Origin of the sequence: Cryptosporangium sp. NPDC051539 (assembly GCF_044454545.1) — a bacterium.
Taxonomy (GTDB): Bacteria; Actinomycetota; Actinomycetes; order Mycobacteriales; family Cryptosporangiaceae; genus Cryptosporangium.
Genome location: NZ_JBITDV010000017.1, coordinates 56,263 through 151,089, shown reverse-complemented (window position 1 = coordinate 151,089; position 94,827 = coordinate 56,263). Strand labels below are relative to the sequence as shown.

The following is a 94,827-nucleotide window of genomic DNA, read 5'->3' as shown; positions in this document are numbered from 1 at the left end:
CGACAACCGCTCACCGACGACCTTTACCTGACCCGCACGTGGCACGACCTGACCAACGACCGAATTAGACCTAAGTTACCGGTATTGAGGCTAGTCCGCGCCGATCCGGCTCGACGGCCCGCGGGGTGGCGGCGGCAGCGGTTCACAGGTCGAGGGCAATGACGTGTCGATTCCACACCATCGCTGATCGTCGGTCTAGAAACGAACCGACGATCAGGAGGCGACATGAGGTACCTCATGCTGGTGTGCGTGGACGAGGACGTCGAAGAAGACGCGGATCCCGAGCCGTGGATCACCGAAATGGAGACCCGCGGGATACGAAAACTGGGCAACCGCCTACAGCCGATCGCCGACTCCACCACCGTCCGGGTCCGTAACGGCGAGGTGCTGATCGCCGACGGACCGTTCGCCGACGCCCGCGCCCACGGCGGCACCGGCCGCGTGACGGCGCGGCCACGCCGCTCCACGGCCAACCGCGCCGAGACCACCCGATCCGGCGCGAGTCACAGCCGCACACTCACCGCGTGGGCCGCCGACCCAGCGGAGTCCTCTCAGGGAGGGGACAGGGTTCGAAGCTGGGAATCGCTGGAACACGACCTCCGCATCGACCCGGTCCATCACGGGCGTGGCCACGTCCGCCTGCGGTTTGTCGCCCGCGGACCACCCGGATACGACCCGGACGCATGGAAGGCTTCCGTCAGCCAAGATCGCGACCGTCCTCGCGTAGCCACGCTCTCTCTAGGGAAAGTGTTGGGAACCGAACCTTCGCGGCGTCGTCCCGGCGATCGAGCGGAGAGCCGTTCCGCGCGAACCTGGTTTCAGGACGGGGACACACCCCGCCGAACAACCTCAGGAGGCTGGACGACATGAGCGGCTGCTACGACTACGACTACTCGTACGACTGCAACGACAACTCGTACGACTACGACTGCCGCCCCCGTCGCCGCCACCACCGCAAGCACTACAACGACTGCTGGGACTACAACTACTGCAACTGAACCACCCAGCACCCCGGCCCGGAACGCGAAACCCGCGCTCCGGGCCGCTCTACGTCTGGACCGAGCCGGCACCCAGCCAGCTATCGGCGGCATCAAAGAACTTCGGAAGTCGAACCCTTTGGGGTTCTGTTCGGCTGGATGAGCAAGGCGCGCCCGTCGCCGGCACGCGATTCCGCTGTCGTACAGGTGGAAGGGCTGCACCTTGGCGACGGTCGGGCTGACTGCGGCGATGACGAGTGAACACCGCACGGCCGTCGCCGACCCAGACGCGGAGACCGGCGCGAATGACGCGGAGGGCACAGATGCAATGTCAGCGCGGAAACCAACCATGCCGGCGCTGACCTCGACCCTTGTGGACGTCGCCGTCCCGACCATCCACGGGGGTCTCATTGAACACCACACCGCTGCACACCATCACGAATGCAGGGCCGCGATGACGCCGCCAGATTTGCCCGCACGACGCCCTCCGACGCCCGTCATCATTGCGCTCGGGCTGCTCGTCCTCGCTCCGATCCGGCTGGTGTGGTTCGCGGTGGAGGCTGCGCTGGACGGCAACTGGATCGCGGCGGTCCTCTCCGCCGTCTTCCTACCCGTCTGGTTCCTCGTCCTGCGCGGAGTCTGGCAAGGCGGACGGGGTGCCTACGTCGTCGCCGTCGTCATCACGATTCTCCAGATCTACGCGGTGTTCGGCGACGCCACGTCCGACCCCGACTCATCGAAAGACGCGGCAGGCCAACTCGCCGACAACTGGCCCACGCTCCTTCCGGCAGCACTGCCGATCGTCGCCCTCTTGCTGTTGGTGGCCACGCGTCAGAGCCGCGCGTACTACGCGCGGACCTGACGGTCACCGTCCTCGGCGGCGCGTACCACGGTGGGCGCCGTCGAGCGGGCTGACAGCGCGGCCCTCCCACGGCACAGTTCCGGCCCCGCACGTCCGGTCGACCCGCCGCTCCTGGCCGATGACCGGCCAGGAGCACACGGTCGCGATGCTTTCGTTTCGCACCTCGTAGCGACCACGCTCGCGGCGAGGGGGCACGACCAGCCGGTCAAGGCCTTCCGGAGCATTCCCACCCAGACGCTGCCGTGCGTTCTGCCATGGACGGCGGCGGATGGAACGCCGCCCAGCCCGTCCGCAGAGCAGAACACGGCCGGCGACCTGACGAACGGCGGCAGAAGCGGATGTTCCCTTCGCCGTCATGGAGCGGCGGATTCACCCACTCGCGGCGCGCACCGCTGCCATCCTAGAAAAATGGACGCAAGCGATTCTGTCGCCAACGACAGCGCGGCGATCGCGCTTGCGGCTCTGGCGGTGTCGGGCGCCCGGTGCACCTCGCTGGTTAGGGCTGGGGTTCCAGCGCTTGCATCGCCCGGATTGACGCCCGGTACCCGTCCGGCATCGGTAGTCCCTCGATGTCGTCGGGGCTGAACAGGTGCAGCTCGATGTGTTCGTCGGAGAGCGTCGGCGCAGTGTCCTGGTCGACCAACCAGCAGAAGCACCCGGCCCCGCAGGAAGACCACGCCCCTCACCGAGACACGCCACAACTGTCGGCCGGACGTCTGCATGCCTGCCTTCCGGACTGCCCACCCCTCGACGGGAGTCGCTGGACTGCTCAAGGTCACTGCTGGCTCGTCGAGCGGTGAGTACTCGCACGGGCCGTCAGCCCGTAAGGCGAGACGGCTGACTCACGTGCGCATCGCATCGACCTGCGCTGACGGTCATCGAAACTCTCATTTCTGCGCCCCGACACAGCGCTCTGACGATCAGCGGCATGAGCGATCCGTGGAGAGTCCAACCCGAAGTCGTCCTCCGAACGCCTCTCGCCCTCGCCTCGGTGCCTGAGTGCTGCCCCGGGAACGCGGGTTGCTTGTCCTCGGATGCCAAGCGGGAGACCCGTCGCTTGACCTGAACCGGGATCCAGGTAGCAGGCTTTCATCGTGCGCAATGAGCCAGAGAAACCATTCGGCATCTCAGAGGTCGCCGCGCGTGCAGGTCTCGAGCCCGACACACTGCGGTACTTCGAGCGGCAGGGCATCCTGCCGACCCCGCGGCGCGACGCTGCTGGACGGCGTCAGTACCTGACCACCGACGTCGAGTTGATCGACATGCTGGTCCACCTGCGAGAAACGGGAATGCCCCTGTCCGACATCGCGCAGTTCACCAGCGCCGACGCCGCGGCCACCGACCCCTCCCGCTTGCGGCTGGACCTGCTCGACGCCCATCGTCGCCGCGTCCTGGAGCGCCGTGCGGCCCTCGACCGTGCTCTCGAGGTGATCACCCGCAAGATCGCCGACTACACCGATCTCGCTGAGAACTCCCCCGCCATCCTCGAGCGCCCCGACACAACCATCACCTACAGCGTCCGGGGCGAGGGACCACTGCTCTTCCTCGTCGGCGCGCCGGCCGGGCGAGCCGGGTTCACAGCCCTCGCGACCGAACTCGCAGCGCACTACACCGTAGTCACCCACGATCCGCGCGGCATCGGCGCCAGTCCGAGGACGCCCGGAATGGCTCGACCGACTCCGCACGTCCTCGCGCAGGACCTCGCCGTGCTGATCGACGCGTTCACCGGGGAGCCGGCCCGCTTCCTCGGAACGAGCGGCGGGGCCGTGACCGTCCTCGAACTGGCCACACAGCACCCACACCTCCTCAGATCAGCCGTGCTGCACGAGCCGCCCCTGATCACGCTCCTCGACGACACCGAACTCGCCGAACGCGCCGCGTCGGCGTTCGCCGTCGCCGAAACCGATCCGCAGCGGGCGGTCCAGGAGTTCTTCGACCTCAGCGCAGCCGCCCATCACACAGGACCGGAACAGACGCCTCCCCAGCACATGGCTCTGCCGCGCCTGCCGGCTGAAGAGCTCGAGAAGAACCGCTACTTCCTCGGCCAAATGGCCGGCCCCACCGTCTTCTACCAACCCGATATCCAGGCCCTACAACAGACCAGACTCACCGTGTGCGCCGGCTCGTCGAGCCATCATCAGCTGGCGCGACGAGCCGCCCACGCCTTAGCCGATCAGCTAGGTCTGCCCCTCATCGACCTGCCCGGCAACCACCTCGGCGCAAGCGCGGAACCGGTGAGCTTCGCGCACGCACTGGTACCCCTGCTCGACCTCCGAACCTAGAGCTCACTACCAGCAGCCACGTCTGACAGTCCCGATGTCAGGCCGGGTAGGGGCGGCGCATTGCTGCGCCGCCGCCCCCTCAGAACCGGACGTGCACGATTTCCAGGGACTGTCTTTCTAACGGTGTAACTGGCCTGGTCTGACACGCCGAGCACACGCTGCTTGGCGGGGAGGAGCAGGACATGACGGACACCATCGAGGACATGGCGACCCGGATTGACCAGCAGAAACTCGCAGAACAACTCGTCGAGGCCGCACGCGCGGAAGGCGTGGAGCTCATCGGCCCCGGCGGGTTGCTGTCCGGGCTGACCAAGACCGTGCTGGAGACCGCGCTGGACGCGGAACTGACCGAACACCTCGGCTATGACAAGCACGACCCCGCCGGGCACCATTCGGGCAACTCGCGTAACGGCACCCGCACCAAGACAGTGCTGACCGAGATCGGCCCGGTCCAGATCGAGGTTCCCCGCGACCGCGACGGCACTTTCGAGCCCGCAATCGTGAAGAAACGCCAGCGCCGCCTGGACGGCGCCAAGTCGGCCGACTATAGGGATCGGGCGGCACCCGCTGCTCAGGCCTGGTCGGCGGCCGCGGCGGCATAACCGGAGGCCAGTGCCCGCAGGGCGGTCGCGCCGTTGCCCTGGAACGACGAGCCGTGCATCACGGCCAACGTGGTGGGCTGCAACTGGGCCAACCGCTCCAGCGTCGGCGCCAGATCGGCAGACAACGCGGTGCTGTGGAAGATCTCCTCGGCCCGCAGCGCGGACTCGACGATGTCGTCGCTGGTGAGCGCCGGGCCGTCCCCAATCTGGGTCAGAAGGTCGCCGGCGAACAGCAATTCGTTTGTTTCGTCGTACCAGAGCCCGCTCTCCCAGTTGTGCGGGACGTGCGGCGTAGGAAGGAACCGCAGACGGCGGCTGCCCAGGTCGAGCGTCTCGTCCCCGATGACGTGCGGCGGCCGGTCTGCGAGATCGTTGAGCGAAACCATGCAGGCCAGCGCGCCGTGCACGACCTCCGCCCGCGGCGCGTCCCTCAGCAGCAAGTTCATAGCACCGCATTCGTCCGCCTCGACGTGGGCGAACGAGATCCACCGCAGGTCCTGCAGGGGCAGGATCCTTCCGATCGCATCCGACACCAGCGGATACAGTTGCCGCATTCCGGTGTGAAAGAGAAACGGCTCCTCGTCCCGCACGAGAAATTGGTTGAATCCGAACCCCCCGGGCGCCACCTCCGGCACAACGGTCGAGATCCGGAAGACATCGGGAGCGATCTCGTCAATCTTCGTCTCCATGGGCCCCGCCCTTCCGCCCGGACCGCCGCCCACTGCTGCGGTCACGAGGGCGAGTGTCGCGCTTCGTCACCCGGGACGGCGAGCCAAAGCCCTGGTGTCGAACCCCTATTTTGCGGGCTGACCCGCGATGGCGTGGCCATCACTCCGCTCGAGGCGGCCAACCGGACCGCCAGCGCTACGGGTTGCCGATGACGGTGGAGAAAATCGAAAGCACCCGAGTCAACCTCAAACGCCTCGTGGAGCAGGGCTGCCCGGCCGAACAGTCGCGGCGCGGAAATAGCAGACGCTACGCGCCCGCAGCGCGGCAGGAGAGCGCGGCGGATCGAGTGTTCGGAACCGAACGTTGCCGGCGTCGCCACCCCGAACGAGCCACCGCGGTTCCTACGCGAATCTGGTTCCAGGACGGGGGCACACCCCGCGGAACACTTCTCCTGGAGGCTGGACGACATGAGCGGCTGCTACGACTACGACTACTCGTACGACTGCAACGACAACTCGTACGACTACGACTGCCGCCCCCGTCGCCGCCACCACCGCAAGCACTACAACGACTGCTGGGACTACAACTACTGCAACTGAACCACCCCAGCACCCCGGCCCGGAACGCGAACACGCGCTCCGGGCCGCACCACGTCCAGGTCAGGAGCCACCCACCAATCCATCTGCGGCAAATGCGGACGTCGCTGAGCGGCGCCCGGACCTACGCTCGTCCACGTCTTCGCCGGTACGGGACGGAGTCGGACCGAATGCATCGAACCGACCTGCGCCGCGTCGCGGGCCGACTGAGCGCCCACCCCTGAGTTCTTCAGCACGGCGGGTTGACAGCTGGCTCCACCAACCCGCGGCGCAGGGACATGATCAGCGACTACGACCCGGGGGCTCCCAGTGCTGGACGGCGTCCCGCTGGTCCAGCCACTTCAGAATCGCCTCGGTCGTTTCCTCCGGCTTCTCCTGCTGGATCCAATGGCCGCAGTCCAGACTGACCACTTCCGCGTTCGGCACGAACTCGGTCAGCCTTTCGGCCTTCGCGACCGTGTCGCGGTCGCCGTAGATCATGAGGGTGGGCTGTCGGACGATCGGGTCCGCGTCCGCCAGCAGGTGCCAGTTGCGGTCCAGGTTCCGGTACCAGTTGATTCCTCCGGTGAACCCTGACGACTCGAAGGCCGAGACGAAGACGGCCAGCTCGCCGTCGCTCATGATCGGCTCACCGAGTGGGGCTTCCGCTCTGGCGAGGTCGATCAACGCGTTGCCCGGCTGAGGCTCTGCGAGAGGCACGTTCTGCCGGTACAGGTTGCGAAGGAACTGGGACGGGTTCTGCTCGAACACGGCATCCGCGACGCCCGGCTGCCGGTTGAAGTGGACGAAATAGAAGTCGGCGCCGAGCACGCCCTCCATGAATTCGATCCAGGGCGTCTCCCCGCGCTCCTGGTAGGGCACACTCAGTGCCACCACGCCGTTGACCCGGTCCGGGTGCAGCAGGGTCAGGCCCCAGACGACGAATGCGCCCCAGTCATGGCCGACGAAGGTGGCATCCGCGTAGCCGTAGTGGTCGAGGAGGGCGACGAGGTCACCGGACAGGTGTGCGATGTCGTAGTCCGTCACTTCGGTGGGACGGGACGAGTTGCCGTAACCCCGCTGGTTCGGCGCGATGACGTGGTAGCCCGCCGCGGCCAGGGCCGGCATTTGATAGCGCCAGGAAAACGCGTGCTCCGGCCAGCCGTGACAGAGCACGATGGGGTTTCCGGCGTTCTGCCGACCGGCTTCGAAGACTTCGAGTTCCACACCGTTGACCAAAATGCGGGTGGGCTCGGGAAAATCGATGGTCATGTCGGCAGCTTGCCGACCAATACCGGTCATCCCCTGACCGGTTTCCGAGGAAGAGTTGTCTGGGTGCGAGCCGACCGGTTGATGGCCATCCTCCTGCTGCTGCAGCATCGCGAGCAGGTGACCGCAGCGGAGGTCGCCCGGGAGCTGGAGATCTCCGAGCGCACCGCCCGCCGCGACCTCGACGCCCTGGGCATGGCCGGCGTGCCGGTGTACTCCGTGCGGGGCCGGGGCGGCGGCTGGCGCCTCGTGGGCGGTGCCCGCACCGATCTGTCCGGGCTGACCGCGAGTGAGGCCCGCGCCCTGTTCCTGGTCGCCGGTCCGGCGTCGTCTGTCACGCCGGTTCTGAAAGCTGCGCTGCGCAAGCTCGTCCATGCCCTGCCGGAGCCGTTCCGGGCGCAGGCCGAGGCGGCGGCGGCGTCGCTCGTCATGGACCCGCAGCGATGGGGGTCGAGCCGGGTCGAGCCCCGACCGCCTCGATTCCTCGACGAGATCCAGGACGCGGTGATCCGCGGCGTTCAGGTCCGGCTCGGCTACGTCGACCGCGAACGCACCGAAACCGAGCGAACCGTTCACCCGCTGGGAATCGTCGCCAAAGGCCCGTCGTGGTACCTCGTCGCCAACACCGAGACCGGCCGGCGGACCTTCCGGATCGACCGCGTGTCATCCGTCGACCCGACCACCGATCCCGTACACCGGACCGAGGACTTCGACCTTGCCGAGAGCTGGCGCGAGGTCGCCGACGAGGTCGAACGCAAGCGAACACCCTTCGAGGCCCGGGCGGTGTGTGCACCCCACGGGATAGGCGTGCTCCGGATGGGATTCGGCGCTCGACTCGAAGTGGGAGGTTCCACGACCGACGGCCGCATCGAGGTCGTGATCCGCGGCAACGACGAACACATACTCGCCGGCGAGCTTGCCGGGCTGGTCGAATACCTCGAGGTGACCGGCCCTCCGGGGGTGCGAGACCACCTCGCCTCGATCGGCAACACGCTCGTCGAGCGATACGGCTCCGACCGGCGCGGACGGCGCGCGGCGGAACGAAGCTGACTGTCGTCAGCGCGGACGACGCCCCGGGGGAGAGCATGCGACGAGCAATGCATCCAGGATCAGCGTGACCGTCGCAAGGGCTACCGCCGGCCAAGGGCCAGGCTTCGGCCGTGTTCGGACCGGGCATCCGCACGCTCCGCGGGTCGCGGCGCTGCTGGGCGCGGCGCAAAAGGCTGCGGCGGACACGGCGTGGACGCCGGTCGAGACCGGTACCGGCCTTGAAATCGTGGTACGGGGGCCGGGCACACCACCGGGCGATGCGACCAACGATCTGGGCGGACTCGCCGACGCCCTCCAGGTGTCCAGCCACAGCCCCAACCTGGACCTCAGTCATCTGGGGGTCGCTTTCTACCGCAACGACCGTCAGGTGAGGCGCGCGCTGTACAGCGACGAACACCACGACGCCCAGGAGTACACGCTCGCCGTGAGCGCGCCGCCCTGTCCTCCGTCAAACGATGGCTCACAAGGGCCGATCTTTCGCCGTCATCGCGGCATGTGAGTGAGTCTTCGCGCCCCCATCAAAGCGGAGATTGTTGCGACAAACTGAGACCCTGACATCAGGGAAAGGGGACTGGGTTGACTACTATTCTCGCGGTCGTCGGTGTACTCGTCGCAGTCGCATCTCTGATTTTCTCCGGGTGGCAGGCCCGTTGGCTCGCCCGACAGACGGCCGTCCAGAATGCGACGGCAGGTGCCGCTACCATGCAGAGCTTATTCAACTGGCTGCACGGTGTGCAGGGCTTGCTCCTAAAGGAGCCTCGCTTGCTTCCGCAGTTTCGCGGCGGCCAATTAAGTAGCTCGACCCTCACAGAGGAAGAGCAGTCGCGCATGCGCTTGTTGGCATCAATGTATAGCCATGTGCTAACCGTCGGAATTTTCTTCCATAGAACAGTACCCCAGACTCGGTCACAGCGAGAATGGGAAAAATCATGCGTGCAAATGCTTCAACTATCGCCGCCGATTCGAGAGGAAGTTTCGGCTAAGCCCACCCAATATCCGGATCTGGCGAGGCTTATGGACCAATACGTTACCAATAAGGACCGGTCGTAACCGGCTTTAGTCTAAAGGCGGATCGCTGACCTCTACACGCACGCTGGTTGCTCGCTCTCGCGCCTGGCGGCCACTGAAGGTCGGCCGCCGAGCGTGGTGGCAGCACACGCTGCCTGCGGCAAGCGGATGAGCGTTAGCCGCCAGCGCCGTTACTGATGACCTTCCCGCCAAGTCCGGACCGAGTCGTGGGTTGGCCGACGAGTTCGACGAGGACTTCATCGCGACAACCGTCGCCGAACGCCGCAGCGACGGCATCAGTGAACGCGGCCACCAGCCGCGCGACGACGCCCGCTGCGTCCTCACGGGCGAAAACTTCCTCGCGCATGCCGAACGTGACGGAAGGCGCGGCCGTATCGACCACCGCTCCGCCACGCGCCCATCGTCCGGCGGGGATGCCGATGAGCCTGACGTCCACCGAGCCACGAGCCCACTCGCCGTACACGGACACGACAGCGTTGGTCAGTTCCCCGACAAGGCTGAGCTCGCGCCCGGCGAGCTCTTCCTCCAGCGCGTAGAGCGTCACGTGGGGCATCGGCGGCTCCTCAACGTCAACGAGTAGCGGCCGGACTGCGGCCGGTCGCCTGTGAACGGGGAGCATAGGGCAACCCGTTCGCCGGCCAAGATGATTTCCCCGGCGCGAGGCTGTGCTCGTTGCCGGGCGGCGCACAGGAAACGCTTTTGTAGCCCTCCATCGTGAGCGACCCGCGGCATGACAGTGAGTTGTGCGCGGTGTCGAGCAGCTGCTGGGTTGTCAAGCCCCGGCTTTGATGGAGGCTGGGTTCCTACGCTCCGGCGGACGCCGGGGCGGGTTGTGGTCCTGAGTGGATGGTCTCGTACTCGGCCGGTGGGACCTTGCCGAGCGAGCCGTGGATGCGCCGGTGGTTGAACCAGTCGATGTACTCGGCGTTGGCGTACTCGACGTCGTCGAGGCCACGCCACGGGCCTTTGTCGCGGATCAATTCGGCCTTATAGAGCGAGTTGAATGCTTCGGCGAGTGCGTTATCGTAGGAATCGCCGCGGGAACCGACCGACGCGACGGCTCCCTCCTCGGCGAGGCGCTGCGAGTAGCGAACGGCAACGTACTGGACGCCCCTGTCGGAATGATGAATTAATCCGGACAGGTCGGCGCCGTGACGACCGCAGTTCCACAAGCCCATCTCCAGGGCGTCCAGCGCGAGGTTGGTGCGGAGATTATCGGCGACCTGCCAGCCGACGACCATCCGTGAATACACGTCGATGACAAACGTCGCGTACACCCACCCGCTGAACGTTTTTACATAAGTGATGTCGGCGACCCATAAACGGTTCGGGCCGGGAGCGGCGAACTGTCGCTCGACCAGGTCCTCCCGGGTGTCCGGTCCGGTCCCGGGAACGGTCGTGCGCGGCCTGGCCGGGCCACCGCGGCGGACTCCCTGCAGGCCGGCGGCGCGCTTCAGCCGTTCCACAGTGCAGCGAGCCACCGCGTGGCCTTCCCGGTTGAGCTGAGTCCAGACTTTCTCCGCTCCATACACCTGGTAATTCTCCTCGTGGACACGGCGGATCTGCGCCGTCATCGCCGCGTCCGTGACAGACCTTCTTGACGGTGCTCGTTTCTTGGCGGCATAGTACGTTTGCGGGGCGATCTTGATTCCGGCTTCTCTCAGCACAGCGCAGATCGACTCGACCCCGAAAGCGTCCCGGTGGGCGTCGATCAACGTGATGATCAGCGTTGTGGGCGGTCGAGTTCCGCCGCGAAAAAAGCGGACGCGGACTTGAGAATCACGTTCGCCCGCCGCAATTCACGATTCTCGCGTTCGAGCTCGGCGATCCTTGCTGCGTCCGTGCTGGTGGTGCCCGGCCGGTGACCGTCGTCGACCTCTACCTGGGTCACCCAGTTACGCAACGTCTCATGATTGATGCCCAGCTGACCGGCGATCCGCCGGATCGCGCCGACCCTGGTCGCCGGGTCCTGCTTCGCTTCTAGCACCAGCCGAACTGCGCGTTCACGCAGCTCCTGCGGGTACTTCCTCGGTGCCGCCATGACCTCGATACTCCCGTGGGTTCGATGCCTCCATCAAACCCGGGGCGAAACAGACGCCTCGCCGAAACTGCCCGCCCGCCGCCTAATGGCACTTGCCCTCATGCCCATTTTTTTATATGAAGCTCGATACGGCAACGCGATCCACGCAGCGACGGATGCCGATCCGACTGCCAGTACCAGCAAAAACACTTGGACCTTGGTGGGGGCACCGCTCCATCCACTGGCTGGGGACGCGGCACAACTGACCATCGCGGTCAGGAATGTGAGCACCGCACGACGACGATCCGACTGCCCGTCGGACCGTCGACCACGCCGTCCCATGATCACATTCTGCGCTGCTACCGCCACTCTTGGCCAGATCCGCACGACGTAACCAGCAGGAAATCCCTGGGGGCCACGGCGCACCGGAAGCCGGGACCAACACGTCCGGAACTCACCGCGATCCACACACAACCTGGAGCCGAGTCAAGCCGGGAAACCCGCGGCCAACTCGGATCGCCCAAGCCAGCCGAGGCTGTGCCCATGTCACCGAGGTGCCCGCCGGCTGCTTCGGGCATCCGGGGTGCCGGTGTCGTCGCACGACGCTGCCCGACTGCCCCCAGGTGTCAGCGTCGTAGCGCGTCCCGCCGATCCGACCCACCAGCAGCGATCCGGGTCGCTGCCCGCCCACCGTCGCCGATCCGGCCGGTCCGGCAAGGCAGGTCCGTCCCGCCCTGGCCCTCGCACGTCTCCTGCACGCCGCGCAAGCAGGCAGCGGACGCGGACGCGGACAAGCTGGCACTGGACGACGTCCCGGCGCTGGAGGCCTTCAGTGGCGAGCCCGCGCTCGTGGACAAGCTCGTCAGCAAACGCGCCGGCTACTGGGGCATGCAACACGCCGTCGCGGAGGAGCAGCGCCGCCGCGACCGCAAGACAGCCGTCGCGGAACTCAAGGCCGGCCTCGAACGGAACCGGGTGAAGGTCGTCCCCCAGCCCAAGGAGTGGCTGTCGGGCTGCCGCGAAGCCGCAGCCTTGACGCTGCTCGACGACCGCGGGCGACCCTTGGACCCCGAGGCCGTCAAGACCAGGCAGGGCTTCGCGGCCTTCATCCCGCGCGAGGTCAACAACCCGACGCCGGTGATCGTCTGCACCGACCCGGAGGCCTGGGGCTACACCCAGTCGAAGTCCACCTTCTACATTACCCCGAAGAAGGAACGCGAGCGTGCCGAGGCGGAGGCCGATCAGGCCGCGTTCGCCGAGGCACTGAGCCTTTTTCAGTTGGGTTCAGTCGGCGAGGATGAGGGTTTGGACCGCGTTGACCAGCCGGGTGGCGTGGTTGGGGCTCGAGCGGATCTTCCGGAGTATTTTCCAGGCCTTGAGCTGCGCGTTCGCGCGTTCGCCAGGGCCTCGCATCCGGGCGTGGGCGGTGTTGACGTCTTTCTGCGCTGCCGAGAGCGGCCGGAACTTCCCGGTGTCGGGGTCTTTGCGGCGGCGACGCTGGGGGACGGTGACTGACGGGCCTGCGCCTTGGTAGCCGGTGTCGGCCAGCGCCTGGACGCCGGCGGCCTCGAACGCGTCGAGGATTCGTGTTCGCGGGCGGCGGCGATGTCGTGTCTGGCGCCGGGGATCGGCGGTGAGACCCAGATCAGTCGGCCGGACGGATCACTGACGACCTGCACGTTCACCCCGTGGCTCTTGTGTTTCCCGGAGTAGTACGGCCGGTCTCTTTTGCTGGCCATCGCGACGCGGTCGATGCGCAGCACGCTGCCGTCGAGGATCACGTAGGCCTTGCCCCCTGCGACCGCGATGGCCTCGTCCAGGGTCGGGGCCATCGCCGCCAGCAGCGTGATGCCCTCAATGACGTATCGGTAGACGGTGCTCACACCGATGGTGAACCCGCAGGCCAGGTCCGCGTAGGTCTCACCTTTCCGCAGGTAGGCCACGACGAGGAGGGCCTGGCGGCCGGCGTCCAGGCGCCGCCACCGGGTGCGTAGTTCACGGCGGCGGCCACGCAGGGCGTCGGCGAGCAGCCTCAGCCCGCGAGTGGACACGGTCATCCCTGACGGGTAGGAAAGCACCCGGAGCTCCTGGTCTTGGACGAACGACTTCAGCAATCGCCGTCCTACCGGGGGCTCCGTTGCGTCTCACGACCGCCCTGACCTCAGTAGACAGAGGTTGAAAAGGGTTCACTGACCTGATCGCGGCAGCCGCCGTCCAGAACCAAGCCGCGCTCGTGGCCTCCGATTGTGGCCTGCCCGACCTGGCCGCCGCCTGGTGCCGTGGCCAGGCGGCACGGCGCCTGTCCGCACTACCCCTGGATGCGGTTCGAGCACGACACGCCCTCGAGCCGCTGGTGAATCTCGCCCGGCTCCGGATCCGTGCCCGCCAGACCTCTACCGCGCTCGACCTGCTCGAACGCATCCACCACGCGCTTGCCACCCGAACCGACATCGTCGTCGAGAACCGGCCCCTGCTCGCGTCGCGGCTCGTGGCCACCAACGACGACCACGAACAGGTCCGCCGGTGGTTCGGGAGCGTGTTGATCGCCGATGGCGGCCGGGCGTTGGCCAGCGCCGGCCGGTGGCGCGACGCGCTGGCCCACCAGCAACGTCACGGAGGCATCGGGGCCCGCATCCTCGACGGCCGACAAATCGCCGTCCTCGGCTTAGCCACCGCCGGAGAGCACGACCAAGCGCTACACCTGCTCTTCACCACTCAGCCTGGGCAGCCGTGGGAAACCGCCGTGATCATGTGCCTGACGACCCTGATCCGCGCGGACACCCACGCGGACACCGATGTCGCCTCGATCCTGAACACCTGGTGGCAGGCCGCGGAGTCACCAGGGCTCGCGATGTTCAGGACACGGCTCGGACTGTGCGCGCTCGACGTCCTCTCATACCTCGACCACCTGAGTACCGATCGGATGGCCGCCGACCTCGTCGACCAGGTCTGCGCCGACACCGACGGATACGCGATCCGCGACCTGCTGTCCCATCCGCGGTGCGCTGCCGCACTCCGCCCAGCCCAGGAGATTCATCTGCGGCAAGCCGCGCGAGACTGCGGCCTCGGGATACCCCAGCAGCTGGCGCCCCACCTCGACGCGCTCACCGCGGCCGTCCTCGCCTGCCAGCATTTAGCCGAACGTAAAGGCACCCCGAGCCCAGCGGCGAACGAACCATCGCGGACTGCCTGAGTTGCTGAACCTTCCCCGGTTGTGGTTCGTGTGTGGAGCATGTCGGAGACGGTGTGTAGTTACTCTGAACACCCGTTGTGAGTTTCCGGCGTGAAGATCGCCTCGACCTGATGTGGTGGAGGACAGAGCGGATCGTGGCGTGACCGGGGGCACGGATGGCGAACGACGACGAGGAACTGCGGGCCAGGCCGACGCAGTTGCGGGACTACGGAAGGACGCTGCGCGAGCAGGAAGCGCAGGCGGTGGCCACCGAACTCGGGTCTGATTTCCTCGACCGGCTGGCCGGACATCAGAGCCTGACCCAGACTGGACCGACCGACGGTGATGAACTGGTAGCACCACTGGCCGAAGCCGCCTTCCTGGCCGGTGTACTCGACGCGAACTCGCGGGCCGTTCGTCTGTTCGTCCGCGACGTCGAACGTGGGCTGGCCGCGCTGGCCGAGGGCGCGACGGTGATCGCCGACCAGTACGGCTACGGCGACGCGCTCTCGCGCGCCACCGTGGAGGACGTGATCAACGCGTTCACCCCGCCGACGCTGTCACCCGTCGTCACCGGCGACGAGCCGACTCCCCTGCAACCATGAGCGACGAAGACCAGTTCGGATATCGGCCCGGGCCACCCGCCGGACGGGCCGCTGAGACCGGCATCTACCCGACCGGCGGCGGTCCCGGCTGGGGCGTCACCGATTGGAGCGACACCCGCAACGTCGCGCACATCCAACAGTTGTGGCCGATCGTGCAAGCGCTCGATCCCGACGCCATCGGGCGCGTCGCCACCGAATGGCGCCGCCTGAGCACCCGGCTGGCCGCCAGCCGGCACAGCACCACCACGCACACGCAGGCCGTGCGAACCGGGTGGAGCGGGCCGGCGTCCGAGGCCTACGCCTTGCGGGTCGGCGCCGCGATGACGTCGCTGGACGAGTGGTCGACGGCCGCCGAGCAGCACGCGGCGACGATCGACCGGATCGCCCAGGACGTTCGCCGGACCAAAGCGCAGGTCCAGCTGCACTATCAGCAGTGGAAAGCCGAGACCACACGCGAACAGGGCCGCCGCACGGCCGATCGAGCGCTGTTCCAAGCGCGCGACGTCAATGATCTGCTGGGCTTCCTCGCGACCGGGCTCGGGCAACCCGGCCGGGACGCGGTCACGCGGCGAGTGCGCGACTCGATCCCCCAGGACGAGATCGACGCCCGCCACACCGCCCGTGCGCTGCCGCTGGTGCAGTCGCTGGCCGCGCACATGAACACGGCCGGGACCGGGATGAGCCTCCCGATCCGATTCCGCGGGCCTACCCACACCAGCATCTCGGTGGGCTCCACGACTGGCCCGGACCCCACACCGGCCTTCGCCGGGCCGCGCGGCGCACCGGTGCCGCCGACGGTCCCCGGCGGTCCGCCAGGGGGACCGTCGTTGGCTGGTGTGACGGTCGTTCCGGCGCCTCCAGCCGAGCAACCGGGCGTCGGCGCGCCAGTCAACGGTGACCCGGGCGTGCCCATCACGCCCGGTCCCGGTGTTGTGGCAGCACCCTCGGGCACCCCCCGCCGCCCGGCCGGGCCGCCGATTGGCGGTAACCCTCCAGCATCTCGGCGACCGGGCCCGCCGCCGGGTCCGCGACCGCTGCTGCCCGGGCGCACGGGACCTCGGCCCGTAATTCCGCCGGCCGAGCCGACGCCACGCTCACGGATTCCGGTCCTGGGCGGACGTCGCACTCCGACGCCGCCGCCCGGGCCGTCGTCCCGGCGCGTGGGCTCGGCGCCGGAGGTGCCGTTGCGGGGGCGCGCCGTCCGGCCGGACTTCCCCGTCCGGTCCGAACCCCCCGTGCGGCCTGGATCTCCGGTCGGCCCCGGGTCTGTCGTCCGGCCTGGGCCGGACCGGATTCGTACGGCACTGCCGCCGGGGACTCCGCCGATCGCCGAAGCGATTCCCTCGACGTTGCGGGGCCGTACCGCGCAACCAACAGACCGTGCTGCGCGTCGCGGGCCGACCCCCCTGACCGCACGACGCATCCCCGCCCCCGACGGCGTGGTGCCCGGTGGTCCGGAACAGCGTGGCCCGGCGCCTCACGGACAAGCCGTCGCGCGGCCGGACATCCGCCCAGCAGCTTCCCAGGGGCGCAGCACCTCGGTACCCACCGCACCTACGGCCGCGGTTCCGCCGCCGATCGACGGACCACCACTCGATGCGGACGTCTCACCGCGACCGAGGACGCACACGACGGGGCCCGAACCTGCCGTCCGCCGGATCCGGGTCGCCCGACCGTCGCCCCGGCCGGTCTGGCCCCCGCGTCACACGCCACCCCAGCCGCCTGTCCCCGACGGCGCGCCCCAGGCGCTACCGGCGCCCGCGCAACGAGGTCGCACGGCACCCATGCTGGGCGGCCGCTATCAGCACCGGCCGACCGAACAACGGCGCGACGGCGAGCCCGGATCCACGTCCTTGCGGGGAAGGACCGCACCGGCAACGCAACGGACGGCCGACACTCGGCCCGCCGCCCCACGACCAGCCTCGACGGATGACACAGCCCCGACGCCGGGGAGACCCTTCGCCCTGCACCAGTCAGCTCCCCCTGTGGTCCTGCCGCCTGGTACCCCTTCTCCGGACGCTTCCGGACCCGCGATCGGACTCCCATGAGGACCCCTCGACGTCTCGCCACTGCGCTGACCGCGCTCAGCGCCGCCGCGATGGTCGCCGTCTCCCCCGGAATCGCAGCGGCGGACAGCGTCCGTAGCCAGTCCTGGCAAATGGACAACCTGCACGTCACCGACGCCCAAGCGCTCTCTCGCGGAAAGGGCGTCGTCGTCGCGGTCATCGACGACGGCGTCCAGACCGATCACCCCGACCTGACCGGCAACGTCCTGCCTGGCGTCGACATCTACACCGGCAAACCGCAAGCGGTCGAGAACGGCGAGTACCACGGCACGCAGATGGCGGCCCTGATCGCCGGGCACGGCCACGGCAACGGCAACCGTGACGGCGTCCTCGGCATAGCTCCCGACGCGGCGATCCTGCCGATCAAGATCAGCTACGACGGGTCGCTCGGTGACGCCAACAACGTCACGGTCGCCATCCGCTGGGCGCTGACCCACGGCGCGGACATCATCTCGATCTCGCTGTCGGTCAGCTTCGACGCGGACCTCCCCGCCGCCCTCGACGCCGCCAGCGCCAAGAACGTGCCGGTCATCGTCGGCGCCGGCAACGACCTGCCCAGTGCGCTGACCGCACTCGACGGAACCGTCCCGGTCGTGGCACTAGGACCCGACGGGCGCATCGACCCGGTGTCGCAGGGAGTGGACGGACGCAACGGGCTGGCCGCACCCGGCGCGGACATCCCGGTCCCGACCGGACCCGGCACCTACGCGCCGGGCACCGGCACCAGCTACTCGACCGCGATCGTCGCCGGTGCCTTCGCGCTCGCCCGCGCCAAATACCCGACGCTTACCGCCGAGCAACTCACCGCGCTGTTCTACCGGCACGCCACCGACCTCGGCGACCGCGGACCCGACGTCGTCTACGGCAACGGCGGACTGAACGTCCTCGACGCCCTGAACGACCCGGCGCCCATCACGGCGAACACCCCTTCCCCGAGCGCCGCTGCGGCACCAGTGACGGCACAGTCGGGACTATCCGCCGCTGTGGTCCTGGCAGGCGTCCTCGTCCTGGTCTTGCTGCTCGGCGTCGTCGTCGCGGTGGTGGCCTTGATCTTCGTCCGGAGCCGACGGCGGCGGATCCCCGACGGCGCCGCACCGGCACGCCTGCCGGTCACCGGGCAACCGCGGGCGCCGCTGGGGACATCGCACGGGAAGGACGACCGGTGGACGACACCCTGAGCGACCGCCGCGAGGCCCTGTCGGCGCGAGCCGACTCTCCGGACGGCCGGATCTCAGCGGAAATCCGAGGCCGATCCGACCTACGGATCAGGTTCCGCGCCAGCGCCTACGCCGCATACTCCGACCGGGAACTCGCCGCGCAACTCGGCCGGCTGGGCACCACCGTGTGGGCGCGCTACCACCGCGACTACACCGAACTGACCCGCTCCTACCTGGGGGAACCCGCCCCGGACCGAGCCGCGGCCGACGGCGATTTCCTGGACCGAGCCGAACACCTGACCGTCACCGGGCGGTCTCCACACGGCTGGGTCGCGGTCAGCAGCCGGGCTTTGGCGCGCTGGGAGGTCTCCGTCGCCGACGGCGCGGTGTCCACACTCCCGGAGGACACGTTCCTCAGCGAGTTGCTCGCCGCGGTCACGGCGGCGCTCCAGGAGTACCAGGACCGGCTGATACTGCTTACCGCAGCAACCTACGACGTGGGCGCCCCCGGCCGCTCCACAGTGAAGGGGGAACCCCGGTGACACGGTCCCGCGGCTTCCTGGCGGTCGCGATCGGAGCCGTCCTCGCGGTGATCGTGCTCGTCGTGGCCCTGGTCCATCGCGGTGACCCGTCCGGACCGTCCTCCGACGACGACACCGCCGCGGCACCCAGCGCCACCACCGCCCCGGCCACCAGCGCTCCGGCCTGCCTGCCGACGGTCACCGAGTCCGGCTTCTACGTCGAGCGCAGCGTCGTCCTCATCGGTCTGACGGTCACCAACCGCTGTCCCCAAGCTCTCGCGTTCATCGACTTCACCACCCGGCTCCGTGACTCGACCGGCCGAGCGCTCACCCCCGGCGAGGGCTCCGAACAGCCCGACCTCCCGATCATCCTGGCCGGGCAGACCGTCGGCCTGGCCGCCACGGCTGCCGTCGCCTCCGACGCCAAGATCACCAGCATCCAGGTCAGCGTCACCGACGCCAAAGCCGTCCGTTCCGCAGTCAACCTGCCGACCGCGACCGTCACCCCGCTGACCCACGACCGGGACGGCAGCATCGTGGAAGTCCACGGCACGCTCCGCGCCGACCCCAACTACAACGCGCTGTGCGCCCCCCAGGTCAACGTGCTCGTCCGAGACCGCGCCGGGAAGCTGCTCTACGCCCGTGCCGCCCTCGTCCGAGGGCCCGACGTGGTCGCCAACCTGCGCCCACCCGCCACCGCCGACCTCGACCGGCTCGAAGCCTCCATCGTCCAGGGCAAAGAAACCCTCGACGGCCGCGTCATCGTCGAAGGCCCCTGCTGACCACCTCCGCACCGGAAGGACGTCATGGCCCTGCACGGATCGGACCTGGCCGCGGATCTCATCCAGCTCGCCGTCATCGGACGCGTCGATCTGCCCGCGCTCGGCGCGACCTACGCGCACCTCAACAACGCCGTGGCCGGCACCGCCGACTACGACCTCACCGCCTTCGCTCTCCCCGGCCGCCGAGCCGGAATGACCGCCTCCTACGAACTGTGGTCGCAATTACGCGACGACCTCCGCGACGCTCTCGGCGGAACGTCCACCGACATGCAGAATTCCGCCACGATCATGCTGCACGTCGTCGGTGGCTACATTTCCGCCGACGAGGAAGCTGCCCGGATCGTCACCACGGCCTGGAAGAACGGCCCACCGCCGCACAAAACAGCCCGCGACGAACGCGCGCCGGACGGCCCGGTACCCGACGTCGTCACCGGCGACGAGTGAGCCACGATGGCCTACACCTACCGCAGCGAATCCGATCTTCACGCTCTGGGCATCCAGATCCGGGACGCCGCGATCCACCTCACCCTTACCCAGGACGCCGCCTTCGCAGCCGCGCAGGAACGCGCGAACAACGACGCCAACCGCGCGGCGGCCGGCACACCGACCCAGGTCCCCGGCTACCAGCCACCCACCTCCGGGCGGCCGGACGACAAGACCAACCTCCGCGCCTACCTCCAGCAGGAATACGGCACCATCCCCGACCTCTTCACCGGCTATGCCATGCCCGACCCGGACGACTGCCTGCCCATGGCCCGCGCACTCTACGGCACCGCCACCGCGATCCAGCCGTCCCTGCGCCTGACCGAACGCGACGGCGGATTCGCGACCACCCAGCTCACCCGACCGGTCGTCGACGCCACCGAGGTCTCGACGATGCTCGGCTACATCGAAGTCCACATGAAGCCCTGGCAGGGCGACGCCGCAGACGCCTTCTCCGGGAACCTCACCGCGATCGACCGCGCCGCGCAGTACCAGACCCAACTGGCGACCGCGCTCGGGATGACCCTTGAGGCGCAACTCGAAGTTCGCCGACGCCTGCTCACCGACATCTGGGAGATCGGCCAGAAAACCCTCAAAGTCCTGAGGTCCCTCGACGGCTGGTGCGCCACCGACAGCTCCGCGAAAGCTGTTCTGACCATCAGCGGCGCCGTCGCCGCCGTAGCGTTTCTCATCGTCACCGACGGCACCGGCGCCGCCGTCGGCATCGAAGTCCTCCAAGCAGCCGGAACGATCCTCGGCGCCGCCCCGGACAAAAAAACCGAGACCGGCATCCACGGACGAACGGTCCCCGCGGTACTGACCTCGATGGTCGACGCGATCACCACCCTCGACCGCCTGGCCGGCGACCAGGAACACGAACTGATCCGTGCACTCAAAGCCCTCGACAACGTGACACAGGACCTTCTCCACAAGGGCCGGCTCCGCGCACGCCTGCCCGATGAATTCCGCAACGCCGGCACCGCAGACGTGACCACCCTCGACCGCGGCAAACAGTTCTACGACCGCTGATCCATCGGATGCCGCTACCCGGCCAAACGCCATTCATTGCGGTCTCAACCCGTTCGGGAAGTGCAGGCCCGGACGGACCTCGCTGACTTCGAGCGTCGCGACATTCAGCCAGCTGCCGGGAGGCGCCCGGCGCTCGTTGGACGGCGGCAGCACGTTCCTGCGTGCCGTGGGCGGCTGGGGGTGAGGACCGACGCTCCCGCCGCCGCGCCGCGGCTCAAGCCCGGCCACCGGCCGACCTCACCCACGCCGGCCGACCCCTTGCCACCTACTTCTCCTCGCCGTCGATCGGTGCGGCCGGCGGGGCTTGACCTCGCTGAGCCGCGCCGACGGGCAGCGGTCCTCGTTCCCAGCCCCGCCCGGGCACGCGGAACCGACCGCCCCCTGCCCCGGCGTTGACCACCAGATCGCGCCGGGGTGGGGCCTCTCCGACTCGAAGGAGATCCGCCTTGTCCGTCGACGCCGTCATGCGTCCGTCCAATTCCCTCTCCCCCTCCGCACCCGCCGTGGACGTCAACGCCGCGTTCGCCACCGAACGCCGCCAGCAGCTCGAGACCGCCCGCGCCGCGCAGGCCAACCTCGACGAACGAATCGCCTCGGGCGCACTCGTGCCGGTCGGCGGCGATCAATACCGCATCAACGACCCCGGCAGCTCGTCCAGGACCTGCATGGGAACTACCACGTGGACCCCCCATGAACGGGCGGTCAGCCAGCCACCCCAATCGAGCGCGGCAAGCTCAGACGCATGTTCCATCAGCACATTGGTGTCGGCGACGGGTAGCTCCCCGACTCGTGCGTAGTGATCCTTCTCCGCTTTCAGCGCGTCGGTCGCGATCTCGAGTTCGAGGAGTTGGTCAGCGATCTGGTCAACCAGCGCACCATTCACCAGCCGCAATTCGCGTGAGGAAATACTAGGGTCCACTTTGTCCAGCCGAGCCCATGTCTCGGTTCCGGCAGCGGATCGTGCGAGATCGATCATCGCAAGCAGGTCCCGGTAGCGACCACCAAGCGCCAGATGATCCGACGCGTCATCAGATACGACTTCCCGCAGCCGTCGGTAGCTCTCGTCCACCCACTGCAGGTACCCGATCAGGCCTTCGTACAGCATTCCGGTCTCGTTCCGGACCCCCACCAGCCCGGCGTACAGGTCGTTGAGGACGGCCACAACGTCACCCGGGCTGTACCCCGACCTAGGCGTAGGCATCATGGTGCCGATCGTGGCAGAAGCGGCGGCGGCGGCCGCAACAGGGGCAAGCCCCTCTGACCAGCATCACCCGTATCCCGCAGCCACTAGCAGCCTAAGGATTTGTGGCGCCTACGCGGTGGCGGAATCCTTCGAGCGCGGCGACGACCTCAGCGGGCGTTGCTCCGTCTGCGACGCGCTCGGCAGCTTCTGCGAGCGCGGCCGAGTACTGGTCGCGTGTCCTCTCCGCGAACGCCGTCATCTCCTGGTCGAACTGCACAACGAGCCGGCCCAGAGCGGCTTGAAGCCCGGCGCGAGCGTCAGGTGTCGTCGCGGCGGCGCCTTCGTTAAGCCCGGTGAAGCCGTCTTGAGCGGTGCCCTCGTAGCCCGGCAGAGGCGCCCGGCCACGGACCCACGCGTCGAGCGCTTCTCTGTCGTTCACGACCGCTTGCTCTGCGATCCGGACGGCGAACGTGTCGTCGGGACCTGGCGTCAAGAGTGCAGCCGGCGGAACTCCGAGCGCCAAGGCGAACCCCAGCAACTCGCTGACGGAGGCTTCACGCCGGCCCGTCTCGATGTTCGCAAGCACGAAGGTCGAGAGTCGGGGACCGCCGAGCTCGGCACAGCGATCGACGAACTGCTGGGCGGTGTGACCGCGCTGGCGGCGTAGCTCCTTGAGACGACGTGCCACGACCACCGCGACCGACACCGAAGTAACAGCGTTCGACTCCGACGGCGCTCCCGAACCTCTTGTCATATGAACAAGTTTCACGCATATATTGACCAATGACAAGCCGCTAGCTCATCGTTCTTGTGAAATCAGCGAACTTTCGCTGATTTGTCAAATAGACAAAGCGAGGTCGACGATGGCTGATGCTCAGCGGCTGTGGACTCACCGCGAGACCGCGGCGTTCCTCCGAGTCACCCCCGAAACCCTCTACCTCTGGGTCGCCAAAACCTCCATCGACGATCCGCTGCCCTCGATGCGTATCGGTCGGTTCCACCGCTACGACCCCGATGCTGTAAAGGCCTGGGTCGGGCGCCGGCAAGGGATGCAGTCATGAAGGCCGCGACCTCACCAACCAATGGGGCTCTGCGTTCGTCATCGCAGCGGCGGCCCGCCCACCATGCGTTGAGGTCGGACGCTGCGGTCGGTCGCACTGCCGCATCGGCCAGGCATATGTCCCCTGGCGCCGCCCTCTGCCGACCGAAGGGGGCGGAGGAATGACCGAGCAACCCCCACTCAACCACGCCGAAGCGGTCGACCGGTTGATGACGATCGACGAGGTCTGCGACTACCTGCAGATCACGATCGGCACCGCGCGCAAGCAGCGCTCCGAAGGACGCTTCGTCCGGGGATACCGCCTGGGCAAGCACCTGCGCTTCCGGCGGTCCGCAGTGGACAAGTGGCTCGAAGAACACGCTGACGACGACTGGTCCTGACTGCCCGGTCAGATTCCGGCCGGCGCGCGGCAGATCGCGCGATCTCCACGGCGCCCAGTGATCGCGGGCCAGAATTACCTGATGGAGCTCGCAGCAGCCCTCGCCACCTACGACCGGGTCGCGCTCAATCTGGACAAGCTCGACCGCGTCTGGCAGCGCATGGTGCAGCTCGTCCCGGGCGGCCCCTTCCTCGGCACCGGATCCCCTGACGAGGTCGAGTACGCGGCACTGGCCGAGCGCTGGGCGGCCTTGGCGGCGAGCCTTCCGGCCATCCGCGGGCACGTCCTCCGCGCCGCGGTCATCGACTACGCCGCCATCGGGCAGGCCCGGCTCGACTACCTCGATCTCGGTGAGCCGCTCTCAGGGCACAACTTCGAGGCCCAGGTTCACGCTCCCGGCACCGAAGCTGCCCGGTACCGCCAGCGGCTCGACCGTGCCCGGCAGGAGCTGGTCCAGAAACGCGCCGCCCAGCTGGTGCAGACCGTCGACGAGTTGCTCGACGACGTACCAACCGGCGACGACGACGAGCTGCCAGCTGAGGAAGCCACACCACTCCTGCACGCGGTGGGCGAGGCCGTCACCGAGCTGGAGCGGCTGATCGGCGCCCCGCTGGACGGCGGGCCTCGGCGCAGCGATCTGCACCGGCATCTGCACTTCGCCGAACCCCACGACCTGCGCGATATCGCGACGATGGACTGGCCGGCCTACCGCCCCCACGTCGAGCTCGCGCTCTACGGTGACGAAGACCCAGTCCCCATTCCGGTGGACGACCTGGCGGACCTCGGTGACATCACCACCTCGCCCGTCCCGGCGGCGATCGGATGGGACCGCGTGGACGCCGACGGGTTCGAACGACTCCTCGTCCGGCTGCTGGAGAAGTCCGGCCAGTACACCCGAATCTCCCGGCTGATGAAGATTAACGCGCCCGACGGAGGACGGGACATCGAGGCCTACCTCCGCGTCAGCGATGGCCTGGCCGACGAACGCCTCGAGCGCTACATCGTCCAGGCCAAGCACTGGCCCGCCCGTGGCATCGGCCCGACGGAGATCGCCGACCTGGTCCACGCGAAGTTGCCCCTGTGGGAGGGCGAGCCTGTCCGGGGCCTGATCATCGCAACCACCGGATCGTTCACGCAGGACGCGGTGCGCTGGATCGACGCGCACAACCTCGCCGCCAAGCGGCCGCGCCTCGTGCCGTGGTCGTCGAGCGAGCTGGACGGATTCCTCCGCCGCTGGCCCGCCGTCATCGCCGAGTTCGGACTGATCGGCTGAGCCGCCCCGAATCATTTTCCGGGAGTTCGACGGGAGACCCCCGGCTCGGGTAGCCTGTCAGGCACCGGAATATAGGGCCTGACCTGCTCTGATGCTCCCCCGACTGGACTCGAACCAGTAACCCTTCGAGTGTCGATCTAGCACTTATCGTCATCTCCCAACAGTTGCCGTAAAACGCCGTTGAGCTGCTGATTCGTTAGTCTTCCCCTTCGGTCCCTTGTGGTTTCCTGGCGTCGTCGTGCAAGATAAACGATGACTAAACGATGACTGGTGAACCGGTAGATCCGCTGGGGGTGGGGATGCCTCGCTCGGGACGACCGCCGCTCGAGATCGGCACGAGCGGCAAGCACCACTGGCTGGCCGACGGTAAGGGCTGGCAGGCTCGTTGCCGCTATCGCGATTACGACGGGAAGACTCGCTTGGTTGCGCGCTGGGGCCCCACGAAAGGCGCCGCCTCCAACGCCCTCAACAAGGCACTCCGTGACCGGTTGAAGGTCACCACCGGCTCGGAGAAGCTCACTGCCGAAACCCGCGTGCACGTGCTCGCAGAGATGCACTACACCCGTCTCAAGGAAGACGGAAGGGCGATCAACACGCTGCAGAACTATCGCGGCCGGCTCGATGGAAACATTCTTCCAGCGGCCGGTGAACTCAGGATCCGGGAACTCACGCCCGGGTACGTAGACAACCTCCTGCGGACCATCAAACGACAGAATGGCGCTGCCACGGCGAAAACCTGCCGCTCAATCCTCTCTGGCATGAGCAAGATCGCCGTCACCCACGGAGCGCTCACCGTCAACCCCGTCCGTGACGTCGCGCCCATATCGACTAAGCCCAAGAAGAAGCCGCGTGCATTGAAAGTGGCCGAGGTGCGCCAGTTGCGCGCATTTTTGACCTACGATCATAAGGCCGTCCTTCGTGACCTCATCGATTTCGTCGACATCATCATCGCCACGGGTGCCAGGATCGGGGAGGCGTCTGCGATCACCTGGGACTGCGTCGACCTCATCGAGGGAACGGTTGAGATCCGCGGCACGGTGATCCGGGTCAAACAACGTGGGCTCGAGATTCAGCCGTATCCCAAATCAGAGCACGGTGACCGAGTACTCATCCTGCCTCGATGGGCTATCGCCGTCCTCACGCGCCGGCACGCCACCACGGTCGACCCGACCGACGTCGTCTTCCCTGCTCCACACGGAGGACTGCGAGACCCCAGCAATACTCAAGCCGACCTCAAAGAAGCCTTCACCACCGCCGGCTTCGACTGGGTGACGTCCCACATCGCCGGACGCAAGACCGTCGCCACCACGATGGAGAAATCCGGACTCGGCGCTGTCGCCGCCGCTGACCAACTCGGCCAAAGCAACCCTTCGATGACCTATAACGTCTACATGGGCCGCGGCGCCCGTGACACCGGCGCGGCCGACGCGCTGGAACAGATGGACTTCGGTTGACCGCATTGGCTCCAATGCCGAGCCGATCAGCCCGATCGATTGGTCGATTCACACGTCTGCGATCGAGCCCGCCACCTTGACAAGGCGCTCCTCAAGGATTCAGCCGGGTCGACGGTCCTTCCACGTCGCAAATCCGAGTCATGGGCGCTGTCTCCGCTGGATCGCTGCGACCTTCTCCTCCACCTTTGTAGGATCCCCACCCGGAAGCGCAGTTGATTCCATTGCGAGCAGAACGTGTGCGCAATCGGACCTGCCACGGAAATCGCTCGCGGAGGGAACGGAGGTCGACGCGAAGGCCCTACAGCTGGCCGGTAGACAGCGGAGACCGGCTGACCTGGCACGATCAGCCGCATGATGCCTGCCCCGCTCTCGCTCATGCCTGTCGGCCAAACCTTCGAGGTCGTCGCGAAGCTCGCCACTGAGGCGGAAAACATGCAGGGGCGTCGCGGCACCGCATACGACTTGCTGGTCGACTATCTGGTGTGGGCCGGTGAGGCGCACCGTCGACTGCTACACCCGGTGGGGGCCGCCGCCGCGCGGGAGTTGATCTATGGACGTCGGCACGGCGATTTGCTCGGATTGGTCGACGTCGCCCGCATTGCGGGAAACGACCGCCCCATGGACGCCCCCATCGCCTACGCCCCGAACGCTGCACGGTTCGACCCGGCGGAACGACTGGTGAACGTGACGCTGATGGCGGAGCTGACCGACGTTGCCAAGGCACTGCGCGAGACCCTCGACGCCCTCGTTGCGGAGGACAAACACTGGTCCCAGACGGCCACGCTGCTGGTGCCGGACACGTCGTTCTTCATGCACCAATTCGGTGGGCTGCCTGGTCTGATATTCGGGAAGCTCCTTGGTATCGAACAGCAGGCAGGGTACGGATTCCACGTCGTGGTGCCGATCGCGGTGCTCGACCAGCTGGACAGGTTGAAGGACCGCGGATCAAGCGATCAACGCAGCCACGCCCGGCAGGCGCTGAAGGCCCTCGGCGGGTTCTGGGACACCGGTGACGACCGGATGCGCCGCGGTGTTTGGCGTGACGGCGGGGACGAGCCTGTGACGGTCGAGCTCCTGCCGGACCCGCGCAGCCACACGCGCTTGCCGATCGACGACGACGAGATCATCGATCGAGCCGCGTGGGTTGCGGAGACCGCCGGCTGCACGGTGCGGTTGGCGACTTACGACCTGCACATGGCTACCCGGGGACGTCTCGCACGGCTACAGGTGACACACCTCCACTCGTAGCGCGGACATGCGCCGAGAACCCGCATAGCTGATCGGCCGCCCCTGGCCTGGGGCGGCAGGTGCCGTTCCTGAGCGACACTAACCCGCGTGGCCTGACACCATCAGGGCCATGATCGTCACGCCCCTACCCGGCGTCGACCCCGATGCCGTCCTCGCCGAACTTGAGCGGCAGCACACGGCTCTGCAGAATTCGCGCGGTCTGCTCGCGTATCTAGAGTGGACGGTTGAGGCGCGGCGCGGGCTGGGAGGTGTGATCGCTGCGGCGCACGCGGACAAGCTGGTATTCGGCGCCCGCTACAGCGACCTACTCGCGGTTCTGGACCTGATTCCGGCGCCCAACCCCGGCGGCGTCCGGGCGACCCGGCCGGACTACGTCGCACCGCCTCCGCCGCTGTCCAACCAGCGGGTAATCAACGGGATGCTCGCGGCTGAGATCGCCCGGCAGCTGCGGCTGTTCGAATCTGCCGTAATCAGGCACCGCATGGAGATCGGTCACTGGAAGACCGTTGGGGAACTGCTCGTGCCGGACACATCGACGCTCATGGAAACATGCGCCGGAGTTGCAGACCCTGAACTACGGTCCGTGGCTGCACGACGCTGCCATGGGCGTTCATCTGGTGGTACCGATGCTTCTCCTCGACGAACTCGACGGGCAGAAGGACCGCGGACAGGACACCGCGCGGACGAAGGCACGGGTCGCGTTGCGCACGCTGGACGCGGCGTGGCGAGCGGAGCACTCGCAGTCGGATCACGGCCCACTGCGCTTCGGGGAACTGCGCGGCGACCAAGCCGACATGGTGACGGTAGAGTTACTGCCCGATCCGCGTGGGCACCAGCGTCTGTCGATCGCGGACGACGAGATCATCGACCGGGCGGTCTGGGTGCAGTCGATGTCGGCACGCGCGGTGACGATCGTGACGTACGACGTCGGGATGTCGACGCGGGCGCGGCTGGCGGGCCTGCGCGAGACGTTGCTGGTGAAGGATCCGGAGCCGTCGCGTCGAGCGGAGCGCCGAGAGAAGGCGATCACCCGCAACAATGGCCAATCGAGTTGACAGAGAGCTGGCTCACAGCTGGTGTTCTGTTCTCTGCAGCCATAGCCACGAGACGACGACGCAGACGGCGCCATGGTCAGTTGCAGCAGCGCGTACCGCTGAGCACTGCCAGGCGAGCACGCGGCCGCTTCGCGATCCGATCTGCATCGGGGCCGTACTCCCGGCGAACCGGCCCCGTTGCGGCGGCACCCACGTCACGGCGCTAACCACGGTCGTGTCTCCCTTCCCCGGTTCTCTCAACTAGGCCCAGCTGCCGCCGCCTTAGTAGACCCTTTGCGCTCCTCGGCGAGGTGTATTGACCGACAAATTTGCGGGTTGTCAGAAAAGTTTCGAGCAGCAGTTCACGCCGGGCGCCGGGAAAGGCTCAATAGGTGTCGCGGCACCTGACCTAGGGTGCCCGGGGAGGAGAACAACCTTGCCCACGTCAATGCCGGCCGACGCGTTGATCGCCCTGGTCGCCGGCCCTGGGATTTCGATCCTCTACACCGCCGTTCGCCAGCACCTCTCACGCCGGCGCGAGTCATCTGGTACGGCGCCGCGCCTAACCGTCGCGAACGCGGCCCTCTTCCGCCTCCCCGACACGACAACGATCATCATCGTCACCGACCGCGGCGCGCCGATCCGGACCGGCACCCATGGATGACCAGTCCGGCACCGACGCCCGCAATCTGCTCCCTGACTACCCGATACCACCAGGCCGTCGGCCGCCCAGACCCATCCGAGCAGCTCGCCCGTGCACCCCGGTCGGCGAATTCGCAGCCTTCTACCGCGCCGAAACACCTCGACTCATCCGGTTCCTGCTGTGGCATGGCGCCCGACTCGCCGACGCTGCCGACCTGGCTCAAGACGCCATGGTCGCCGCCCACCGAAACTGGGACCGACTCGACAACCCCGCCGCCTGGATACGCACAGTCGCGTTTCGCGCCAGGCTCCGCAAATTACAGTCTCGCGAACAACCCACCGCCGAACCCGAACGCGCCGCGGTCATTCGCCCCGACGCCGACCTCGACGCGTGGGAAATCAGCCAGGACATCCTTCAAGCCCTCCGACGTCTGCCCGTCCGCCAGCGGCAAGTCCTCGCATGGAGCCTCGACGGCTTCACCCCGACCGAAATCGCCGGCGAACTCGGCACAACTCCAGCGGCTGTCCGCTCCTCCCTCTACAAGGCCCGCCACACGCTCGCCGCGGATCTGGGTCTCTCCCCTCAGGAGCGCCCACGGTGACCCGCGACTACACCACCTCTGACACAGAACTCCACGCCCTGCTGGAACGAGCCCACCGCGACCAACTCGAATCCATCGTCGGCCTCACCGACCTCGACGCCGGCCTCACCGCGGTGCATATCGTCGCAACCCACCAGACCACGACCGACACCGCGCAACCACTCCTTGACCTGGACGCTGGCCTCACCGAGATAGTCGGAGAGGCCCTCGACACGACTCCGGCGCATTCGATTAGCGAGATCGCAGATCAAGAAGCTTCAACCGAAGTCCATCCGCTGCGACTTACTGGGCAAGAACGCGAAGCCCTGCGTTTCTACCGATACGGACTGTCGATCGCAGCGATCGCCCGGCGGCTCAACGTCAGGACCGGCACAGCCCAGCTCTACATCAACCGCGTCCGCGACAAGTTTGAGCGCGCTGGCCTGGGCTGGGATCTGCGCGCATCTCTAAAGATCGAGGAAGCAGCCGATTGGTCCGCGGAGAACGACACCTGACCCCCAGAGCTACGGTCCGAGTACAGGGCGCACAGCGTGGGCCGCTCCCCGCGTCGCGCCCTCACGGGTTGGGCGGACGGTTGTCGTCGAGCCCGCGCCCTTCGTCCCTGCCTGCCGCTGTCCGACCGTCAGTTCCGGCGTCTGGTCGCGACGGTGGCCCGCCGGGGCGGCTCCGAGGTCGCGGACGGCCGGCCCGGCCGGCCGTGGTGTCTACCGCCGGCCGACCGGGTTCTGCTGGTCGCGGTCTACTACCGCACCAATTTGACGATGCGGCAGGCCGCGCCGCTGTTCGGGATCAAACAGGCAGCCGTGCATCGGATCATCGACCGGCTCGCGCCGTTACTCACGCTCCCCCGTCGATCGCCGGCACACACCTGACCGTGTCCTGATCGTCGACGGCACCCTTGTTCCGGTCCGCGACCAGGATCTCACCGCCCGGTCGAAGAATTACCGGTACTCGGTGAACGTGCAGGTCGTCATCGAGGCCGACACCCGACTGGTGGTCGCCGTCGGTGACCCGGTGGCAGGCAACCGCAACGACTGCACCGCCTACGAGGACTCCGGCGCGGCGTCGGCGACCCGCGGAGCGACCGTGATCGCTGACGGCGCCTACCGCGGGCCCCGGTGCGCCGGTGTGGTCATCCCGCACCGCCGCAGCCGAGGCACGAGCCCGCTGCCGGACTGGAAAGAAGACCACAATCGGTCCCACCGCCACGTCCGAGCCCGAACTGGACGATCCTGCGCGACTGCCGCCGCTGCGGCGGCGGCGTGGCACACGCCGTCCGCGGGATCGCGTTCATGCACAACCTCGCCGCGACCGTCTGACCCCAGACCAGGCCGGTCACCGCCGACCGAACCGAGTTACGAGGCAGCCCTTAGGCAGGTGCGGGTCCGCACCCGGCCCGGCGCCGCTGTCGACGCCGAGGTATCGGAGCAGTTCGGGAACTGAGATCAACGAGCGCCTACCGAGTCGGCGGATCCGGATCGGGAATTCGTTGTTCTTCGCCAACGCATACGCATGAGACCGCCCGATGGCCAAGATCGACGCTGCCGTCTCCAAGTTGGTAGTCATCCCGAGCGCCCGCACGGCCTCCTCGGTCCACACGGCTTTGCTCATGAGGTCCTCCGCGCTTTCCACGTTGCTGAGGGAAATTGTCATCACCGAGGGCTGAGACGGTATGTGGCCTAACGGCCGGCGTATAACCCTCGACGTATGCCGTTGGCGGATTCGAAGCGTCTTGACATTATTAGGACATCCCGCCATAACGCACGCCCTCGGGACTGGGGCGGTCGCCCTTAGGGCGTGTCTCACCTGGTGGTGCCGTGACCTCTGGTATTGATGTTCCTCTGTGGAGGATCGGTTAGCGCTGCGGTTGGTGCCGGATGAGTTGTGGGAGATCGTCGCGCCGTTGATCCCGCCGGTGGCGGTTCGGCCGCAGGGCGGTGGATCGCGGCGGGTGTCGGATCGGGCGGTGTTCACTGCCGTGGTGTATGTCCTGACGGCTGGCTGCGCGTGGCGGCATTTGCCCAGCCAGTTCGGGGTGACGGTGCCGACGGCGCATCGCCGGTTCCAGGAGTGGACCGACGCGGGGTTATGGCGGCGGCTGCATGAGGCGGTCCTGGACCGGCTCGGCGCGGCCGGGGAACTGGACTGGTCGCGGGTGATCGTGGACGCCGCGTCGGTGCGGGCGAAAAGGGGGGCGGGCTGACCGGCCCGAACCCGGTCGACCGGGGTAAGCCCGGTAGCAAACTGCACGTGCTGGTCGAACGGACCGGGCTGCCGCTGTCGGTGGCGGTCTCGGCGGCCAACACCTGGGACGGGGAGGCTATCGCGCCGCTGGTCCGGGGGATCCCGGCCGTTCGCTCCCGCCGCGGACCGCGGCGCCGGCGGCCGGGCAAGCTGCACGCGGACAAGGCTTACGACGCGGCTGACCTGAGGCGTTTCCTCCGCGACCGGGGAATCGGCGTCCGGATCGCCCGGAAGGGTGTCGAGTCCAGCCAGCGTCTGGGCCGGCACCGGTGGATCGTGGAATCCGCGATCGCCTGGATCTTCGGCCGACGCCGGTTGACCATCCGCTACGAACGCAAACCCGTAAACTTCCTGGCGTTCCTCGGCCTGGCCGCCGCACTGGCCTGCTACAACCGCCTCACCAAAATCACCACGTGAGACAAGCCCTTAGGCTTCCGCGTTGTCCGGCGTGTCCGCGAAGGGCGGCGAGCTCAAGCGGGAACCTGGTGAAACGACGCCGTCCGGATCGAGGCGACCAGAAATGCTTAAGCCCCGCCCTCCGTTACCGATGCGCTCCGCGACGTGACCCACGAGGAGCGAGTGGTATGCATCGCAGAGTCTCTGTCCTACTCGTCGGAGTCATGACCGCGACTGCATTCGTGGGCGTGCCTCCTGCCGCGCTGGCGGCCTCCACCAGCGCGTGCGTGGGGGCCACCACCACTATTAGCATCCCGCTGACCAGCGCTAAGCACTCTGCGACCATCGCCCATGCGACCGACGCCATCGCCCGCGGATACCCCCGCGTGATGGTTTGGAGCCCGGGCGGCGCGGCCCAGCGGCGCGCTGCGCTGCTCAAGACTATTCCCACCCGGCCCGGCTACGACCGCGACGAGTACCCACCCGCCACGGGTAGGGCCGTAGTTAGAGCTGACGTCCGCTATATCCTCAGCAGCCAGAACCGCTCCGCCGGAGCGATCCTCGGCAACACCGTGCGCCGATACTGCGCTGGCACGCGCTTCACCTATTCAGGCGTCCGGGCGCCCGGCCCAGCCCCGACACCCCGGCCAACACGGATACTGCCTACGACGCCAACGCCGAGCTCAACGACTGCCCCGACCGCCGTACCCAGCCCGTCGACCACTGACGAATCCTCATGCCGGTCCGTGCTACGTCAACGGCTACTACCGTAAGGATGGCACCTACGTGCACGGCTACTGGCGACGCTGCTCATAGGCAGCAACTGCATCAGGGAACACGGCTGACTTTGGTCGTTCACGACCGGCTGGTGAGTGAAGCGAGGTACTCCAGCGATCGCCGGCCTCCATTGAGCGTGCAGCGCAGGACTCAGCTCGGCGCTCCTCGACGGCAGCCAGCACCCAAAGCGGGCTGCGCACAACCCGCGCCGCTGTCAGCGCTCTTCGAAACCCGGAGTTCCGCTGCCGAAGGCGAGCGAGCGCCTCCCGCGTCTCTCTAGAATGCGACGCGGCCTGCATTCAGCCCGGTCGATCGAAGCGAACGTCCCCGTCAATGTCGCGAGCCTGAACCGCATCGCCGTGCACGGTTCCCGAAATCCGGTTCGACATCTCCCCAAGGCTCGTTCGGGACGGGCTAGCTTCGTCGGCCGTTGGTTGCCGCAGCGCCGCCCACACCGCGATACCAACGGCCGCAACCCCTGCCACCGCCGAAATCAGCGCGGTGATAGCTACGGCCCGCGTCGATCCGAGAAAGACAAAAGGCGTAGCTACCATCACGACGGCCACACCGGTGCAGATCAGGGCCACGCGCCGAGCAGTCATCTGCTCATGATGCGCTTCAGCGGCCGCGCCTCGTCACCAGTCGGTACGATCCGATTACCCTGAGCTCACAGCGCTTGAGGAGTTGTCGTGAACCGAGCCTGGAAACCGGACGAGTCCGCTGAACTCGTCCGACGTCTCGGGAAGTCTCCCGAGGAGCTAGGCAATACCGGTGGCCGGACCGAATGCCCTGACATCTGGGAGCTGGACAACGGTGATGTCGCTGTCGTCGGGCACGATCTGACGCAGGCTTACAGCGAACGCCTCCCGCCTGGGCTGCGGATCGGGGCGGGCGAGCGCCTCGTCGTCATCCCGCGCTCCACGATCGTGGCCGCCAAGGCGGATCTGCCGGATGCGTGAACTGCTCGACCAAGCTGGCGGCACCCACCTCACTAGCGCGGAGTACCGCGCAGACTTCGGCGACCGGTTCTGGAAGGCCGGCCCCGCTGGCTTCTGGAAAGTCGAACGCCGCCAGACCTTCCAAGAACCACGCGACGAGAGCTGGCGCGCCTTCAACGCCGGGAACTGGCCAACCTCGCTGCGTCTCATCGAGGAACAGCGCCACGATCTGGAGGCCGAAGGCCGCCGCATGGCCGAAGAGAAGCTCGGGGCGTTCCGCATCCGGGTCGTCGATCTACCTTTGACGCCCTACCTGTACTGGGAACTGCATCTGCTGCGGTTGGTGGCCGAGTCAGCCGACCAAGTTCGCGTGGTCGGACCCGAGATCGCGCAACCATTCGAACCGCTCCCAGAGCTGGTGCTCCTCGGCGCAGACGTCACCTACGAGGTCCTCTATGACGACGACGGCATCGCCGCCGGCGCAGTGCGCTACATCGATCAGGAGCTGACGGCCGCCTGTCGTCGGTCGCTTCACCGTATGTTCGCCGCCGGCGAGGACGTTCGGACGTTCTTCGAACGCGAGGTCGCTCCGCTGCCACCACCGGTCGGATAGCGCAGGCGAGATCTCATGCCGGGACGAGATCGACCACACGAATCAGATGACTCCACCAATTCGACCGTGTCCGGGTCGGCCGGAGACGTCGTCCAGGCACGCGACGTGCACGGCGGAGTCCATTTCCACGGACCGATGGCACCATCCGCCGGGACACCGCGCCAGCTCCCCGCCGACGTCCGTGAGTTCGTCAACCGACACCACGAACTGAACGTCCTCGATGCCCTCTGGGCCGGTGACGCGGACGAGCTTCCTCGGACTGGGGTCTACGTCCTCTCCGGCACCGCCGGCGTCGGAAAGACCGCCCTGGCGACCCACTGGGCGCACCGAGTCGCCCATCGCTTCGTCGACGGCCAGCTCTGCCTGAACATGCGTGGCTACGACCCAGGCGCACCGGTCACCGCCGCTGCGGCACTCGATCGATTCTTGCGTGCTCTTGACGTCGCGCCGACGGCGATCCCCACCGACATGGAGGACCGCGCAGCGCTCTACCGATCACGGCTGGCCGAGCGGCGCGTACTCATCCTGTTGGATAACGTCGCCACCGTTCGGCAGGTCCGCCCACTACTACCAGGGACCGCGCACTGCCTCGTCATCGTCACCAGCCGCAGTCGGCTATCCGGGCTGGCCGTCCGCGACGGGGCGCAGCGCATCACCCTCGATGTCCTACCTGAGAACGACGCCGTCGCCCTGCTGCGCAACCTCACCAGCGCCTATCGCCCCTACGAAGATCGGGAACAGATCACGGAGTTGGCCAGATTGTGCGCGCGGCTACCGCTGGCCCTGCGGGTCGCCGCCGAGCGAGCAGCCAGCCGGCCGCGAACGCCGATCGCCGATCTCATCCGTGACCTACGCGACGAACACGCAGTCTGGGATGCGCTAACTGCAGAAGACGACGAGGAGTCCGACGCCGTCCGAAGCGTGTTTGCATGGTCCTATCGCGCGCTCCCTGAACCTGCCGCGCGGCTCTTCCTGCTCTTGGGTCTGCATCCGGGACCACAATTCAGCGCGCCCGCGGTCGCCGCGCTTTCCGGAGAAACGCTCGCCACGACGCGGCATCTGTTGGATGTGCTCGCCGGCGCTCACTTGATCAACCAAATCGCCGCAGACCGGTTCCAGTTCCACGACCTCCTGCGCGCTTTCGCCATCTACCAAGCCCGTGAGGATGATGTGCCCGACCGGACCGCGGCCCTCCGCCGGGTCGTCTCCTGGTACGCACACGCCGCGAACGCGGCCGAGGAACGCATCGGAACACTTGATCTCGCCATTCCGCTTCCCCCGCCCACCTCTCAGACATCAAGGCCAATTTTCGAGGCCGAACGCCCGGCTGCCCTCTGGATGGACACCGAACAAGACAACCTTCTCGCCGCCGTCCAAGCGGCAGCAGGCGAGCCCGGCCTACAGGAACTCGCGTGGCAGCTCGCGGCCCTTACGCGCCGCTTCTACATGCGCCTCAACCTCTTCGACTCCTGGTTTGCAAGCGCACGCGCCGGTCTGGACGCAGCCCGAGCCATCAACGACCAGCGCGGCGTGGCCGAAATGCACGACAGCCTGGGCATGGCCTGCGTTGCGACCCAACAACTCGACGAAGCAATCGACCACCACACCGCCGCCCTGGATATTCGGCGCCACCTCGGCGATCAGCTAGGCGAAGCCGTCTCGCTCAACGCGCTCGGCCTGACCAGGCTCCGCGGCCGCCGGCTCGTCGACGCAGCCAACGACTTCGCCCGGAGCGCCGAGCTCTTTGGCGAGCTCGGAGACAACTCCTGGCAGGCGTTCGCCCAAATGAACCTCGCCGGCACTCTCGTAGAGCTCGGAGAGCTCGGGCGCGCCACTGACCTGATCGGGCAAGCGGTCACTCAGTTCCGCGCCGAGGACAGCGCCGAGGGCGAGGGTAACTCATTGCGCCTCCTCAGCCGAATTAGCCTCCACGAGGCCAACATTCCGGATGCGGTGCGCTACGCCCGGGCCGCCGTGGACCTCGCGGTCCAGAACGAGAACCGCATGTGGGAAGGATTTTGGCTGCTCGACCTCGGCGCCGCCCAACTCGCCACCGGCGACACCGCCGATGCCCTGGTGTCCTACCAACGCGCGAGTAGCATCCAGCGCCGCCTCAATGACCGGGTCCGCGAAGCCCTTGCGCTGAGTGGCACCGGCCGCGTCTACCAGCGCCTGGACCGCCGAGAAGAAGCCATCGACTTCTATCGCGGCGCGGTGCTCATCCTCCGCACCGTGTCCGCACCCTGGACCCTCGCGACCGCCTTGAATGATCTCGCTGCCGCGTTCACCGAGGTTGGTCGCCGAACCGAGGCCGAGCCGCTGTGGCGGGAGGCGCTCGCTCTGCTCGGCGGCCTCACCGACCCCGCGGCGGAACGACTCCGACAGTTCGTTGCGGGATCACTAACAAGCCGGAGCCAGTGATGCCCGTATCGGGCACCGGCTGATTCAGCGATACAGGTCAGCCTCTGATACGGGAAGCCTCAGTGCACGACCCGCTTCGGCCATCCGCCGGCAAAGGCTGATGCCCTGCTTGGCAGTTAACAGGCCTCCCACGACGGCCTCCGCGACCAGGTCCACGGTTTCCCTCGTCGTGATGCCCTGGTACCTGGCGTACCGGATCGCCTCACGATCGTCGGAGATCCACCACGAATCGGCGAACTCAGGCCGGTGCTGGAGCAGGTAACACGTCTGCGCCTCGCCGAGGTGCTGGAGCGGCTTGACGTCCGACCCGCCGAAGACCGCCCGTCGGATCCGGTCGATGGCCTGGATCTCTTTCTCGTCGTTGACCTCGATCGGTTTTCCCAGCCAGCCGCTCTCCTCGAGAACCGCGAGCTCGGGAAGAACGCGGGCCGACTGCGTCGCCTCATACGCCACTGCTTCCGTCCACCGACCGCGCTCATCGAGGACGGACTTCAGCAACTCGAGGCTGCGGGCCGCCGCGAAATTGCACAGCACCGTGTTGTCGGGGAACAGGAAGCTGGTCATGTGGCATCGGGACCTTCGGACTCCGACTCCAGGGCTAGCCGCAGAGATTCCACGTCGGCGCCAAGAAGTGTCGCATATGGACGGAGGGTAGCCCTGCCCTCGACATACGCGGCGTAGGTGTCTCGAAGCAGTAGTCCGGGAGCGCGCGGCCGAAGCGCTTCGGCTACCCGCCTCGCGAGCTCCTCGGTCTTCCCGGCCAAGCCTGCGGCTCTTCCGGCGCTGAGGGACCGGAGCCGGTCGCACAGTCCAGAGTCGATCATTCGCAGGTCCCGTAGCCGGATCGCCAATGCCGTCGGCGTCACGAGCAGATGGCACGCGAGGGCCGCGAAGGCCGCCTCGTCGAATCCCGGCCCGACTGCGTCGGACAGGATGGCCTCTGGCATCAGGAACGCTGCGGCGAACGCATTGGCTCGCGCCTCGCTCGGGTCTTTCGCCTGCAATGGGGAGTACACGTCCTTGTCGAGATGGACGCCCTGGTCGTCGCCGGCAAGCAGATGGCCGAGCTCATGCGCGGCCGTGAACCGCTGCCGGGACGGAATCTGCGACGTTGCCAGCACGATTAGCTTCGCCTCATCAGAGGAAGCCGCGAGGCCGTCGCATCCTTGGCCCGCTTCGACGACGGTGACGTCCACGCCGAACGAGCCCTCGATCACGGCAGCGAGGTCCTCGTCGAGGATTCGGAAGCCGCGCTCGTCGAGACGCGCTAGCGCATTGGCTGCTGCGTCGCGACCGTAAACCGCGTAGCGCAACGATTCCGCGGGCATGGCGATCGGCGACCAGCCCTGGAGGTATCCAAGCGAGGCGACGTCGGACCGCAGGGTGAGCAGGCTGCGAGCAGCAGCGAGCGCTTCTCCTGCCTCCCCCGTAGTCGTCCGCGCAGCGACCGTGAGAGGTGTCTCCTCTCCGGTGATCAGCCAATCGACCGTTACTCGGGAGAACTCCGCGATGCGGGCCAAGTCGACTGAGGAGAACCTCCGGGCCCCAGACAGCGACTTGGACATCTTCGACTCGTCGAGACCGACCTGTTTGCCAAAATCGCGGCGGCTCAGCCCTGACTCGTCGATCAGGCTGAGTACACGTTCGGGGATGGTCGGCACGGGGTTAGCCTACTGGCCGACTTGCGATTTTCGCAAGGTACGTGCACAGTGATCGTCAGTCGCGAGGAGGGGCGTCTAACGTGACGATCATGAACGTCGAGGCCACGGGGGCGGCCGCGCACCCACCGCTGCCCGATCCGGGCCAAGTGGTGAATGTCCGGGGTTCTACCTGGGCCGTCGCCGAAATTCGTGCGCAGGGCCTACCGCGCAGCCCGGCCGACGAGGGTACGGCCGGGCTCACCCATGTCGTCGTGCTCCAGTCCCTGGAGGAGGACCGGCTCGGTCACGAGTTGGCGGTGGTCTGGGAGCTGGAGGTCGGCCACACGGTTGCCCCCGACCAGGGGCTGCCCGAGAGCGTCACGCCGGAGGCCTTTGACGACCCGAACACGCTCGCGGCGTTCGTCGACGCCGTGCGATGGGGGGCGGTGACGTCTGCGGACGCCAACTCCTACCAGGCGCCGTTCCGAAGCGGCGCGGATGTCCACGCCTACCAGTTGGAACCGCTCCGTCGGGCGCTGCAGTCGTCTCGCACCAACCTATTGCTCGCCGACGACGTCGGGCTCGGAAAGACGATCGAGGCCGGGCTAGTTGTCCAAGAGTTGCTCCTGCGCCACCGCGCCCGCTCTGTGATCGTGGTGTGCCCGCCCAGCCTCGCGCTGAAGTGGCAGGACGAGATGCGGGACAAGTTCGGTCTGGACTTCGTCATCGTCAACAGCGAGCTGATGGCGCAGGTGCGGCGAACCCACGGGCTGAACGCGAACCCGTTCCGGCTCTATCCCCGGGTCATCGTCAGCATGGCGTGGCTTCCCACGCTGCGCGCTCAGCGTCTGCTCCGCGACGTCTACGCGGACGTGGCGGACACGAACACCGCACGGCGTTACAGCTTCGATCTCCTCGTCGTCGACGAGGCACACCACATCGCGCCGTCCAACCCGACCGCGGGACCCGGTGGGCGCGTCTACGCCGTCGACAGCAACCGCACGATCGCCGCCCGGGAGCTCGCCGAGCGCTGCGAGCACCGGCTGTTCCTTAGCGCGACACCGCACAACGGTTACAGCGAGTCGTTCACGGCGCTGATGGAGATGATCGACGGCCGGCGCTTCAGCCGTGGGGCGAGTCTCGACGAGCGGGCCTTGCGGGACGTCACGGTCCGCCGGCTCAAGACTGATCTTCCGGAGCTGAACTTCCGCCGCCGCGAGCTCAAACCGATCGTCTTCACGCCCGGCGCGACGGAAGAGGAAGAGTTCGCGCTCCTCGACCGCATCCTCGCCGAGAGCGCCAAGGGCAGTAGCCGCGGACAGGCTGGCGGCATCGTCGCCATGCTGCTGAAGAAGCGGTTCCTGTCCAGCCCGTGGTCGTTCGCTCGCACCCTGGAGATGCTCGAGGCGTCCGGCGGGGGCAGCCGCCTGGAGATCGACGACGAGGACGCCTACTACCAGGAGACTCTCGGTAGTGGAGCGTCCGACGAGGAGGAAGGTGAAGCCGACCACCCCGAGTTCGTCGCGTTGCGCCAGAACAGGGCCGCGACGGTCATCGCCGCGGCGACCGACGCCGAGATCACTCGGCTCATCGACTGGGGACACCGGTACGAGCACAGGCCGGACGCCCGGCTCGAAGCGCTGCTCGGCTTCCTGGACGCGGTATGCCGGCCGGCCGGTGCATTCCAGGACGAGCGGGTGGTCGTCTTCACCGAGTACGCGGCCACGCTCGACTGGATGGCTGGGGTGCTGCGTCAACGCGGCTACCGCGACGTGCTCGCCACGATCCAGGGTTCGACGCCGACCGAGGAACGCGAGCTCATCCGGGCCCAGTTCTCCGAGCCCGCGAGCCCGGTCCGTGTACTGCTCGCGACCGACTCGGCTGGGGAGGGCATCGATCTGCAGGACAGGTGCCACCGGCTGGTGAACTTCGACATCCCGTTCAACCCGTCCCGGCTCGAGCAGCGGATCGGCCGGATCGACCGGTACGGACAGGAGCAGACGCCGGAGATCTACCACCTCACCCCGGACACGCAGGGCACCCCCTACACCCGCGACCTACGGTTCTTGCTCGAACACATCGCCCGTAAGGTCGTCACCGTCGTGGCTGACCTCGGTGCGGCCAACCCGATCATCGACGCCGAGATCCAGGATCACTTCGATCCGCGGCCGTCCCGTCGCCGGGCGAGGCCCTCGGCCGGCGACGCGGGAAACGCGGTCATCAGCCGGGCCCTGGCCGGGGGCATCGAGCTCAACCGAAGGCTGACCGACCTCTCCCGGACCTACGACGCGCAGAAGGCGAAGATGCACCTCACCTCGGCGAATGCCCGCCGGGTGGTGGACACCGCGCTGACGTTGACCGCGCAGCCTCCGTTGGTTCCCGCTGGCGACGAGGACACCGACGCGCCGGTCTTCACCGTTCCGCCGCTCGGCGGCGCCTGGCAGCCAGCTCTACGTGGACTGAGTACCCGGTTGCGCCCCGACGAACAGCGGAACATCACCTTCGACGACAAGGCCGCGGAGAAGCGGCACGACCTGGTCCACGTCCACCTCGGCCACGCGCTGATGCAGCGATCCTCCCGCATCCTTCGCAGCGCCCTGTTCAACGTCGATTCCCCGGTCAGCCGAGTCACCGCCGTCGTGGTGAACGATCTGCCGCAGTCCTGCGTCGCGGCGGTCTCCCGTCTGGTCCTGGTCGGCCGGGGCGGCGTCCGGCTGCACGAGGAAGTCTTCCTCACCGGCATCCGGATCCGCGGCCAGGCGATGGCCGAGGCGAAGGTCGAAAAGGTCTTGGACGAGACGCTCGACACCGAAAACCTCAGCTTGGCGGACGCCTCAGTGCGAATGCAGCTAGCCGACCTCTGGAACGCCGATAAATCACCGCTGCGAACGCGGCTACTGACCGCGATGCACAACCGGGCGGAGTTGCACCAGGCCGACGTGACCAAGGCGTTGACGGCCCGCCGCGACTCCGACGTGTCGCGGGCGCACGAGATCTTCGCCGCGTTCCGCACCAACCTTGAGGAATCCCGCAACCGACTTGCGGCCGAAATCCGCGCCGAGGAGGAGTTCCTCTTCACCGACGACCAGCAGCGCCAGCGGCGCCGCGATCTGCGCGCGATGGAGGAACGCCTCGACAGCCTGGACGACGAGGAACATCGCGAAATCGTCGCCATTGAGGAGCGCTACCGCGACATCAAGCCACACGTATCGGCCGCCGCAGTCGTGTTCGCACTGACCCCGGAGGACGCCGCATCCGGGAAGGTCCACGCATGAACCGCCGCCGCTCCACTGCGCCTCGCGACCTGCACCGCGCCTGGCTGGAGCTCGTCGACACCGACGGGCCGTTCCTCGCCGTTCCCGCGCTCAAGCGCGTCTGGCCGCAGGGCATGCCGGCAATCGGCCGTCCGGCGCGAGACGTTCTTAAGGACGCCAAACCGGCCTTCGAGAAGGCCTGGGAGCATTGGGACAAGCACCGCGACGATCCCACGGCTGCTGACCTCTACCGGGAGGCACGGGATGGCTGGATCGACATCGTGCTGCGCCGGGTGCTCGGCTGGGGCGACGCCTACCAGGCAGGCAGCACGACGCTTCAGGTGCGCTCTCCCGATCACCGAGTCACGGTCCGCCCGACCGGGTCGCTCGTCCGCGACGGCTTCACCGGTGCACTGACGCTAGTCGTCGACCCGGTGGACGCGCTCCGCGATCCGCTGGGTGACGGCTGGGCTACCAGCCCGATCGACCGCATTGACGAGCTGCTCCGCGCGTCCGGCGTCCCGATCGGGGTCGTCACCGACGGCCGCTGGTGGGCGATCGTTAGCGCCCGCCCGCAGACGATGACCGCCTCGGGCGTCGTCGACGCGCACACCTGGGTCGAGGAGCCACAGACCCGCGACGCGTTCGTCGCGATGCTCGCCCCGCGCTTCCTCGTCGGTGGAAAGCCCGAGGAGCGGCTCACCGAGTCGTTCGCCGCGTCGGTCGCCGCCGACGAGGAAATCACAGAGGCCCTCGGCACTCAGGTCCGTCGCGCGGTCGAGCTGCTGGTGCAAGCGCTGTCCGAGGCGGCGCTGGAGTCACAGCGACTCGGCCAGGCCGACCCGCTGCCGGAGGACCGGCGTCAGGTCTACGAGGCTGCGGTCACCGTGATGATGCGCGTGGTCTTCCTCCTCTTCGCCGAAGAGCGCGGACTTCTGCCGCAAGGTCAGCTCTTCGCGATGGGCTACGGCGTCAGCGACGAGTTGGACGCGCTAGACGCGCGCGAGCGCGAGGAGGGCACCGAAACACTCGACGGCACCCACCTGACCTGGCACCGACTGCTCGCCACTTCGCAGGCCCTGTACCGAGGGGCCAACTTCGAGGACATCCGGCTGCCCTCCTACGGCGGGTCGCTCTTCGACCCGACGCGTTTTCCTGAGCTCACCGCGACCAACGAGCGCGGCACGCTGGCGATCGCGGTCACCGACCGGGTCATGCTCGAAGTGCTCCGGGCCGTCCAGGTCGCCCAGCTCAAGGGCCAACCCGCGCGCCGAATCTCCTTCCGGGACATCGATGTCGAGCAGATTGGCTACATCTACGAGGGCCTGCTCGGCTACACCTCCGACGTCGTCGACGAGGTGACCGTCGGCCTGATCGGGACGGCCGGCGCCGAGCCCGAGATCTCGCTGGCCACGCTAGAAGAGCTGGCGGAGACCACGGCTTTCGCCGACGCGCTGCTCCGGTGGATCAAGACCAACCAACCGGCGGCCTCACCGCCGACCAAGGCCGCCTTGATGAAGGCCCACGCGGCGGACGTCGAGGACGCCGAGCGTGCGCTGCGGGCGATCACGACCGACGAGGGGCTGCGCGACCGCTTGCGGCCCTTCGTCGGTGTGATCCGCCGCGACCTGCGCAATCGCCCGCTGGTGGTGCAGCCCGGCGGTGTGCTGGTGGTCGAGACGCCGTCCCGGGCCTCGGCCGGTGCGCACTACACGCCGCGACCGCTGGCCGAGGAGGTCGTGAGGTACGCATTGGAGCCGCTGGTCTACGAGCCGGGGCCGCACCAGACCGCCGATCGCAATGCGTGGGAACTGGTTCCGGACTACCGGATCCTGGACCTGAAGGTCGCCGACATCGCCTGCGGATCCGGGGCTTTCCTGGTTGCCGCTGCTCGCTACCTGGCCGCGCGGTTGGTTGAGGCTTGGCAGCACGCAGGCATCGCCACGGGCACACCCCACGAGGTACAGACCCGTGCGATCCGGACGGTGATCGCTCGCTGTCTGTACGGGGCGGACATCAACGGCATGGCCGTCGAGATGTGCAAGCTCTCGCTCTGGTTGGTGTCGCTCGACCCGAAGCTGCCGTTCTCGTTCGTCGACGACAAGGTTTTGCGCGGCAATTCGCTGATCGGCCTTACCAGCGCCGAGCAGCTCAAGACTCAGCACATCAACCCATCGCAGGAGAATCCTCAGCTGAGTATGTTCCGGCCTGATGTGGACGGAGTCTTGGCGCGCGCCCGAGCTTTGCGTGGGCAGCTAGCATCCGAGGTCAACGATGGCGACCCACAGCGCTCCGCGGCGACCAAGCGGCGACAGTGGAACGACTACCGCAGGCTGACCGAAAGCTTGACGGAGTTGGGGGATTCCGTGGTCGCAGCGGGCCTCCGCGTCGGCGGAAAGCCGGGTAAGTCGCTGATGGTCGCCTACGAGAATCTCCGCATCGCGCTCGAGAGCGCGTACCCAGTCGGCGGCACAGCACAGCCTGACCGGCGACAGCTCGACGGAATCCTCAAGGCTGGCCTGGAACCGACGGCGCCGACGGACTACCAGCGGTGGGAGCCGCTGCACTGGATCGTCCGGGTGCCCGACGTGATAGATCACGGCGGCTTCGACGCCATCATCGGCAACCCACCATTCCTCGGTGGCCAGAAGCTTACCGGGTCGATGGGAACCAACGTCCGCGACTGGCTTGTCAACGTGCTCGCAAGTGGGAAAAAGGGCAGTGCAGATCTTGTCGGATACTTCTTCCTCCGAGCGATGAGGCTGCTCACGCAGAACGGCAACCTGGGCCTGATCGCGACGAACACAGTGGCCCAGGGAGACACTCGCGAGGTGGGCCTGGACCAGATGGTGGCGAGTGGGTTCACCATCACCCGAGCCGTCCAGAGCAGGTCGTGGCCTGCCGCCAGCGCGAACCTGGAGTATGCGGCAGTCTGGGGAACCTCCGGCTCCGTCGCGGACAACGTTCCACGGATCTCCGACGACATCGCCGTCGAGAAAATCTCAACCCTGCTGGAACCGGCCGGCCGTGTTGAAGGCGCACCACTTCGGCTGGCGGAGAACTCGAGGATCGCATTCATCGGCTGCTACGTGCTCGGCATGGGGTTCGTGATCGAACCCGAGGAAGCGGCCGAGTGGATCAAGGCCGACCCCTGCAACTCCGAAGTGCTTTTCCCTTACCTCAACGGCGAGGATCTGAACTCGCGTCCCGACAATTCGGCCTCGCGATGGGTTATTGACTTTAATGATCGGCCCGAGAGCATCGCGGAGCGCTATGCGTTGCCATACCAAAGGCTGAAATCCGACGTGCTACCGGAGCGACGGACGAACAAGCGGAAGCCACGTCGGGAACGGTGGTGGCAATTCGCCGAGCGGCAACCAGCGATGCGATCTGCAATCGCAGGTCTTGATACCATTCTCGTCATCGCCCGGGTCAGCAAAACTGTTATGCCCGCCCGTGTCCCACGGAACTCTGTAGTCAGCGATCAGGTGGTCATCTTCGCTACTGAGTCCTCCGGCGATCAGGCAGCCCTGTCTTCGAGCCTGCACCAAATGTGGGCTATCACCTACGGATCAACCTTGGAAACTCGGGTCCGATACACGCCGTCCGACGTCTTCGAGACGTTTCCGCGGCCGGAACCAACGGCAGAGCTGGAAGAGATCGGCGAGATCCTCGACGCTGAACGCCGCGAAATTATGCTCCGTCGCGACCTGGGGCTCACCAAGCTTTACAACCTCGTCAACGACCCCGACATCGAGAGCCACGCCGACTCCGACGTCGCTCGGGTGCGCGAGATCCACGTCCGCCTCGACGAAGCCGTCATGGAAGCCTACGGCTGGGCCGACGTCCCACTGGACCACGGCTTCCACACCTACCGGCAGATGCAGCGCTGGACGGTCAGCCCGGCCGCACGCGTCGAGATCCTCGATCGACTCCTGGAGGAGAACCACCGCCGCGCGGCCCTCCAAGGCGAGGCCCCGCCCGCCGAAGACGGCAACGAAGACCTGGAAGGCGACGAATGACCGCGCCGACGCGTGACGGCAAGCATCGCGAGTACCGGCTCGCGCACGAGCCGGACGGCACCTCCCGTACCGCTCGCGCCAACCTCGCCGACATCCTCGAACGCGAGCTGCTCGGGCCGGCGAACGGCCCGGAGGAGCTCATCGACGGTGCTCCCGACGTGGCGTACCTGGTCGGCCGGATCGCCCCGGTGCGCTTGCTCCCGGGTAAAGACGACCCTAGCGACACCGCAGCCGACGAACCCGCCACAGACGTGGGCGACGCCGTGGACGCCGCCGAGAGCCGTGGCGTCCCGGTCACAGCCGTGGACGAAGACGGCGCCGGCAGCGACGAGGACTCGGTGGAGGACGAGCCGCAGCGTCGCGGGCTGATGGTGCCCGCCTCAATGGGGTTGCGGTTCCAGGTGCCGCTGGACCTGGATACGTTCACCGTTACCGCGTCCTGGGGCGTCTATGAGGCGGTGTCCGAACGGTCCAAGGACGAGGGCCGTACACTTCGCCGGTACCAGCGGACACCGATCTCGATCCCGTGCCCCATCGTGATCGCGGACCTGACGCGAGGTGCCACAAAGGCCTATCCGTTGAAGGACAAGGTCTTGCTCCGGGTCGACGTCCACGACACCCCGGAGCGGGGTTGCCGACTGGTCGAGATCGCGTTGTGCAACGACCGAGTCACCCCGCGCAAGATCCCGGTAAACGCCTGGCTGTACCAGACGAAGCTGGCGGTCGAGGCCGGCGGTCGCGAAGTCTTCCTACCGGTCACTGACCCGCTGTCGGACGAACGGTACGAGCCGGACGACGAGCTGCGACGGCTCGGCCTGCAGTATCGGAACCGGCTTGAGTACGCGGTTGGCCGGACATGTTCGGTTGACTGGAAGGTCGCCGTCGGAGCCCGCACGGCCTCCGCAGTCTGGACGACGTGGCTGCCGACGCACGAGACCCCGCAGACCTCTGCGACCGAGATCCGCGACGCCGAACTCGACATGCTGGCGCTGGCCGAGGCGTCCCCCGACGTACTTCGCTCCGGTCTTCAGCCTCTCGTCGACCAGTACTCGACCTGGCTCGACGAGCAAGAGGCAGCGGCAGGTGGCCTCCCCGCTCACCTGTCCGACGAAGGCATGGACGCCGTCCACGACGCGCGCCGGGTACGTGATCAGCTGGCGGCCGGCGTAGAGCACCTGCTCGCCGACGAGGAGGCGCTGCGGTGCTTCCGGTTCATGAACCGGGTGATGGCCGACCAACGCATCCAGTCGCAGGTTGCGCAACGCCGCGCGACCAACCTGGCCGAATCGTTGGAGAACGCTCGGTCTGCCGTGCTCGCGGTCGGTCCCCGCGCGCACTCGTGGCGCACCTTCCAATTGGCGTTCATCCTGATGCAGCTGCCGCTGCTGTCCGATCCGGCTGCGGATAAGCGCTCCAGTGATCTTGCCGCGGCGCAGCTGTTGTTCTTCCCCACCGGCGGTGGGAAGACCGAAGCGTATCTGGGGCTCGCCGCATACACGTTCGCGATCCGCCGCCGCCAGGGTGTAATCGAGACGCCGGACGGTCCGCTCAACGGGAATTCCGGCGTCGCAGTCCTGATGCGTTACACGTTGCGGCTGCTCACTGCGCAGCAATTCCAGCGGGCGACTGCTCTGGTGTGCGCGGCGGAGCTGGAGCGCCGGCGAGATCCCGCGGTATGGGGTAGCGAGCCGTTCCGGATCGGTTTGTGGGTCGGGACGGACGTCAGCCCGAAGCGCTACGACGAGGCGGCCAAGCAGCTTGGGTCCAGCGGCTACCGGCTGACCGTGCTGCAGATCCAACGTTGCCCGTGGTGCGGGACACCCATCGGCCGCGAGCACGTGACCGGCGTGGACGGTACGCGCCGCATCCATGTGCGTTGCGGGGGCGAGGACATCAAATGTCCGTTCTCGCCGGGCGGCGAGGTGGACGAGGGTCTTCCGGTCCTCACTGTGGACGAGGAGATCTATCGGCTCGCGCCGGCGTTCCTCATCGCCACCGTCGATAAATTCGCCCGGCTGGCGCGGGAGGGTGAGGCGGCTTCGCTGTTCGGCTACGTGGGCCGCTACTGCGACAGGCACGGGTACGTGCATCCGGACTACCAACACTGCGAGATCAAGGACGGGAGTAAGCACCCGACGGCGAAGGACGGCACGCCAGCAGCCTCCGTTCGCCCGGCCTCGCGGTTGCGCCCGCCCGACCTGATAATCCAGGACGAGTTGCACCTGATCACCGGAGCGCTCGGAACCACCGTGGGCCTCTTCGAGGTAGCCGTCGATGTGCTCACGGCCTGGCGGACCGCTGATGGGAGCCCGGTACGGCCGCTGCTGGTCGCCTCCACCGCGACCGCCCGGAACGCGACCGACCAGGTGCACGCGCTCTACGGCCGCGACGTGACAATCTTTCCCCCGCAGGTGCTGGACACGGAGGACACGTTCTTCTCCCGCGAGGCACCGGTCTCGGACGAGAAGCCCGGCCGGCTGTATCTCGGGGTCTCCACGACCGGCGTCCGCCTTACCACGGCCGAAATCCGGATCGCCGAGGTCGTGATGGCCGCAGCGCAGCTGTTGCTCGACCGCAGCGGCGAGGTCGCCGACCCGTATCTCTCACTCGTCGGCTACTTCAGCGCCACTCGCGAACTCGCCGGGATGGCCCGCTACCTCGGGGACGACATCCAAACCGCGCTCGCCAAGCGTCGGCCCTGGTCGTTGTTGCCCCGCCGCACGGGCACCGATTTCGGGGCATTGAACGTCGCCGAGCTGACCTCGCGCGTCTCCAGCGCAGACATCACCGCGACCCTCGACCACATGAGTGTGGGCTTCGACTCGCGCTTCGACTCCAGCCGAGGTAAGGCTGAGCTCCAGGCGCTCCGGGCGGCGAAGAAGCCCGTTCCCAGCAGGGAGAAGGCGCCATTCGACGCGGTGCTGGCCACGTCGATGCTTCAAGTCGGCGTAGACGTGACCCGGCTGGGCCTGATGCTGGTCGTCGGTCAGCCGAAGAACACCGCGGAGTACATCCAGGCGTCGTCCCGGGTCGGCCGTGACGCGGACCGACCCGGTCTGGTGATCTCGCTCGGCAACTGGGCACGTCCGCGCGATCTCGCGCATTTCGAGCAGTTCCGCCATTACCACGAGACGTTCTACGCGCGCGTCGAGGCACTGTCGGTGACGCCGTTCTCCACGACCTCGATCGAACGTGGCCTGGACGGCGTGCTGGTCAGCGCGGCGCGAGTCCTGGACGCAGCGGACACCACGAGCGGCCTGTCGCCGGAGCGCAACGCTGGCCGGTTGGAAACTCGCCGTGCCGCGATGGATACCCTGCTTGACCAGCTCATCGCTCGGGTGCTGCGAGCCTCCGGCGAAGACGAGGCGAAACTTGCGGCCGACCGTCTGCGTAACCGTCTGGACCAGTGGGACAAGCGCCGTCAGTACGTCTATAACCTTCGCCGGACGCTGGTCTACGAACGGGTCGTCGACGAGACCAAGGAAGGCGCGCTGATCAAGAGCGCAGAGATCGGCTTGACCGGTTTCTCAGGTAAGGACGAGCCGCCGTTCATCGTCGCCAACTCGATGCGCGAGGTGCAGCCGGAGATCAATCTGCTGGTCAGCCCGATCCCGGAGAACCTCTTCTACATCGCGCCCCGCACCGCCCCGCGGTGGGAACTGCCGGAGGACAAGCAGTGAGCGACCTTCTGTACGACGCCGATTCCGCGGTCGATCCGCTTGCCGATGCGGACAAGCAGGAGGGCAAGAAGACCAAGTTCAACCGGGCCAAGGTCGGGTCCGCCCGGCCGTCTTCGCTGCTCTACACCTATGGGCCCGGCGCGATCATCGACCTGCCGCAATTCACAATCATGCCGACCGGGTTCGACGACTGGGACCGGGTCTGGGCTCGGACCGACGGCAATCCGCCGGAGATCCGTGCGCCGCGCCTCCGAGAGATCGTCGCGAAGATCTTGCGCTCCCGGGACGTACAGCTCCGGCCCCATCCCCGACAGCCCAAGAAGTTCAACCTTTCCTCTGAGGGCAACAACCTCGGTGTCCCAGCGCGGGTCTTCCCCCAGTGGCTCCGCTGCACCGGCTGCGACCACCTGGGGAAGCTCCCGGAGTTCAGCTACGACAACACCCACCCGTACCGCACTGACCTGGCGCGCTTCGAGCACCGATGCACCGGCCGGAAAGGCAGCCGGACGCGTGCGCCCATGAAGCATGCGGCCGTGCCCGCCCGGTACCTCCTGGCCTGCGTTGACGGACATCTGGACGAGTTTCCGTACGACATTTGGGTGCACCGTGGGCAGCCCTGCGCGCAGTCCGACCAGCCGCCGCTGCGGATGGTCGACCGCACCGCAGGCAAAGGCGCATCGGCGATCATCGAGTGCGCGGTGTGCGAAGTACGGCGTCCGATGAACGAGGCTCAGGGCGAGGGTGGGCAGGACAAGCTGCCCCGGTGCCGGGGCCGGCTCCCGCACCTGGATGCGTTCGCCGAAGGCGGCTGCAAGAACGAGACGCGCCTGATGCTCGTTGGGGCGTCCAACCTCTGGTTCCCGTCGACGCAGTCGATCATCGTCATGCCGGAGTCGGAAGCGGAACAGGCCGACGTTCTCGTCACAAAGATTCGGGCCACGCTTGGGGACGCGCTCGACGAGTACCACCACGACCTGAAAACGCTCCGTGTGCTGCTGCAGGTCGGCAAGGTCGAAGTCGGCGACCTGTCGGACGAGCAGCTTCGCTCCATCGTCGATACCGCGCGAAAGCCCGCCGAGTCCGTCGAGGAACAAAGGAAGTGGCTGGAATCGTGGGACCCGGTCGACCTGCTGGTTCCTGAATGGCGGTACTTGCAGGTAGAACCGCTCAACGCACGCCATGAGGACGAGATCAGCGGCTTGACGCTGTCCGCCCGAGAGCGCAGCCCTCAGCTGCGTCCCGAGGTGACCCGAGTCCTCGCGGTCGAGAAGCTGCGCAAGGTGAACGCTCTCGTCGGGTTCACTCGCATCGACGATATGGACCGCGCCGGTGATCTACCGGCACGCCTCGCGCCGCTGGCCCGGGCGAAATATCCCAAGTGGACTGTCGCCACCGAGGACCGCGGGGAAGGGATCTTCCTTCAACTCGACGAAGGCGCCGTCGCAACGTGGGAACGGCGCGTCCACACTTCATCGCTCTGGAGGGCACACGTCGACGCGCACGAACGCAACTTCAGCCGGCGCTTCTCCGAGACCGCCGCTCAGGTTTCCCACCTCGACCGCTTCAAGCCCCCGCGCTACTGGCTGGTCCACACGTTCGCGCACGTTCTGATCCGGCAGCTCGCGATGACCTGCGGATACTCCGCCGCGAGCCTGAGCGAACGGCTGTACGCCTGGGAGGAATCCGACAATCGGTCTGCCGCAGCCGGCCTGCTGATCTGCACCACCGCGTCCGACAGCGACGGGACGCTGGGCGGATTGGTCCAGCTCAGTGACCCCGCTCGTCTCCAGGGCGTGGTGTCGACCGCGTTGCTACGGGCCACTCGCTGCTCGTCGGACCCGATCTGCGCCATGCGGCAACCGGAGAACCCCGAGGACTTCCTCCACGGCGCGGCATGCCACTGCTGCGTAATGGCCTCGGAGACGTCCTGCGAGCGGGCGAACCGATTCTTGGACCGCCGACTTCTGGTTGACCTGCCGGGGAGCAGTCTTGGGTTCTTCGGACACATCGACTAGCGGAGCCGCCGCCAGGACCCTGGCTGAACTGCTCACCGGCACCGAAGCCAAGCAGATCGCCGACCGCCTGGAGGACGGCAACACGTTGACCGCCGCGCTTCGGGCGATCGGCCCGAGCCGACGACTGACCTTCCGACCGTTACTCGCCTCCGTCGACCCGGCAGCGCGCGTGGCGGTAATGCGGGCCATTGAAGGCGCACGCACGGCTCCGGCGGCCATCCGACCGATCTGGACCATGCCCGGGCATGTCGCTCAAGGCGGGCCCTTGACCAGTTCGGTTCGTCACCTGGTCAATGGCGCGCGCAACTCGGTGGTCTGCTCCACGTACAACTTTCAACGGTCGTCCAGCCTGTGGGCAGCGCTCGGGCAGGCAGCTCGCCGCCCCGGAGTGGTGATGCGGGTCTACGTCGACGGTGTCGCTGCGAGCAGTGCCGGTTCGCCCACCGCGAAGGAGGTCGCGTCCCACCTCACGCCGGGCGTGGTCCTACAAGCGAAGAAGTTCGGGGGTAGCCGGATCCGCAATCACGCCAAGTTCCTCGCTGTCGATCATCGCTTCCTGCTCGTGAGCAGCGCGAACTTCTCCTGGAGCGCGGAGAACGACAACGTCGAGCTCGGCCTCATGGTGGACGACCGAAACCTTACGGAGTCCATCGAGCGAGAGATGGCAATCTCTGAAGAGGTGCTGTACGAGCGAATTCTTGCCCAATGAGGCAGCCACTCGTATCCCTCCGCGGCGGCCAGCAAGAACATGGGGCACGAAAGCTTACTATGCCACTTTCATTATCGCCGTCAAGTTTCAACATAAGGGTAAGCGCTCCGTTGGAGCGGACCGTGGCCCCTGAACGGAATTTGCAACACGAGTGCTATCGTCCCGCGGCGTGGGGGGAAAACGTCGAGGACTGACCTTATTCGTTGTAGCCGCTCTTCTGCTGAGCGGCTGCGCTACTACGGCCGAACCGAAGAAACAACCAGCAAAGCCGACTAGTTCAGCATCCGCATCGACAGCGGAACCGCAAACCAGCGTTAGCCCGGTCGGCTCCGCCTTAGACGTACCGGTTTCGCCCGAATCGAAATTCGCGACGACCATCCCGAACGTCGTCCACATAACCGGACCGATGGGCGCTTTCACCGCAGACGGGGCAGTGACCCTCCGGCGGCAGAGGGCCACATTCGATCCAGGAACCGGTCTCACTGCAGCGGGCGAGGGCATTGATGTCACCTTCGAGGGCACCGCGCTGAGGAAGCCACTAACGCTGAAGTTCCCTGCCGGGCCGCGCCCATCATCGGACGCGATTCCGGTAATCGCACACCAGGGCGACGATGGCATGTGGGACTACCGTCCGGCGACCGTCGACGCGGCGGGCAACTTCACCCTGACGACCAGCGACTTTTCACTCAACATCCCGACTTGGGCGAACCCATTGGGATGGTGGCGAGCATTCCGAACATTTCTGGCCTCGTGGGCGGGCGGCCGGACTTCGGCCCTGACGTGCACCGGAGCACCGTCATGGTTTCACCTCGACTCCGCGCACAGCAGCCTTGTGCACGCATGCGCGACGACCAATACGAGCAGGGAAACGAAGGTTGCGGAGGTTCAGATCAAATCGAATCGAGGCGTTTCCCTTGAGGTAAGCGTCGCGGGAATGCCATCCAATGTGTGGGTCTCGAACATGAGCTGGGATCAACGCGTTCAACTCGGCAAACGATTCGACTTCAATCCGAACTACAAGGTGCTCCTTCAACCCGGCGAGCGGATGACGGTCGGCTACAAGCGGACGACACTATCGTCGCCGTACTCGTTCTATATATCCGGAGCGACGTGGCTGGCCGCCGGAGACACGTTCGCGCGCGCCTTCTACGACATGGTCGTAGAAGGCGGAACCGAGAACCTCGGAATGTTGTTCCAGGCCGAGGCGAAGTGCATCGGCGACCCCGGCCTCGACTTCAGTGGCCCACACATCGGCGTCGATTCCGTCCGGGGATTTCTAGGCTGCTGGGCCGGCGTCCTCAAAGAGGAAATCATCGGCGGCGCTCTGACGAAACTCGGGGTGAAGCAGGCTAAGCTGCTTGCCGCTCGTATTGCCATGTTGATGACGCTGTGGCCGTTCTACCAGCTCGGCTTCGGGAACGTCTTCGATGAGATCCGCGGCCTCTTGACCAACGGCGACAGTCAGCGGGTCACGTACCGGAACGACCCCGCGCCAACGCCGCCGGTCAACCCCGCGCCCGTCAACCCCGCTCCGGTGAAGCCCGCGCCCGTTAAGCCAGCCCCTGTGAACCCCCCACCGGCCAACCCTGCTCCCGTCAACCCGGCACCGCAGGCGCGGACTGAAACGGTCGGCGGGCCGACCCATACATGGTCCGACTATGCGAGCGGCGGCGGCACCGAAGGCCCACTCATCTCCGCGTTCCAGTCCGTCCAAATCAGCTGCTGGGTGCCTGGACTGGCCGTCGCCAATGGCAATACGAATTGGTATCGGATTGCATCGCCAGGCTGGAACAATACGTTCTACGCCTCGGCCGACGCCTTCTACAACAACGGCGCGACCAGCGGGACGCTGAAGGGTACTCCCTGGCTCGACCCTGCGGTCCCACACTGCGGGTGACCTGAGTCGGGGCGCCCGAAACACCTCGGGCGCCCCGACTCAAGAGTCAGGCGCGGGTACCCTCTTCGGCGGTTGGCCTTGGTGCCCGGGATCGCGCATCGCTAATCGGGCCCGCGCCGCCTTCGCGGCCTCGGTGTCGGCGTCACGCGCCCGATTTCAGGACCTCGGCAGGAGCACTCGCCAGTCCAAAGGGGCAGGACGTGGTCGGTGACCGCGTGGACACCGACTCCGCGGACTGCTGAACCTCATCCAGTCATGGTTCGTGTGTGGAACATGTCGGAGACGGTGTGTAGCGGAACGGTCTACCTGCTGTAAGCGTCCGGCTGGGCATCACCTCGATTCGGCTTGACCGAAGCGAATCAGGTAGTGACACACGACCGGGGGCAAGGATGGTTGACGACAACGATGAGCTGCGCGCCAGGCCGTCGCAGCTTCGGGATTACGCGGACGCGCTGCGCGACCACGAGGCGCCCGCAGTGGTCACTGAGCTCGGGGTCGAATTCCAAGCACGGTTGGCCGACGGCCACCGAAGCTTGGCGGGCACAGGAACGAGCGACGATCAGGCACCCGTGATGGCCCTGGTCGAGGCGACGTTCCTCGCGGGCGTGTTGGATGCGAACGCGCAGGCAGTGGGTTTGTTTCTCGCCGACGTCAACGCCGGGTTGAACTCGTTGGCTGACGGCGCGACGGCCATCGCCGACCACTACGGCGAAGGCGACGCGTTATCGAGCGCGACTGTGGAGGATGTGATCTCCGCGTTCACGCCGACAGTTCCTAAGTCCAGCACCACGGGCGAGACGCCGGTCGCGCCCCCAACTCAGGGTGAACTGCCCGGGCCAAAGGCGCTCTGAGTCGTGACCGACGAGGACTACTTCGGGTACCGCCTCGGTCCACCGGCCGGCCGAGCGGCGGAGACGGGCGGGTATCAGGCCGACGCCAGAGGTGGTTGGGGCGTGACCGATTGGATGGATACGCGGAACGTCGCCCATATCCGGATGCTCTGGCCGATGGTGCAGGCGTTCGATCCCGACGCCCTCGGCCGCGTCGCTACCGAATGGCGTCGCCTCAGTACAAGGCTGTCCGCGACCCGGCAGTCCGCCGGCAAGCGCACTCGCGTCGCTCTAATCAGATGGCGCGGCCCGGCGTCGGATGCCTACGCGCTCAGGGTCGGAGCGACGCTGGCTTCGTTAGAGGAATGGTCGGGGGCAGCTGAGCGGCACGCGGCGGCGATCGACCGCGTCGCCGAGAACGTTCGCCGGACACGGTCGCAGGTGGAATCGCTTTACCGGCAGTGGCAGGCCGAGTCCGAGCTGGAACGCGTCCGCCGCGCTGCCGACCGGTCGTTGTTCCAGGCGCAGGACGCCAACGACCTCCTCGGTTTCCTCGCCAACACCGCCCGTATCCCCGGCCACGAAGCGATCGCGCGGCGAGTACGTGACTCGGTTCCCCAGGACGAGATCGACGCCCGCTACACCGCACACGCACTTCCCATGGTGCAGTCGCTGGCCGCGCACCTGGCCTCGACCGGTTCGGGGATGAGCCTGCCGGTGCGCTTCCGGGGACCCACGGAGACGAGCACCGAGGCCGGCTCCACGAGTCCTTACGCCACGAAGCCAATTACACCGACGGCACCAGCAGATGCGCCCGGCAGCGTCACAGGGACCGGCCCTACGTTGGCCGGCTCGCCCGTCGTGCACGCGCCTCCGGACGTCGGCTCCGGTTCCGGTCAGCCGGGCGTGGGAACACCTGGTCACGGCTTACCGCCAGTGGCCCGGAGCATCGTGTCGCCGTCTGTACCGACACCGCCAGAGAGCCTTGCTGCTCCAGGTCCTCGGCGGGCCGCTACCCCCTCGGCGCTCCGGCCCTTGCTGCCGGGACGGACCGGGCCCCGACCAGAGGCAACGGCCGGTGGGCCAGGACCCACGCCACGCGCTCCCCTTCTGGGCGGCCGGCGTAATGCCGCGTTGCCGCCCGCGCCGCCACCTTTGCGCGGGACTCGCGATCCCAATGCCCCTGTCAGACTGCGCGGACGCCTGGTCCGCCCAAGCGAATCCGCCCAGCCACTGGGCGCAACACCAAGCGCCGACCGCGTTCCTCAGACGGCGTCCCCCAAGTTGCGCGGACGCAGCAGCGCTCCGATCGAGGTCGGAGCACGTCGTCTACCTCCGCCGCCGATTGCCGGACGCAATTCGCCCCCGAGCCGACAGATACCGACCGGACGAGCACCAGCCCTTCCCGATACCCGCCCACTCGCAGCCGGCGAACTCGCTCCCGAGCGGAGGGAGCGCCCGCCGGCCGAACCCGGTCGACTTCCGACGGCGCAACCGGAGCATCCGCCGCGCAGGGTCCGAGTGGCCCGGCCATCGCCGCGCCCGGTTTGGCCCCCGCGCCACACCCCGGTCTCGGCGCCGACTGCGGCCAGCCCTGTCCCAGACCCGATACCGCCTGCAAGCAGCGGCGGACAGCTGGCCCCAGCGCTGCAGGGTCGACACCGGGACCGGCGTACCACGTCACCGGGAGACGGCGAACGTGCTCGATTGAATCCGTCGCCGCAGCTTCGTGGGCGGACGACTACGACGACCGGATCGGCCGGAGACACGCGACCCGCCGCGTTGCCCCCGCAGGACGAGACCAATGGCCCCCGCGCGCCGAGGGGTCGCCACGCTGCGGACGCCGTCTTCGCTCCGCGTACGTCAGCTCGTCCGGTGGTCGAGCCGCCCAACCCGCCTCCACCAGAGGCCACCGGACCTGCGATCGGACACCGATGACCGCCAAGATTTCGGCCCCGCGGCCCGCCTACCTGGCTGTTCTTGTCGTCGCGTTCGTGATGGGCGTCGCCATCGCGGCATTCCCTGGCACAGCCGCGGCCGATAGCGTCCGCGACCAATCGTGGCAATTGACCAGCCTGCACGTCGCCGACGCCCACAAGATTACGCGCGGCGCAGGCGTCGTTGTGGCGGTCATCGACGACGGTGTCCAGACAGACCACCCGGACCTCGTCGGCAACGTCCTGCCCGGCATCGACATCTATACCGGCAAACCCCAAGGTATTGAGAACGGCGAGTACCACGGCACCGAGATGGCGGCCCTGATCGCCGGCCACGGCCACGGTCCCGGCCATCGCGACGGAGTCCTCGGCATCGCCCCGGACGCGAAAATCCTGCCGATCAAGATCAGCCGCGATGGCTCGCTCGGCGATGCGAATAACGTCACCGTTGCCATCCGGTGGGCCTTACACCTGGGCGCCGACGTCATCTCGATCTCCCTCGCTGTCACCTACGACGCGGACCTGCCCGACGCACTGGCGGAGGCCCACATGAAGGGAGTGCCGGTCGTCGTCGGAGCGGGCAACGACCGGCAAAGCGCGCTGCCGATCCTCGACGGGACCGTCCCGGTGATGGCGCTGCGCCAAGACGGAACCATCGACCCAATCTCGCAGGGAGTTGGGAAACGCACCGGCCTGGCGGCACCCGGCTCGGATCTGCCTGTCCCGACGGGGCGAGACACCTACGCACCAGGCACCGGAACCAGCATGTCCACTGCGATCGTCGCCGGCGGCTTCGCGCTCGCCCGTGCGCAGTTTCCAAAGCTGACGGCCGACCAGCTAGCCGCGTTGTTCTATCGACACGCCACTGATCTGGGCGATCCCGGACCCGACATCATCCACGGCAACGGCAGCCTGAACATCGTGGACGCCCTGGCCGACTCGACCCTCACGGAATCGAGCCCAGCGACCGCGCTTCCGACCAGCTCAGCGGTTTCGGTCACCAACTTCGACTCATCTTGGCTCCTTACGAGCGTGCTCATAGTCGGATTTATCGTCGTCACCCTGCTCGCAGTCGTCGCAGCCCTAGTCGGGATCAGAAGGCGCGGAAATCGTCGTTGCGCGCCAGGACCGGCTGCCCTTCCGTCTCGGACACGGTCAACCACTCGGTAGGGGCCTCGGCGTCGGCTACCGAGCATTCTCGGAAGCCCAGGCCGCCGGGCTCGACGTCGACAGGCCGGCGACGAACGCACCGCGTCGTCGGGTAACTCGCTGCGACCACGCGGAACCGACTGGCTCGCCCGTAGGACTTCAGCAACGACGCGAACCCCAGGGAGGTCGGGATGCGCCCACCCGCGACCAAAACCCCCTCGTCGTCCAGCAGGTCCAGTGCTCGACCGGGCCGCGGCCGCAGAACGTGGCGGGGCCCTTGATCAGTGCCCTACTCGCGCAGTTTGGATCCGGTGACCCGTTCTAGCCGATACCCAGAATCCGGGAGGAAGCGCCGACACTCTCGCGGGGGATGACCAGCGCAAACAAGGCTCGCCTTGCTTCACTACCCTCTACTCTGCACGGATGGCGCACTGCGAGAGCGGGCTCGACTGGCCAGCCTGGATCGAGGCCATCGCCACGAGCGTCGCGATGCTCGCCGCCATCGCGGCCGTGATCATTGCCGTGCGGACGGCCCGCAGCGAGAGGCGTTGGCAGAGCGGTGAACAAGCACGCCAAGTGATGGCGCGGGCCGGCGTCGACGTCAACGACGAGGGCCAGCTTCTCGCCGAATGGGTCATCACGCTAACGAACAATTCGCCGTTCCCGCTGACCAGCGTCTACTTCATGGTGCACAGAGGCCAGGAATTCCCAGACCGAGGCAGGGGCCAGACTCCGCTTTTCCGACTGCCACTTCCCCGCGGGAAGTCGGTGCGAGTCTTCCGAACATCCGAGAAACCTGACGCTGGGGAGATTGGGACACTTCGGCGCTACCCGGAGGAGTGGCTCCGGTACGGGATCGGCGGGCTGGCTCCCAACGCTGCCGTTGAGATAGAAATTGACGATCCAAGCAGCCCTATGTGGATAGCCGTCTTCACCGATGCGCAGGGCAAGCGATGGTGGCGCGCGTCCAGCAGCGTCCTGCACAGCGACACCCCGAACGGCTTCTCCCGGACACGGTCGAGGATCAGGACTACAGGGGTCCGGCGCTACCCCACGTCGGTGCGAGACGACGAGACCCCCGCCACCTGACGTGGCGGGGGTGTCGTACGAAGCGACAACTCGGCGAACATCGCGTCCCAGCCGGGGTCCTACCGGACTTCATCAGCGACGTAATCTGCAAGGCGGGTCAGCACGAGGCCCTTGCATGCAGTCAGATGAAGCCTCGGGCGCCGTCGCTGGCGCCGCGAGAGAGGCCGAGTCGTCGGCCTCCGACTACGACGCCGCTCTCCCACAGGGCCGCCTGGGCGTCGATCCACTGGCCGAAATCGTCTCGCGCTTCCTCGACGCTGATTGTTCGCGCCTCGGCGATCTCCTCCCAGCTCAGGCCGACCTCGCGGGCGTCGTGCATGTCTGCTCCGACGTCCGCCGCAAGGGTGCGGACGATTTCCGCACGAACCGTGAGCAGGCGGAAGTACATCTCCGCGGTCACCGGCGGGGCGTCGGCGATCACATGGACGGCGTTGATTCGATACGTGAGCTGGGTTTCCTCGGCCAGCAGGCCGTAGAGCATCGCCGCACGTAGGTCGCCCAGTTCCGACGCAACGCCACGGCCAGGCGCAGTGGGCAGTGGATCGACAGCGTCCTCCAATCCAGGCCGCAGGAAAGGCAGAGCAGCGGCGAGCGAAACCCGACTGCCCGCACCGCCCAACCCGGCCGGCTGGCGAAGGTAACGGATGCCCGCGGCCGGTGGGTCCGCGTCCTTGGCAGGGTCCATGGGTGTGCTCCCGCGACAGTGGTGACGAATTTTGGCGCTGCCCCTATCGAAATCGACCGCCGAGCTCGCGCGGAATGTCGGACCGGGCCCTCCAGCTCGCACGCACCCTGACCAAAAAACCTGAATTCGCCATGTTGACGAACGGCGTTGGCAGCCTCCACCGGACTAGCGTTTTTCATAGTGCACATGGAGGGAGCACGTCGGTGGCGCGAAGCCGCAACGCCCGGTTGGCCGCTCGCATGGCCCAGCTCGGCTTTACCCGGCAAGGGCTGGCCGACGAGGTGAATCGAGTCATGGCCGGCTGCTCGGCCGCCAACCAGGTGGCGACCGTGCGGTGGGTCTACCGGTTGCTGTCCGGGCAAACGCTCTGGCCTCAGACCGACTATCGCGCTGCGCTGGAGCAGGTCTTCGGCTGCTCGGCGCTCGACCTCGGCTTCATTCCGCCCGTCGGGTATCGGGGCCCCTTGGCGGCCCCGTCCCAGGTTCCGGTGGAGGCAGACATGAATCGACGGCGTTTCCTGCTCATCGCTGGCATCACCGGCACTGTGTCGCTAACGCTTCCCGAGCTCGGCGGTATCCAACGGCTCGGCATGGCCGACCTTGAACGGCTCGCGCAGCCTCTGAAGGACCTGCGAGCTCTCGACCAGCAGCGAGGCGGCGCCGCGCTGGCGGCGGCCGCGAACGAGGTTGTGACTGAGATCGAGCGCCTCGTCGACCAGGTGGCGATGACCGAGCGGGTACGCACAGCGGTTTGCGGGCTGCAGGGCCAGTACTTGGCGGCCGCTGGCTGGTTCGCTCTTGATGCCGGCAGCTCCCGGGAGGCCGCTGCCTATCTCGACCGGGCGCATACTGCAGCCGCGTTGGCGCGGGACTCGCTGCTGCAGTCGCAAATCTGGAACCTCATGGCTTATCGAGCGAGCGAGGCCGAGAGGTGGGGCGAGGTTCTAGCCATCGCTCAGGCCGGCACGGCTGGCCCGGGCGCTCGGCGCGAGCCACGGATCGCGGCCGTGATGCACGGATGGTCTGCGGAAGGCTACGCGGCCCAAGGGTTGGTTGGCGCGTCGAACCGCGCGGTCGGCCGCGCCCACGACGCGCTGGGCAAAGCAATAGCCGGGCCCCCCGCCGTTTGGCTTGAGTTCGTGGACCACGCGGAGGTCGACGCCTTTGCGTGCAACGCTGCTCGCTCGCTCGGCCGGTATCGGCTCGCCGAGGACCTCGCTCAGCGCGCACTGTCGGGAACAGCACCGATGGCCGATCGCAATCGCGCGAGCCGCGGCCTCATGCTTGCCGACGCCCGCTTGAGCCTGCGTGAAGTCGACGGGGCCGTCGAGGCGGCCGCGCAGCCGCTCGAGCAAGTCCGGACCCTGCGCTCCGGGCGGCTCCTCCGTCGGTTCCACGCGGTCCGTGACGACTTCGCCCACTGGGACGACAGCCGTGCCGCCCGCGACTGGGTCGACCGGTTCGACGCCACGATTTCAGCCTGACCCATGCCCGACGTCAAACTGCGGCATGTCGCCGCCCCACGCCTTGCCCGCGGCGTCAGTATCGACGTCTACGCCGACCGGCTCCGCAACTGTTCCGCACCGTGGAGATGTCCGCCGATCATCTCGCCGGGCATCTGACGCTCCCTCCCCGGGAATGCGTCCTCGGCTACGACCACGACCGATTCGTCGGCTACATCTGTGGTGGTTCGCTGCGCACTACCAGCTTGCGGTGGGACGACCTCGACCCTCCCTGCCGCTGGACAGCGCACACTCGGGATCTTCGAGCTGATGGTCCGGACGCCTTGGCGTAGGAACTGACTTGCCCACGCTATCCGCGAGAAACTGCTCGCCGGTCGGCCCGAAGAACATGCATTCGCTCGCCGTCGAGCGCAGCCGCACGCGGGTCCGCGCGACATACGAAAGCTCGCTGCAGACGCGTCGGCGCGCATCAGCCGAAGGGCGCCGAGGCGCCGCTCCTCGACAGCATGTTGCGCGGATTACTCGTGAACGATGGACGCCACCGCCCACACCTGATGGCGCTTAGTAGCGCGACCGTCGCGTTCGCGGCTAGCAGCGCGCTATCGTTTCTGCGAGACGTTCGGAAGTCTCAAGGGGTCGAAAGGCCACTCGGTGGGGACGTCAGCGCCGTGACCGCTGGGCGGATGTGAACATCTGGGACACCAAGTTGAATTAACGAGAGGCGTCGCGATCGTGACTTAGCTGCACATGGATCGGGATAGCTGGGCCCGATCGAAACTACACGTCCCACCAGCACCTGCCCACAGAGACGGAAGGACCGCTGCAATGAACGCACTGGTCGGGGCCTAGGCAGCGAGACAGTATGTGGACGACCGTTCCCGCGGTCGTCTTCGTGGCAGCAGTCCTGATGCTCGCAACTTCTCTAGCGTTGACCGCAAGGGTAGGGAAGAGCCCGAAGCATCTGCGAGTCGTTGTCAAGCTGTTCGGCCTAGGGTCTATCGAGATAGAGAGCTCACCTGAGCAACCAGAGATTTCGACTGAAGGGCACGATGCTGCTGCTGTAACAGATATCGATCATGCTCGTCGGAGTCGGCACACAAAGCGCGACGTCGACCGAACTGAACCGTAGATCCACTGCATGATGGTGGAGCTGCGGCAGTCTGGACGTCGCGGCTCCACCATCAATCCCTTACTGGCCTTTGTGGCTTCACTCATGGCCAATTCCCAGTCGGTCCGGCATTACATCGCACAGCAATCGGTAGGTAAGCGTATCCAGGTCCTCTGGAACCTCAGCTTCCCGCGCTGTCATCAGCGACTCGAGCAGTTGTTCAAGCTCGGCGCGGTTCCCCGCGTGCGCCGCGATCCGGATGTGGTCGCGCCAGGTGACATCGCTGTCGCGGAGGACGTCCGCGAGCCACGCCTTCTCGGCCGCCCATCGAGCGCGCTCGAGGTCACCCGCGTTGAGGCACAGCGCGACTACGCGGCTCGCGGTATCGACGATCGCCGAGACAAGATGAACGGGCGCGATGTCCGATGCTGCCAGCCACGGATACGGGCTACGCGTGTTGCTGCCATAGGCGACGTCTGCGTTCGCCAGCGGTGCGCCCCGGACCAGGGCCAGGGCCGTACACAAGTCAGAGACGCCGTCCGCCCCTTTCGACTCGCCGCGCGTTCGAAGCCGGCGGAACAAATGCCAGTCCAGCAGGTAGTCATCGCGCAACCGGTACCGCCGGTCGGTGGTGAGTTCAGGGAGCCACTTCTCACCACCCGAGGTCTTTCCGAGCCAAGTGCGGGTCCGGGTGACCGCGACTCGACGCGAGCCCTGGCCGATAATTCGGTCAGGCCAGAGCGCGTCATCGAGTTGATCCGTGGTCGCGCCCCGGCTGCCGCGGGCCGCGAGGTAGACGGCGATCTCCGTGTGGAAGAGTCGGCGGTTTCGAGGCGGACTTCCCGGTGCGTCCAGGGTCACCGGCCCGATAATGCCGATTCGAAGTCGTGTCGGGTCGGCGTCGGTCCACGCGCCGAAGTCGCGGTCAAGCGTCGGATCCATGCTGCTCGTGACCGGCCGTGTCTCGGTCGGCCGCGGCGATGGCAACGGACCGAGATCTCCGGACACATGCTCAGCGTCGTCGAGCGCCACATCACCAGCCCTGCCGAGCGGGATGGATGGATCCGATCTACCGGCGTCCGGCGATGCGTCAGCGAGAACGAATTCCGGCTCGTCCACCGAAGGCGGCGGGTGCAACCCACCTGCTGCGTCGGTGCCGGCAGCCCACGATTCGATCTCCGGGGCAGGGGGAACGGCCGGCCAAACCACCGGGTCAACGTCGCCGGACGCCGACGGTTCGGTGCCGAGGTCGGCCGTCTCGAGTACCTCCGCAACCGCCTCCAGCTCTGCGCGTCGGAGCCCAGCCGCGACGAGGTCGCTCGCGGCGGCTTCAACCCCGAGAAACGGGATGCCGACTCCACCGTCGTCTTGAATGTCGACGGACCATTCACCGATCGCGACGTCGGCCGCTACCACGACGGCCGCAGCGCATCGGCCCGTTGCCGCTAGCTGAGTGCTCAGCTCCGCGAGCGCCGTGCGGTCGGCTTCCTCGACGTTGGCGACGAGCAGGATGTGCGGCGCCCACCCGTCAGCCACGTCGTCCGCGATGCGTTCAGCCACGGGATCCGTGGCCGGTACGCCCGCGGTCGCGACTTCGTCGATGCGACGCAGCATCCGAGCGACGCCGGCGTTGACCGTATCGGCGACATCGATCCGTCCGTTACCGCTCAGGGAACGCAGCGCAGCAATCTCGCCAGCGGCCGCACCCACGAGCGTCACTTCTACGTGGTCGCTCCAGCTGTTCGTAGCGAGCTCCGCAGCCAGATAGCGCAGAAGGGCTTGCCGTCGATCCATGTCTCCCGTCAGCGTGACGAAACCGAGGCGCTCGACGTCTAGCAACAGGTGGGTCCCGGGCTGCGAGCCGATTGCGGCAAGAGCGGGGAACGGCGCCGGGAGTTCGTCAGCCGCAGAAAGCTCGATGTCCGCCGGGAGCGTCCAGCGGCTGCCGTCATCGATCCAAGGCGTCGGCGGTCCTGCGCAGGGTTTCGTGAGCAGCAGGTGCACAGCCTCGCCGTCGAGCCAGACGCCAACGATGTCCGGCATCGCGCCTGGTGGACGGGTGGTGAGCGCGCGTCCAAGCCAACGGACCGCTTGGTCGAGCCGCTCGGCGGCGATTCGCTGGGCCGCAGCACGGAGTTCGGTCTCCGGACGTGGTTCCGGCGGCGTCGGAATTCGTCGGCCGACCGGGCGGTGCTGCTGCTGACGCCGACGGCGACGGGACAGCTCGGCGAGTATCCCCGCTGCCACCAGGCCGGCGACTGCCAGCGGCGCACCGATGGGCAGGGCGTATTCGAGACTGCTAACCCGATCGGTCGCCGCTGCTTCAGGCTGGCTCGGCGTCGAGCTTGCCTCTATCCGGCTCGGCGACGCGGTCGGGCTTGGATCGCGTGGACTGGCCGTAGTCGGATCCGAGGGCAATGGCGTACGCGGCGTGGCTCGTGGCGAAGGCGTGCTCGGTGGGGCTGGCGCCGGCTCGCTGGTCTTTGCGGGAGTAAAACTGCCCGTGGCCCGCGGCTGCGGCCCTCGATCGCGTGCGCCCGCCGGGACTACCAACCGCTGGCCCGGGTTGATGCGGTTTGGATCAGCGATCCCGTTCGCTCGGGCAAGCTCTCCGAATCGGCCGGGGTCTCCGAGGAATCGGTCCGCGATCGCGGCCAGCGCGTCGCCGTTCTGCACGGTGTAAATCCCCGCGGCCGTGACCACGCTTCCGGTCGCGTGGACCTGCGCGCCGCGGTCGTACGAATTCGCCGGTAGCCAAATCTGCTCGCCGGCTTGGATCACGTCGTAGTCGTCGATCCCAGCCGACATGCCCAGCGCGGGGTAGCGATCCGCGTCTCCGAGGAACCGTTGCGCGATGCCCGCAAGCGTGTCACCAGAGCCCACCACGTAGACCTCCGGCACGGCCGTCTGATCCACAGAAGTCTCGAGCACGCGGCTCGTGTCCAGCCATGTCGCCGTTGCGGGCGCCGCGCTGGCCGGCGTCGCGCCGCTCGCGACCGCGGGAGCGCTCGCCACGAGGACTGCTGCCACGAGCGCTGCTGCTAGCCGCTGCGGTCCACCGAGCCCGGGAAGCCTGAAGGAGGGCCGACGGCTCGCCGCCCCCGCAATTTCGACGAGGACGCACAGCGTGAAGCTGAGCCACGCCAGCCAAGCAACGCCAGCAAGGACGCGGAGGAACAGGACCCCACTGTCCGGCGCCGTCAGAGCGTCAATCACCTCTGCGCCACTCGGTAGGTGATCCGGTAGCGGTGACGGTGCCCAGCTCGCGAGCGCAACCGGGCCGCCAAGAGTGACTCCGAGGACGGTGACCAGCGCTGCTAACCCGGTCGCTAACCGCCTCGCCGCGCTGGCCGGGCGCGTCGAAAGCAAGCTCATCCGGTCGCCTCCAAGGGGCGTAGCACGCTGTCGACCGGGTGCTTCCACGCACCGCGCCCCGAGCTGATCCAGTCAGCGAGCCTTCGAGGGTCGTACCCGACTCGCAGCAGCGCGTCTCGAATCCGCCCCGGGAGGTGCTTGGGCACTCCGCGCCCGTCGATGCCCGGGCCGAACACGGTCGTAGTGGCGATCCGGTCGCCGGTGACCCCGTCGACTTCCTCGATGTGCGAGACGAAGCGGTGCTTCCGTCCACCGATCGGCGTCTCGTCCTGCACGGTGACGTAGACGACGAGGTCGAGCGCGTTGCCTGCCATCCGGCGGGCCAACTCGACGGTCATGTCCTTGCCGTGCGAAAGCGAGAGCTCGATGATCCGCTCCGTCACCGCCTGCGGGGATCGCGCGTGGATCGTGCACATGGAACCTCGCGAGGTCGTCATTGCCTGCAGCATCGGCACGATCTCCCTCGATCGGACCTCACCGACGATCACTCGCAGCACCCCCATCCGCAGCGACAGCGGGATCAGGTCCGCGATCGTCACCTCACCGGCCGGACGCCCGCCCAGATCGCGTTCGCCATGTCCCTCGCGCGCCTCGAACGACATCGCCCACGGATGCCGCGAGCTCGAGTGCAGATCCAATTCACGGGACTCTTCGAGAACCACGAAGGCCTCTTGGGGCGGGATCTCCGCAGCCAGCGCCCGCAGCAGCGTCGTCTTCCCCGCCCCCGCGAGGCCGGCGACCATGATGTTCAAGCCGGCGCGCATCGCTGCGGAAAGGAATTCTCCTATCAGCGGGTCGATCATCTCCGTCAGATCTGGACGCCCGGCCGCGAGATCCGGTAGCGCGACGTCCAACGTTGCGTGCCGTCGGATGACCGCATACGGCCGATGCGACACGAGAAACACCGCAGCCATCCGAGACCCGTCAGGCAGCTGCAGATCCAGTACCGGGTGTGAAGTCGACAGCGAGCGCTCCGTGCTGCCCGCGCGGCGGGCCGCGTTCTGCAGGATCTCCACCATTTCGTCGTCGGAATCCGCGATCGGAGAGCCGACTTCCACCCGGCCGGATCGGCGGGTGATACGGACCCGGTCACAGCCGAGGATGTGGACTTCCTCGATCGACGGGTCGGACAGCAACGCCTGGAGCCGACCGAGCCCGACGAGATCCGCAATCACCGCCTCGAACAATGCCCGCTCGTCCGCCGCGGCCAGCGGTACCCCGGCCCGGCGCTGCGCGTCCGCCCATTCCGTCACGACCTGGCCGGCCAAGCGGTCACGTTCCCGACTGCGGTCGTCCTCCGTAGCGTCCGCATGAGTACGGAGCCATAGAGACAGGCGTTCGCTGATCTGACGTCCCAAGGCACGCACGGCGGCGTAGTCGACCGCCCGCGGGCCAGGCCGACCGTAGGCCGACGCTGACCGCTGCGCCGGAATGCGCGGCGGGACAGCCCGTGGAGAGCTGAAGCTCGGCTCGATCGGCACGGTCACCTGTCCCGGAGCGCCGGCGGAGCCAGGCGCTGCTGCTCGGCGACGAAGCGTCGCACACGATCGCCCGCGTCAATCGACGCCCGCATCAGCGGCCGACCGAATCCGACCGCTCCACCGTGGCTGAGGGCCTGGGCGGTCCGTCCGTCGTGCGGGAGCTCAGCGATTACTCGGACGCCGAGCCGCTGGCCGATCTCTGCCGACCTGTACGGACCTGAACCCACGACCAGCAGTCCTATCCCGGCGTCCGATCCGGCCTGCTCTATTCGGCGCTTTCGCAACGCCGCGATGGTCGGCACCGCGGCTGTCGCGGACAGCAGCGTCGGCTCGACCACCAGTAAGACCGCATCGCCGCGCGCCAGGACTGGCCACGGCGTGTTCGGCGCGGCGAGCCGACCGCAGTCGGCGATCACGTCATACGAGCGGTCGAGATGCCCCAGCCGAGCGAACAGCTCGGCGCACCACATCCACACCGGTTCGACGGTCGCGGCCTGTGCGGGGTCAGTCAGGCCGGGTAGGAGGAGGCGTTCCTCATCCGGCGGAGAGAGGTCGACCAGGCCGCCCCAGAACGCGTCCGGAACACCGACGTCGGTTTGGCTCGAACCACGCAGCTTGTTCATCGCCAGCTGAAGCAGGCCGCCGCCCGAACCCAACCGGCCCTGTAGATAGCCCGGTGCGACCGCGCCGCCGGCTGGATCGCACTCGGCGAGCACAACCCGCGAGCTCCAGGTCAAGGTGAAGGCCAATGACGTCGCCGTGACGCCGGGCGAGCCCTTGGCGGAAACCAAAGCGGTCACGGCCATCAGCGCACCGATTTCAGAAGCACGATCAGGCGATCCGCCGCCGCAGCGGTGCCGACATCGGCCGCGAACTTGGCGTCAACTGCGACGTACACGACGGTCCTGGCATCGGACTGTCGCTGCTCGCTGCTCGCGACAACCACCGCGTCCCACTCGCCGAGCTGGCCCGCGGTCTTCGTCCTTTCGGCGCTGGCGAGCGTTTTGGCATCAGGCAGTTCGACGAGTGTCACCTTGTCGCCGGCGTATAGGCGCTCCGCGGGCATCCGGCCCGGCTCAAGCTCAATACCGACACGACGCTGGCCTACCTGCGCGACAACCTTGTCGGTGACCGCAGCGTCGACGAGCAACTGGCCTCGCAACAGCGATACGGTCGCCTGCTCGCCGACGATGTCGGCTCGCCGGCCGGCTGTGACAAGCTCCAAGCCGGGCGATTTCGGCACCTGAACAACTGTGAGGTCAGCATTATCGATCCGCTCGCCGGCATGTACGTCACGTGCCAAGGCCAGGTAGTCGCCGGTATTCGAAGCCGCATAGACCGCCGTGGCGGACAGCACTCCACCGGCTGAGACCAGGAAGATCGCGAGCGAGAGCATCCCTCGGCTGACCCGCCGCGGCCCCACCGAGCGGGGCGGCGCCACGGGACGAAAAGCATGTTCACTCTCCACAGGTGGCGTCATTGGGAGGTCACCACCTGCAGCTCGTCGATCCGGATCGTGGTCTCTGTCGAAGCGCTCGTGGTGATGACGCCGTTGTCGCCGCTGCCGACGATTTGCCAGGTAACGGTCCAGTCCGTGGTCCCGGTGATCGTGTAGACGCCGTCCGGTTGGGACGTGCTCGGGTGGGTGTAGCGGTAGCCGCAATCCGGCGAAGCCACATTCCCGTAGGCCGGCTCGTACGGAGTTCCCGGACCGTCGCACGTGATGGCCGTGCCGTCGCCCATCTCCCACGTGATCGACGTCGCCTGAGCGTGGACCGAAACCGCGATGCCGGTTACCGTCGTCGTCTGCTCGAGCGGCCCCCACGTCTCGGGAGTCTGATCGGTCCAAAGCCACACCGGCAGGCCGACGAGCCCCCGCCCGTCGGTGTCGGGCGCGATGCCGATCCGCGGCCCGCGCAGCGGCAACAGGCTGACCGCCTGCTCGGCGGCCTCTCCTGGTGTGGTTGCTATTTCATCGGGCGCAGCCTCTCCAGCGGCTCCGCCGGGCCGTGGCTGGCTCACGACTCGCTTTTCGGTTTCTGTGCCTGAGGTTCCGGGCTTCTGAACTCGGGTGATGCAGCCAATACCCTCTTTGCAGGTCGTCGGAGGCCGGTCCTCCGCGCTCGCAGTGTCGCTGTACGCACCGAGCCCGACAGCCCCTACGAGGAGGCACGCACAGGTGCGCTTCAGCACGGCGTCGTCCTCTGTGTGGTGGTGTCGGCGACCAGCCAGCGTCCGTCCGCCTGTGTGGCTGTTGCGATGAGGAGGACTCGCGGCAGTTCGTCCTTCGGCCTGAGGTTCTCCCCGGTTGTCCTGTCGACCGGCGTCGACTTCGACAGGTCGAGGCAGACCCGGAGGGAGGCGCTCGGCGGACGCGCGTCGAGGTTCAGGGACGTGACCTCCGCAGTCCAGGTGGGCTTCCCCCGGTAAACGACATTGAGTTCGTCAAGGTCTTTGAGGTCTTTGACGACGGCCGCGACCTTCTCCTCCGTGGCGTACCGGGCGAAGTCCTCACGCCGATATTTGCCGGTCGTCACGGCGTTCGCGTACACGCCGTACCAGCCGTCGAATGCAGCCTTTACCTGGCTACGCGCGATGTCTTCGTCGAGACTCTGTGCCGACGAGGCTGAAGGCGACGGCGGCGGGTCCGACTGCCGATCGCAGGCCGTTACGCCGGACAGCAACAACACGAGCGCGGAAACAATCAGCGAGGCGCGCCATGGGCACGGCCGGAGGGTCATCGTCACGTCCTTACCCGGATTGACGTGAGCAGGAGCGACGGAACAGTCTTCTCGGCTGTTCTGTCCGTAGTGGAGCGGTAACCAGCTCACGATGACTGTGGGGAACTAGGGAGTTACTCAACGCGTAGATCGGTAGTCACACGTACCAGGTCCACATTGGGTTCGAAGGCCCGTCGATCACCCTCGTCGCCGTCGCGGCTGCGCTGAGGGCTGCGTGGCTGTCGATCGTCGAACCGTCGACGGGGGGATATGCACCAGCGGCGTAGCGAGCGCCTCTTTCGTCACCGCGAGATCGGCGACAGCAGGCAGATGATCGGGTTTGAGGCCGTGATCTCCCAGCTGAGGAAGCACATGAGTAACAAGCTCGCGTAGAGCCTGCCGCAGAACGAGTTGGACACCTCTGATCTGTCGAGAATCGTCGCTCACGGGCTGCCAGCGGGAAGGCGCGGCCTCGTTCGGATAGCGTGTGGACTCTTGCCGGCCGAGAAGGGTGCCCGAGCGTCGGCCAGCAAAGAGCGAGCCTTCGATGACGCGCGTGAAGCGCGGGACGTAGGCGACGGCGACCGCTGTAGCCGCCGCCCATTCATGGATCGAGCTCGGACTCTCTTCGAGTGCCGACAGAATCTCCGAAACTCCCTGGGCGAGCACGGTCGCGCCAGCGTCGTCGTCCGGTGAGGGATGACGGCTCGCAAGATCCGTCAGACGGTGGTGGCACGCGCGCCAGGAATCGAGGACACGGGTGCACGCGGGAGCTACGGCCGGGTGCACGATCCCCGCCAGGAGAGTTAGCCGTGACGCGACGCCGATCGCGGCGCGGGCGTCTGCGATGGTCAGCTCAACGGCGTGTTCCTCCAGCCATCGGCTGTACTCGGTAACACTCCGGCCGAGCGCAGCCGGCGTGCCGGGCTGCTGGATTCGCGGCCGAACGTACGCAGTCAGGTGATCGACGTCGCCAAGCGGAACAGGTCCAAATCGATCCACCAGTTCCTCCGTCAAACGGCGAATGGCGACGGTCTTGTCCCGCCACGCCGCATCCAGCGTCGACGTCAGCCACGCCGTCTTCCCGATGAAGTCGAGCTCGTCGAGCCTGACGACCGGCCGGCCCGAGCGACGCGAGATCCCTTGAAGAAGCGCGGGCGCCAGGCAGTCCTGAGCCGCGAAGCAGCTGTGCACGAACGTCGCTGCATCTGCCAGGATCGTGCGAGTGCTGTCTTGGCTCCACAACGCGAGGACAGGCTCCCTATCGATTGACTTCGGGCTCGTGACGCGGGTTTCCAAGAGATCCCATGCTGCGCCCGCGTAGTCGTGTCCCCTCAGCAGCGAGGCGACGGCGGGATGGTGACCGGCCGGTCGGCTCGCTTTGAAGGCGTCCTCGGAACGAGCCAAGCCGTCCATCGCACGTCCGACCTCCGAGAGCTGCCCCCGCAATGCGCTGATCCTCGTGAGCTCGTCGTCATCGACGTTCGGTACGCGATCGGGCTCATCGACGATGGGCGCCGCGATCGCGAAGGTGCCAAGGACGCGATCAGCACTTCGGCTCACCCGTCCTTGGACGACTGCCAGCCGCACCGCGTCGCGGACGTCGAGGAAGTCCGGCGGCTCGCGTAGCGCGGCCATGACTTCTGCGAGGGCCCGGCCCATCAGCTCGCCATAGGTCGCCGGGCCGCTATTCATGGTCGGGCGCCCGCGCCCGCCTCGATCAGCTTGAGCAGGCTGCGGGTGGTGACGACTGCACAGGAGATCGCCCACTGATCGGCCGCGGACAACAGGTACCGCTGGAGGCCGTCGTTGATGGCGGTCCAGAGCTGGTGCAGGTCGGCGAGCAACTCCACCGTCTCCGGAGGAGACGTCTGCGGCAGGGCGATGGCCGGCGTCTGGTCATTGGCGAAGAAGTCGAGATCGTCGGCTACGGCGATGACAGTTTCGGTGATCGCGATCCAGCGGGCGGCCGCAGTCAGCCCATCAGGCTTGGCCACGATGGCCGCGTGGCGGGACAGCTCGATGCCGGCGCGGGCTGCACTGAGGTCGGCGAACGGGGACGATCGGACGGACTCGGTCGCCGCCCTCAGAGTAGAGTGCCAGTCGAAATCGGGGTCGGGACGCATAGGACGAGGCTCCTCCGCTCGTTATGAATATCTGGCGCTTGCGCCGCGGCCTGTGGACAACGAGGTCGGAGGCGCGCCTGCCCGACGGAGAGTCACCCAACGGGATTAGCAGCGGACGTAGCGAGCTCGCTAGCTGCGGGTTCGGCGCGGAGACGGCCGGACGATCACAGTGGGCTTGATCGCCGGACGCGAACGCTGAATCGCGTTGAGCAGTCGTTGTTGGGCGTGTAGCAGCACGCGTAGCGCGTCGATCTGAAGCTGGATCGCAGGCAGCAGCTCAGACACGGCGACATCCGCATCGGTGTCCGGTGCTGAATCGCTAGGCATGCTTCTCCCCGGTGAGTGAGGCCGGCGTTCTCATCAACGACGCGGCGGGCGAGTGCTGGGCGCGGGCCTGGACGGGACAGAGCCCCGCGCGCGCAGGCCGGGTACAGCGGCTGGAAACGGCCCGCGGGTTGTGTGCTGTTCAGCGATGTCGGACGCTCGCTGAGCCCGCTCGGCCGGCACATAGCTACGTCCCGGCTCTCCCGCGCGCTCGCCGTGCACGTACTCGAAAAGCAGCCGCATCGCCGTGATCGAGGGATCCCGGGTCAGGTCTCGCAGCCGCTTGTAGGCCTGCGACGCGTCTCGCGGCAGGCGAGGGGTGGGACGGCTGTCCAGCTCGACAACCGTCTCCAGAGCGTCGACTCCGTTGCCCGTCTCGATCGCGTTGGCCAACTGGGCAAGCGAGGCGCGGAGCGTAGGTGGCATTCGGTCCGGCGCAATGGCAAGCAACTGGCCGGCGCGCGTAGCGACCTGGTCTAGCCACGGCTTGGTCGGCGCCATCATGGCGAGCGCTAAGGGCACGTACCGAGGATCCGAAGGAGAAGAGGACATCACCTTCTGAATCTCGGTGATCGCGGTCCCGTGCGGCACTGGGCGTCCCGAGGGGAACTCAAGGGTCGCGAGTAGCTGGCCCATGTGCTGATTGAGCTGCCGATGGATGGCGATGCCGTCGACAACGTCGTCGGGCGTCATATCGTCCGCCCTTGGAAGCCTGGACGTTGCTGTCGATGGCACCGACGGACGATCGCTTCGGCAGCCCACCTTGGAACCATCAGCTGGACCATCCTTTGATCCCTCCTCGTCACGGTTGACGCAGTCGACCGTGACGGAGGAGGTCGGCCAGTTAGCACGGGTGCCGGGCACCACCCAATGGCCGCAGGTTGGCCGATCGCCCGCCCGTCGCTGTCCTCCAGGCTTCCGAGCCCTCTTGCCAAGGGTTCTTCTAACCTTCAACACGCTGAGTCGCTCGTAGCTGACGGCCTAAAGGCTGTGCATCCAGACGATGTACAGTAAAAAGCGAGCTCGCTCCTGGCTGTGCAGCAGGCCGCAACCCAGCGCCGTCCGCGTCGTAGCACCAGGAGGCACCGACGCTCGACCTCGACTACTACTAGATCGATTAAGGAGAGGAAGCGTCCCCCATGGACGAAGCGGACCCGACCGTACTGAAGCGAATACTCTTGGCCGAGCTACATGAGCTTCGCCTCGGTTCGCTACGGACGCAGCGACAGGTAGCAGCGGCGATGGAGTGGTCAGTATCGAAGGTTCTACGTGTCGAGTCTGGTGCGGTGCGGATAACCACACATGACCTGCGCGGTCTCCTACGACTTTATGGCGTAACCGAAGAAGAACAAGAACGGTATATCGACATGAATCGCAACGCCATGAAGCGCGAAGGATGGAGCGCATACGGCTCGGTCTTCGACACATACTTCGTTTCGTACCTCGGACTGGAAGGAGTGGCGTCGATCGCGCGCTACTGGGAGACCACCGTGTTTCCCGGTCTCCTCCAAACTGGAGACTATGCGCGGGCGGTCGTAAACCCAGACGAGTCACTTGATCGTCGTGAGCTGCGAACTCAGGCCCGTCTCGATCGTCAAGAAATATTGCACGAGGCAGAGAAAAAGTTTTTCTTCCTAGTCGACGAATCCGTATTTTATCGAACAGTTGGTAGCCCAGGAGTCATGATTACTCAACTCGAGTACATCAGAAAGGTATGCGCAGAGAATCCGAACGTCGACTTCCGCGTCGTTCTATTTAATACTGGGCTTCATCCAGGAACTGAAGGGCCCTGCACGGTCCTAGAGTTCACAGACCCTCGACTCGGGATGGTCGCGTACCTCGAAAATTCCCGCCGGGACTCCGCCAGCAGCCTTCGGGACGACCCACAAGAGGCATCGAAATACCTAGACCGGTTTTTCAAGTTGGAAGACATTGCTTGCAGCCAGAAATTCACTCTCGAGCTTGTAGAGCGGAGAATCGCGGAACTCGAAAGCGAGGAGAATGCCAAACGATCAGCATAGTAGACGGGGCTCGCGCCTCCTACGCTACCAACGAACAAGGCGCGAACCCCTCCCCTGGACCCTGATAACGGACCCAAGGAGACCAGCATGCCTGTTCCCCTGCATGAAGGCTACCCTTCGACAGCGTTTGCAACCGAGTCGCCGAGCATCCCTCAGTGGGGTCGGCGATGAGCGAGCCCTCGCATGACCGTCCTGACCTGTTCACGCTGCGCACCGTGGTAATCCTCCTCGGTGGTGCAGTCATTGGCATAACCATTGGTGCACTCACATTTCTGGCGGGACAGCACGTCGCTGCAGCTGTAATCGCCGGAGTCTTCGCAGCCGGCGCCTCGATCTACGGCCTCCACCAGGTAATTGGCCACCAGTAAGGCGCGAACGTATGTAGCGCCCGCGATCATGCGTCGCGGGCTCTACTCTGCAACAGATGCTTCTTTGCCCACCGGCAGGCTTCGAATACATCTGACCCGCTCGCTGCTGCGACTTGACTATCGGACCGTCCACGCTCGGCAATCTGCGCTTTTTCCTCTACCCTCTTAGTACTTACGACTTGGGGGCAGACGTGATGGATGTTGACTTAGCGGCACTTGAGTGGCGAAAAAGCTCATCCAGCGTGGACCAAGGCTGCGTTGAGATAGCTGTCCACGGCGCGCATGTCATGGTTCGGGACTCCAAGAGCCCTTCTGCCACGGTTTTAGGCGTCAATCGCCGGCAATGGCTAGAATTTCTGGATGCTGTTCGGACCGACGAATGGCAACTAAGCCGCTGACCTTGCCAAAGACCAGCACGAGCGCCTTTAGGGTCTCGGCGTTTCGCGCCGAAGACCTCCGCGCCGCTCATTGGGATCGAATGGACCGGCCGGCAGCGGCTGGCCGATCACGGTCCTGCTAGCAGGTGGCGCAACTGCGATCGGGCGGGGACGTGTCTCAGCCGCTACAAGGCACGGAGAGCATCGATGCATATGAGCCGGCTACCTCAACTGCTGCGGTTCGACAACGAGTTGCAGCCACACATGTAGAGGCTCGCTATCCCAGCAGCGCGAAGATTCCCAGGCGACTAGCGATCTAGCTACGTCACAAGAAGCACCGTTCGCCTCGCACGCCGCGACGAAATCCGCGGCATCCACCGCGGGAGGAACGGTGCTCATCTCGACTCTGGCCGACCACGGCCATCAAGCCATCAGCGCAGTGTTCGCCGCGCCGATGGCCACGCCCGATCCGGGCATCCCCAACCCACCCCCATCCGAGATCCCCGGCCTCGGTCCCGTCCTCGGAAAGTTCATCAGCTGGGCGAAGTGGACCATCCGCGGCGCCGGCGTCCTCGGCATCCTCTGGTGCTGCGGAATGATGATCTTCGGCCGCCGGAACCGCTCCGCACTCGCGGTCGACGGCGCGATCGGACTCCCGTGGGTCCTAGGCGGCGTCAGCATCGCGGCCATCGCCGCGACATTGGTCGGATCGGTGCTCTAGTGCAGCGCGCCAATCACCAGCCCACGGCAGCCCTCCGCCGCATAGGCATCATCGCGCTCATCCTTGTGTGCGCCGCGGCTATCACCCTTGCCGCCACGACCTTCATCAGTGACGATCACGGCGAGTTCCCCCGAGCACCGAAGGCATCGGCGTCCCGGACGCCCACCGACGTCGAGCTGGCCGGCACACGCCTTCCGGTCTCCCACACTGCCGGGCCACGCGTCCTCGACAGCGGTCTCGCTCGGGGCTTCAGCCACAGCGCCGAAGGCGCTGCCTACGCCGCACTCCACCTAAGCATCCGCGTCACCCCGGAGGTCGGACCAGACGTCTACGGTCCGACGCTCAGCACCCAGGTGGTCGGCAACGACGTGGCCGCGCTGCGCGCGGTAGTCGACGAGGAGTACTCGCGGCTACGCGAGAACTACGACGTTCCGTACGGGCGCCCGGCCGGCAGCGTCCGAGCTACCGCTCTGGGCTACCAGGTCGACGCCGTCGACGAGCATGCCGCCGCTGTCCGACTCCTTCTCGAGGCGCTGGACGCGAACAACGACTCCGGGCTCGTCACGTTCGCGATTCAGCTGACCTGGTTCCACAACGACTGGGCATTGGTGGCACCAGCCCATGGCGACTGGTCGCCGATGGTCGGCCGCGTCTACTCCCGCATCGGCTACACCTCGTTCGCGGACGCGTAGCGTGTGCCCGAGCGGTGGCTGGGGCGGTCTGGCGTGCGACGTCGGCGGCAAGGTCGCCGAGCAGGCAGCCGACGGCACGCTGAGCGGAGTCGCGCACGCCGTCACGACGGCGATCGCCTGGGTCGCTGCGTGGATGGCGACCTGGTGGCTCGGCCTACCGAGCTTCACCTCAGATACGTCGTACGACCTGCAGAGCTGGGTCTTGCCGATCACCGCTGCGGTCGCGGTCGGCAGCGTGATGTGGCAGGGCCTGCAGATGATCGTGTCCCGGCGTCCCGAGCCGATCTTTCAAATCGTCCGCACCCTCTGGTCAACCGTGCTCTGGGGCGCGGTCGGCGTCGCCGGCACGCACATGGTGCTCCGCGCAAGTGACGGTTTCTCGCTCTGGGTGCTGCAGCAGTCGATGGGTCAGGTCACCGAGCAAGGGCTGACCGACCGGTTCGCCGCGCTCCTGATCCCGGCGCGGGTGATGCCCGATGGCGCGGTCACGCTCATCGGCGCGCTCGTTCTCATAGCGAGTTTCGTCCAGGCGTTACTCATGTTCTTCCGCGAAGCGAGCCTCGTCATTCTCGCCGGGCTTCTGCAGCTCGCTGCATCCGGCGGAGGCAGCCAGATGACGAGCGGCTGGCGGCAGAAGGTGCTGTCGTGGAGCCTCGCACTGGCCACGTACAAGGCGGTCGCCGCGCTGATTTACAGCGTCGCGTTTCTGCTCATCGGGCCTTCGGACGACAACGACCCACGGTCGTTCTTCATGGGCGTCACGGTGCTGGCTCTCGCTTTGCTGGCCATGCCGCTCCTGGTGCGGCTCTTCTCTTGGACGACTGGCTCGCTGCAGAGCGGCGGTGGCGGCGGACTCGGCCTGCTGGCCACCGCTGGTGCCGGCGGCATACACGCGACAGCGTCGCTACGCGGCGCCGGAGAACGCGGAATCAACGACTACGCGCGGTATCTGGAGTCGAGTCTCGAGCCGGCGTCCTCCGGTGCGGCGTCGCCCAGGATGCCGACCTTTCAAGACCCTGCCGGTAGTCGCGGCGCGCCGGCCGCTCCTTCCCCGGCGGCCGACGCGCCGCCCGGCGGGGCCGCAGCGGGCGCCGGCGGCGCATCCGCGGCTGCGGCTATTGCGCAGCAGACCGCCGCGGCAGCCCGAGCGGCAGCCGAGCGAGCCGGTCGAGCGATGACTGACCCACCCGACGAAACGAGGTAACCGAACTATGTCCAGCGAACCAGCCGCTTCTGCACGGACTTACGGCGGATGGCGCCGTAGCCGCAGCATGGGGCTGTGGGGCCTCGGGCCTGCCCACACTCTCGTCGTGCTCGGCGCGATCCTCGCGGTGGTCGCAGCCGGATCGATCTCCGCCGCCGCGATGGCCGTCGCCGCCGTCCCCGCGACGGGCGTCGTCGCGCTTCTCGTCGCACGCTGGAACGGCACGCCGCTGCTCAGCGCGCTCTCACAACAGCTGCGCTGGGCTTGGGGCCAAGCCCGCGGCCGCACGTCCTACCGAGCTGGTGTCACCGCAGACGGCCCGCACGCTTGGATGCTGCCAGGCGTCCTGGCAGCGACCGAACTGCTCGCCGTCGACGACGCGGCCGGACCGTTCGGTCTGGTCCGCCATCGCCGGAGCGGAACGTTGACCGCGACGCTGCGCGTCGCACCAACCTCGACCTGGCTCGTCGACCGAGACCAGTCGGACGCCTGGGTCGCTAACTGGGGTGCTTGGCTCGCCGGCCTCGGTTATCAACCGATGGTTCGGTGGGCGGCCATCACCGTCACTGCCCTACCCGCCTCGAGCGTCCGCCTTCCGAGTCAGCTGGCTGCGCAGCTTGTGCCGGGCGCCTCGGCCGCCGCGGCGCATCTCCTACGCCGCGTCGCCAGCAGCACTGCTGAGACCGCGGCCGAGGTCCGCACCGAAGTCTCAATCACCTTCGACCCCGCCGGAACCGCGACGAAGCTCGACGCCGACGCCGTCGCCGAGGTGACCCGCCAGCTGCCGGGCCTGGAGAGTGCGCTCGGCAGCTGCGGTCTCACACTGCTCGGTCGCGCCACCGCGCCGGAACTGGCCGCGATCGTTCGGAGCTCCTTTGACCCCGGTGCACGTGACGACCTCGAACGTCTCGACGGCGCCGATCAAAGGCTCGTCGACTGGGCCACAGCAGGTCCGATCGCTGCAGACGAGGAATACGGGCGCTACCGGCACGACTCCGGGTTGAGCGTGTCCTGGGCTTGGCAAGAGGCTCCCCGGCAGCACGTCCACGCCGAAGTCCTGGCGCGTCTGCTGGCGCCTACCACCTACCGCAAGCGCGTCACCCTGGTCTACCGACCGTTAGCGGCTGCGGAAGCGGCGAAGGTCGTCGACCGAGAGGTCAACGCAGCCGTCTTCCGGTCCGCGCTGCGCGCGGCACAACGCCGTGACGCGAACGCGCGGGACAGAGCTGACCACGACCGAGCCTTGCGTGCTGCCGGAGAAGAAGCCGTAGGTGCGGGGATCGGACTGATGAGCCTTTTCGTCACCGTCACGGCTCTGCACCCCGATGAGCTCGACGGCGCGGTCGCAGATGTCGAGGCGCGTGCGGACGTCGCGCGGATTCGTCTCCGGCGCCTCTGGGCGAGCCAGGCGGCTGGGTTCGCGACGACCCTTCCCTGCGGCCTATGCCCCGCGCAGCTCGCCACGACCTGGCCCCGCTGAATCCGGAGGAGACATGAACGCGATCCCACCGATGTGGGGATGGCGAGGCGCCACTGGCGGCCGCGCCGGCCACGTCGCCGCCGGCGTCGAATACCAGGGCACGAGCGTGCAGCTATGCGGCCTGTTTCCGTTCGTCGCCGGTTCTGGTTCCCCCACGCTCGGCATTCCGGTGGGGCGGCACATGCTATTCGGCGAACCCGTCTGCCTCGATCCCTTGCTCTGGGCGGACGCCGGGCTGGTCACGAATCCGGGCATGTTCGTGCTCGGACAGCCCGGCGTCGGAAAGAGCGCGCTGGTCAAACGACTGCTGACGGGAAGCGTCGCGTTCGGGCGGACGGCGCTGATCGTCGGCGACACGAAGCCGGACTACACACGAATCGTCGAGCACCTCGGCGGGCAGGTCATCCGGGTCGGCCGCGGCCTCGACCGGATCAACCCGCTCGACAGCGGACCGCTCGGCACCGCGCTCAGACGCCTCCCGGCTGCGGCAGCCGATCAGCTCCGTCTGGAGATCCGCGGTCGGCGTCTGGCGCTGCTGCTTGCGCTGTGCACGCTGGTCCGCGGTACCCGCATACACAACGCCGAGGAGGTTCTGCTCGGTCGAGTCATTGACCTACTGAGCGACCGCCTGCCGCGAGACCCGACGATCCCGGACGTTCTTGCGTTGCTCGAGGAAGGCCCCGACGAACTGCGATCCGCGGCGAGGATCGGAGGCGAAGCCGACTACCGCGCCCGGGCCGCCGATCTCGTTCCCACGCTCGCGCTGCTTTGCGACGGAACGCTCAGGGGCGTCTTCGACGGCCCGACGACGACGCCAATCGACCTCGACGCGCCCGCGGTCTCCGTGGACATCTCCCGGATCGCGCTGGCCGGCGACCAACTCGTCGCCGCAGCAATGCTGTCGGTATGGAGCTTCGGCTTCGCCACCGTTGATGCCACCGCGGCGCTCGCCGACGCAGGACTCGCACCGCGCCGACAGTGGTTGGCCGTCATGGACGAGCTGTGGCGCGCGCTGCGCGGCGCTCCTGGCCTGGTTGACCATGCGGACGCCCTGACGCGGCTAAATCGGCAGCGTGGCGTCGCGTCCCTGATGATCACGCACAGCCTGGATGACCTCGAGGCGTTGCCCACGCAGGAGGACCGCGCCAAGGCACGCGGCTTTGTCGAGCGATCCGCGATCGTCGTACTCGCCGCCCTCTCCGCTCGCGAGTTGGAGCGCGTCAGCCTCATCACCCGCCTGTCGGCACCCGAGCGCGAACTCGTCGCGTCATGGGCGTCGCCGGACGTACTGCGCCCCGGGATCCGGCACCCGGGCCGCGGTCGGTATCTAATCAAAACGGGCGAGGGGCCGGGGCTTCCAGTCACGTTGACCCTCGTCGATGAAGAACTCCGCCTCTACGACACCGACGCAGCGATCCGACAGATCACACGTTCGTCATTCGGAAGAGACACGTGAACGGCCCGCCACCAGTGCCGATCTCTCCTCGGGGTGGAGGCGCCGCTCTGCTGGGTCCGTCCCTGCTGCTCGGGGTCGTTTGGGCAGCAATCGCCATGGCTTGGCTGGCATGGGTAGCCGGCCGCACCGTCGGCGTCCTGATCGGCGCTCCCCCCGGGCCAGGGTTTGGAACCGAGTTCGCTCAGCTCCTGCTGTCCGGCGACTGGAGCTCGGCCTATCCCGGGCTACCGCCTCTCGGCGTCGGGGTCATATCCGCGATGTTGATCGGTGGGGCTGCCGCTCCAATCTTCGTCGCCGGATCATGGTGGCAGCGCCACCGTCGGTCGGCCGACGACCCGCTGCCGTCGCTGGCGCGCCCTCCAGATGTCGCTGAGCTCGCGGCAGCCGGCGCAGCAGCGCGCGCAATCCGCCTACGTCCAACACTCGGCGAGCTGACGAGACAGCAACTTACGCCGGAGGCCACCGGACTGGCTCTCGGCCGACTCCGCCATACCCAGTTGCTAGGTGGAGCCACCGACGGACCGATCCTGCGCGCGTCTTGGGAGGACGGAGTTCTCGCCCTGATGGGTCCCCGGTCCGGCAAGACCACGTCTCTTGCCGTCCCGATGGTGCTCGACGCGCCAGGCGCAGTTCTGGCGACATCCAACCGCGCCGATCTCTGGGCCACGACCCAGGCTGCGCGCGCTCGCCGCGGCAACGTCTGGCTGTTCGATCCGCAAGGAATCACCAGGCAGTCCCAGACCTGGTGGTGGGATCCGCTCGCTGGGCTCGCCTCGGTGGAGGACGCATCACGTCTCGCCGCGCATTTCGTCCAACCCATCCGGGGCAGCCGCAATAGCGACTTCTGGCTCGCCGCGGCCGAGGATCTCCTCACTGCACTGTTCCTCGCCGCTGCCGGATCCGGCTCACTCGAGGACGTCCAGAACTGGCTGAGTGACCCCAGCGCCGAAGAACCCATCCGCGCTCTGCGGCGCCGCGGCTGGACCCAGACCGCGCGATCGCTGCGCGGCCGGCAGGAAGGCGCCGTCGAGACCCGGGACGGCATCTGGGAGACCGCACGGACCGCAGCTCGCTGCCTGCAGGATCCGGTCGTGATGGCCTGGGTCACGCCTACATCTGCCGCCGAGCTGCGACGATTCGACCCGGGTGAGTTCCCGACGAGCACCGACACCCTCTTCTTGCTGAGCAAGGACGGCGCTGGTTCCTCGGCGCCGCTGGTAGCCGGACTCACTGACCAGGTCCTGCGTCGCGGTGTTCGTACCGCCGAGACCTGCGGTGGGCGCCTCGACCCTCCCTTGGTCGCGGTGCTCGACGAGGCCGCGAACATCTGCCCTATCGCTGACTTGCCGCAGCTCTACTCGCACTACGGCGGTCGCGGAATCGACCTCGTCACCATCCTCCAGAACTACGCCCAGGGAACGGGGGTCTGGGGCGACCGTGGCATGGCGACTCTCTGGGCGGCCAGCACCATCAAACTCATCGGCGCCGGCATCGATGACCCGAGATTCACCTCCGAGATCTCGGCACTCATCGGAGAGCACGACGTCGCCACCGCGTCGTTCTCCCGCGACCCGTACGGAACCTCGACCCGCCAGGTCTCGACCCGGCGCCAACGGGTGTTGGGGCCGGAAGACGTACGGCGCATCGAGCGCGGCTGGGCAATCCTGCTCGCGGTTGGATGCCGGCCCGCATTGGTTCGGCTCCTGCCCTGGTATCGCGGTCCGCGGGCGGCTGAGCTCGCCGCCGCCACCGCAGCATCGGTGCGCTCGATCACCGAGGCGGGGACCATCGCGCCGGACGGCCCGTACTCGGTGCTCCCCGGCGACAGCGGGCAGGGGCAAATCAGCGACGCAGCCAAGGTCGCGCGCTACCTACGGGAGTACCTGGACCAGCGACCTGGCCTACGCCCGTGAGCGCCCCGGGAGCCGATCCACTGGCACGGATGCGAGCGGCCTTCGCCATCGCAACCGACTTCTACGTTGCACGTCTCACCCAGCGCGAGGCAGCACCCGCCCGCCGATACCTATCGAGCCGAGCAATTCCAGTGAGCGTCGCTCGCGAGGCTCCGTGGCGTGTCGGGTACGCCCTGGAAGCGCGTAACGCGCTCTACGCGCACCTCCTTCGACATGGGTTCGGTGAGGAAGACGTCCTTGACGCCGGCCTGGCCTTTCGCGGTCGCCGCGGCGGCCTGGTCGACCTCTTCCGCGGTCGCGTTGTCTTCCCGGTGCGCGACGCCGACGGTTACGTCGTCAGCTTTCTCGGGCGGGTTCCTGACGACTCGAAGGTGGATGCTGCCAATCCGAAGTGGATGAACACGAGAAATACCCTGCTGTACACGAAGTCGCAGATCCTGTATGGCCTAGCTGAGCAGCTTCATCGCTATGCCGAACCACGCGCCGTACTAGTCGTCGAGGGACCGTCGGACGTGATGGCGGTCGCCCGGCTCCCCGAACCGTGGCTTGTCGTCGCCCCATGCGGCACCGCGCTCACTAGTGCCCACCTCGCGACACTTACCCGCGCAGTCCCCGCCAAGACGCCCCTCCTGCTGGCGTTCGACGGTGATGCAAGTGGTCAGAAGGCAGCAGCTCAGGCGTACGAATTGGTCCGCGGCTGGGTCGGCCCGGTTGACGCCGTAGTCCTGCCGCCGAAGCACGATCCCGCATCGCTCGTCGCTGCCGTAGGACCACGGCGTGCCGTCGAACAGCTCGTGGCGACGCGCCGGCCGCTCATCGACCTTCCGTTTGAGAACCGGATCGCGGGCCACCGGCTCGACGAGATCGAAGGCCGAGTCATGGCGATGCGCGCTGGCGCCGCCTTCCTCCGAGACGTCGCTGACCATGTGCCTCGGGACCACACCCACGTTGAGCGCCTGACCCTGGATCTCGCACGGAGGGCAGGCATCAACCCGGTCCGTGTGGTCCAGACGATGTTCCCGCCCGACGAGCCGAAGGACTCCACCGAGAGCAGTGCTGCGAACGCGGCCGCCAACCCTCGCGAGCCGCCGCAACACGCCGCTGAGTGCCCAGGTGGCGCCTGTGGCTGCAGCGAGTGGAATTGGTATAGCCGATACGCCAGCCGCCCCGAACTCGTTCGCATCGATGGCGTGCTCTACCTCGTCAAATATGGAAGCTCGGCAAACCGAGACCGGCGTCGCCAGGCGATCAGATATTCGAACGGCAGAACCGTCACCGTGGATCTCCATGCCGTTGGCACTGTGCCGGAGGCCTGGCGTCAGTGGCTTCCGAACAATGCCGGGTTCGGCAATTCGACACCCGACCGCCAGGAGACACGGAAGTCAGCCGCCGCAACGCCCGACCTGAGGACCACCGGACACGACTATGCGCATCGCGCACCCGCCACCGGGCCCTCGGCAATCCGCGTTCAGCACAACCCTGACACGGGTCATACCGCGTGGGTCGTTGCTACTGCGACAACCGCCACTCCTCGCGCGCGGCGCGCGGCGCGCTACCTGGCGGAAGTCGCCGTCCGCGCCGCCGTCCTGGTTGGCGCCGAGCAAGCAGTATCGATCGCACGAGAAGCGCTCCTGGATACCAAGGAACCGAGCCGCGCGGACGCCGCTCTCACCGTCGTCACCACGTTCGACGGACCACACCCCGCACCCGGCTCTGGCAAATTCACGGTGGCATCCGCCGGCGACAACCATTCACACGCCCTCATACAGGGATCGCTGCTCTCACTCAGCGACCCCAGCGATGACGTCGGCGGCTTCACCTACCGCACAGAGCCGGGCGACACCGCCGCCGGACTGGCTACTCGCTTTTTGGGCGATGCCAGCCGCGAGCACCAGTTCCAGCAGGGCATTTCTGACGCAAGACTGCGGCCGATCTACCAGCTGCCGGCTGACGCCATTGACCACGGAGCCCGCACCGGCGCGACCGGCCCTTCACCTGAGCCGGACCCCGCCAGCGCCCGGCCCGCTTCCGGAATTCGGCACGGCTCGACGCGAGCAGTGGTGCTCAGCCAGACACCGGAAGCCATCGTTGTTACCGACCGAACGCTCGCCGCTTCGCCGGCGAGCGTTCGGCTACGCACACACCTAACACCCGACCGAGGGCCTGCAGAGTCGCCTGTCGGGCGACGAGCCGCTGATTACATCGACTCCCCCGACTACCCGGCCGACTCGGCCGCGCTCGTCATCCGACCCCGGCCGGCCGATCCCCCTGATCCTGCAAGGGAGACGGGCGCAGAATTCCGACCGGGAGTCACACCATCCCGAACAGCTCGCCGAGCAGATACTTCACCCTCAACAGGGCCCCCAATGCGACGGTAGCGACGTGTGAGGTAACCGCCGCACGGAGCGCATCGGTTCGGACTTCCCGTTTCCTCCACGGACGGTCAGTTCACGGACGGTTGTCAACGAGCGCGCACAGGTCCAGTTCGCTGGGCCCGTTGTCGACGGGATGGAAGGCGTTGCTGATTGTCGTGAGCAGGTCGTCGCCGGTGGGCGGCCGATTGACGTAGAACCCGATCGGCTTCCCCGCGGTGTTGGTCACGCGCAGCGTGTAGCGGCCGCCAGGAGTGACCTGCACCTCATGGTCAAAACGGCCTTCGGAGGTGCGATTGTTCGAGGTATCCACGACTGCGGCGCCCAGCGTCTGGCCGCCGTCGAGTATCTCCAGTGTCAGGGTGCCGAAGCTGCTGCCGTCGGCACCGCATCCGCCGCTGAGCTGAGGGTTGCAGCCGGCGATCACACCGCCCCAGGTAACGGTGGGCGTCGCTGCGATGAAGTCCTGGCTGATGCTGCCTCCAGCGCGCAGCACCCGGTCGACCGCACCCTCGCCCGCGCCGAGGTTGTAGGACGTGCGCACTGCGACCCGCTCCGGGTCGGTCGGTGGGATCTCGGCACCCGACGCAGAGGATGGTGACGTCGGACGCGTCCGACGATCAGCCCCGGTGGGGACTGACCTGGAAGGTGCGGGATCGATGGTCGGCCCGGTGCTGGTGGACGGAGTGACCGACTCGGCGGGAGAGTGCGCCACGCCTCCGGGGCCGCGTCTGGTGGGGGCGGTCAGGTCGAAGTAGTCCCGAGCGAGCGCCGCCATCGCAATCAGGGTGCCCACCACGGTCAGGATGAGGCCAAGCGTTGCCGCGTCGCGGATGCGAGAGCGCCGCTTACGCGGAGCGGGCGCCCGGTGCGCACCACCGGCCTCCGTCCGAGCGGAACTCTCTGCAGCTGGCCCCGTTTTGCCGATGCTCGAATCGTCGCCACCCGGATTACCGGTGGTCGGGTCCTCGGGGGTGGCCGCGTCCTCAGCCACAGTCGGCCTGCTCGGACACGGAGTTATCGCGGTAGTAGTAGTAGTAGTAGTAGTCCAGGACCTTCTTGAAGTCGGCGCAACGCGCCCGGAGGGTGGCGGGGGGCGCCGCAGCACCGTTGACCGCCCGGGTGACCGCGTTCATGTCCAAGCTGTCGGCGAGCCGGTTCAGGTCGTGGGTCTCAGTCCAGTACCAAGTCGCGATCGACGCGCTAAAGGCAAGGCTACGGGCGTCGTCGGGATGACCGGCGAAGTCGCGGCCGAACCGCCAGCCCGCAGCATCGTAGTTAGCACGGTGGGTCAGCTGGATGTAGCCGCGGCCGCAGTACGGGTAGTAGGTACGAGTGGTGGCGGTACAGCCGCCCTCCAGCGCGTTGTATCGGAATCCGCTCTCGGTACGCAGCGTCGCAAGGAACGCCGCGATACGTGGCGGGCTGGTGATCTCGGCCTGCTGCATCGCAGCGTTCAAAGACGGCAGGCCCTCGCTGACTACCGCCGATCGGGCACCGAACACCGTGCTGAGCAGGTCAGCGGTGACGGCGGGATCCACCGGCGCGGGCCGCGGGTCCGGACCGGAGTAGATGACTCGCCCCGCATACCCCGCATCACCGAAGGCGAAGACGCCGCCGTCGAGGGCGAGCGTCCGGTAACCCTCACGCGTACTGGCGATCCCAACCATCGGCCGCGACAGTGAGCTGCCGCCCATCGAGCCGTGAAACTGCGCATCCCCGAACGCGAACACCCCGCCGTCGGAAGCCACCAGCCAGTACCCGCCCCCGGTCGGCGCCGCCGCGATCCCCACCACCGGCGCCAGGCCCAGATCGGTGGCCGAACCCTCAAAAGCAGCGTCGCCAAAGGCGAATACGCCGCCGTCGGCCCCCACTAGCAGGTAGCCGCTGCCCGACGGCGTAGCGGCGATCCCGACGACCGCAGCATTCAAAGGCTGACCCGCCATCGAGCCGTGGAACTGGGCGTCGCCGTAGGCGAACACTCCGCCATCGGCCGCGACCAACCAGTACCCGCGGCCGGAGGGCGTCGCCGCGATCCCCACCACCGGCGCAGCCAGCCCTACCCCGGTGGCTGCTCCGTAGAACTCGGCGTCGCCGTAGGCGAACACACCGCCGTCGGCTGCAGCCAGCCAATAGCCATCTCCCGGGGTCGCCGCGAGCCCGACCGCCGGCGCGGCAAGCCGGGCCCCGCCCATCGAACCGTGGAAGCGCGCGGCGCCGAACGAGAAGATTCCGCCGTCTGCCGCTGCCAGCCAATAGCCGTCACCGGCCGGCGTTGATGCGATCGCCACGGGAGCGCCGTTGCTGCCTGGAGCGTCCTCCGCCGCCTGCGACGATCCAGTGGTTGAGACCCATAAAGCGAATACCGCAAGCAGAGCCAGCGCACCGAGCAGCGCCGAAGGGAGTGAGTAATGTGGACGGCGATGCGCGCCGGCGCGACGCGTCGTTGAAGATGGCATTGTCATCTAATTTCTTTTCCGGCGCAGCAGTCATCGCGGCGCACACAGATGGGATCGTGAGCCCGTGGTCGCGCCCGAATTCGATCCGCTGGCTCGCCGCGGATGCTGCCAGCGCACAACGCGTGTGACCCAATTGACATACGGACGAGCGCCGCGTCAATATCCAGGCTGTCCTGCGCAAATGTCGAGGGCGGTCGTGCCTATGGGCCGCGCGCACCAAACACCTCGACCATCCGGACAGCCGCGTGCAGCGCTATCGACCCAGCGAAAGGTGGCTACTGCAACCGCTCCCGCCTCTACTGCCCCAGTCGCGCCTCAGACATCTTGCTTCGATGCACCGAAGGTCGATTCGTCAGCGGACCAGGCTGCTTGCCTCGTCCTGCTCGCCGGCCGCTCTGCCGAGCGGACACGTAGGCGGACGCCGGTTGCACCTCACGGGACGACCTGATCGTCTCGCCTCGTAGCGCCGCAGAAATGAGCGAGCGGTCATGCTCCCCATTACAACTTCGGCTGGTCTGGCATCAGCAACTCGCGTCGCGTTCGCTCGTCCGGCACAGTGACGCCGTGCAGCCGATTCGCCTGTCCGCGCTGACCTCGCGTTGGCTACCCCGGACCGAGGAAGACCTAAAGCAGGCCATCCACGACGGCCTCCTGACCGAATCTCATTACTTCGATGCCAAGCGCGAGCTGTCCCCTGGCAAGGGCAGCAATAAGGAGCTGGCGCGCGACCTCGCTTCCTTCGCCGTTGACGGCGGCACCCTCGCCATCGGGATTGAGGAGGACAAAACCAACAGAACGATGATGCTGGCCCCACAGCCGCTTAAGGGCCTGGCGGAGAAAGTGGACCAGATCGCCCGCAGCACGCTGATCGACCCGCCCCTGCCAGTGAGCGTCCGAGAGATCGGCTCGGCCGCTGACCCGGCCCGCGGTTACCTGCTCGTGGAGATACCAGCCAGCCCGGACGCCCCGCACATGGTCGACGGCCGGTACTACGGGCGGTCAGATACCACGAAGATCGTCCTGTCCGATCTAGAGATCCGGCGTCTCCACGAGCGGCGCCGGCTCACCAAGGATGATGCCCTCGCCCTCCTGCAGTACGAGATCGACCGCGACCCGATCCCGGCCGCCCGCCGCAATCAGTCGCACCTGTTCCTGGTCGCGCAGCCGATCAACGGGCACCCAGAACTGCTACTCGACGTCGTCGCCGACGGCCCGTTCAGCGACAAGGTCAACCGAATTATCGACGCCGGGAGCACCAGCGACATCGAGACGGTACTTGCGAAGGTGGGCGGATCCACGAACGAGTTCCGGATCGTGTACCCCGACCTGACCGGACTGCATCTGGGCCGAGGGGCGCCGCGGGCCGACGGGATCGCCCGCACCAACCATTATCTCGGTTCTGGCCGCGGCCTACAGACTGCAACAGGCGAAGACGCCCTTGAGTTGGAGATCCGGGAGGACGGCGGTCTGCGCGTCTTCTTCGGTCGATTCAGCATCCTGGTGCGGGATCCCCTCGGCGACACCGCCCCTGCCCAGGTCGTATACGACATCGCTGCGGTCGCCTCCGTCCGCCGCTTCCTCGGGATGGTCGCGGCTTCGGCTTCTGAGGCTGGATACCTTGGCAGTTGGGCCTTGGCAGTCGCCGCCACCGACCTGCGTGGCAAGCCGACTTTCCTCCGCGGTGACTTTCGGCTCGACTTCGACGACGCGCCTCTCTACACCGACGATGTCTACCGGCGTGCAGTCCTCGTCACCCGCGCCCAACTGCTCCAGCGTCCCGGCGCGATCACCAAACAGCTCGTCGGTGCACTCCTCCGCGCGATGGGCACGACCGCCCGGTATCAAGGCGTACTGTCAGACTTGGAACCACCGGCAATTGACGAGTCATAAGACGACACAGGCCGACTGGGTCCCGCTGTCAATGCCCAAGAAGGCGAATCCCGAATCCCCGCCAGACAGCGCTTGGGCCCCCTCCCAACGAACCGCTGACCGAACGGACGGCCTCGGTGGTCCGCTTAGTTAAATCCGCGCTCCGCACGTTGCTTCCTTCCCCCGCCCGCATCTCGTTTGATCTCTCGGATGCTCAGATGAAGGGCGAACCGGGCTGCGGCATTGGGGGACACGTTGAGCACAGAGCAACATGGCACACACACAATCGAGTCTGAACTCGACGAGGCCATGGCGCTCGGTCGGGGACCGAGCCGGGACTGGACCGCCGCAATCGCGCGTATCCGTGGGTTGTACGAACGTTGTCTCGCCGGACTCGGACCCGACCACTCCGACACGCTGCGTTGTCAGGTTTCGCTAGTTGATCGGTTGGGCTGGGAAGGCGCCGACAAGGCACAGACGGCGGCCGAACTTGAGGACATCGCGGCGCACGCTGTTGCGGCGCTAGGGCCGGACCATCCCGTGACAGTCTTCGCGATACACAAGTCGGCTGTCCATGTGGATCGTGCTGGCCAGCGAGCGCGCGCGATCGAGCTCTTGCGGTCACTGATCGGGCGCCTTCATGTTTATGAAGAGGGAGACAAACAGCCAATCGTCACGCGCGGCACATTGGGCACCATCCTGCTGGAGGGCGGGCAGTTTGCCGAGTCCGCCACAATCTTGACCGACGTCGTGCGTCTGAGCACGCAACACCTGGGTCCTTCAGACAGCACCACGCTCTTCTACCGTTCCACCCACGCGGATGCTGTCGGCAATAGCGGCGACCCCGCGCGGGCTGTCGCTCTGTACCGGGAGCTGTTGGCCGACGTCACCGACGAGTCGGCCCGGCTGCGGCACCTTGAGCAGCTCGCCCACTGGGCTGGCGAGTCCGACGATCCGCAGACGCTCATACTGCATCGCGAATTGGTGACCCAGTTTCTGCGGCGACACGGTCCGGACGACGAGGGCACCATCCACGCCCAGCGCAACCTCGGCGCCATACTGTTGCGGACGGACGAGCTAGAGGAAGCGACTGTACTAGCGCGCGACTGCGTCGCGCGCTCCACGAACCTTCTCGGGCCGGACGATCTGTTGACGCTTCGCTCGCGGTGGCTGCTCGCGTGTCTTCTGGAGCGGGCGGAGGATTACCGGGCGGCCGCCGAGGAATTCGAACGCCTCTTCGAGGCGATGGTTCGCTCCGGCAATGAAACCCACTTCGGGGTACGCACCGTTCAGCGCAACCGCGCGAGGTGCGCCGGCCTCGCCGGACATCCGCGGCTCGCGGCGAAGTACTACGCTGAACTGGTGGAGGCGGGCCGCAAGGAAGTGGGCTCCCGGGATGTCGACGTTCTTAACGACCGCATCGCTCTTGCGAACTACGTCAGCCAGAGCGCCGACCATCCCACCGCGGCACAGCTCTATTCGGATTTGATCGACGACGTCGCCTGGGTATGCGGACCCGACGATCGCATCACATTGCAGGTCCGTCAGTGGCACGCGATAGCGATCGGGAACACCGGCGATCCGCGGCGCGCGGCCAACCTGCTTATTGGGGTCCGCGCGGATCAGGCCCGAGCCCTCGGCGCCGACGACCCGGACACCGGCGACACGAATGCCCGCTTGGTGTATTGGTCGCAGGTTCTGCCGCCGAACGCCTTTCAGCAGCCGTGGCGGTGAAGCTTCTCGCCTAGAGGACGTCTCGTAACCCGGTGAGGTCTGGCGACCGGCCATCGTGGAGGATGGCCGGGTGTCGTCGCCGGTCATCACCGCGTCCCGTCGATGGGTCGAGCCGTTCACCGGTCTGTCCCAGGCTCAGTTCCGCGCGCTGGTGCGGCTGGTCGCCGAGCATGGCGGCGAGGAGATCCAGGACGGCCGGCCCGGCCGGCAGTGAGCCCTTGAGTTGCCTGATCGTGTGCTGCTGATCGCGACCTATTGGCGGACGAATCTGACGATGCGGCAGCTCGGGCCGCTGTTCGGGGTCTCTCATTCGTCGGTCCACCGGGCGCTGGACACCCTCGGACCGCTGCTCGCGCTGGCTCCGGTGCGTAAGCGACGGGTCGATCAGGTCGCGATCGTCGACGGCACCCTCGTCCCGACCCGCGACCACACCCTCGCCGCATCCTCGAAGAACTACCGGTACTCCACCAACCTGCAGGTGGCCATCGACGCCGACACCCGCCTGGTCATCTCAGTCGGTGACCCGCAGCCAGGCAACCGCAACGACACGATCGCCTACCGCGATTCAGGCATGAAAGAGCAGCTCGTGGGACGTCCGGTCGTGGCCGACGGCGCCTACCGGGGCAACCCCGAGGTCATCATCCCGTTCCGGCGGGCGCGCGGGCGGGAACGCTTACCCGCCTGGCAGGAAGACTGGAAACACCAAGCACCGGCAGGTCAGAGCCGCCGTCGAACACTGCTCCGCCCGCATGAAGACCTACAAGATCCTCCGCGACTACCGCCGTGCCGCCCGCACGCTGAAGACGACCCGGCCGGCGTCGCGCTGCTCCACAACCTCGCTCTGGCTGGATGACCTCCGAGCTCGAACCGGGCCGGCGTCACTCCGCCTGAGTTACGAGACATCGTTTTTAGACGTAGTTGATTCCGATGGGCGATCCGCTGGGCTCCGCTGGCGGTTCGACGATGTCGCAGTAGGCGTAGGTCTCGGTGCGGTCGAGGTCGGCGGCCGTGGGGATGCCTTGGATCGTGCGTGCGCTATCGCCGTCGACCCGGGTTCCGGGCCGACACAGGCTGATCGAGGCATCGACGATGCGGGTGCCGCCGATCAGGCGTCCACCAGCGTCGCGGAAGAGTAGGGCGACGCCGTGGCGGCCGACGGCCCGGCAGTAGGAGGAGGTGACCAGGACACGCGCGTTGCCGACGGTGGGCTTCTCAGGATCGGTGCGCTGAATGCCTTTGTTCTTCGTGCCTACGGGTTGGAAGATTCGGCCCTCGTCCGTATCGCGGTCGATCCAATGGGTGCTGCTGACGGTCACCGTCATGGTTCCCGGAGCGGCGGGAGTGCCTTGCGAGTCGGGGTAGAGACCTGCCCAGTTGGCCACACCGAGGTGTTCGCCTGGCAGGAGCACCGGAATGACGATCACCATGTCCGGCCCGGCGTCCGGGTAGAGCGCGTTCTGGCCGGCGGGTGTGGTCATCGCGAACGTGACCGTGGTGCGGTAGGCGACCTGGGCCTTACTGGTGTTCTGCACGACTGCAGCCATGCCCACGCCATTGTCACCCTCGGTCGGGCTGAACGCGGTCTCCGTGACCTTTACTCCACCACCTCCCGGCGCCTCGCTCGCAGGCACGGCCGGAGTTTGAGGGGCGGCGGTGGGGAGCCCACAGCCGTTCGCGACTGGGTCGTCGCTCTTCGCACGAACGAGAGCCGTGGTGACGCCCGCAACAAGCAGGATCGCCACGATCGCCACGGCGATCAGCCACGCCGTGCGGCGTCGTACGAGGCGCATGGTGTCCTTCCGGGTCATATCAACGGTAGACCTGGACCGCGACGGCACGGATCCGGTCACGCTGATCGGCAATGAGATCTCCCGCGGCTTCGCCGACCGCTCCGACGAACTGATCCTCGGACAACGAGCGCAGTGTGCCCGGCCGGATCCAGACCGTCCACTCGCGCATCCCCCGCACGCTGACCTGGATCCGCCCGTCAACCGACAATCCTTTAGCAACCACATCGTCGCGGGCTGCCGCATACTCCTGATCGCGCCGCCCGATTGCGGGCGGCTCCTTGGTGGTCGTCTCGCCGGTGACTTCCGACTGAATCCGGAAGTACTCCGGTGTCCGACGAGCCACGAGCAGCCGCGCCAGCTGCGCCAGGCGCCTGGCAAGCTCAGGCTCGGGCATGCGTCCATACTCGCCGGGCGGGAACGAGACCGTCACCGCACGGCTCCCGACGAGCTCGGCCGACAACGATCCGTCCGGAAGCGTGACCCGAACCGTCATCCCGTCCAAGCGATCGGCCAGTTCACCCATCGGTCTCACGACGCATCGCCGAGGTCCTCTCGGATAGTGGCCCTCGTCGCCGCAATGAGGTCCGGCCGGGGGGCGACGAAAATGTCGCGTCGTCCACGCATCCCCTCCACCGCCGTGCGTAGCACGTTCGCGACCTTGGTCTCTTGCAGATGGATCCCGGACCGCAACTTAGTGATGGCTTCGCGCATGTTGTCCAAAACAGCGTCGACAGTCTTTCCGGTGTACTGCGATTTGGTCGGATCCTCTGGCGCATAGGCGGCGATCACCTGGCTGGAACCGCCCACCAGGGCCACCGCTAGCGCGAGGGAGCCCCCGGCCGACAAGGGGACTGCAGCGGTCGCGGCGACCGATGCCAGCACCGTGAAGGTCATCGTCCACTCGAACTTCGAGCAGTCGTCCAGCGCGTCCAGCGCGTGCATAGTGCCGTGCGCGATCTGGTCGATGTCGGTCCGGGCCCTGGTCCAGATCTCGCGCTCGGCGTCCAGTGCGCCTCGCACGAGCAACGCGATCACGAACTGGTTGCCCAGCCGGAACGGGAACGGCGACAGAAAGTTCGCGCGAAAGGCATTGGCCGCAGGGCCGTGCCAACGGTCCAGGGCGGTTCGCACATCCGCCATCTCGGAGTAGGCCAGTGAAGCCAAGTAGATCGTCTCGTAGAGCGGGTTCGTCGTCCTCGCGCTGCCCGACAAGGCTGCGGCCAGGTCATCGGCGCGGTCCCGCATTGGCAGGAAGCCGGCCGGGTCGGGCATCTCCGCGAACGGCTGGAACAGCGACGGGATCTCAGCAAGCCCCTGCGCGAGAACGATCTTTCGTGACGCGGCCAGCGTGTCGCGGCGTTCGTCGGCGGTCCTCGGGTTGCCAGTCCTGTCGTATGGCGGCCGCCGCTGCTCTTTGATCGTCTCAAGCGCGGCTTTGTCGCGGATGTCGGCC

At 67.1% G+C, this 94,827-nt stretch carries 75 protein-coding genes, 4 pseudogenes and 1 other annotated feature (1 of these 80 only partly in view); of the genes and pseudogenes, 52 read left to right on the top strand and 27 right to left on the bottom strand.

Features of this window, described 5'->3' with window-relative positions; translation table 11 throughout:
- Positions 1-225: 225 nt before the first annotated feature.
- The 3 genes from ACIBZJ_RS39305 (at position 226) to ACIBZJ_RS39295 (ending at position 1,839) form a co-directional block, all read left to right on the top strand.
- Positions 226-870 carry a DUF6228 family protein gene (locus ACIBZJ_RS39305; RefSeq protein WP_395938715.1) on the top strand — a complete coding sequence of 215 codons (645 nt, stop codon included), beginning with the start codon at positions 226-228 and terminating at the stop codon, positions 868-870.
- Entirely contained in the window at positions 867-998 is a 132-nt protein-coding gene (locus ACIBZJ_RS39300) for a hypothetical protein (protein ID WP_395933060.1), read from the top strand. Before ACIBZJ_RS39305 ends, ACIBZJ_RS39300 begins: the two co-directional genes overlap by 4 nt.
- 202 nt (positions 999-1,200) lie before the next feature.
- Complete coding sequence (locus ACIBZJ_RS39295; RefSeq protein ID WP_395938714.1) at positions 1,201-1,839, top strand: hypothetical protein; 639 nt, start codon at positions 1,201-1,203, stop codon at positions 1,837-1,839.
- 496 nt (positions 1,840-2,335) lie between these two features.
- On the opposite strand, the gene ACIBZJ_RS39290 is transcribed toward ACIBZJ_RS39295, so the two are convergent.
- A complete protein-coding gene (locus ACIBZJ_RS39290; protein WP_395938713.1) occupies positions 2,336-2,482 on the bottom strand; it encodes a hypothetical protein in 147 nt (48 codons plus the stop codon).
- Positions 2,483-2,933: 451 nt separating this feature from the next.
- On the opposite strand from ACIBZJ_RS39290, the gene ACIBZJ_RS39285 reads away from it, so the two are divergent.
- Positions 2,934-4,121, top strand: a complete 1,188-nt coding sequence (locus ACIBZJ_RS39285; RefSeq protein ID WP_395938712.1) for an alpha/beta fold hydrolase — start codon at positions 2,934-2,936, stop codon at positions 4,119-4,121.
- Positions 4,122-4,303: 182 nt separating this feature from the next.
- Positions 4,304-4,645 (top strand): annotated as a pseudogene (locus ACIBZJ_RS39280) (transposase); the annotation flags it as partial.
- A gap of 47 nt (positions 4,646-4,692) precedes the next feature.
- On the opposite strand, the gene ACIBZJ_RS39275 reads toward ACIBZJ_RS39280, so the two are convergent.
- Positions 4,693-5,412, bottom strand: coding sequence for an MBL fold metallo-hydrolase (locus ACIBZJ_RS39275; protein ID WP_395938722.1), 720 nt, complete (start codon positions 5,410-5,412; stop codon positions 4,693-4,695).
- A gap of 447 nt (positions 5,413-5,859) precedes the next feature.
- On the opposite strand from ACIBZJ_RS39275, the gene ACIBZJ_RS39270 reads away from it, so the two are divergent.
- A complete protein-coding gene (locus ACIBZJ_RS39270; RefSeq protein ID WP_395933060.1) occupies positions 5,860-5,991 on the top strand; it encodes a hypothetical protein in 132 nt (43 codons plus the stop codon).
- Between the two features lie 279 nt (positions 5,992-6,270).
- On the opposite strand, the gene ACIBZJ_RS39265 is transcribed toward ACIBZJ_RS39270, so the two are convergent.
- On the bottom strand, positions 6,271-7,269 hold the full coding sequence (locus ACIBZJ_RS39265) for an alpha/beta fold hydrolase (protein ID WP_395938721.1): 999 nt from the start codon (positions 7,267-7,269) through the stop codon (positions 6,271-6,273).
- Between the two features lie 33 nt (positions 7,270-7,302).
- Here ACIBZJ_RS39265 and ACIBZJ_RS39260 point away from each other — a divergent pair, with 33 nt between their 5' ends.
- The gene (locus ACIBZJ_RS39260) at positions 7,303-8,286 is read left to right on the top strand and encodes a helix-turn-helix transcriptional regulator (protein WP_395938711.1); all 984 of its coding nucleotides are present in this window, start codon (positions 7,303-7,305) and stop codon (positions 8,284-8,286) included.
- 64 nt (positions 8,287-8,350) lie between these two features.
- Positions 8,351-8,785 (top strand): hypothetical protein, encoded by a 435-nt coding sequence (locus ACIBZJ_RS39255; protein WP_395938710.1) that lies wholly within the window; start codon positions 8,351-8,353, stop codon positions 8,783-8,785.
- Between the two features lie 684 nt (positions 8,786-9,469).
- Here ACIBZJ_RS39255 and ACIBZJ_RS39250 read toward each other — a convergent pair.
- The 3 genes and pseudogenes from ACIBZJ_RS39250 to ACIBZJ_RS39240 form a co-directional block, all read right to left on the bottom strand.
- Positions 9,470-9,868 (bottom strand): hypothetical protein, encoded by a 399-nt coding sequence (locus ACIBZJ_RS39250; RefSeq protein WP_395938709.1) that lies wholly within the window; start codon positions 9,866-9,868, stop codon positions 9,470-9,472.
- Positions 9,869-10,118: 250 nt separating this feature from the next.
- Positions 10,119-11,356, bottom strand: a protein-coding gene (locus ACIBZJ_RS39245; protein WP_395938708.1) for an IS3 family transposase whose coding sequence is annotated in 2 segments (ribosomal slippage) — positions 10,119-11,071 and positions 11,071-11,356 — 1,239 coding nt in all. Because the reading frame shifts where the segments join, the coding sequence is not laid out codon by codon here.
- Positions 10,950-11,078, bottom strand: a sequence feature (AL1L pseudoknot). It overlaps the preceding gene by 129 nt.
- 1,263 nt (positions 11,357-12,619) lie before the next feature.
- Positions 12,620-13,413, bottom strand: a pseudogene (locus ACIBZJ_RS39240) (transposase family protein).
- A 275-nt stretch (positions 13,414-13,688) separates the two neighbouring features.
- Here ACIBZJ_RS39240 and ACIBZJ_RS39235 point away from each other — a divergent pair.
- The 7 genes from ACIBZJ_RS39235 (at position 13,689) to ACIBZJ_RS39205 (ending at position 21,150) form a co-directional block, all read left to right on the top strand.
- Positions 13,689-14,528 carry a hypothetical protein gene (locus tag ACIBZJ_RS39235; RefSeq protein WP_395938707.1) on the top strand — a complete coding sequence of 280 codons (840 nt, stop codon included), beginning with the start codon at positions 13,689-13,691 and terminating at the stop codon, positions 14,526-14,528.
- Between the two features lie 155 nt (positions 14,529-14,683).
- Complete coding sequence (locus ACIBZJ_RS39230) at positions 14,684-15,112, top strand: hypothetical protein (protein WP_395938706.1); 429 nt, start codon at positions 14,684-14,686, stop codon at positions 15,110-15,112.
- A gap of 2,044 nt (positions 15,113-17,156) precedes the next feature.
- Positions 17,157-18,356 (top strand): S8 family peptidase, encoded by a 1,200-nt coding sequence (locus ACIBZJ_RS39225; RefSeq protein ID WP_395938705.1) that lies wholly within the window; start codon positions 17,157-17,159, stop codon positions 18,354-18,356.
- Positions 18,341-18,877: a hypothetical protein gene (locus ACIBZJ_RS39220; RefSeq protein ID WP_395938704.1), complete on the top strand. Its 537-nt coding sequence runs from the start codon at positions 18,341-18,343 to the stop codon at positions 18,875-18,877. The genes ACIBZJ_RS39225 and ACIBZJ_RS39220 overlap by 16 nt, the downstream gene beginning before the upstream one ends.
- A complete protein-coding gene (locus tag ACIBZJ_RS39215; protein WP_395938703.1) occupies positions 18,874-19,638 on the top strand; it encodes a hypothetical protein in 765 nt (254 codons plus the stop codon). The genes ACIBZJ_RS39220 and ACIBZJ_RS39215 overlap by 4 nt, the downstream gene beginning before the upstream one ends.
- A gap of 24 nt (positions 19,639-19,662) precedes the next feature.
- Positions 19,663-20,082: a hypothetical protein gene (locus tag ACIBZJ_RS39210; protein WP_395938702.1), complete on the top strand. Its 420-nt coding sequence runs from the start codon at positions 19,663-19,665 to the stop codon at positions 20,080-20,082.
- 6 nt (positions 20,083-20,088) lie between these two features.
- A complete protein-coding gene (locus ACIBZJ_RS39205) occupies positions 20,089-21,150 on the top strand; it encodes a hypothetical protein (RefSeq protein WP_395938701.1) in 1,062 nt (353 codons plus the stop codon).
- A gap of 622 nt (positions 21,151-21,772) precedes the next feature.
- On the opposite strand, the gene ACIBZJ_RS39200 is transcribed toward ACIBZJ_RS39205, so the two are convergent.
- Together ACIBZJ_RS39200 and ACIBZJ_RS39195 are read right to left on the bottom strand one after the other, a co-directional pair.
- Positions 21,773-22,312, bottom strand: a complete 540-nt coding sequence (locus ACIBZJ_RS39200; protein ID WP_395938700.1) for a hypothetical protein — start codon at positions 22,310-22,312, stop codon at positions 21,773-21,775.
- Between the two features lie 133 nt (positions 22,313-22,445).
- Complete coding sequence (locus tag ACIBZJ_RS39195) at positions 22,446-23,102, bottom strand: helix-turn-helix domain-containing protein (RefSeq protein ID WP_395938699.1); 657 nt, start codon at positions 23,100-23,102, stop codon at positions 22,446-22,448.
- A 94-nt stretch (positions 23,103-23,196) separates the two neighbouring features.
- On the opposite strand from ACIBZJ_RS39195, the gene ACIBZJ_RS39190 reads away from it, so the two are divergent.
- The 11 genes and pseudogenes from ACIBZJ_RS39190 (at position 23,197) to ACIBZJ_RS39140 (ending at position 32,686) form a co-directional block, all read left to right on the top strand.
- Positions 23,197-23,394, top strand: coding sequence for a helix-turn-helix domain-containing protein (locus ACIBZJ_RS39190; protein ID WP_395938698.1), 198 nt, complete (start codon positions 23,197-23,199; stop codon positions 23,392-23,394).
- 160 nt (positions 23,395-23,554) lie between these two features.
- Positions 23,555-23,773: a helix-turn-helix domain-containing protein gene (locus ACIBZJ_RS39185; protein WP_395938697.1), complete on the top strand. Its 219-nt coding sequence runs from the start codon at positions 23,555-23,557 to the stop codon at positions 23,771-23,773.
- An 81-nt stretch (positions 23,774-23,854) separates the two neighbouring features.
- Positions 23,855-25,045: a restriction endonuclease gene (locus ACIBZJ_RS39180; protein ID WP_395938696.1), complete on the top strand. Its 1,191-nt coding sequence runs from the start codon at positions 23,855-23,857 to the stop codon at positions 25,043-25,045.
- A gap of 263 nt (positions 25,046-25,308) precedes the next feature.
- Positions 25,309-26,499 carry a tyrosine-type recombinase/integrase gene (locus ACIBZJ_RS39175; RefSeq protein WP_395938695.1) on the top strand — a complete coding sequence of 397 codons (1,191 nt, stop codon included), beginning with the start codon at positions 25,309-25,311 and terminating at the stop codon, positions 26,497-26,499.
- 351 nt (positions 26,500-26,850) lie between these two features.
- Positions 26,851-27,747: a PIN domain-containing protein gene (locus ACIBZJ_RS39170; protein ID WP_395938694.1), complete on the top strand. Its 897-nt coding sequence runs from the start codon at positions 26,851-26,853 to the stop codon at positions 27,745-27,747.
- A 602-nt stretch (positions 27,748-28,349) separates the two neighbouring features.
- Positions 28,350-28,802 (top strand): PIN domain-containing protein, encoded by a 453-nt coding sequence (locus ACIBZJ_RS39165; protein WP_395938693.1) that lies wholly within the window; start codon positions 28,350-28,352, stop codon positions 28,800-28,802.
- Positions 28,803-29,229: 427 nt separating this feature from the next.
- On the top strand, positions 29,230-29,445 hold the full coding sequence (locus ACIBZJ_RS39160) for a hypothetical protein (RefSeq protein WP_395938692.1): 216 nt from the start codon (positions 29,230-29,232) through the stop codon (positions 29,443-29,445).
- Positions 29,438-30,025, top strand: a complete 588-nt coding sequence (locus tag ACIBZJ_RS39155) for an RNA polymerase sigma factor (protein ID WP_395938691.1) — start codon at positions 29,438-29,440, stop codon at positions 30,023-30,025. Before ACIBZJ_RS39160 ends, ACIBZJ_RS39155 begins: the two co-directional genes overlap by 8 nt.
- Positions 30,022-30,519, top strand: a complete 498-nt coding sequence (locus ACIBZJ_RS39150; RefSeq protein ID WP_395938690.1) for a hypothetical protein — start codon at positions 30,022-30,024, stop codon at positions 30,517-30,519. The genes ACIBZJ_RS39155 and ACIBZJ_RS39150 overlap by 4 nt, the downstream gene beginning before the upstream one ends.
- A gap of 111 nt (positions 30,520-30,630) precedes the next feature.
- Positions 30,631-31,344 (top strand): annotated as a pseudogene (locus tag ACIBZJ_RS39145) (transposase family protein).
- Between the two features lie 524 nt (positions 31,345-31,868).
- Positions 31,869-32,686 (top strand): IS5 family transposase gene (locus ACIBZJ_RS39140; RefSeq protein WP_395938689.1). Its coding sequence is split into 2 segments (ribosomal slippage): positions 31,869-32,211 and positions 32,211-32,686, totalling 819 coding nucleotides; the frame shifts between segments, so codons are not numbered across the junction.
- Positions 32,687-33,741: 1,055 nt separating this feature from the next.
- Here the strand turns inward: ACIBZJ_RS39140 and ACIBZJ_RS39135 are convergent.
- Complete coding sequence (locus ACIBZJ_RS39135) at positions 33,742-34,044, bottom strand: hypothetical protein (RefSeq protein WP_395938688.1); 303 nt, start codon at positions 34,042-34,044, stop codon at positions 33,742-33,744.
- Positions 34,045-34,131: 87 nt separating this feature from the next.
- On the opposite strand from ACIBZJ_RS39135, the gene ACIBZJ_RS39130 reads away from it, so the two are divergent.
- From ACIBZJ_RS39130 to ACIBZJ_RS39120, 3 genes are all read left to right on the top strand, one after another.
- Positions 34,132-34,401: a hypothetical protein gene (locus ACIBZJ_RS39130; protein WP_395938687.1), complete on the top strand. Its 270-nt coding sequence runs from the start codon at positions 34,132-34,134 to the stop codon at positions 34,399-34,401.
- On the top strand, positions 34,394-34,993 hold the full coding sequence (locus ACIBZJ_RS39125) for a DUF6879 family protein (protein WP_395938686.1): 600 nt from the start codon (positions 34,394-34,396) through the stop codon (positions 34,991-34,993). Before ACIBZJ_RS39130 ends, ACIBZJ_RS39125 begins: the two co-directional genes overlap by 8 nt.
- A gap of 66 nt (positions 34,994-35,059) precedes the next feature.
- On the top strand, positions 35,060-37,414 hold the full coding sequence (locus tag ACIBZJ_RS39120) for an ATP-binding protein (RefSeq protein WP_395938685.1): 2,355 nt from the start codon (positions 35,060-35,062) through the stop codon (positions 37,412-37,414).
- Between the two features lie 24 nt (positions 37,415-37,438).
- On the opposite strand, the gene ACIBZJ_RS39115 is transcribed toward ACIBZJ_RS39120, so the two are convergent.
- Together ACIBZJ_RS39115 and ACIBZJ_RS39110 are read right to left on the bottom strand one after the other, a co-directional pair.
- Complete coding sequence (locus tag ACIBZJ_RS39115) at positions 37,439-37,978, bottom strand: hypothetical protein (protein ID WP_395938684.1); 540 nt, start codon at positions 37,976-37,978, stop codon at positions 37,439-37,441.
- The gene (locus ACIBZJ_RS39110) at positions 37,975-39,075 is read right to left on the bottom strand and encodes an ImmA/IrrE family metallo-endopeptidase (protein ID WP_395938683.1); all 1,101 of its coding nucleotides are present in this window, start codon (positions 39,073-39,075) and stop codon (positions 37,975-37,977) included. Before ACIBZJ_RS39110 ends, ACIBZJ_RS39115 begins: the two co-directional genes overlap by 4 nt.
- A gap of 89 nt (positions 39,076-39,164) precedes the next feature.
- Between ACIBZJ_RS39110 and drmD the strand changes: the two genes are divergently transcribed.
- The 9 genes from drmD (at position 39,165) to ACIBZJ_RS39065 (ending at position 59,636) form a co-directional block, all read left to right on the top strand.
- The gene (gene drmD, locus ACIBZJ_RS39105; RefSeq protein ID WP_395938720.1) at positions 39,165-42,329 is read left to right on the top strand and encodes a DISARM system SNF2-like helicase DrmD; all 3,165 of its coding nucleotides are present in this window, start codon (positions 39,165-39,167) and stop codon (positions 42,327-42,329) included.
- The gene (locus tag ACIBZJ_RS39100; RefSeq protein ID WP_395938682.1) at positions 42,326-46,330 is read left to right on the top strand and encodes an Eco57I restriction-modification methylase domain-containing protein; all 4,005 of its coding nucleotides are present in this window, start codon (positions 42,326-42,328) and stop codon (positions 46,328-46,330) included. Before drmD ends, ACIBZJ_RS39100 begins: the two co-directional genes overlap by 4 nt.
- Positions 46,327-50,010, top strand: a complete 3,684-nt coding sequence (gene drmA, locus ACIBZJ_RS39095; protein ID WP_395938681.1) for a DISARM system helicase DrmA — start codon at positions 46,327-46,329, stop codon at positions 50,008-50,010. Before ACIBZJ_RS39100 ends, drmA begins: the two co-directional genes overlap by 4 nt.
- Positions 50,007-52,025 (top strand): DrmB family protein, encoded by a 2,019-nt coding sequence (drmB, locus tag ACIBZJ_RS39090; protein ID WP_395938680.1) that lies wholly within the window; start codon positions 50,007-50,009, stop codon positions 52,023-52,025. The genes drmA and drmB overlap by 4 nt, the downstream gene beginning before the upstream one ends.
- Positions 52,000-52,734, top strand: a complete 735-nt coding sequence (gene drmC / locus ACIBZJ_RS39085; protein WP_395938679.1) for a DISARM system phospholipase D-like protein DrmC — start codon at positions 52,000-52,002, stop codon at positions 52,732-52,734. Before drmB ends, drmC begins: the two co-directional genes overlap by 26 nt.
- 406 nt (positions 52,735-53,140) lie before the next feature.
- Entirely contained in the window at positions 53,141-54,631 is a 1,491-nt protein-coding gene (locus ACIBZJ_RS39080; protein ID WP_395938678.1) for a hypothetical protein, read from the top strand.
- A gap of 389 nt (positions 54,632-55,020) precedes the next feature.
- The gene (locus ACIBZJ_RS39075; protein ID WP_395938677.1) at positions 55,021-55,482 is read left to right on the top strand and encodes a hypothetical protein; all 462 of its coding nucleotides are present in this window, start codon (positions 55,021-55,023) and stop codon (positions 55,480-55,482) included.
- A gap of 1,913 nt (positions 55,483-57,395) precedes the next feature.
- Positions 57,396-58,568 (top strand): S8 family serine peptidase, encoded by a 1,173-nt coding sequence (locus ACIBZJ_RS39070; protein WP_395938676.1) that lies wholly within the window; start codon positions 57,396-57,398, stop codon positions 58,566-58,568.
- Between the two features lie 402 nt (positions 58,569-58,970).
- Entirely contained in the window at positions 58,971-59,636 is a 666-nt protein-coding gene (locus tag ACIBZJ_RS39065) for a hypothetical protein (RefSeq protein ID WP_395938675.1), read from the top strand.
- 121 nt (positions 59,637-59,757) lie between these two features.
- Here the strand turns inward: ACIBZJ_RS39065 and ACIBZJ_RS39060 are convergent, their stop codons facing one another.
- The gene (locus tag ACIBZJ_RS39060) at positions 59,758-60,321 is read right to left on the bottom strand and encodes a hypothetical protein (RefSeq protein WP_395938674.1); all 564 of its coding nucleotides are present in this window, start codon (positions 60,319-60,321) and stop codon (positions 59,758-59,760) included.
- Positions 60,322-60,524: 203 nt separating this feature from the next.
- On the opposite strand from ACIBZJ_RS39060, the gene ACIBZJ_RS39055 reads away from it, so the two are divergent.
- Positions 60,525-61,805 carry a hypothetical protein gene (locus ACIBZJ_RS39055; RefSeq protein ID WP_395938673.1) on the top strand — a complete coding sequence of 427 codons (1,281 nt, stop codon included), beginning with the start codon at positions 60,525-60,527 and terminating at the stop codon, positions 61,803-61,805.
- Positions 61,806-62,991: 1,186 nt separating this feature from the next.
- On the opposite strand, the gene ACIBZJ_RS39050 is transcribed toward ACIBZJ_RS39055, so the two are convergent.
- From ACIBZJ_RS39050 to ACIBZJ_RS39005, 10 genes are all read right to left on the bottom strand, one after another.
- Positions 62,992-65,922, bottom strand: a complete 2,931-nt coding sequence (locus ACIBZJ_RS39050; protein ID WP_395938672.1) for a LysM peptidoglycan-binding domain-containing protein — start codon at positions 65,920-65,922, stop codon at positions 62,992-62,994.
- A gap of 341 nt (positions 65,923-66,263) precedes the next feature.
- Positions 66,264-67,748 carry a CpaF family protein gene (locus tag ACIBZJ_RS39045; protein WP_395938719.1) on the bottom strand — a complete coding sequence of 495 codons (1,485 nt, stop codon included), beginning with the start codon at positions 67,746-67,748 and terminating at the stop codon, positions 66,264-66,266.
- A 2-nt stretch (positions 67,749-67,750) separates the two neighbouring features.
- Positions 67,751-68,554, bottom strand: coding sequence for a ParA family protein (locus ACIBZJ_RS39040; RefSeq protein ID WP_395938671.1), 804 nt, complete (start codon positions 68,552-68,554; stop codon positions 67,751-67,753).
- Complete coding sequence (locus ACIBZJ_RS39035; protein ID WP_395938670.1) at positions 68,554-69,144, bottom strand: SAF domain-containing protein; 591 nt, start codon at positions 69,142-69,144, stop codon at positions 68,554-68,556. Before ACIBZJ_RS39035 ends, ACIBZJ_RS39040 begins: the two co-directional genes overlap by 1 nt.
- Positions 69,145-69,224: 80 nt before the next feature.
- Positions 69,225-69,941: a hypothetical protein gene (locus ACIBZJ_RS39030; protein WP_395938669.1), complete on the bottom strand. Its 717-nt coding sequence runs from the start codon at positions 69,939-69,941 to the stop codon at positions 69,225-69,227.
- Positions 69,935-70,489: a hypothetical protein gene (locus ACIBZJ_RS39025; protein ID WP_395938668.1), complete on the bottom strand. Its 555-nt coding sequence runs from the start codon at positions 70,487-70,489 to the stop codon at positions 69,935-69,937. The genes ACIBZJ_RS39030 and ACIBZJ_RS39025 overlap by 7 nt, the downstream gene beginning before the upstream one ends.
- A gap of 177 nt (positions 70,490-70,666) precedes the next feature.
- On the bottom strand, positions 70,667-72,163 hold the full coding sequence (locus ACIBZJ_RS39020) for a hypothetical protein (protein WP_395938667.1): 1,497 nt from the start codon (positions 72,161-72,163) through the stop codon (positions 70,667-70,669).
- Positions 72,160-72,594: a hypothetical protein gene (locus tag ACIBZJ_RS39015; protein WP_395938666.1), complete on the bottom strand. Its 435-nt coding sequence runs from the start codon at positions 72,592-72,594 to the stop codon at positions 72,160-72,162. Before ACIBZJ_RS39015 ends, ACIBZJ_RS39020 begins: the two co-directional genes overlap by 4 nt.
- A 129-nt stretch (positions 72,595-72,723) precedes the next feature.
- A complete protein-coding gene (locus tag ACIBZJ_RS39010; protein WP_395938665.1) occupies positions 72,724-72,879 on the bottom strand; it encodes a hypothetical protein in 156 nt (51 codons plus the stop codon).
- Between the two features lie 75 nt (positions 72,880-72,954).
- A complete protein-coding gene (locus ACIBZJ_RS39005; RefSeq protein WP_395938664.1) occupies positions 72,955-73,611 on the bottom strand; it encodes a hypothetical protein in 657 nt (218 codons plus the stop codon).
- 446 nt (positions 73,612-74,057) lie between these two features.
- On the opposite strand from ACIBZJ_RS39005, the gene ACIBZJ_RS39000 reads away from it, so the two are divergent.
- From ACIBZJ_RS39000 to ACIBZJ_RS38960, 9 genes are all read left to right on the top strand, one after another.
- Entirely contained in the window at positions 74,058-74,939 is an 882-nt protein-coding gene (locus ACIBZJ_RS39000; protein WP_395938663.1) for a helix-turn-helix domain-containing protein, read from the top strand.
- 562 nt (positions 74,940-75,501) lie between these two features.
- A complete protein-coding gene (locus tag ACIBZJ_RS38995; RefSeq protein WP_395938718.1) occupies positions 75,502-75,705 on the top strand; it encodes a DUF397 domain-containing protein in 204 nt (67 codons plus the stop codon).
- A 370-nt stretch (positions 75,706-76,075) separates the two neighbouring features.
- On the top strand, positions 76,076-76,405 hold the full coding sequence (locus tag ACIBZJ_RS38990) for a hypothetical protein (RefSeq protein ID WP_395938662.1): 330 nt from the start codon (positions 76,076-76,078) through the stop codon (positions 76,403-76,405).
- Positions 76,406-76,470: 65 nt separating this feature from the next.
- Positions 76,471-77,097, top strand: coding sequence for a hypothetical protein (locus ACIBZJ_RS38985; RefSeq protein WP_395938661.1), 627 nt, complete (start codon positions 76,471-76,473; stop codon positions 77,095-77,097).
- A 1-nt stretch (position 77,098) separates the two neighbouring features.
- Complete coding sequence (locus tag ACIBZJ_RS38980) at positions 77,099-78,301, top strand: hypothetical protein (RefSeq protein WP_395938660.1); 1,203 nt, start codon at positions 77,099-77,101, stop codon at positions 78,299-78,301.
- Positions 78,302-78,308: 7 nt separating this feature from the next.
- Positions 78,309-79,781: an SCO6880 family protein gene (locus tag ACIBZJ_RS38975; protein WP_395938659.1), complete on the top strand. Its 1,473-nt coding sequence runs from the start codon at positions 78,309-78,311 to the stop codon at positions 79,779-79,781.
- Between the two features lie 13 nt (positions 79,782-79,794).
- The gene (locus tag ACIBZJ_RS38970; protein WP_395938658.1) at positions 79,795-81,237 is read left to right on the top strand and encodes a hypothetical protein; all 1,443 of its coding nucleotides are present in this window, start codon (positions 79,795-79,797) and stop codon (positions 81,235-81,237) included.
- A gap of 605 nt (positions 81,238-81,842) precedes the next feature.
- The gene (locus ACIBZJ_RS38965) at positions 81,843-83,150 is read left to right on the top strand and encodes a type IV secretory system conjugative DNA transfer family protein (protein WP_395938657.1); all 1,308 of its coding nucleotides are present in this window, start codon (positions 81,843-81,845) and stop codon (positions 83,148-83,150) included.
- Positions 83,151-83,179: 29 nt separating this feature from the next.
- The gene (locus tag ACIBZJ_RS38960; RefSeq protein ID WP_395938656.1) at positions 83,180-85,528 is read left to right on the top strand and encodes a toprim domain-containing protein; all 2,349 of its coding nucleotides are present in this window, start codon (positions 83,180-83,182) and stop codon (positions 85,526-85,528) included.
- Between the two features lie 70 nt (positions 85,529-85,598).
- Here the strand turns inward: ACIBZJ_RS38960 and ACIBZJ_RS38955 are convergent, their stop codons facing one another.
- Both ACIBZJ_RS38955 and ACIBZJ_RS38950 read right to left on the bottom strand, forming a co-directional pair.
- A complete protein-coding gene (locus tag ACIBZJ_RS38955) occupies positions 85,599-86,516 on the bottom strand; it encodes a hypothetical protein (RefSeq protein ID WP_395938655.1) in 918 nt (305 codons plus the stop codon).
- Entirely contained in the window at positions 86,509-87,813 is a 1,305-nt protein-coding gene (locus tag ACIBZJ_RS38950; protein ID WP_395938654.1) for a glycoside hydrolase family 19 protein, read from the bottom strand. The genes ACIBZJ_RS38955 and ACIBZJ_RS38950 overlap by 8 nt, the downstream gene beginning before the upstream one ends.
- 122 nt (positions 87,814-87,935) lie before the next feature.
- Here ACIBZJ_RS38950 and ACIBZJ_RS38945 point away from each other — a divergent pair, with 122 nt between their 5' ends.
- The 4 genes and pseudogenes from ACIBZJ_RS38945 (at position 87,936) to ACIBZJ_RS38930 (ending at position 92,437) form a co-directional block, all read left to right on the top strand.
- Entirely contained in the window at positions 87,936-88,109 is a 174-nt protein-coding gene (locus ACIBZJ_RS38945) for a hypothetical protein (protein ID WP_395938653.1), read from the top strand.
- A gap of 436 nt (positions 88,110-88,545) precedes the next feature.
- Positions 88,546-89,871 (top strand): helix-turn-helix domain-containing protein, encoded by a 1,326-nt coding sequence (locus ACIBZJ_RS38940; RefSeq protein ID WP_395938652.1) that lies wholly within the window; start codon positions 88,546-88,548, stop codon positions 89,869-89,871.
- A 234-nt stretch (positions 89,872-90,105) separates the two neighbouring features.
- Entirely contained in the window at positions 90,106-91,584 is a 1,479-nt protein-coding gene (locus ACIBZJ_RS38935; RefSeq protein WP_395938651.1) for a tetratricopeptide repeat protein, read from the top strand.
- 70 nt (positions 91,585-91,654) lie between these two features.
- Positions 91,655-92,437 (top strand): annotated as a pseudogene (locus ACIBZJ_RS38930) (transposase family protein).
- A gap of 55 nt (positions 92,438-92,492) precedes the next feature.
- Here the strand turns inward: ACIBZJ_RS38930 and ACIBZJ_RS38925 are convergent.
- The 3 genes in view from ACIBZJ_RS38925 to ACIBZJ_RS38915 are tightly spaced (at most 5 nt apart) and all read right to left on the bottom strand, a layout consistent with a single transcriptional unit that may run on beyond the window.
- Entirely contained in the window at positions 92,493-93,392 is a 900-nt protein-coding gene (locus tag ACIBZJ_RS38925) for a hypothetical protein (RefSeq protein ID WP_395938650.1), read from the bottom strand.
- A gap of 1 nt (position 93,393) precedes the next feature.
- Positions 93,394-93,897, bottom strand: coding sequence for a hypothetical protein (locus tag ACIBZJ_RS38920; protein WP_395938649.1), 504 nt, complete (start codon positions 93,895-93,897; stop codon positions 93,394-93,396).
- Between the two features lie 5 nt (positions 93,898-93,902).
- On the bottom strand, positions 93,903-94,827 hold the 3' portion of the coding sequence (locus ACIBZJ_RS38915; protein WP_395938648.1) for a hypothetical protein. The gene runs 29 nt beyond the window's last position; only the last 925 of its 954 coding nucleotides appear in the window; its start codon lies beyond the right edge, outside the window; the stop codon is at positions 93,903-93,905.

Coding starts and splice junctions, on each gene's coding strand:
- ACIBZJ_RS39305 (WP_395938715.1), top strand. CDS start 226: ATGAGGTACCTCATGCTGGTGTGCGTGGACGAGGACGTCGAAGAAGAC.
- ACIBZJ_RS39300 (WP_395933060.1), top strand. CDS start 867: ATGAGCGGCTGCTACGACTACGACTACTCGTACGACTGCAACGACAAC.
- ACIBZJ_RS39275 (WP_395938722.1), bottom strand. CDS start 5,412: ATGGAGACGAAGATTGACGAGATCGCTCCCGATGTCTTCCGGATCTCG.
- ACIBZJ_RS39270 (WP_395933060.1), top strand. CDS start 5,860: ATGAGCGGCTGCTACGACTACGACTACTCGTACGACTGCAACGACAAC.
- ACIBZJ_RS39265 (WP_395938721.1), bottom strand. CDS start 7,269: ATGACCGGTATTGGTCGGCAAGCTGCCGACATGACCATCGATTTTCCC.
- ACIBZJ_RS39250 (WP_395938709.1), bottom strand. CDS start 9,868: ATGCCCCACGTGACGCTCTACGCGCTGGAGGAAGAGCTCGCCGGGCGC.
- ACIBZJ_RS39230 (WP_395938706.1), top strand. CDS start 14,684: ATGGCGAACGACGACGAGGAACTGCGGGCCAGGCCGACGCAGTTGCGG.
- ACIBZJ_RS39225 (WP_395938705.1), top strand. CDS start 17,157: ATGAGGACCCCTCGACGTCTCGCCACTGCGCTGACCGCGCTCAGCGCC.
- ACIBZJ_RS39210 (WP_395938702.1), top strand. CDS start 19,663: ATGGCCCTGCACGGATCGGACCTGGCCGCGGATCTCATCCAGCTCGCC.
- ACIBZJ_RS39205 (WP_395938701.1), top strand. CDS start 20,089: ATGGCCTACACCTACCGCAGCGAATCCGATCTTCACGCTCTGGGCATC.
- ACIBZJ_RS39190 (WP_395938698.1), top strand. CDS start 23,197: ATGGCTGATGCTCAGCGGCTGTGGACTCACCGCGAGACCGCGGCGTTC.
- ACIBZJ_RS39185 (WP_395938697.1), top strand. CDS start 23,555: ATGACCGAGCAACCCCCACTCAACCACGCCGAAGCGGTCGACCGGTTG.
- ACIBZJ_RS39180 (WP_395938696.1), top strand. CDS start 23,855: ATGGAGCTCGCAGCAGCCCTCGCCACCTACGACCGGGTCGCGCTCAAT.
- ACIBZJ_RS39175 (WP_395938695.1), top strand. CDS start 25,309: ATGACTGGTGAACCGGTAGATCCGCTGGGGGTGGGGATGCCTCGCTCG.
- ACIBZJ_RS39170 (WP_395938694.1), top strand. CDS start 26,851: ATGATGCCTGCCCCGCTCTCGCTCATGCCTGTCGGCCAAACCTTCGAG.
- ACIBZJ_RS39165 (WP_395938693.1), top strand. CDS start 28,350: ATGGGCGTTCATCTGGTGGTACCGATGCTTCTCCTCGACGAACTCGAC.
- ACIBZJ_RS39160 (WP_395938692.1), top strand. CDS start 29,230: ATGCCGGCCGACGCGTTGATCGCCCTGGTCGCCGGCCCTGGGATTTCG.
- ACIBZJ_RS39155 (WP_395938691.1), top strand. CDS start 29,438: ATGGATGACCAGTCCGGCACCGACGCCCGCAATCTGCTCCCTGACTAC.
- ACIBZJ_RS39135 (WP_395938688.1), bottom strand. CDS start 34,044: ATGACTGCTCGGCGCGTGGCCCTGATCTGCACCGGTGTGGCCGTCGTG.
- ACIBZJ_RS39125 (WP_395938686.1), top strand. CDS start 34,394: ATGCGTGAACTGCTCGACCAAGCTGGCGGCACCCACCTCACTAGCGCG.
- ACIBZJ_RS39115 (WP_395938684.1), bottom strand. CDS start 37,978: ATGACCAGCTTCCTGTTCCCCGACAACACGGTGCTGTGCAATTTCGCG.
- drmD (WP_395938720.1), top strand. CDS start 39,165: ATGAACGTCGAGGCCACGGGGGCGGCCGCGCACCCACCGCTGCCCGAT.
- ACIBZJ_RS39100 (WP_395938682.1), top strand. CDS start 42,326: ATGAACCGCCGCCGCTCCACTGCGCCTCGCGACCTGCACCGCGCCTGG.
- drmA (WP_395938681.1), top strand. CDS start 46,327: ATGACCGCGCCGACGCGTGACGGCAAGCATCGCGAGTACCGGCTCGCG.
- ACIBZJ_RS39080 (WP_395938678.1), top strand. CDS start 53,141: ATGGGCGCTTTCACCGCAGACGGGGCAGTGACCCTCCGGCGGCAGAGG.
- ACIBZJ_RS39075 (WP_395938677.1), top strand. CDS start 55,021: ATGGTTGACGACAACGATGAGCTGCGCGCCAGGCCGTCGCAGCTTCGG.
- ACIBZJ_RS39070 (WP_395938676.1), top strand. CDS start 57,396: ATGACCGCCAAGATTTCGGCCCCGCGGCCCGCCTACCTGGCTGTTCTT.
- ACIBZJ_RS39065 (WP_395938675.1), top strand. CDS start 58,971: ATGGCGCACTGCGAGAGCGGGCTCGACTGGCCAGCCTGGATCGAGGCC.
- ACIBZJ_RS39060 (WP_395938674.1), bottom strand. CDS start 60,321: ATGGACCCTGCCAAGGACGCGGACCCACCGGCCGCGGGCATCCGTTAC.
- ACIBZJ_RS39040 (WP_395938671.1), bottom strand. CDS start 68,554: ATGGCCGTGACCGCTTTGGTTTCCGCCAAGGGCTCGCCCGGCGTCACG.
- ACIBZJ_RS39035 (WP_395938670.1), bottom strand. CDS start 69,144: ATGCTCTCGCTCGCGATCTTCCTGGTCTCAGCCGGTGGAGTGCTGTCC.
- ACIBZJ_RS39025 (WP_395938668.1), bottom strand. CDS start 70,489: ATGACCCTCCGGCCGTGCCCATGGCGCGCCTCGCTGATTGTTTCCGCG.
- ACIBZJ_RS39020 (WP_395938667.1), bottom strand. CDS start 72,163: ATGAATAGCGGCCCGGCGACCTATGGCGAGCTGATGGGCCGGGCCCTC.
- ACIBZJ_RS39015 (WP_395938666.1), bottom strand. CDS start 72,594: ATGCGTCCCGACCCCGATTTCGACTGGCACTCTACTCTGAGGGCGGCG.
- ACIBZJ_RS39005 (WP_395938664.1), bottom strand. CDS start 73,611: ATGACGCCCGACGACGTTGTCGACGGCATCGCCATCCATCGGCAGCTC.
- ACIBZJ_RS39000 (WP_395938663.1), top strand. CDS start 74,058: ATGGACGAAGCGGACCCGACCGTACTGAAGCGAATACTCTTGGCCGAG.
- ACIBZJ_RS38995 (WP_395938718.1), top strand. CDS start 75,502: ATGGATGTTGACTTAGCGGCACTTGAGTGGCGAAAAAGCTCATCCAGC.
- ACIBZJ_RS38975 (WP_395938659.1), top strand. CDS start 78,309: ATGTCCAGCGAACCAGCCGCTTCTGCACGGACTTACGGCGGATGGCGC.
- ACIBZJ_RS38970 (WP_395938658.1), top strand. CDS start 79,795: ATGAACGCGATCCCACCGATGTGGGGATGGCGAGGCGCCACTGGCGGC.
- ACIBZJ_RS38965 (WP_395938657.1), top strand. CDS start 81,843: ATGGTGCTCGACGCGCCAGGCGCAGTTCTGGCGACATCCAACCGCGCC.
- ACIBZJ_RS38960 (WP_395938656.1), top strand. CDS start 83,180: ATGCGAGCGGCCTTCGCCATCGCAACCGACTTCTACGTTGCACGTCTC.
- ACIBZJ_RS38925 (WP_395938650.1), bottom strand. CDS start 93,392: ATGACCCGGAAGGACACCATGCGCCTCGTACGACGCCGCACGGCGTGG.
- ACIBZJ_RS38920 (WP_395938649.1), bottom strand. CDS start 93,897: ATGGGTGAACTGGCCGATCGCTTGGACGGGATGACGGTTCGGGTCACG.